At 71.8% G+C, this 96583-nt stretch carries 72 protein-coding genes, 1 tRNA gene and 1 other RNA gene (1 of these 74 cut by a window edge); 53 read left to right on the top strand and 21 right to left on the bottom strand.

Annotated features, from left to right (window positions below; genetic code table 11):
- Positions 1-210: 210 nt before the first annotated feature.
- On the bottom strand, positions 211-1428 hold the full coding sequence (locus AB0I49_RS13095; protein ID WP_363226987.1) for a glycerophosphoryl diester phosphodiesterase membrane domain-containing protein: 1218 nt from the start codon (positions 1426-1428) through the stop codon (positions 211-213).
- A gap of 142 nt (positions 1429-1570) precedes the next feature.
- On the opposite strand from AB0I49_RS13095, the gene mtnA reads away from it, so the two are divergent.
- From mtnA to AB0I49_RS13060, 7 genes are all read left to right on the top strand, one after another.
- A complete protein-coding gene (gene mtnA / locus AB0I49_RS13090; RefSeq protein ID WP_363226986.1) occupies positions 1571-2737 on the top strand; it encodes an S-methyl-5-thioribose-1-phosphate isomerase in 1167 nt (388 codons plus the stop codon).
- 184 nt (positions 2738-2921) lie between these two features.
- Complete coding sequence (gene mtrA, locus AB0I49_RS13085) at positions 2922-3599, top strand: two-component system response regulator MtrA (RefSeq protein WP_363226985.1); 678 nt, start codon at positions 2922-2924, stop codon at positions 3597-3599.
- A 1-nt stretch (position 3600) separates the two neighbouring features.
- Entirely contained in the window at positions 3601-5730 is a 2130-nt protein-coding gene (mtrB, locus tag AB0I49_RS13080; RefSeq protein WP_363226984.1) for an MtrAB system histidine kinase MtrB, read from the top strand.
- Positions 5720-7591 (top strand): LpqB family beta-propeller domain-containing protein, encoded by a 1872-nt coding sequence (locus AB0I49_RS13075; RefSeq protein ID WP_363226983.1) that lies wholly within the window; start codon positions 5720-5722, stop codon positions 7589-7591. Before mtrB ends, AB0I49_RS13075 begins: the two co-directional genes overlap by 11 nt.
- Before the next feature lie 307 nt (positions 7592-7898).
- Entirely contained in the window at positions 7899-8708 is an 810-nt protein-coding gene (locus AB0I49_RS13070) for a ComF family protein (RefSeq protein WP_363226982.1), read from the top strand.
- 270 nt (positions 8709-8978) lie between these two features.
- On the top strand, positions 8979-9731 hold the full coding sequence (gene raiA / locus AB0I49_RS13065) for a ribosome-associated translation inhibitor RaiA (RefSeq protein ID WP_363226981.1): 753 nt from the start codon (positions 8979-8981) through the stop codon (positions 9729-9731).
- A 233-nt stretch (positions 9732-9964) separates the two neighbouring features.
- On the top strand, positions 9965-10723 hold the full coding sequence (locus AB0I49_RS13060; RefSeq protein ID WP_363226980.1) for a response regulator transcription factor: 759 nt from the start codon (positions 9965-9967) through the stop codon (positions 10721-10723).
- A gap of 54 nt (positions 10724-10777) precedes the next feature.
- On the opposite strand, the gene AB0I49_RS13055 is transcribed toward AB0I49_RS13060, so the two are convergent.
- Both AB0I49_RS13055 and AB0I49_RS13050 read right to left on the bottom strand, forming a co-directional pair.
- Entirely contained in the window at positions 10778-11902 is a 1125-nt protein-coding gene (locus tag AB0I49_RS13055) for a crosslink repair DNA glycosylase YcaQ family protein (RefSeq protein WP_363227004.1), read from the bottom strand.
- Positions 11903-12057: 155 nt separating this feature from the next.
- Positions 12058-12651 carry a GNAT family protein gene (locus tag AB0I49_RS13050; RefSeq protein WP_363226979.1) on the bottom strand — a complete coding sequence of 198 codons (594 nt, stop codon included), beginning with the start codon at positions 12649-12651 and terminating at the stop codon, positions 12058-12060.
- Positions 12652-12995: 344 nt separating this feature from the next.
- On the opposite strand from AB0I49_RS13050, the gene secA reads away from it, so the two are divergent.
- A complete protein-coding gene (gene secA / locus AB0I49_RS13045; protein WP_363226977.1) occupies positions 12996-15857 on the top strand; it encodes a preprotein translocase subunit SecA in 2862 nt (953 codons plus the stop codon).
- 86 nt (positions 15858-15943) lie between these two features.
- Here secA and AB0I49_RS13040 read toward each other — a convergent pair whose 3' ends face one another.
- Positions 15944-16486 (bottom strand): Rv3235 family protein, encoded by a 543-nt coding sequence (locus tag AB0I49_RS13040; RefSeq protein WP_363226976.1) that lies wholly within the window; start codon positions 16484-16486, stop codon positions 15944-15946.
- A 293-nt stretch (positions 16487-16779) separates the two neighbouring features.
- Here AB0I49_RS13040 and AB0I49_RS13035 point away from each other — a divergent pair, with 293 nt between their 5' ends.
- A complete protein-coding gene (locus AB0I49_RS13035) occupies positions 16780-17286 on the top strand; it encodes a hypothetical protein (RefSeq protein WP_363226975.1) in 507 nt (168 codons plus the stop codon).
- A gap of 47 nt (positions 17287-17333) precedes the next feature.
- Positions 17334-18020, top strand: a complete 687-nt coding sequence (locus AB0I49_RS13030; protein ID WP_363226974.1) for an HAD family hydrolase — start codon at positions 17334-17336, stop codon at positions 18018-18020.
- 368 nt (positions 18021-18388) lie between these two features.
- Here the strand turns inward: AB0I49_RS13030 and AB0I49_RS13025 are convergent, their stop codons facing one another.
- Positions 18389-18958, bottom strand: coding sequence for a DJ-1/PfpI family protein (locus AB0I49_RS13025; RefSeq protein ID WP_363226973.1), 570 nt, complete (start codon positions 18956-18958; stop codon positions 18389-18391).
- Between the two features lie 383 nt (positions 18959-19341).
- Here AB0I49_RS13025 and AB0I49_RS13020 point away from each other — a divergent pair, with 383 nt between their 5' ends.
- Both AB0I49_RS13020 and AB0I49_RS13015 read left to right on the top strand, forming a co-directional pair.
- Positions 19342-24330 carry an NAD-glutamate dehydrogenase gene (locus tag AB0I49_RS13020; RefSeq protein ID WP_363226972.1) on the top strand — a complete coding sequence of 1663 codons (4989 nt, stop codon included), beginning with the start codon at positions 19342-19344 and terminating at the stop codon, positions 24328-24330.
- A 288-nt stretch (positions 24331-24618) separates the two neighbouring features.
- Complete coding sequence (locus tag AB0I49_RS13015) at positions 24619-26169, top strand: glycosyltransferase family 39 protein (protein ID WP_363227003.1); 1551 nt, start codon at positions 24619-24621, stop codon at positions 26167-26169.
- Between the two features lie 250 nt (positions 26170-26419).
- Here AB0I49_RS13015 and AB0I49_RS13010 read toward each other — a convergent pair whose 3' ends face one another.
- The 5 genes from AB0I49_RS13010 to AB0I49_RS12990 form a co-directional block, all read right to left on the bottom strand.
- Positions 26420-30133 (bottom strand): CDP-glycerol glycerophosphotransferase family protein, encoded by a 3714-nt coding sequence (locus tag AB0I49_RS13010; protein WP_363226971.1) that lies wholly within the window; start codon positions 30131-30133, stop codon positions 26420-26422.
- Between the two features lie 184 nt (positions 30134-30317).
- Positions 30318-31214, bottom strand: coding sequence for a carbohydrate ABC transporter permease (locus AB0I49_RS13005; protein WP_363226970.1), 897 nt, complete (start codon positions 31212-31214; stop codon positions 30318-30320).
- Positions 31211-32572: a sugar ABC transporter permease gene (locus tag AB0I49_RS13000; protein WP_363226969.1), complete on the bottom strand. Its 1362-nt coding sequence runs from the start codon at positions 32570-32572 to the stop codon at positions 31211-31213. Before AB0I49_RS13000 ends, AB0I49_RS13005 begins: the two co-directional genes overlap by 4 nt.
- A gap of 19 nt (positions 32573-32591) precedes the next feature.
- Positions 32592-33965: an extracellular solute-binding protein gene (locus AB0I49_RS12995; protein ID WP_363226968.1), complete on the bottom strand. Its 1374-nt coding sequence runs from the start codon at positions 33963-33965 to the stop codon at positions 32592-32594.
- 281 nt (positions 33966-34246) lie between these two features.
- Entirely contained in the window at positions 34247-38218 is a 3972-nt protein-coding gene (locus AB0I49_RS12990) for an FtsK/SpoIIIE domain-containing protein (protein ID WP_363227002.1), read from the bottom strand.
- A gap of 433 nt (positions 38219-38651) precedes the next feature.
- On the opposite strand from AB0I49_RS12990, the gene AB0I49_RS12985 reads away from it, so the two are divergent.
- The 4 genes from AB0I49_RS12985 (at position 38652) to AB0I49_RS12970 (ending at position 44196) form a co-directional block, all read left to right on the top strand.
- Positions 38652-40430, top strand: a complete 1779-nt coding sequence (locus AB0I49_RS12985) for a serine/threonine-protein kinase (protein WP_363226967.1) — start codon at positions 38652-38654, stop codon at positions 40428-40430.
- A gap of 171 nt (positions 40431-40601) precedes the next feature.
- A complete protein-coding gene (locus AB0I49_RS12980; protein ID WP_363226966.1) occupies positions 40602-41846 on the top strand; it encodes a serine/threonine-protein kinase in 1245 nt (414 codons plus the stop codon).
- A gap of 168 nt (positions 41847-42014) precedes the next feature.
- Complete coding sequence (gene prfB / locus AB0I49_RS12975; protein WP_363226965.1) at positions 42015-43121, top strand: peptide chain release factor 2; 1107 nt, start codon at positions 42015-42017, stop codon at positions 43119-43121.
- A 298-nt stretch (positions 43122-43419) separates the two neighbouring features.
- Positions 43420-44196, top strand: a complete 777-nt coding sequence (locus AB0I49_RS12970; RefSeq protein WP_363226964.1) for a PT domain-containing protein — start codon at positions 43420-43422, stop codon at positions 44194-44196.
- A gap of 534 nt (positions 44197-44730) precedes the next feature.
- Here the strand turns inward: AB0I49_RS12970 and AB0I49_RS12965 are convergent.
- The gene (locus tag AB0I49_RS12965; protein ID WP_363226963.1) at positions 44731-44925 is read right to left on the bottom strand and encodes a hypothetical protein; all 195 of its coding nucleotides are present in this window, start codon (positions 44923-44925) and stop codon (positions 44731-44733) included.
- Between the two features lie 310 nt (positions 44926-45235).
- On the opposite strand from AB0I49_RS12965, the gene ftsE reads away from it, so the two are divergent.
- The 6 genes from ftsE (at position 45236) to AB0I49_RS12935 (ending at position 50536) form a co-directional block, all read left to right on the top strand.
- A complete protein-coding gene (gene ftsE / locus AB0I49_RS12960) occupies positions 45236-45925 on the top strand; it encodes a cell division ATP-binding protein FtsE (RefSeq protein WP_363135510.1) in 690 nt (229 codons plus the stop codon).
- A gap of 9 nt (positions 45926-45934) precedes the next feature.
- The gene (gene ftsX, locus AB0I49_RS12955) at positions 45935-46846 is read left to right on the top strand and encodes a permease-like cell division protein FtsX (protein ID WP_363226962.1); all 912 of its coding nucleotides are present in this window, start codon (positions 45935-45937) and stop codon (positions 46844-46846) included.
- 66 nt (positions 46847-46912) lie between these two features.
- On the top strand, positions 46913-48166 hold the full coding sequence (locus tag AB0I49_RS12950) for a S41 family peptidase (protein ID WP_363226961.1): 1254 nt from the start codon (positions 46913-46915) through the stop codon (positions 48164-48166).
- A gap of 18 nt (positions 48167-48184) precedes the next feature.
- Positions 48185-48685 (top strand): SsrA-binding protein SmpB, encoded by a 501-nt coding sequence (smpB, locus tag AB0I49_RS12945; protein ID WP_363226959.1) that lies wholly within the window; start codon positions 48185-48187, stop codon positions 48683-48685.
- 131 nt (positions 48686-48816) lie between these two features.
- Positions 48817-49187, top strand: a transfer-messenger RNA (tmRNA) gene (gene ssrA / locus AB0I49_RS12940).
- 131 nt (positions 49188-49318) lie between these two features.
- Positions 49319-50536 carry a hypothetical protein gene (locus AB0I49_RS12935; protein ID WP_363226958.1) on the top strand — a complete coding sequence of 406 codons (1218 nt, stop codon included), beginning with the start codon at positions 49319-49321 and terminating at the stop codon, positions 50534-50536.
- A 7-nt stretch (positions 50537-50543) separates the two neighbouring features.
- On the opposite strand, the gene AB0I49_RS12930 is transcribed toward AB0I49_RS12935, so the two are convergent.
- A complete protein-coding gene (locus AB0I49_RS12930) occupies positions 50544-51428 on the bottom strand; it encodes a LysR family transcriptional regulator (RefSeq protein WP_363226957.1) in 885 nt (294 codons plus the stop codon).
- A 72-nt stretch (positions 51429-51500) separates the two neighbouring features.
- Between AB0I49_RS12930 and AB0I49_RS12925 the strand changes: the two genes are divergently transcribed.
- Positions 51501-52064: an N-acetyltransferase family protein gene (locus AB0I49_RS12925; RefSeq protein ID WP_363226956.1), complete on the top strand. Its 564-nt coding sequence runs from the start codon at positions 51501-51503 to the stop codon at positions 52062-52064.
- Between the two features lie 138 nt (positions 52065-52202).
- On the opposite strand, the gene AB0I49_RS12920 is transcribed toward AB0I49_RS12925, so the two are convergent.
- On the bottom strand, positions 52203-52892 hold the full coding sequence (locus AB0I49_RS12920; protein WP_363226955.1) for an antibiotic biosynthesis monooxygenase: 690 nt from the start codon (positions 52890-52892) through the stop codon (positions 52203-52205).
- Positions 52893-52958: 66 nt separating this feature from the next.
- The gene (locus AB0I49_RS12915) at positions 52959-53921 is read right to left on the bottom strand and encodes an aminoglycoside phosphotransferase family protein (protein WP_363226954.1); all 963 of its coding nucleotides are present in this window, start codon (positions 53919-53921) and stop codon (positions 52959-52961) included.
- A gap of 273 nt (positions 53922-54194) precedes the next feature.
- Between AB0I49_RS12915 and AB0I49_RS12910 the strand changes: the two genes are divergently transcribed.
- A complete protein-coding gene (locus tag AB0I49_RS12910) occupies positions 54195-54857 on the top strand; it encodes a hypothetical protein (RefSeq protein WP_363226952.1) in 663 nt (220 codons plus the stop codon).
- A 33-nt stretch (positions 54858-54890) separates the two neighbouring features.
- Here AB0I49_RS12910 and AB0I49_RS12905 read toward each other — a convergent pair whose 3' ends face one another.
- Together AB0I49_RS12905 and AB0I49_RS12900 are read right to left on the bottom strand one after the other, a co-directional pair.
- A complete protein-coding gene (locus AB0I49_RS12905) occupies positions 54891-55205 on the bottom strand; it encodes a DUF397 domain-containing protein (protein ID WP_363226951.1) in 315 nt (104 codons plus the stop codon).
- Positions 55202-55987 (bottom strand): helix-turn-helix transcriptional regulator, encoded by a 786-nt coding sequence (locus AB0I49_RS12900; RefSeq protein WP_363226950.1) that lies wholly within the window; start codon positions 55985-55987, stop codon positions 55202-55204. The genes AB0I49_RS12905 and AB0I49_RS12900 overlap by 4 nt, the downstream gene beginning before the upstream one ends.
- 151 nt (positions 55988-56138) lie before the next feature.
- Here AB0I49_RS12900 and AB0I49_RS12895 point away from each other — a divergent pair, with 151 nt between their 5' ends.
- The 3 genes from AB0I49_RS12895 to AB0I49_RS12885 all read left to right on the top strand — a co-directional run bounded on the left by AB0I49_RS12895 (position 56139) and on the right by AB0I49_RS12885 (position 58531).
- Positions 56139-56543, top strand: a complete 405-nt coding sequence (locus tag AB0I49_RS12895; protein WP_363226949.1) for an ATP-binding protein — start codon at positions 56139-56141, stop codon at positions 56541-56543.
- Positions 56544-56617: 74 nt separating this feature from the next.
- The gene (locus AB0I49_RS12890; RefSeq protein WP_363226948.1) at positions 56618-57772 is read left to right on the top strand and encodes a uroporphyrinogen-III synthase; all 1155 of its coding nucleotides are present in this window, start codon (positions 56618-56620) and stop codon (positions 57770-57772) included.
- Positions 57773-57919: 147 nt separating this feature from the next.
- Complete coding sequence (locus AB0I49_RS12885; RefSeq protein WP_363226947.1) at positions 57920-58531, top strand: CGNR zinc finger domain-containing protein; 612 nt, start codon at positions 57920-57922, stop codon at positions 58529-58531.
- A 119-nt stretch (positions 58532-58650) separates the two neighbouring features.
- Here the strand turns inward: AB0I49_RS12885 and AB0I49_RS12880 are convergent, their stop codons facing one another.
- Positions 58651-59745 (bottom strand): CHRD domain-containing protein, encoded by a 1095-nt coding sequence (locus tag AB0I49_RS12880; protein WP_363226946.1) that lies wholly within the window; start codon positions 59743-59745, stop codon positions 58651-58653.
- A 316-nt stretch (positions 59746-60061) separates the two neighbouring features.
- On the opposite strand from AB0I49_RS12880, the gene AB0I49_RS12875 reads away from it, so the two are divergent.
- From AB0I49_RS12875 to AB0I49_RS12855, 5 genes are all read left to right on the top strand, one after another.
- Positions 60062-60583, top strand: coding sequence for a sigma-70 family RNA polymerase sigma factor (locus tag AB0I49_RS12875; protein WP_363226945.1), 522 nt, complete (start codon positions 60062-60064; stop codon positions 60581-60583).
- Positions 60580-61305: a zf-HC2 domain-containing protein gene (locus AB0I49_RS12870; RefSeq protein WP_363226944.1), complete on the top strand. Its 726-nt coding sequence runs from the start codon at positions 60580-60582 to the stop codon at positions 61303-61305. Before AB0I49_RS12875 ends, AB0I49_RS12870 begins: the two co-directional genes overlap by 4 nt.
- Before the next feature lie 109 nt (positions 61306-61414).
- On the top strand, positions 61415-63817 hold the full coding sequence (locus AB0I49_RS12865; RefSeq protein ID WP_363226943.1) for a UvrD-helicase domain-containing protein: 2403 nt from the start codon (positions 61415-61417) through the stop codon (positions 63815-63817).
- A 534-nt stretch (positions 63818-64351) separates the two neighbouring features.
- The gene (locus AB0I49_RS12860) at positions 64352-65785 is read left to right on the top strand and encodes an NAD-dependent malic enzyme (RefSeq protein WP_363226942.1); all 1434 of its coding nucleotides are present in this window, start codon (positions 64352-64354) and stop codon (positions 65783-65785) included.
- A 325-nt stretch (positions 65786-66110) separates the two neighbouring features.
- Positions 66111-66392 carry an HU family DNA-binding protein gene (locus AB0I49_RS12855; RefSeq protein ID WP_069811080.1) on the top strand — a complete coding sequence of 94 codons (282 nt, stop codon included), beginning with the start codon at positions 66111-66113 and terminating at the stop codon, positions 66390-66392.
- Between the two features lie 183 nt (positions 66393-66575).
- Here the strand turns inward: AB0I49_RS12855 and murA are convergent, their stop codons facing one another.
- Positions 66576-67919 (bottom strand): UDP-N-acetylglucosamine 1-carboxyvinyltransferase, encoded by a 1344-nt coding sequence (gene murA, locus AB0I49_RS12850; protein ID WP_363226940.1) that lies wholly within the window; start codon positions 67917-67919, stop codon positions 66576-66578.
- Between the two features lie 340 nt (positions 67920-68259).
- Between murA and AB0I49_RS12845 the strand changes: the two genes are divergently transcribed.
- The 6 genes from AB0I49_RS12845 (at position 68260) to AB0I49_RS12820 (ending at position 74179) form a co-directional block, all read left to right on the top strand.
- Positions 68260-68853, top strand: a complete 594-nt coding sequence (locus AB0I49_RS12845) for a YqgE/AlgH family protein (protein ID WP_363226939.1) — start codon at positions 68260-68262, stop codon at positions 68851-68853.
- Positions 68854-68883: 30 nt separating this feature from the next.
- On the top strand, positions 68884-69186 hold the full coding sequence (locus AB0I49_RS12840; RefSeq protein ID WP_363130664.1) for a DUF3039 domain-containing protein: 303 nt from the start codon (positions 68884-68886) through the stop codon (positions 69184-69186).
- A 349-nt stretch (positions 69187-69535) separates the two neighbouring features.
- Positions 69536-70846, top strand: a complete 1311-nt coding sequence (locus AB0I49_RS12835) for an extracellular solute-binding protein (protein WP_363226938.1) — start codon at positions 69536-69538, stop codon at positions 70844-70846.
- On the top strand, positions 70843-71844 hold the full coding sequence (locus AB0I49_RS12830) for a sugar ABC transporter permease (RefSeq protein WP_363226937.1): 1002 nt from the start codon (positions 70843-70845) through the stop codon (positions 71842-71844). Before AB0I49_RS12835 ends, AB0I49_RS12830 begins: the two co-directional genes overlap by 4 nt.
- 37 nt (positions 71845-71881) lie before the next feature.
- Entirely contained in the window at positions 71882-72766 is an 885-nt protein-coding gene (locus tag AB0I49_RS12825; RefSeq protein WP_363226936.1) for a carbohydrate ABC transporter permease, read from the top strand.
- Positions 72767-73282: 516 nt separating this feature from the next.
- Complete coding sequence (locus AB0I49_RS12820) at positions 73283-74179, top strand: FAD binding domain-containing protein (RefSeq protein ID WP_363226935.1); 897 nt, start codon at positions 73283-73285, stop codon at positions 74177-74179.
- 752 nt (positions 74180-74931) lie between these two features.
- Here the strand turns inward: AB0I49_RS12820 and AB0I49_RS12815 are convergent.
- Entirely contained in the window at positions 74932-75216 is a 285-nt protein-coding gene (locus AB0I49_RS12815; protein ID WP_363226934.1) for a hypothetical protein, read from the bottom strand.
- A 12-nt stretch (positions 75217-75228) separates the two neighbouring features.
- Between AB0I49_RS12815 and AB0I49_RS12810 the strand changes: the two genes are divergently transcribed.
- The 12 genes from AB0I49_RS12810 to AB0I49_RS12755 all read left to right on the top strand — a co-directional run bounded on the left by AB0I49_RS12810 (position 75229) and on the right by AB0I49_RS12755 (position 93314).
- The gene (locus tag AB0I49_RS12810; RefSeq protein WP_363226933.1) at positions 75229-76881 is read left to right on the top strand and encodes a 2Fe-2S iron-sulfur cluster-binding protein; all 1653 of its coding nucleotides are present in this window, start codon (positions 75229-75231) and stop codon (positions 76879-76881) included.
- A gap of 184 nt (positions 76882-77065) precedes the next feature.
- Entirely contained in the window at positions 77066-79423 is a 2358-nt protein-coding gene (locus AB0I49_RS12805) for a molybdopterin cofactor-binding domain-containing protein (RefSeq protein WP_363226932.1), read from the top strand.
- 106 nt (positions 79424-79529) lie between these two features.
- Entirely contained in the window at positions 79530-80513 is a 984-nt protein-coding gene (locus AB0I49_RS12800; protein ID WP_363226930.1) for a serine/threonine protein kinase, read from the top strand.
- 6 nt (positions 80514-80519) lie between these two features.
- Positions 80520-82712, top strand: coding sequence for a serine/threonine-protein kinase (locus AB0I49_RS12795; protein WP_363226929.1), 2193 nt, complete (start codon positions 80520-80522; stop codon positions 82710-82712).
- Between the two features lie 126 nt (positions 82713-82838).
- Positions 82839-84908, top strand: a complete 2070-nt coding sequence (locus AB0I49_RS12790) for a serine/threonine-protein kinase (RefSeq protein WP_363226928.1) — start codon at positions 82839-82841, stop codon at positions 84906-84908.
- Positions 84909-85099: 191 nt separating this feature from the next.
- On the top strand, positions 85100-85627 hold the full coding sequence (locus AB0I49_RS12785) for a hypothetical protein (protein ID WP_363226927.1): 528 nt from the start codon (positions 85100-85102) through the stop codon (positions 85625-85627).
- Positions 85628-85759: 132 nt separating this feature from the next.
- On the top strand, positions 85760-87364 hold the full coding sequence (locus tag AB0I49_RS12780) for a hypothetical protein (protein ID WP_363226926.1): 1605 nt from the start codon (positions 85760-85762) through the stop codon (positions 87362-87364).
- A gap of 177 nt (positions 87365-87541) precedes the next feature.
- Positions 87542-88603 (top strand): type VII secretion-associated serine protease mycosin, encoded by a 1062-nt coding sequence (gene mycP, locus AB0I49_RS12775; protein WP_363226925.1) that lies wholly within the window; start codon positions 87542-87544, stop codon positions 88601-88603.
- 185 nt (positions 88604-88788) lie between these two features.
- Entirely contained in the window at positions 88789-89928 is a 1140-nt protein-coding gene (mycP, locus tag AB0I49_RS12770; RefSeq protein ID WP_363226924.1) for a type VII secretion-associated serine protease mycosin, read from the top strand.
- A gap of 141 nt (positions 89929-90069) precedes the next feature.
- Positions 90070-90519, top strand: a complete 450-nt coding sequence (locus AB0I49_RS12765) for a hypothetical protein (protein ID WP_363226923.1) — start codon at positions 90070-90072, stop codon at positions 90517-90519.
- Positions 90520-90528: 9 nt separating this feature from the next.
- Positions 90529-92346 carry an alpha/beta hydrolase gene (locus AB0I49_RS12760; RefSeq protein WP_363226922.1) on the top strand — a complete coding sequence of 606 codons (1818 nt, stop codon included), beginning with the start codon at positions 90529-90531 and terminating at the stop codon, positions 92344-92346.
- The gene (locus AB0I49_RS12755) at positions 92343-93314 is read left to right on the top strand and encodes a hypothetical protein (RefSeq protein ID WP_363226921.1); all 972 of its coding nucleotides are present in this window, start codon (positions 92343-92345) and stop codon (positions 93312-93314) included. The genes AB0I49_RS12760 and AB0I49_RS12755 overlap by 4 nt, the downstream gene beginning before the upstream one ends.
- A 57-nt stretch (positions 93315-93371) precedes the next feature.
- Here AB0I49_RS12755 and AB0I49_RS12750 read toward each other — a convergent pair.
- A tRNA-Cys gene (locus AB0I49_RS12750) sits at positions 93372-93446 on the bottom strand.
- Between the two features lie 180 nt (positions 93447-93626).
- Positions 93627-94493 (bottom strand): alpha/beta hydrolase, encoded by an 867-nt coding sequence (locus AB0I49_RS12745; protein WP_363226920.1) that lies wholly within the window; start codon positions 94491-94493, stop codon positions 93627-93629.
- Positions 94494-94664: 171 nt separating this feature from the next.
- Between AB0I49_RS12745 and AB0I49_RS12740 the strand changes: the two genes are divergently transcribed.
- The 3 genes from AB0I49_RS12740 to AB0I49_RS12730 form a co-directional block, all read left to right on the top strand.
- A complete protein-coding gene (locus AB0I49_RS12740) occupies positions 94665-95570 on the top strand; it encodes a LysR family transcriptional regulator (protein ID WP_363226919.1) in 906 nt (301 codons plus the stop codon).
- A gap of 107 nt (positions 95571-95677) precedes the next feature.
- On the top strand, positions 95678-96244 hold the full coding sequence (locus AB0I49_RS12735) for a cysteine dioxygenase family protein (protein WP_363226918.1): 567 nt from the start codon (positions 95678-95680) through the stop codon (positions 96242-96244).
- A gap of 107 nt (positions 96245-96351) precedes the next feature.
- Positions 96352-96583: the 5' end (the start) of a putative sulfate exporter family transporter gene (locus AB0I49_RS12730; RefSeq protein ID WP_363227001.1), read on the top strand. 749 nt of this gene lie beyond the right edge of the window; the window shows 232 of its 981 coding nt (coding positions 1-232); the start codon lies at positions 96352-96354; its stop codon lies beyond the right edge, outside the window.

The following is a 96583-nucleotide window of genomic DNA, read 5'->3' as shown; positions in this document are numbered from 1 at the left end:
CGGAAGCTAAGCCTTTCAGCGCCGATGGTACTGCAGGGGGGACCCTGTGGGAGAGTAGGACGCCGCCGAACAATTTTTAGCCGGTGTCCCGGACCATTTATTGGTCTGGGACACCGGCATTTTTGCGTTCTGAGGGAATTTGTGGGGGGAGTGGAAGTCCGCCCCTCCGGCTTGTTGCTCGTTCGGAGGGGCGGGCTTTTATTGGTGTTGTCAGTTCTTGGCTGCTCGGGTCAGCTCGACGTCCAGGGATTCGCGGCGGATGCGCTGGTCCATGTAGAGGAGCGCGGTGACGCCGGCGGTGACCGGGAACGTCAGGACGGAGCTGATGACCGCGCCGATGCCGGCGATGATCAGGTACGTCCAGCTGACCGAAGAGGAGCCGCCCTGCAGTGCGTTGGCGTTGTCGCCGTCGAAGAGCAGCTGCACGAGGCCCGTGGGGATCTGCACGATGGCTGTGACGACGAAGACGATGAGGATCGCCAGGAGCTGCACGCCGAACACCCGCCACCAGGCGCCCCGTACGAGCTTGGCGGAGCGGCGCATGGAGGCGGTCACGCCCTGCTTCTCCAGCATCAGGGCGGGGGCGGCGAGGCTGTAGCGGATCCACAGCCAGGCCGCGGCGACGCAGCCGGCGATGCCGCCGAGGAGGGCCAGGGCGGCGCCGCCGGCTTCCGCGCCCGCCAGGGAGACCAGGAGGCCCGGCAGGATTGCGACCGTCATGGCGGCCGCGATGAGCAGCGGGACCAGGATGACCAGGCCGAGCATGCGGAGCAGTTGGGGGCGGGCGCCGGTCCATGCCTCGCGGAGGGTCGCGGTGCGGCCCAGGACCGCGCGGCTGACCACCACGGTCAGCATGGCTGTGGCGATGATCGAGCCGAGGATGCCGACGAGCGAGGTGATGCCCATGCCCGCGAGGAGGCGGCCGGTGAGGCGCAGGGCCTCGCCGGCGGTCATGTCCGGGTTGTCGTTGAGGCTGTCCAGGCCCGGGTTGTGGCGGAACCATATGCCGTTGATGACGGTGGCGGCGGCCTGGGTGACGACGGCGAGGCCGATGGAGACGCCGAAGACGGTGCGCCACTGCGTACGCATGGTGGCGAAGGCGCCCTCGATGATCTCGCCGGCGCCGAGCGGCCGCAGGGGGACGACGCCGGGTTTGGGGGCCTGGGGCGGGGGTGTCCAGCCGCTGCCCCAGGCGAGCTGTCTGCCCGGGGATCTGCCGGAGTTGTTCGGTTGACTGCCCCAGCCGGGGCGGCCTGGAGGCGGCTGGGGGCCGCTGCCGGAGCCGGGCCAGGGGCCGGGGGGCGGCTGCTGTCGCGCCCACTTCGCTTCCGGCGCCTGGTCGGCGGGGGTGGCGGGCTGCTCCGGAGCGGAGTTGTCCGGCTCGTCGGAGGAGGATCCGGGCGAGGGCCGGCCCGGAGAGTCGTTCATCGGTGCTCCTTCTCGGGGCCCGTTCGCCGGTGCGGCGGCGGGCGATTGCCAGCCATCGTGTCACGGTGGGCCCGGCGCGGGACGGGCTCGTATCGGGGTCCAGACCTTCAATAGTGGGTGTCCTACGGGGCAGACTGGGCGGATGGCTGATCAGTACGCGGTATTCCCGAAGGACACTGCTGCCCTCGCCGCTCCGGCTCTGCGTTGGGAGGAGCCGCCGGAGGGGCCCGTGCTGGTGCTCCTCGACCAGACGCGGCTGCCGGCCGAGGAAGTCGAGCTGGTGTGCACCGATGTGCCCGCGCTGGTGGAGGCGATCCGTTCGCTCGCGGTGCGGGGGGCTCCGCTGCTGGGCATAGCGGGGGCGTACGGTGTCGCGCTCGCGGCCGTACGGGGCTTCGACGTGGACGAGGCCGCCGAGCTGCTGGCGCACGCCCGGCCGACGGCCGTGAACCTCGGGTACGGGGTGCGGCGCGCGGCGGACGCGTACCGCGTGGCGCTCGACGAGGGGGCCTCGGCGGTGCGGGCGGCCGCGGTGGCGCTGGCGGAGGCCCGTACGCTCCACCGCGAGGACGCGCAGGCCAGCGCGGAGATGGCCCGGCACGGGCTGGCGCTGCTGACGGAGCTGCTGCCGGGCGGCGGCTACCAGGTGCTGACCCACTGCAACACGGGCGCGCTCGTGTCCGGCGGCGAGGGGACGGCGCTGGCGGTGGTGGGGGCCGCGCACCGGGCCGGTGAGCTGCGGCGGCTGTGGGTGGATGAGACGCGGCCACTGTTGCAGGGGGCGCGCCTGACGGCGTACGAGGCGGCGCGCGCCGGGATCGCGTACACACTTCTGACGGATAACGCGGCGGGTTCGCTCTTCGCGGCCGGGGAGGTGGACGCGGTGCTGATCGGCGCGGACCGGATAGCGGCGGACGGTTCGGTGGCGAACAAGGTCGGCAGCTATCCGCTCGCGGTGCTGGCCCGGTACCACCATGTGCCGTTCATCGTGGTGGCGCCCACGACGACGGTGGATCTGGGCACTCCCGACGGGGCCGCGATAGAGGTCGAGCAGCGGCCGGGGCACGAGGTGACGGAGGTCGCGACGCCGAACGCGCCGGCCGCCGGCGCGGAGGCGGGCGGCGGGGTGCCGGTGGCGCCGCTGGGGACGCAGGCGTACAACCCCGCCTTCGATGTCACGCCGCCGGATCTGGTCACGGCGATCGTCACGGAGAACGGCGTGGTCTCGCCGGTGACGCGGGAGGGGCTGGCGGAGCTGTGCGCCCGTCCGGGGCCGCTGCCGGGGCCGAACGGAGCCGTCCGCTCGTAGCGCCGGGGCGTCGTCGCCGGAGGGGGGTGGTCCGGGGCGGGCTCGTGGGGCTGGCATGCTTTTGTGGCGTCAACGCGGGCCGGCCAACGGGGTCGGTGGCGGAATTCAGGGGGACGAAGTGGCGGATGAGTGAGCTGAATCACCCGACTTCATGGACCAGATGCGAAAATGGGATGATGTCGATATGAAGGGACGCGTCCTTGTCGTCGATGACGACACCGCACTGGCCGAGATGCTCGGCATTGTGCTGCGTGGTGAGGGTTTCGAGCCGTCGTTCGTCGCGGACGGCGACAAGGCACTTGCCGCTTTCCGTGAGGTGAAGCCGGATCTGGTGCTGCTCGATCTGATGCTGCCCGGCCGGGACGGCATCGAGGTGTGCAGGCTGATCCGGGCGGAGTCCGGGGTGCCGGTGGTAATGCTGACGGCGAAGAGCGACACGGTCGATGTGGTGGTCGGGCTGGAGTCCGGCGCGGACGACTACATCGTCAAGCCGTTCAAGCCGAAGGAGCTGGTGGCGCGGATCAGGGCGCGGTTGCGGCGGTCGGAGGAGCCGGCGCCGGAGCAGTTGTCGATCGGTGACCTGGTCATCGATGTGGCCGGGCACTCGGTGAAGCGGGCGGGGCAGTCGATCGCGCTGACGCCGCTGGAGTTCGATCTGCTGGTCGCACTGGCCCGTAAGCCGTGGCAGGTCTTCACCCGCGAGGTGCTGCTGGAGCAGGTGTGGGGCTATCGGCACGCCGCCGATACGCGGCTGGTGAATGTGCATGTGCAGCGGTTGCGCTCGAAGGTCGAGAAGGACCCGGAGCGGCCGGAGATCGTGGTGACCGTGCGCGGCGTCGGCTACAAGGCCGGGCCGAGCTGAGATGACGGGCAACGGTGCCGCCCCGGAGCGAGGCACGGGGCGGCCCGTCGACAAGCCGGGTGGAATATCCCTCTTTGGGAGAATTTTGCGGGGTGGGAAGTTCCTCCCCGACGGGGCCGCCAGCGGGCCCGTCCACCCGATGCTGCGGCTGTACGCGCGCTGGGTGCGGCGGCCGCTGCTGCCCGCGCTACGGCTGTGGCGGCGCAATATCCAGCTCCGCGTGGTGGCCAGCACGCTGCTGATGTCGCTCGGCGTCGTGCTGCTGCTCGGCGTCGTCGTCATAGGGCAGGTCCGCAACGGGCTGCTGGAGGCGAAGCAGCGTACGGCGCAGGGGCAGGCCAGGGGCGGCTTCACGGCCGCCCGCGACATGGCCGACTCCGGCGTCGACGCGCGCGGCGGCCAGGACGCCGGACAGAGCGGCACGCAGAGCGGACGCCGGAGCGTGGACTCCGGCAACTGGCTGACCGGGCTGGTCGAGCAGCTGGCCAGCAGCGGCCAGGGCGTCTATTCCGTGGTGGCGCTCAGCTCCAATACGGACGACACGTCCTCCGCCAGCAACCGCGGCGCCCGTTCCTCCGGGGACGTGGACCCCGAGCGCAGCGTGCCGCAGGACCTGCGGGAGAAGGTGGAGCACGGCACCGGGGCGTACGAGAAGCCGGCCAGCATCAAGCGCGGCCCCTCCGACGAGGGGGTGCCCGGACTCGTCGTCGGCAAGCGGCTCTACGACGTCAACGGCAAGCCCTACCAGCTCTATTACCTCTTCCCCTTCTCCCAGGAGGCGAAGTCGCTGAACCTGGTCACGACCACGCTGGCCACGGCCGGGGTGTTCGTGGTGGTGCTGCTCGGGGCCATCGCCTGGCTCGTCGTGCGGCAGGTCGTGACGCCCGTACGGATGGCGGCCGGGATCTCCGAGCGGCTGGCCGCGGGCATCCTCCAGGAGCGTATGAAGGTCACCGGCGAGGACGACATCGCTCGTCTGGGTGAGTCCTTCAACAAGATGGCGCAGAACTTGCAGGGCAAGATCCAGCAGTTGGAGGAGCTGTCGCGGATGCAGCGGCGGTTCGTCTCCGATGTGTCGCACGAGTTGCGTACGCCGCTGACGACCGTACGGATGGCCGCCGAGGTCATACATGACGCCCGCGACGAGTTCGACCCGGTGACGGCCCGGTCGGCGGAGCTGCTGCACGAACAGCTCGACCGGTTCGAGTCGCTGCTGGCGGATCTGCTGGAGATCAGCAGGTTCGACGCGGGGGCGGCGGCGCTGGAGGCCGAGCCGATCGATCTGCGGGACGTCGTGCACCGGGTGATCGGCGGGGCCGAGCCGCTCGCGGAGCGGAAGGGCAGCCGGATCCTCGTACGGGGCGCGGAGCAGCCGGTGATCGCGGAGGCGGACGCCCGCCGCGTGGAGCGGGTGCTGCGCAATCTGGTGGTCAACGCGGTGGAGCACGGCGAGGGCCGGGACGTGGTCGTGCGGTTCGCGGTCGCGGGCGGCGCGGTCGGGGTCGCCGTGCGCGACTACGGGGTCGGTCTCAAGCCCGGCGAGGCGACGCGGGTCTTCAACCGTTTCTGGCGGGCCGACCCGGCTCGTGCCCGTACGACCGGGGGGACCGGGCTGGGGCTGTCGATCGCGGTGGAGGACGCGCGGCTGCACGGCGGCTGGCTCCAGGCGTGGGGCGAGCCGGGGGGCGGCTCGCAGTTCCGGCTGACGCTGCCGCGTACGGCGGGCGACGCGCTGCGCGGCTCGCCCATACCGCTGGAGCCCGCGGACTCGCGGCGCAACCGGGGGGTGGGCGAGAACGGGGGCGTACGGGCTGTGGGCGCTTCGGTGGGTGCTGGGGCCAATGGAGGGGTGCGCGGGGGTGCTGCCGCGACGGTGAACGGCGCGCTTCCGTCGGCCGGGTCCGTGCCCGTACAGCCGACCGATACGCGGGCCGGCGCCCAGGTCGTACGGGCCGGCGCCGCGGACCCCACGGCGCTGCCGGGGAGCAATGGAGCGCGGGTCGTGGCGCGTAAGGATGCTGCCGGGGGTGGTGCCGCCGTGGCCGGTGAGGAGGGCGGGGCTGCCGGGGGCGTCGATGCGAGCCGTTACGTACGGGAGAGCGAGCGGGAGGACGGAACCAGTGGGCGCTGATCGTTACCGTCGTCTCCGCGGCCTTCACGGGCTTCGCGGCCTCCGCGGCCGGAGCCTGCGCGGCCGGCGTCGGCTGGGCGCGGCGGCGCTGGTTGTCAGCGGGCTGCTGCTGGCCGGCTGCGCGTCGATGCCGGACAGCGGCGATGTGGACGCCGTGGGCGGTTCGCCGCGGGCCGATGCCGACTCGCAGGTGCGGGTGTACGGCGTGGCGCCGCGCGCCGGTGAGCAGCCGAAGGAGATCGTGCTGGGTTTCCTGGAGGCGACGACGAGTGACGACCCGGCGTACGACACGGCCCGCAAGTACTTGGCGACGACTAGGCGGGGGAGCTGGAATCCCTCGGAGGTCACCACGATCCTGACCGAGCCGCCGCAGGTGCGGGTGGACCGCAGCGGCGACCGGGAGGAGGACGGCGTCACCATCTCGCTGACCGGCAAGCAGGTCGCGCGGCTGGACGCCAAGCACGCGTACAAGCCGGATGAGCGCCCGTACGACAGCAAGATCCATGTGGTGCGGCAGGGCGGGGAGTGGCGGATCGACGCGCTTCCGGCCGGGCTGGTGCTCGGGGTGCCGGACTTCCAGCGCATTTACCGCTCGGTCAATAAGTACTACTTCGCGAAGCTGGGGCCGGACCAGCGCAGGTCGGGGCGGTCCGAGGTGCTCGTGCCGGACCCCGTCTACCTGCGCAAGCGCATAGACCCGGTCACCTCGACCGCGCGGGCGCTGCTGGACGGCCCGACGAACTGGCTCGCACCGGTGACCACGACGGCCTTCCGGTCCGGCACGCGGGTGGAGGACGACCGGCTGTCCCTGGACGACTCGAACAACCTGAAGGTGCGCCTCAACGGCAAGGCGGACAGCGCGAATCTGGTGCAGTGCCACCGGATGGCGGCGCAACTGCTGTTCACGGTCCAGGACCAGGCATCGGCCACCGTGGGGGATGTGACGCTGGAGCGCCGGGACGGCTCCAAGCTGTGCGGGCTCACGCGGGAGCAGGCGCAGGAGTACTCGCCGGGCCGGACCGAGGGGCGGGCCGACCGGCAGTACTACATCGACGCGAAGCACAAGATGGTGAGCCTGGCCGACAGCGAGGACGAGGCGCGGCGGGTGCCGGGCGCCTTGGGGGACGGGCAGGCGCAGTTGGGGTCCGTGGCCGTGGACCGGTCGGAGCGGCGGGCGGCGGGCGTCACCGAGGGCGGCCGCAGTCTGTACGTGGCCGCCCTGGAGCACGGTTCCGAGCTGGGCGATGTCCGGCTGAGGGCGACCTCGGGAGCGAACGGCGGCCTGGCGCCGCCCAGTTGGGACGGGCTCGGCGATCTCTGGGTGGTCGACCGGAGTCCGCAGAAGCCGCGGTTGCTGCGGCTGCCGGGCGGTACGGGCACGCCGGAGGAGGTCCGGGTGGACGGGCTCGACGGCGGGCGGATCACCGGGCTGCGGGTGGCCGCGGACGGGGTGCGGATCGCGCTGCTCGTGGCCAAGGACGGCCATACGAAGCTGCTGCTGGGGCGCGTCGAGCGGGCGGGGAGCGTGCCGCATCCGAGCCTGTCGGTGCAGGGGCTGCGGTCCGTCGCACCGCAGTTGGAGCAGGTGGACGCGGTCTCCTGGGCGGGCGGCAGCCGGCTGCTGGCGGCCGGGAACGAGCCGGGCGGGCTGCAGCAGTTGCAGTACGTCGAGACGGACGGGTCCGTCTCGAACGGTGCGGCGCTGCCGGGGATCACCGGGGTCAAGGCGGTCGCGGCCTCGGAGGCTCCGAGCAAGGCGCTGGTGGCGGAGCGGCAGGACAGCATCGTGCGGCTGCTGCCGGACACCAACTGGAAGACGGTGACGCCGAAGAGCGGGACGGCTCCGGTCTATCCGGGGTGACGGCTCCGGTCTATCCGGGGTAGGGGTCTGTTCCGTTCCGATCCGGCCGATAGGGGGCGGCTGGGGTTGGGCTCGCGGGCGCGGGCTGGGTCGGTGGGTCGGGCTGAGCCGGTGGGTGTGGGTTGGGTCGGTGGGTATGGGCTGGGCTGGCGGGTGTGGGGGCCTCGGGCCCGGATCTGGGGCCGGGGGCTGGTTTCGGGGGGTGCTGGGGATCTGGGGCCGGGCTGGTTTCGGGGGTGCGGCGCGGTCGGCGCTGAAGTTATCCACAGGGGTGGCAGAGGCGGGCGGACAGCGGGACAGTTGATTCATGCGGGGGTGGTGGCAGGAGCTGGTCGGCCTGGTGCTGCCGGTGGACTGCGCGGGGTGCGGCGCTCCGCGGGCCGTGCTGTGCGACGACTGCCGGGAGGCGTTGTGCGGGCGGGCGGCCCGGCGGGTGTGGCCGGAGCCGGTGCCGCCGGGGCTGCCCGCTGTGTACGCGGCGGTGGCGTACGCGGACGAGGCGCGATCGGTGCTGCTCGCGCACAAGGAACGGGGGGTGCTGCGGTTGGCGGGGCCGCTGGGGGCGGCGCTGGCGTCGGGGGTGCGGGCGGCGGCGGGCGACGGCGAGCGGGAGACGCGGGTCGGGCAAGTCGTCCAGGGCAGACGGGACAGACGGGGGAGGGGTGTGCGTGAAGGCGGTGGAGTGGGTGTGGGCGTGGCTGGGGGGACTCGTGAAAGTCCTCGGCTGGTGCTCGTTCCGGTGCCGTCCGCCCGGTGTGCGGTCGCCGCGCGCGGGCATGATCCCAGTCGGCGCATCGCACAGGCGGCGGCCGGCGAACTGCGGCGCGCGGGGCGGCCCGCGGCGGTCCGCGCGGTGCTCCGGCAGCGGCGTCCGGTGGCGGACCAGACGGGCCTGGGAGCCCGCCAGCGGCTGGATAACCTGGCCGGGGCCCTGGAGGTCGCGGCGGGTGGCGAACGGCTGCTGACGGCCGGGCCAGTGCTGCTGGTGGACGACCTGATGACCACGGGGGCGTCGCTGGTGGAGGCGGTGCGGGCGGTGACGGCGGCCGGCGGCAGGGTCGCGGGCGCCGCGGTGGTGGCCGCTCCCGCACGCGCGTTCGGCGTAAGCGCGAAATAAACCGGAACTGACAGGGAAGTTGCGTCGTTGCTGGTGATAACGGTGAGAAATCACCTGAACGGAGGTATGGGGAAGTAGGGGGTGCCGACATCCGTCCGGGCGAGCTATGTTCGGTTGTGAGGAATGGCAGGCGCTATGACTCGTATCTCCGATTGGCGCGCTTCGCGTGCTTTCGAAGAAGCTTGAATTCGGCGGGGTGGAGACCTTGCCGACGGGGGAGGAGGAGGTGAAAGCCGCCGAGTCGGGGGCTCCAGTTTCCTCTGGGGTCTAATGCAAGAGGGATGCGCTCCGCACCTTCGGCGGAGCGATCCGGGAACGGAGTTCTGCGTGGACATCGTCGTCAAGGGCCGCAAGACCGAGGTGCCCGAGCGGTTCCGCAAGCACGTGGCCGAGAAGCTGAAGCTGGAGAAGATCCAGAAGCTCGACGGCAAGGTGATCAGCCTCGACGTCGAGGTGTCCAAAGAGCCCAACCCCAGGCAGGCCGACCGCTCCGACCGAGTGGAGATCACGGTGCGCTCGCGCGGACCGGTGATCCGGGCGGAGGCTGCCGCTCCGGATCCGTACGCCGCGCTCGACCTGGCCACCAGCAAGCTGGAGGCGCGGCTGCGCAAGCAGAACGAGAAGCGTCACGAGCGCCGCGGCAGCGGACGCACCCCCGCGAGCGACGTCGCGGTGTCCGTCCCCGATGTCGCGCAGCTCGATGACAACGGCGAGCTCGCCGCCGACCGGGAGCCGTCCGCCGGCGAGGTGCCCGTCACGCGGATGGGCTCGATCGAGATTCAGGGCGAAGGGCCCCTCGTGGTCCGCGAGAAGACCCACGCGGCGGCCCCGATGACGCTCAACCAGGCGCTCTACGAGATGGAGTTGGTCGGGCACGACTTCTACCTCTTCGTCGACTCCGACACCAAGCAGCCCAGCGTCGTCTATCGCCGGCACGCCTACGACTACGGCGTCATCCACCTCAACGCGGACCCGCTCTATGACGTGGAGCCCGGTGGCGCGGGGGGCGCGCTCGGCGGCTGACCGGCGCGGCCGGGTCGTACGGGACTGTGCGGCCGGACCCGTCGTGCCCTTGGTGGCACCCCTCGGGGCGTGTGTGCGCCCCCTGGGGCGCCCCCGTGCGACCACGGGAGCGCCGCGGCACCGCCCAGGCATGAAATCATGGCCGGGCGGCCAACCGGCGGACTGCCGAGACCGGTTGGCGCCGCGCAGCAGCGTGCAACCGCAAAGGGCCATGGCCTTCAGGGGGAGGAACGATGGCGGACAGCTTCGGGCCCGTGTCCGGTGAGGACGGCGTCGCAGGCGAGAACGGCGTCGTGACCGGCGTCGGCACGGACAGGGGCGGGACCCGTAAGGAACCCATCCGGGTCCTCGTGGTGGACGACCACGCGCTCTTCCGCCGGGGGTTGGAGATCGTCCTCGCCCAGGAGGAGGACATCCAGGTCATCGGCGAGGCCGGGGACGGGGCGGAGGCCGTGGACAAGGCCGCCGATCTGCTGCCCGACATCGTGCTGATGGATGTGCGGATGCCCAAGCGGGGCGGCATCGAGGCGTGTACCTCCATCAAGGAGGTGGCGCCGAGCGCGAAGATCATCATGCTGACGATCAGCGACGAGGAGGCCGACCTCTACGACGCGATCAAGGCCGGGGCGACCGGTTATCTGCTCAAGGAGATCTCCACCGACGAGGTGGCGACGGCGATCCGGGCCGTCGCGGACGGCCAGTCGCAGATCAGCCCGTCGATGGCGTCGAAGCTGCTGACCGAGTTCAAGTCGATGATCCAGCGCACGGACGAGCGGAGACTGGTGCCCGCGCCGCGGCTCACCGACCGGGAGCTGGAGGTGCTCAAGCTCGTCGCCACGGGGATGAACAATCGCGATATCGCGAAGGAGTTGTTCATCAGCGAGAACACCGTGAAGAACCACGTCCGCAACATCCTGGAGAAGCTCCAGCTCCACTCCCGCATGGAGGCCGTGGTCTACGCGATGCGGGAGAAGATTCTGGAGATCCGGTAGGCGGGGGCCGACCAGGCTCCCGCGGCCCTTGGGCGGCGCCCCGCGGGCCCGTCGTCAGTCGAGGGCGTTGATCAGGGCCTTGGCGAGGGCGGGGTCGTCGCAGCGTTCCACGCGGACCGTGTCGCAGCCCACCCACTCGGCGGCCTCCCGCAGGGCCTGTGCCATGGGGGCCACCGCCTTGCGGCCCGCCAAGGAGACCTGACGGGCCACCAGGGCCGTTCCCTCGCGGGCCGGGTCCACCCGGCCGAGCAGACGGCCGCCGGCCAGCAGCGGCATCGCGAAGTAGCCGTGCACCCGCTTGGGCCGGGGCACGTACGCCTCCAAGCGGTGGGTGAAGTCGAAGATCCGCTCCGTGCGCGGGCGGTCCCAGACGAGGGAGTCGAAGGGCGAGAGCAGCGTCGTGCGGTGCCGGCCACGCTTCGCCGCGGACTCGTCCGCCAGCGCCGCCGGGTCGGCCCAGGCGGGCTTGGCCCACCCCTCCACCTCGACCGGCACCAGGCCCGTGTCCGCCAGCGCCGCTTCCACCTGGTCGCCCTTGAGGCGGTGGTAGTCGGCGAGGTCGGCTCGGGTCGCCACCCCCATCGCGGCGCCGGCCTGCGCGACGAGCCGCCGTACGCACTCGGCGTCGTCCAGCTCGTCGTGGCGCAGCTCGTCCGGGATCGCGCGCTCGGCCAGGTCGTACACCCGCTTCCAGCCCCGCCGCTGGGTGCAGACGACCTCGCCGGTGTCGAGCAGCCACTCCACCGCGATCTTGGTCTCGGACCAGTCGTACCACTCGCCGCCGTTCTTGGCGCCGCCCAACTCCGTTGCCGTCAGGGGGCCTTCGGCTTTCAGCCGGTCCCGTACAGCCGTGCAGGAGCGCTCGGAGTCCTCCATCACATGCCAGCGGTGGCCGCGCGCGAGCCGGGCGCGGCGGCGGAAGGCGAAGTGCGGCCACTCCTCGACGGGCAGGATGCACGCCGCGTGCGACCAGTACTCGAAGCTGCGCCCGTTCGACCAGTAGGCGGACTCCACGGACGTACGGCCCACCGCGCCCAGGCGCGCGTACGGCACCAGTTCGTGGGAGCGGGCCAGCACCGAGATGGTGTCCAGCTGCACCGCGCCCAGCCGCCGCAGCACCCCGCGCACCCCCGCCCGCCGGTCCGGCGCGCCCAACAGGCCCTGCGCCCGCAGCGCCATGCGCCGCGCTTCGTCGGCGGAGAGCGTCACTTCGGGCGTACGGGCCGCGGGGGCGGAGGTGCGGTCTTTCGGGGCGGTGGTCGTCATGCCGATCACACTAGGGGCGGGCACCGACAATCGGCCTGGCGGTCGGCCGCGGTCCGGGAACGGGGAGGTCAGGCGCGGTCCGGGTACGGCAGGTACGGCGTCTTCGTCGGGCGGTCGAGGTCCGAGGGGAGCAGGGAGCCGATCCAGACGTCCCGCCGGGTTCCCGCGTAGACGCGCTTCGACCGGACGGTGCCCTCCAGCTGGAAGCCCGCTTTGAGGGCGACCGCGCGGGACCCCTCGTTGCCGGCCTCCGCGTGCCACTCCAGGCGCTCGACGCCGAGGTCCTCGAAAGCCCAGCGGATCATCTCGCGGGCCGCCTCCGCGGTGTAGCCGCGACCGCGCTGCTCCTTGGCGGTCCAGTAGCCGATCTCGGCCTGGTGCTCGGGCGCGGCCAGCCGCGCGAGCCGCACCAGGGCCATGGCCCCCACCAGGACGCCGTCGTCCGCCCTGAAGACGCCGAGGGTGTAGTCGGAGTCGTCCCGCCAGCCGGCCGGGGACGCGCGCCCGACGAAGTCCTCGGCGTCCTCGCGCGTGTAGGGGGAAGGGACGCTGGTCCAGCGCGAGATCTCCGGGTCCTGACAGGCGGCGTGCACGGCCGCGGCGTCGGCGGGCGTCAGGGGGCGCAGCACCAGGCGGTCGGTGGCGAGGGTCACGGGTTCCATGAGCGAAGTCTCCGCTGCCGCCGCCGTCCGGCGCGAGCGGATTCCCGAGGGGACGGCTGCGGCGCCGCGCCCGTACGCCCGTCGTGTCCGTACGCCCCGCCGCGTCCGTAGCCCACCGGGCCCGGCCGTCCCCGGCGAACCCCGCGACGGCCGTGCTCACGGCACCTTCGGGCAGCGCTGTTCGTTGCACGGGAGGGTGACACCGGGCCTTCGCGGCGACGGACCTCCCGGCGCGGCGGGGTCCTCGCTTACGATGGCCGTTGCGGTGGGGCCTGCCCCCTTGAAAAAATGCCGCGCCAGCGCACCTGACCGTGCCAGGCCCGACCGGCAAGGAGCCAGCCTACGTGTCCGTCTTCAACAAGCTCATGCGTGCAGGCGAAGGCAAGATCCTGCGCAAGCTGCACCGCATCGCGGACCAGGTCAATTCCATCGAAGAGGATTTCCTCAACCTCTCCGACGCCGAGCTGCGCGCCCTGACCGACGAGTACAAGCAGCGCTACGCCGACGGCGAGAGCCTCGACGATCTGATGCCCGAGGCGTTCGCCACCGTCCGCGAGGCCGCCAAGCGCGTGCTCGGACAGCGCCACTACGACGTACAGCTGATGGGCGGCGCGGCCCTGCACCTCGGGTACGTGGCCGAGATGCGCACCGGTGAGGGCAAGACCCTCGTCGGCACGCTGCCCGCCTACCTCAACGCGCTGTCCGGCAAGGGCGTCCACCTGATCACGGTCAATGACTACCTCGCCGAGCGCGACTCGGAGTGGATGGGCCGGGTGCACAAGTTCCTCGGCCTGGAGGTCGGCTGCATCCTCGCCAACATGACGCCGGCGCAGCGCCGCGACATGTACAACCGGGACATCACGTACGGCACCAACAACGAGTTCGGCTTCGACTACCTGCGCGACAACATGGCGTGGGCGAAGGACGAACTGGTGCAGCGCGGCCACAACTTCGCGATCGTCGACGAGGTCGACTCGATCCTCGTGGACGAGGCCCGTACGCCGCTGATCATCTCCGGCCCCGCCGACCAGGCCACCAAGTGGTACGGCGACTTCGCCAAGCTGGTCACCCGGCTCACCAAGGGCGAGGCCGCGAACCCCCAGAAGGGCATCGAGGAGACCGGGGACTACGAGGTCGACGAGAAGAAGCGCACCGTCGGCATCCACGAGTCCGGCGTCTCCAAGGTGGAGGACTGGCTGGGCATCGACAACCTCTACGAGTCGGTGAACACCCCGCTCGTCGGCTACCTCAACAACGCCATCAAGGCCAAGGAGCTCTTCAAGAAGGACAAGGACTACGTCGTCATGGACGGCGAAGTCATGATCGTCGACGAGCACACCGGCCGTATCCTCGCCGGCCGCCGCTACAACGAGGGCATGCACCAGGCGATCGAGGCGAAGGAAGGGGTGGACATCAAGGACGAGAACCAGACGCTCGCCACGATCACCCTCCAGAACTTCTTCCGCCTCTACGAGCGCCACGACCAGAACGGCAAGAAGATCCCCGGCCTCTCCGGCATGACCGGTACGGCCATGACCGAGGCCGCCGAGTTCCACCAGATCTACAAGCTCGGCGTGGTGCCCATCCCCACCAACCGGGACCTCGCGCGCGTCGACCAGTCCGACCTGATCTACCGCACCGAGGTGGCGAAGTTCGCGGCCGTCGTCGAGGACATCGCCGAGAAGCACGAGAAGGGCCAGCCGATCCTGGTCGGCACCACCTCCGTCGAGAAGTCCGAGTACCTCTCGCAGCAGCTCGCCAAGCGCGGCGTGCCACACGAGGTGCTCAACGCCAAGCAGCACGACCGGGAGGCGTCGATCGTCGCCCAGGCCGGCCGCAAGGGCGCCGTCACCGTCGCCACCAACATGGCCGGCCGCGGTACGGACATCAAGCTCGGCGGCAACCCCGACGACCTCGCCGAGGCGGAGCTGCGCCAGCAGGGTCTGGACCCCGTGGACGACGCCGAGGAGTGGGCCGCCGCGCTGCCCGCCGCCCTGGAGAAGGCCGAGGCCGCGGTCAAGGCGGAGTTCGAGGAGGTCAAGGACCTCGGCGGGCTGTACGTACTGGGCACCGAGCGGCACGAGTCGCGCCGTATCGACAACCAGCTGCGCGGCCGCTCCGGCCGGCAGGGCGACCCCGGGGAGTCCCGCTTCTACCTGTCGCTCGGCGACGACCTGATGCGCCTGTTCAAGGCCGCGATGGTCGAGCGCGTGATGGCCATGGCCAACGTCCCGGACGACGTGCCGATCGAGAACAAGATGGTCACCCGCGCCATCGCCTCGGCGCAGTCCCAGGTCGAGCAGCAGAACTTCGAGACCCGTAAGAACGTCCTGAAGTACGACGAGGTCCTCAACCGCCAGCGCGAGGTCATCTACGGCGAGCGCCGCCGCGTCCTGGAGGGCGAGGACCTGCACGAGCAGATCAAGCACTTCATGGACGACACCATCGAGGCGTACGTCCAGGCGGAGACCGTCGAGGGCTTCGCCGAGGAGTGGGACCTCGACCGGCTGTGGAGCGCGTTCAAGCAGCTCTACCCGGTGAAGGTCACGGTGGAGGAGCTGGAGGAGGCGGCCGGCGACCGCGCGGGCATCACCGCCGACTTCATCACCGAGTCCATCACCGACGACATCTACGCCCAGTACGAGGCGCGCGAGGAGGAGCTGGGCTCCGACATCATGCGCGAGCTGGAGCGCCGCGTCGTGCTGTCCGTACTGGACCGCAAGTGGCGCGAGCACCTCTACGAGATGGACTACCTCCAGGAGGGCATCGGCCTGCGCGCCATGGCCCAGAAGGACCCGCTGGTCGAGTACCAGCGCGAGGGCTTCGACATGTTCAACGCCATGATGGACGGCATCAAGGAGGAGTCCGTCGGCTACCTGTTCAACCTGGAGGTCCAGGTCGAGCAGCAGGTCGAGGAGGTCCCGGTCGAGAGCGCGCAGGAGCCGACGTCGCTGGAGAAGGACGTCCAGGACGCGGTGCCGGCGGGGCAGCGGCCCGAGATCCACGCCAAGGGGCTCGACGCGCCGCAGCGCCCGGACCGGCTGCACTTCTCCGCCCCGACCGTGGACGGCGAGGGCGGCGTCGTGGAGGGCGACTTCGCCAGTTCCGACGCCCCGCCCCGGTCCGAGTCGGACGGTCTGACGCGCGCCGAGCGCCGCAAGGCCCAGAAGGGCGGCAACGGCGGCGGGCGGCGTCGTAAGAAGTAGCCGATACGGCACGTCGGACGCGGGGCGGGACACGGGATTCTTCCGTGTCCCGCCCCGCGTCGTCGTCTGCCGGCGGGGACGGGCGTTCAGGTGCGGGCGGGTTCGCCCAGTTCCACCGCCGAGCAGCGCCAGCGTTCGTCCGCGCCGCGCTCCAGGCGGAAGGCCAGCGCCCGTACGCGGTCGCCGGAGGCGATACGGGCGAACGCCTCGATCACTCCGGACCGGGGGCTGAACTCGTCGCAGTACCGTACGACCGGGGTGCTGCCGCCCGGCGCGGCGGGCCGCAGCGGGGCCTGCGGGGCCAGCTCGACGATCCGGTCGTAGGCGGCGCCCAGGGTGTGGCCGAGCATCCAGTGGGCGGGCCGCTGGCCGCTGAGGGTGAGCAGGAGGCGGTTGGCGAACCAGTAGCGGGGCAGCAGCTCGCGCTCGCGCCGCCGGGCCGCGAGGGCGGCGGCGGGGCGTCGGGCGTCGCCGCGGCGGTCGCCGCGACGGGGCGGGGCGGTGGGGCCGCCGGGCCTGCTGCCGGCGGGCCTGCCGTTGCCGGTCCTGTCGGCCGGTGGCCTGGTCGTCGTCCTGGTCGGCGTCTTGCTTGTCGTCCTGCTCGTTGGCCTGCTCGTCGTCCTGTGCACGCTGTTCGCCCCCGTCGGGCCGGTCCGGTGGTGATACCGGGCAGTAGCTTGTGTCGGGAGTCTTCTATCCGCGCCCTTCCGGCGGCGGCAAGGGCGCGGAGGGCAGCCCCGGTTTCCCCGGCAATTCACCTATCAGGGGCGGCCGGGCGGCGGCCGTGACGTTTCGCCGGTGTGAGCGGGCAGCTCACAGGGGGCGTACGGGCGTCCGCACCGCGTACGTCCCGGCACCCCGAAGGGGGACGCACGCCCGTATGCTGGCCCAGTATTCGTAAGCCTTGAGGAAAGCGGCGGTCATGCGCGTCTACGTCCCTCTGACCCTCCCCGGCCTCGCCGCGGCACACAAGGCGGGCGAGGTCGGCCCGGCCCCGCTGCACGCCTACGCCGTCACCCCCGCCCTGCGCGAGTGGTACGTCTCCGACGACATCGAGGAGCTGGAGTACGCGGCCCTCAGCCGCGCCGCGCAGGCGTCCCTGCGCCGCCTCGCCGCCGATCCGGCGGCGGCCCGCAAGCGCGTCGTCGTCGCCGTCGACGTGCCGGACAAGGAGGCGGTGGCCGACCCGGACCGCGGGCTCGACCAGTCCTCGGTCGGCGAGGTGCGGCTCGCCTCGGCGGTGCCGCTGTCCAAGGCCGCCGCGGTGCACGTGGACGCCGACGAGGCCGAGGCGGACGTCACGGCGGCTGCCGCCGCGCTCGGCGCCGCGGATCACGGCGACGACGACGCGCAGTTCACGGTGGACGGGGCCGAGGACCATGAGCTGCTCTGGTTCGCGACGCAGGAGATCCCGACCATCGTCGGCTGACCCGCCGCCGTCGGCTGCCGCCGGCTGCCACTGGGTACCGTCTGGACATGAGGATGCGCACTGCACACATCGTCTGGGACTGGAACGGCACGCTCTTCCACGACATCGACGCGGTGATGTCGGCGACGAATGCCGCCTTCGCGGAGATCGGGCTTGAGCCGATCACGCTGGACCGCTACCGCGAGCTGTACCGCGTGCCGATTCCGCGTTTCTACGAGCGGCTGCTGGGGCGCCTCCCCACTCAGGCGGAGTGGGACCACATGGACGTCGTCTTCCACCGGCACTACCGGGGGCACATGGAGCGCTGCGCGCTGGCCGAGGGGGCCGAGGCGCTGCTGGAGAGCTGGCAGGGGGCGGGCGGCACGCAGTCGATCCTGTCCATGCACGGCCACGATGACTTGGTTCCGCTGGTGCGGGGGTTCGGGATCGAGCCGCGATTCGTGCGGGTGGAGGGGCGGCGGGGGCCGTCCGGGGGCAGCAAGACGGAGTACATGGGGCGGCATCTCGCCGAGCTGGAGCGGGAGCTGGAGGGGGTGCGGGCGGGGCGCACGGTGGTGATCGGGGACGCGCTCGACGACGCCGAGGCTGCGCGGGGGGCGGGGGCTTTGGCGGTGCTTTATTCCGGGGGGAGCCATAGTCGGGCCAGCTTGGCGGAGGCCGGGGTTCCTGTGGTGGACAGTCTGGCTGAGGCGGTGGCTGTGGCGGAGGGGTTGGTGGCTTCCGCCCACCAATGACGTGTCCTCGGCCGGACGGGCTTACGGGGCTCCGCCCCGGACCCCGGTCCTCAAGCGCCGGACGGGCTGGGGTGGGCGGGCGTTGTGGGCGTGTGCGGGTTGCGGGTGTCCTCAAGCGCCGGACGGGCTGGGATGGTGCGGCCACGTGGAGGCCCACGTCACTGTGTCCTCAAACGCCGGACGGGCTGGAATGGTGCGGCCACGTGGAGGCCCACGTCACTGTGTCCTCAAGCGCCGGACGGGCTGGATTGGGCGGGCGTGGGTGGGGGAGCGCGGGGCACCGATGTCCTCAAGCACCGGACGGGCTGGATTGGGCGGGTGTTGTGGGCGCGCTCGGGTCGTGGGTGTCCTCAAGCGCCGGACGGGCTCTACCGGGTTACCGGGGCCTTTGCTCGTAGCACTTTCAGGAATTCGCGCATCCAGGCCGAGTGGTCCGGCCAGGCTCGGGAAGAGACCATGGTGCCGTCGACGACCACCTCCGCGTCCTGGAATTCGGCGCCCGCGGCCTGCATGTCCAGTTCGAGGGCCGGGTAGGACGTGACGCGGCGGCCGCCGAGGCTGCCCACAGCGGCGGTGATCAGGGGGCCGTGGCAGATCTGGGCCACGGGCTTGTCGGCGTCGAAGAAGGCTTTGAGGATCTTGCGCAGCTCGGCGTCGTTGCGCAGGTACTCCGGCGCCCGTCCGCCCGGCACGACCAGCGCCGCGTACGCGCCGGGGTCCACCTCCGTGAAGGCGAGGTCGGCGGGCCAGGTGTAGCCGGGCTTCTCGGTGTAGGTGTCGAAGCCGTCCTCGAAGTCGTGCACCACGAACCGCAGCTTCTTGCGGGTGGGGGCGGCGATGTGGACCTCGTACCCCTCCTCGCGCAGCCGCTGGTACGGGTAGAGCACCTCCAGGGACTCGGCCGCGTCCCCCGTCACGATCAGGATCCTCGCCGTCATGGCGTCCACCTCCGTGCTGTCAGAGCCGGTCCTTGTCAAGAGTGTGGATGTGGCCTGCGTCGCTGTCCAGAACGTCGAAGTCGGGCCCTCGGTTTTGTACACAAACGGCCCGTGACGGGTCCCCGGTCAGGAGCGATAGCCTTACTGGGTGATCAGCGCGATATCTCGCGGGGGCGACGAGGCCCCTGCCCTGCGCCCGGAGCACCACCGTGCCCGGGCAGCCGCTGATTTCTCCGACCGGGCGCGTTCCCCGAAATTGGCCGAGAACGGTCCGGTCTTCCCTCATTCCGGCATAACGTCGATTACGACCGGACACCCCGTGCCGCGGCGTGATGCCACCGCCATCGATGTCACGCAACGGCGCGCGACAGGAGCCAGAGGACATGCAGACCAAGCTGGACGAAGCCAAGGCCGAGCTGCTCGCACGGGCCGCCCGGGTCGCCGAGACCACCCCCGCCGGGAGTCCACATCCGGTGCAGGGTCTCGACCCGGAGACCCTTACCGCGTACCTCCAGCGCTACTACCTGCACACTGCTCCAGAAGACCTCAGCGGCCGCGACCCGGTCGACGTCTTCGGTGCTGCACTTTCCCACTACCGGCTGGCTGAAACCAGGCCGCAGGGCACGGCGAACGTCCGGGTGCACACCCCGACGGTCGAGGAGAACGGCTGGACGTGCAGCCACTCCGTCGTCGAGGTCGTCACCGACGACATGCCGTTCCTTGTGGACTCCGTCACCAATGAGCTGTCCCGCCAGGGCCGCGGCATCCATATCGTGATCCACCCGCAGGTGATCGTCCGCCGCGATGTGACCGGCAAGCTCCTGGAGATCATCGGCAACGACTGCGACGGCCACGGCGTGCGCCGGGACGCCCTTCCGCATGACGCCCTGACCGAGTCCTGGATCCACGTCGAGATCGACCGCGAGACCGACCGCGGCGACCTCAAGCAGATCACCGCCGACCTGCTGCGCGTCCTGTCCGACGTCCGCGAGACCGTCGAGGACTGGCAGAAGATGCGGGAGGCCGCCGAGCGCCTCGCCGACGGGCTGCCCGCCGAGCCGACCGACGACGTCGACCAGCAGGACGTCACCGAGGCCCAGGAACTGCTGCGCTGGCTCGCCGCCGACCACTTCACCTTCCTCGGCTACCGCGAGTACGAGCTGGTGACGGCCGAGGCCGACGGCGACGAGGAGGACGCGCTCACCGCCGTCCCCGGCACCGGCCTCGGCATCCTGCGCGCCGACCCCTCGCACCAGAACGAGGGCCACCACGCCGGCCCCCACTCCCACCTCTCCCGCCCGGCGTCGCCGTCCTTCAGCCGGCTGCCCGCCGATGCCCGCGCCAAGGCCCGTGAGCACAAGCTGCTCGTCCTGACCAAGGCCAACAGCCGCGCCACCGTGCACCGCCCCTCCTACCTCGACTACGTCGGGGTGAAGAAGTTCGACGCCGAGGGCAATGTCATCGGCGAGCGCCGCTTCCTGGGGCTGTTCTCCTCGGCCGCGTACACCGAGTCCGTACGCCGCGTGCCGGTCGTGCGCCGCAAGGTCGCGCAGGTCCTCGCGGACGCGGGCTTCACGCCGGACAGCCACGACGGCCGCGACCTGCTCCAGATCCTGGAGACCTACCCGCGCGACGAGCTGTTCCAGACCCCGGCCGACGAGCTGCGCTCCATCGCGACCTCCGTCCTCTACCTCCAGGAGCGCCGCCGGCTGCGGCTGTTCCTGCGCCAGGACGAGTACGGGCGCTACTACTCCGCCCTCGTCTACCTGCCCCGCGACCGCTACACCACCGGCGTGCGGCTGCGGCTGATCGACATCCTCAAGGAGGAGCTCGGCGGCACCAGCGTCGACTACACGGCGTGGAACACCGAGTCGGTCCTCTCCCGGCTGCACTTCGTCGTCCGCGTCGAGCCGGGCGCCGCGCTCCAGGAGCTCACCGACGCCGACGTCGACCGCATCGAGACCCGGCTGGTGGAGGCCGCCCGGTCCTGGGCCGACGGCTTCGCCGAGGCGCTGACCGCGGAGGTCGGCGAGGAGCGCGCCGCGGAGCTGCTGCGCCGCTACGGCCAGGCGTTCCCCGAGGGCTACAAGGCCGACCACTCGCCGCGCGCCGCGGTCTCCGACCTCCAGCACCTGGAGAAGCTCACCACGGCGGGCGGCGACCACGACTTCGCGCTCAGCCTGTACGAGCCGGTGGGCGCGACCGCCGGTGAGCGCCGCTTCAAGATCTACCGCACGGGTGAGCCGGTCTCGCTCTCCGCGGTGCTGCCCGTGCTCCAGCGGCTCGGCGTCGAGGTCGTCGACGAGCGCCCGTACGAGCTGCGCTGCTCGGACCGGACCACCGCGTGGATCTACGACTTCGGGCTGCGGATGCCCGAGCACATCGCGGGCGACGACGCGCGCGAGCGGTTCCAGGACGCCTTCGCGGCGGTGTGGACCGGCCGGGCGGAGAACGACAACTTCAACAACCTGGTGCTGCGGGCCGGTCTCGACTGGCGGCAGGCGATGGTGCTGCGCGCGTACGCGAAGTACCTGCGGCAGGCCGGGTCGACGTTCAGCCAGGCGTACATGGAGGACACCCTCAGCACCAACGTGCACACCACGCGGCTGCTGATGAACCTCTTCGAGGCCCGGATGGCCCCCGAGCGGCAGCGCGCCGGGCACGAGCTGATCGACGGCCTGCTGGAGGAGCTGGACGGTGCGCTCGACCAGGTCGTGTCGCTGGACGAAGACCGCATCCTGCGCTCCTTCCTCACCGTCATCAAGGCCACCCTGCGCACCAACCACTTCCAGCTGGGCGAGGACGGCCGGCCGCACGGCTACCTCTCCATCAAGCTCGACCCGCAGGCCATCCCGGACCTGCCCGCGCCCCGGCCCGCGTACGAGATCTGGGTGTACTCGCCCCGCGTCGAGGGCGTGCACCTGCGGTTCGGCAAGGTCGCGCGCGGCGGGCTGCGCTGGTCCGACCGGCGCGAGGACTTCCGTACCGAGGTGCTCGGCCTGGTCAAGGCGCAGATGGTGAAGAACACCGTCATCGTGCCGGTCGGCGCGAAGGGCGGCTTCGTCGGCAAGCGGCTGCCCGACCCGGCCGTGGACCGCGACGCGTGGCTGGCCGAGGGCGTCGCCTGCTACAAGACGTTCATCTCCGGTCTGCTCGACATCACCGACAACCTGGTCGGCGGCGAGGTCGTGCACCCCAAGGGCGTCGTCCGGCACGACGAGGACGACACGTACCTCGTCGTCGCCGCCGACAAGGGCACCGCGACCTTCTCCGACATCGCCAACGAGGTCGCCGAGTCGTACGGCTTCTGGCTCGGCGACGCCTTCGCCTCCGGCGGCTCGGCGGGCTACGACCACAAGGGCATGGGCATCACCGCCCGCGGCGCCTGGGAGTCCGTCAAGCGGCACTTCCGGGAGCTGGGCCACGACACGCAGCGCGAGGACTTCACGGTCGTCGGCGTCGGCGACATGTCCGGCGACGTGTTCGGCAACGGCATGCTGCTCTCCGAGCACATCCGGCTGGTGGCCGCCTTCGACCACCGGCACATCTTCCTCGACCCGAACCCGGACGCGGCCACCTCGTACGCCGAGCGCCGCCGCCTCTTCGAGCTGCCGCGCTCGTCCTGGGCCGACTACAACACCGAGCTGCTCTCCAAGGGCGGCGGCGTCCACCCGCGCTCGGCCAAGTCCATCCCGGTCAACGCGCAGGTGCGGGAGGCCCTCGGCATCGCGGCGGGCGTCTCCAAGATGACCCCCGCCGAGCTGATGAAGGCGATCCTCAAGGCGCAGGTCGACCTGCTCTGGAACGGCGGCATCGGCACGTACGTCAAGGCGTCCACCGAGACGCACGCGGACGTCGGCGACAAGGCCAACGACGCGATCCGGGTGGACGGCGCGGACCTGCGGGTGCACGTCGTCGGCGAGGGCGGGAACCTGGGCCTGACCCAGCTCGGCCGCATCGAGTTCGCGCTGGTCGGCGGCCCGGAGTCCACCGGCGGCCGGATCAACACGGACGCGATCGACAACAGCGCGGGCGTGGACACCTCGGACCACGAGGTGAACATCAAGGTCCTGCTGAACACGGCCGTCGCGGACGGGGACCTCACGGTCAAGCACCGCAACAAGACCCTCGCGCAGATGACCGACGAGGTCGGCGCGCTGGTGCTGCGGAACAACTACGCGCAGAACGTGGCGCTGTCCAACGCGGTCGCCCAGGCGCCCAGCCTGCTCCACGCCCACCAGCGGATCATCCGCCGCCTGGTGCGCGACGGGCACCTGGACCGCGCGCTGGAGTTCCTGCCCACCGACCGGCAGATCCGCGAGCGGGTCAGCGCCGGCCGCGGTCTGACCCAGCCGGAGCTGGCGGTCCTGCTCGCCTACATCAAGATCACGGCGTCCAAGGAGCTGCTGGCCACCGGGCTGCCGGACGACGAGTACCTGCAGTGGCTGCTGCACGCCTACTTCCCGCAGGAGCTGCGGGACGCGTTCGGCGAGCGGATCGACAAGCACGCGCTGCGCCGCGAGATCATCACGACGGTGCTGGTCAACGACACCGTCAACAGCGGCGGCTCGACCTTCCTGCACCGGCTGCGGGAGGAGACCGGGGCCTCGCTGGAGGAGATCGTGCGGGCCCAGGCCGCGGCCCGCGAGATCTTCGGGCTCAATGCCGTCTGGGACGAGGTCGAGGCCCTCGACAACGAGGTGCCCGCCGACGTCCAGACCCGCATCCGGCTGCACTCGCGCCGCCTCGTCGAGCGCGGCACCCGGTGGCTGCTCAACAACCGGCCGCAGCCGGTACAGCTCGCCGAGACCATCGAGTTCTTCAAGGACGGGGTGCGGGGCGTCTGGGCCGAGCTGCCGAAGCTGCTGCGCGGCGCGGACCAGGTCTGGTGGCAGTCCATCCGCGACGAGCTCGTCGAGGCGGGGGTGCCGGCGGAGCTCTCGGAGCGGGTCGCCGGGTTCTCGTCGGTCTTCCCGGCGCTGGACATCGTCGCCATCGCGGACCGTACGGGCAAGGAGGCACTGGCCGTCGCGGAGGTCTACTACGACGTCGGCGACCGGCTGTCGATCACCAAGCTGATGGACCGGATCATCGAGCTGCCGCGCGCCGACCGGTGGCAGTCGATGGCCCGCGCCTCCATCCGCGAGGACCTGTACGCGGCGCACGCGGCGCTCACCGCCGATGTGCTGGCGGCGGGCAACGGCTCCTCGACGACCGAGCAGCGGTTCAAGGCGTGGGAGGAGAAGAACGCGGCGATCCTGGGCCGGGCGCGGACGACGCTGGACGAGATCCAGGGGTCGGACGCCTTCGACCTGGCGAACCTGTCGGTCGCCATGCGGACGATGCGGACGATGCTGCGCACGCACAGCTGATGTCGCCCGTACGCGGCTGATGTCGCGTACGCGCGGCTAACGCGGAATGTCCTCGCGGTAGCCGCCGCATGAGAACTACGGGCCGCCCGGTTTTCGCCGGGCGGCCCGTGCCTGTCATATGAGCGGATAGTGGGATTAGGTCCGCAGAATCGTTCCATGTACGGATTCACCGCACCGGCGGCGACGGCCGCCGGGCGCGTACGGCCCCTCCCCGCCGACCACGACCCCCGCGCCGCCGCGCCCTCCCGGCGGGCCGCTGCCGCCGCCGTCCTGCTGCCCGCCGCCGTCATGCTCGGCCTCGGACTGTGGGGCCTGGACCGGGGCACGATGTGGCGGGACGAGGGCGCGACCTTCCAGCTGGCCCGGCGCTCGCTGCCCGAGCTGTGGCACGCCCTCGGCCACGTCGACGCCGTGCACGGCCTCTACTACCTGCTGATGCACGGCGTCCTCGCCGTCCGCGGCAGCCTCGCCGACGAGGTCGCACTGCGGCTCCCGTCCGTCCTGGGCGCCGCGTGCGCCGCCGGGCTCGTCGCCGCCATCGGCTGCCGCCTGGCCCGGCCGCGGGTCGGCCTATGGGCCGGACTGCTGTACGCCACCACGCCGCTGACCAGCCATTACGCGCAGGAAGGCCGCTCGTACGCGCTGGTCGCGGCCGGCGCGGCGCTCGCCACCTGGCTGCTGGTCCGCGCGGCCGGGTCGCCTCCCGGCTCGGGGGTGGTCCGGGGCGTCGGGCCGTACCCCGCCTCGGGGGTCCGGACCGTCGGGCCGTCTGCCGGTGCGGGGGTCCGGGGCGTCGGTTCGGGAAGCGGCCCGGGCGCCCGGACTGTCGGGTCGCCTTCCGCCTCGGGGGCCGCCGGCGGTGGCTGGGCCGCCTACGGCGCGGTGTGCGCCGTGACGTTCTGCCTGCACGAGTTCGCGGTGCTGCTCCTCGCCGCGCACGCCGCGACCCTGCTGCTCTGCCGCGCGCCCGCGCGGACCTGGCGCGGCTGGGGCCTGGCGGCCGGCACCGCGGTGGCGGCGCTCGTGCCACTGGCTCTGCTCTCGCTGCGGCAGAGCGGTCAGATCTCCTGGATGAGGACGCCGCACCTCGCCGATGCCGGGGCGCTGCTGCGCGAGTTCGCCGGCCCGAGCTCCCTCGTGCTGGCCGTGAACCTGCTGCTCGTGGCCGTCGCCGTCGTACGGGCCCGACCCGGCCGACTGGACCTGACCGCCGTGGCCCTGCCCCTCGCCCTCGTACCGCCCGCCCTGCTCTTCGCCGCCGCCCAGTGGCGTCCGGTCTTCCTCGACCGCTATCTCCTCCACGCCCTCGCCGGGCTGCCGCTGCTCGCCGCGGCCGGGGCGGAGCGGCTGGCGGGGCCCCTCGCGGGGCGGCTGCCGTGGCGCCGGACGGTGACGGCGGCCGGCGCGGCAGCCATCGCCGCCTCCCTGTACTGGCAGCTGCCGATCCAGCAGCGCGAGCGCCTGCCCACGAGCCGGGCGGACGACCTGGGGGCTGTCGCCTCCGCCTTCGCGCGGGTCGCGAAGCCCGGCGACACGGCGCTCTTCTTCCCGTCGTACGAACGCAGGGTCGCCCTCGCCTATCCGCGCGCCTTCACCGGCGTACGCGACGCGACGCTGCTGCGTACCGGAGCGGCCACCGGCACCCTCTACGGCGCCGATGCCGACGCGGCCGAACTGCGCACCCGGCTGACCGGGCTGGACCGGGTATGGGTGGTCTCGGCCCCCGGCGCCGGCGACGGCGGCGACGGGACCCGCGCCGCCGTGCTCGACAGCCTCTTCGTCCGGAAGTCGGTGGTGTACGTGCGGGGCGGGGCGGTGGCGCTGTACGTGCGGCGCTGACGACCCGTCGGGCGGCACCGGGTCGCGCTGCTCGCGTCGCGCCGTACGTAGGTCGCTGACTGCCCGTCAGGGAAATGCGGCCCGGCCAGGGGCCCGGCGCGCGCCGGACGTACTTCACCGGCGATGTCCCGCCGAGGCGCAGCCACCCGGCCGAGCGCTAGACGCGCGTCCTCTCCGGGGGCAGCCCGCCCGCACGCGCAGCGCGGCGTACGGACGTCCCCGATGCGCCGTCAAAGGGAGCCGCGCGCCCTCACGGCACCGCCGACAGCAGCCCGTCCACCGCCCGCGTCGTCGCCCCGCCGTCGTCCCGCGGGCAGTACGCGGCGCGGAAGCGCCCGTACGCCGTCGCGTAGTGGTCGGCCACCGCCTCCACGTCGCGCAGCGCGTCGACGAGTTCGTCCGTGTTCGTCAGCTGCGGGCCGGGGGCCTCGGACTCGAAGTCGACGGTGAAGCCGCGGACGGTGTCGCGGTAGCGGGCCAGGTCGGGGGTGAGGTAGAGCAGCGGGCGGCCGGTGTTGGCGAAGTCGACGGCCAGCGAGGAGTAGTCGGTGACCAGGACGTCCGCGGCGAGCAGCACGGCGGCGGCGTCGGGGTGGGCCGAGACGTCGCGCAGGAACGGGCCGCGGCGGGCCGGCACCTGGTCGGCCACCAGGGGGTGGCTGCGGACGAGCAAGATGTGGTCGGCGCCGAGCGCGGCCTCGGCGCGGGCCACGTCCAGGGGGAGGTGCAGGCGGTAGTGGCCGGCGTCGTAGGCGCGTTCGTCGCGCTGCGTGGGCGCGTACAGGACGACGCGCTTGCCGCGCGGGATGCCCAGCCGGCGGCGCAGCGCGGCGGCGCGCTCGGCGCGGTCGGCGGCGAAGAACGCGTCGGTGCGCGGGAGCCCGGTCTCGGCGATCTCGCCCCGGTAGCCGAGGGCGCGCCGGAAGACGCGGGTGCTGTGCGGGTTGGCCGACAGCAGGGCGGACCACTGCGCCTCCGGGTCCGGGGCCGGGCCGGGCGGCGCGAGTTCGGCGCAGAGCGTCCCGGCGAGGTCTGTGCCGATACGTTTGAGCGGGGTGCCATGCCAGGTCTGGAGGACGTACTGGCCCTCCCGGCGGCGGAACCACGGCGGCAGGTGGGTGTTGGTGACGATCCGCCGGCTGCGGGCGAGCGCCTCGTACCACTCGGCGCTGCCGAGGACCAGCGCGCGGGCCGTGGGCGGCACCTCGAACTGCAGGTCGCGCACCACCCATAGGTGCTCGACGTCCGTGCCGCGCCGCACCAGCTCCTCGTGGACCGCGCGCGGGGAGTCGGAGTACCGGCGGCCCCCGAAGCTGCAGTAGAGCACCGTGTCGCGCAGCGGGAGGGCGGTCCGCGCCGGGTAGGTCCGCTCCCGCAGCAGCCGCTGCCGGTACGGGCCCCGGTCCGCGAGCGGTACGGCGGACCCTGCCTCCAGGAAGACCCGGTCGTGGAAGCGGCGGTCGACGGTGACGGTCTTGCCGCCGACGGTACGGGCCTCCGGGAGCCCCGCGAACAGCTCCGGCGCGAGCCGTACGGGCATCCCCTCGCCCGCGTCCCGTACGCCCCCCGTACCCCCCGCGCGCCCCCGCAGGTACAGATACCAGCGGCCCTCCCGCAGCGGCGCCGTCCCGCTCGGCGCGGGCGCCGCCCCCGGCCGCAGCGCGGCGGCGAAGCGGTGGCCCGCCCACGCGGCCGCCCTGCCCTCGGGGGCGCGGCCCCCGCACTCGCAGCAGCCGCCGCAGACCGCCGCGGGCCCGGCGCGCCCCGGTGCTGGAGGCCGCTCGGCGGGTCCCGTCGCCTCGTCCGAGGCCGTGCCCTTGCCGTCCCGGGCCCCGCCGTCCGCGTCGCGCCGCTCGCAAGGGAACGTCACTTCAGCCGCGTGGGTGCTGTGCCGCAGGACCAGTTCCAGCTCGGCGGGGGCCGCGGCGGGCAGCTCGCCCTCGACGGTCAGGGAGCCGTCGTCCTGCCAGGCGACGCGGTCCGCGATGGGCTGCGGGGTGCGGTCGTGCAGGACGAGGTACTCGTCGGCGGTGGCGGCGACGACCAGCTCCCGGCCGTCGGCCAGCGGGTAGCGGCCGGGGCGCGGGGCGGCGGCGGTGGCGATGCGGGCGGTGCGGGAGTCGGCGAGCACGAGCACCGGGTCCCAGGACGAGGTGTCGCGCAGCCGCACCTCCTTGGGGTGCTCGCCGGGCGCGGGCCGGGCCGCGGTGAGGTCGGCGAGGCGGATCCGGGCGGTGGCCCGTACGCCCTCGTAGTCGTCGAGGCGGCAGGTCACCGGGGATTCGAGGACCGTTCCGGAGCCGCGGTGGGTGAGCCGGAGCGCGACCGGCTCGCGGGCCGACTCGTCCGTGATGTCCAGCTCGATCTCCCCGCCGCCCACCGCCCGGTGGCTCGTCAGCCGCCGCTCGGCCCACTCCACCGACAACAGCAGGCGGCCGTTCTTGAACCAGGGCACCAGCCGGGTGCCGTCGCCGAGTTCGCCGGGCGGCGGCCACGCGCCGGAGCCGGTGCCCAGCGAGCGCAGCGGGGCCCGGCGGACCACGCCGGACGCGGCGACGACCACGTCGACGTGCCAGCGGCCGGGCCGCCACCGCTCGTCGCCCGCGAGCCGCTCGGGATCGACGGTGATCTCGAAGCCGGACCAGTCGTAGCAGTGCTGCTCCTGCCGGGAGTTGTGGGTCGCCTCCGGCATGTGGACGGTCCGCAGCGGTACCAGCAGCCGGTGCCGGCCGGACCTCACCAGCGCCGTCTTGAGGGCCCGCAGCCGGGAGGGGGCGCCGATGTTGCGGATGTACGCGTAGCCGCGGATCACCAACTTCTCGTCGCGCCACAGGATTTCGCGGACCCCGGCCCGTACCGGGAAGTCCTCGGACGTGAGCCGGGTGACGGACGCCGGCAGCGGTACGGGCGTGCCGTCCGCGCCGGGCAGCACGGCGCGCTTGCGCAGCGGCAGGCCCTGGACGAGGAAGCCGGAGGCGTTGCGCCGCTCGTATTCGAGGACGGCGATCAGCTCCGCGAGCCGCCGCTCCCTGATCAGCTGCCACTTGACGCGCAGGTCGACGGGGAGTTCCTTGAAGAGCTCCGGGTCGACGCGGCCCGCCCAGTCCCGTGCCCGGTCCATGAAGGCGTCGCGGTAGTCGGCGCCCGCCGTCGGCAGCCGGTCGACGAAGTGCGTCAGGTCCTCGGTGAGCACCGAGCGGTCGTAGTCCCGTTTATGCGCCGACCAGCGGGTGTTGGCGGGGTCGGCGAGGAAGCGCGAGACGTGGTCGACGGAGGCGATGCGGTCGATCACCACCTGGGGGTCGGTGCGCCGCCGGGGTCCGGCGCCCTCGCGGACGCGCCAGTAGTAGACGTGTTCGTGCAGGACGTCCACGGCCTCGGCGAGGAAGTGCGCCGGGATGGTCAGCGGGGTGTCCTCGTACAGCACGCCCTCGGGGAAGGCGAGGTGGTGGCGGTCCCAGAAGGTGCGGCGGAACACCTTGTTCCAGGCGGTGTGGTCGGACAGCAGGCCGAGGTCCTCGGTGATGTGGGTGGCGGTCCGGGTGCGCCTCAGATGCCGGTGCTGCCACGCCTGGCTGCGGCCCGCCGCCGTGAGCCGGTAGACGTTGCCGGTCGCGAAGTCGGAGCCGGACCCGTCGAGGAGGCCGACCAGCCGCTCGTACGCGCGTCTCGGCAGCACGTCGGCGCTGTCCGCGAACGCCAGGTACTCCGTGCCCGGCGCGGCGTGCCGGGTCCCGGTGTTGCGCGCGTGGCCCGTACCGTAGTTGTGCTGGCGCACGAGGCGGAAGCGTTCGTCGCGCTCCGCGAAGGCCCGCGCGATATCCGGGCCCGCGTCCGTGGACCCGTCGTCGACCACCACCACGTCCAGCTCGCGCAGGGTCTGCGCGGCCACCGAGGCCAGGCACTCCCACAGGTGCTCGGCGCCGTTATGGACGGGGACGACGACGGTGAGCCGGGGCGACATGGCGGGAATTCATCCCTTTCCGGGCGGACGATGGGGTACGGGGCGAACGGTTCAACTCCCCATCGGCGTTACGGTCACCCTCGACTGGGCCGATCGGGTGAGCCGCCGGAGCACCGCCCGGTGATCGGCCGGTGGCCCACGGGTGAACGCCCGGTTGCCGCCCCGTCCCGCGCCTCTGCCGCCCTCACTTCACCGCGCCCGCCATCACCCCGCTCACGAACTGCCGCTGGAAGGCGAAGAAGACGGCCAGCGGAACGATCATCGACAGGAACGCGCCGGGCGCGAGGACGTCGATGTTGCTGCCGAACTGCCGGACCTGCTGCTGGAGGGCGACCGTGATCGGCGGGTCGCCGCTGTCCGCGAAGATCAGCGCGATCAGCATGTCGTTCCACACCCACAGGAACTGGAAGATGCCGAGCGAGGCGATGGCCGGGCCGCCGAGCGGCAGCACCACCCGCGTGAACAGCCGCACCTCGCCCGCCCCGTCGAGCCGGGCCGCCTCCAGCAGCTCGCGGGGGATCTCCGCGAAGAAGTTCCGCAGCAGGAAGATCGCGAAGGGCAGCCCGAAGGCCGTGTGGAAGAGCACCACGCCCGGCGTCGTCTCGAAGATCCCCACCGCGTTGAAGAGCTTCGCGACCGGTACGAGCGCGACCTGCACGGGCACCACGAGCAGCCCCACCACGACCATGAACCACCAGTCGCGGCCCGGGAATTCGAGCCAGGCGAAGGCGTACCCGGCGAGCGCGCCGATGATCACGACCAGCAGCGTCGCGGGGACCGTGATCAGCGCCGTGGTCAGCAGCGAGTGCGTGACCTTGTCGTTGTTCAGGAGGGTGCTGTAGCTGTCGAAGGTCAGCTGCGCCGGGTGGCTGAAGACCTTCCACCACCCCGTGGCCGCGATGTCGGAACGGTCGCGCAGCGAGGAGATCAGCAGGCCCACCGTCGGCATCAGCCAGAAGAGGCCGACGAGGATCAGCACGACCCGCATCACGCCGCCGCTCACCCGCGCCGCGATCCGCGACGGCAGCGACCGCTTCGCCCGTACCGTGGTGTTCACCACGGCCGTGTTCACGCCGGTCATCGCCTGCGCTCCCTTCGCATCCGCCGGATGTTGATCAGCATCACCGGCAGCACGAGCAGCAGCAGGAAGACGGCGATGGCGCTGCCGATGCCCTGGTTGACGTCGGTGCCGAAGGACGACTGGTAGAGCTGGAGCGCGAGCACATTGGCGTTGTCGAGGCTGTTGCCCGGCGCGATGATGTAGACGAGGTCGAAGATCTTCAGCACGTTGATCATGAGCGTGACCATGACGACCGCCAGCACCGGAGCCAGCAGCGGCACCGTGACCCGGCGGAAGACCTGCCACTCGTTCGCCCCGTCCACCCGCGCCGCCTCCATCAGCTCCCGCGGCACGCTCGCCAGCCCCGCCGCGATCAGGACCATCGCGAACCCCGCCCACATCCACACATAGCTGCCGATGATGGCCGGGGTGACCAGGGAGGGACCGAGCCAGTCGATGCCGTTGTACGGGGCGGCGAAGTTGCTGCCCGGCAGGCGGAGCAGCGCCCCGTCGGCGGACGCCGGCAGCGTAAACGTACCGTCGGCGGAGGTCTTCGCCTCGGCGACCGTACGCCCGTCCTTCACGGCCTCGACCGTGACGCCCTTGAGCGCGTTCTCACTCGGATCGACCTTTCCGTCCGTGCCGCCGCCGCCCCGCACGACGTCCCGCCAGACCGTGCCGGTGACCTTCCCGGCCACCGCGCGGGCCGGCGCCGCCTGCGCCGCGCCGCTCACGTCCGACGGCTTCACCGCCACCAGCGGCAGCGCGACCGGGCTGCCGGCGGAGACCGTCGCCTCGGTCGTGAACGAGCCCTCCGACGTCGACGCCAGCCCGGCGTCCGGGCGGGGATGCGCGCCCGGGAACGCCGACGTGCCGGCGAAGGTGTCGTGCACCGACACCCACACCGCGTTGGCGACGCCGCGGTCCGGGTCCTGCTCGTACACCAGCCGGAAGATGATGCCCGCGGCCAGCATCGAGATGGCCATCGGCATGAAGACCACCAGCTTGAACGCCGTTCCCCAGCGCACCCGTTCGGTGAGCACCGCGAAGATCAGCCCCAGGGCGGTGGCCACCGAGGGCGCCACCACCACCCAGATGACGTTGTTCTTCAGCGCCGTGCGGATGCGTTCGTCGGTGAAGACCTCCTGGTAGTTGTCGACGCCCACGAAGCCGTTGCCGGAGGCGTCGAAGAGGCTGCGGTAGACCGAATAGCCGATGGGGTAGACGACGAGGGCGCCGAGCAGCGCCAGCGCGGGCAGCAGGAAGCAGGCCGCCACCCACGGCCGGGTGCCCAGCACGCTCCTGTGCTTCTTCTCGGGCGGTGCGGCGGGCGGTACGGGGCCAGGGGCCGCCGCGCCGCCCGCTGTCGCGGTCGACATCGTGACGAGCCTCCGTCCGTCAGTTCCGGTACGCCTTGGCCGCGTCGGCCTCCAGCTTCTTCTGGGCGCCGGCGACGTCCTTCGGGTTGATCAGAAAGTCCTGGAGGTCCTTCCACTCGCCCTGCCCCGGCTTGCCGCCGAAGGACGCCGGGGCCTGGTCGGACATGTCGAAGCGGAAATCGTCGCCCGCCGCGATGAGCGCCGAGGCGATCTTGCGCAGCACCGCGTTGGGGTACGAGCCGAGATCGAGGTTCTTGTTCGCGGAGACGTAACCGCCCTGCTGCGCCCAGATCCTGGAGGCGTCCGTCGAGGCGAGGAAGGTCAGCAGCGCCTGCGCCGCCCGGCTGTTCTTCAGCGCGACCCCCACGTCGCCGCCGGTCACCACCGGGGACTTGGCGCCCACCGCGGGGAACGGGAAGACCTTGGCGTCCGTGCCCAGTTCGGCCCTGGCGTCGGCGACGTTGGCCGCCGCGAAGTCGCCCTCGAAGACCATCGCCGCCTGCGCCTTGGCGCCGCCCGCGAAAGCCTGGGTCACCGAGTCCGGGAACGCCGTGTGCAGCGCCCCGGCGCCGCCCCCGGCGAGGAGGTCCTGCTTGCCGAAGAGCCTGCCCAGCGTGGTCAGCGCCGCCTTCACGGACGGATCCGTCCACTTGATCTTGTGCTGGGCGAGCTGGTCGTACTTCTCCGGGCCCGCCTGGGAGAGATACACGTTCTCGAACCAGTCCGTCAGCGTCCAGCCGTCCGCGCCGCCCACCGAGACCGGCGTGACGCCCCAGTCCGCGATCAGCTGCGCCTGGTCGAGGAACTCGTCCCACGTCTTGGGCTCCTTCGCGCCCGCGTCGTCGAACAGCTTGGTGTTGTACCAGATCAGCGACTTGTTGCTGACCTTGTAGTACACGCCGTACCGCTTGCCCCCGTACGAGCCGAGCTCCTGCCAGCCCTTGGAGTAGTTCTTCGTCAACTGCCCCTCGGCCTCGGCGGACAGCGGCTTGACCCACCCCTTCTTCGCGAACTCGTGGAGCACCCCGACCTGCGGGAGCATCGCCACGTCCGGCGGGTCGCCGCCCGCGATCTTCGACCCTATGAAGGCGGCCATGTCGTCGCCGCTCGGCACGAATTCGGTCCGGACGCCGGTCCGCCGGGTGAACTCCTCAAGAACCTTCGTGAAGTTCTTCTGCTCCGTGCCCGTCCACACGGCCGTCACCTTGAGCTGCTGCCCGCTCAGTCGCGGCAGCCGGACGGAGTCCGCGGCGTTCGACGAGCCGCCGGCCGGAGAGCCCTTGTCCTTCCCGCCGCCGTCGCTGCACCCCGAGGCGGCCAGGGCGAGGGCCCCCGCCGCGAACACCGCCAGAGCACCGCGCGACATGCGTGCCGAACGCAGCGATGAACGCATTGCCGTCCCTCCCCGTGCGGTCCCCGACCCCGCGGGCAGCCGCACCGCACGTGGCTCCGGCGCGCGCCCATATCCCGTGCGACAGTCCTACGCCGGGTCACGGTCCGCCGCAATACCGCCCGCGACGTCAAGTAGCCGATCGTGACCGGGCTGTGATGAGGGGGCGGGGGTGACGTCGTCCTCGGGGGTGCGGTCGTCCTCGGGTGTGCGGTCGCTCCGGGACGCGCGGCAGCCGCGGGGGCGCGTTTTCGGCTACGGGCGCGCTGCCGTACCGCGGCGCGTCACAGCAGCGGCGGCGCGGTCTCCGCGCCCGCCGACTGGGCGGCGCGCTGAAGGGCGCTCGCGAGCAGCGCCAAGTCGGTCGGGCCGTTGCCGAGCTCGCGCAGCGGCCGGCGGGTCGGCGGGTCGCCCATCCGCTGCCAGTCCAGCGGCACGACGGTCGGGCGCAGCGTCGCCGTGCGCGGGATGCGGCCGGTGACCCGGCCCGCCTGGAACGGCGTCACCGCGCCGTCGGCCGGGTGGTGCAGCCTGCCCCGGCCCGGAGCCGGTTCGCCCGAGGAGCCGTCCGCCGACGCGGGGCCCTGGGCCACCGGCGGCAGTATCTCCAGGGCTATTCGCAGCCCGGCCCGCTCCACCGCAGCCGTGTCCGCCGTACGGTCCGGGCGGCCGGACGCCGCCACCAGATGCACCCCGAGCCGCTCGCCGTCGCGCGCCACCGCCTCCAGGGCCCGTACGACGGAACCCGCCGACGGGCGGCCCGTACTGCCCAGCGCCGGGGCCACCAGCGCGTCGAAGTCGTCGACGAGGACCACCAGCCGGGGCAGCGCCGTCAGGGCCGTACGCTCCGAACCGCCGCGCTGCGTACGGAGCTTGAGGGTGCCGCTCATCGACGGGTCGATGTCCCCGGCGCCGGACGCGCCCGGCGCCGGCGGGTCGCTGGGGCGGCGCGGGGAGATGACGCGCGGAGCGGCGGCGTGCTGCGCGTGCCAGGCGGCGAAGTCGAGGCGGCCCAGCAGCTCGGCCCGGCGCTTGAGCTCCGAGCTGAGCGCCTGCGCGAACTCGCGCATCCGCACCGGATCGGCCGCCGCCAGATACGTCGAGACCTGCGGCAGGTCCATGCAGACCCGCAGCCCCTCGCCGCGCTCCGCGCCCGCGCCGTCGACCAGGACGAGGGAGAGCCGGTCGGGGCGCTCGGCCGCGGCGAGTGAGGCGGCGAGGGTGCGCAGCATCTCCGTCTTGCCGGTGCCGGGGCCCCCCTCGACGAGCAGATGCGGGCCGTCGGCCGCCAGGTCCACCGTGAGCGGGCCGCGCGGGCCCGCGCCGAGGACGCCCAGCACCCGGCCGCCGGCCGGCGCGCCCGGTCCCGCCGCCTCGGCGGAGGCCGCCCAGCGGGCGGTGAGCGAGGCCGGGGTCGCGCGGGCCAGGCCCAGTTCGTCCAGGAGCCGGGCGGTACGGGGCAGGGCCGCGGCCACCCGCGCGGGGCCGGGGCCGACTGCGGCGTCCGAGGGGCGCAGCGGGGCCAGGGCGCGGGCGAAGTGCTCGGCCCAGGCGGGGGAGACGGCGTCGAGGGTGGCCACGACGGCTGTGCCGGTGCCGGGGCCGGTGCCGGGGCCTCCGGCGGCGCCGCCCGTACGGGTCGTGCCGCGCGAGTCGATGCCGGCCAGCGCGCCGACGTGGGTGGCTGGGCTGCGCACGGCCGGAGCGGCGGAGGAGCCGCCGCGCGCCGTCGGACCGGGCCCGCCGGACGCCGCGCCCCGGCCGCCCGCGCCCCGGTGGATGACCTGGACCGCCGTGGCCACGTCGCCGCTCAGCAGCGCCACCGTGCCGCACTCGGCGAACACCGGGGAGGCCGCGCGCGCCGCGTCGCAGGTCGCCGACACGGGGGAGGAGGGGGAGGCGGACGGGGCCTCGGCGAGGCAGATGAGGTGGATGCCGACGGCCGGGCCGCCGAGCGCGAGGCGGGCCACGGATTCGCGGAGCGCGGCGGTGCCGGGGTCGCCGTCGACGACGAGGACGGTGTACGGGCCGCGGTACTCGCCGGCCGCGGCGGCGACTGCGGCCGGCGGAGCGCTCGCCCAGCCGGGCCCCAGCGGGCCGTCGTCGCACCGCCGCACCAGCTCGGCGGTGCGGGCCTCGGCCTGCTCGCGGTCGTAGGCGACCAGCAGCCGGCAGTCCTGCCCGTGCGCCGGGCGCGCCTGCGGCAGCCAGCCGAACCAGGACCACTCGGCGAGCCGGTCCTCGGCGGCGCGCGAACGGTCCGCGCTGATCAGTACGGTCTCCAGCACGCCGGGCGCGTGCAGCGCGGCCAGCTGGGCGAGGGCGGACCGGGCGAGCCCGGACAGCCGGGGCCGCGGCCCCGCCAGCCCCAGGGCGCCGGCGTCCCGCAGCCCGACCGTCACGGGCACGGACGGCATCGGGCCGCTGCCGTCGGGCGCGAACCGGTCGGCCGTGCCCAGCCGTACGGTCAGCAGGTCCGGGTGGTCCGGCCCGCGCTCCCACAACCGGGGTCCGGGCCCGAGCGCCGTCATCAGCACCTCGGCCGCGTCCGGCCACCGCTCCCGCAACGCCACCGTCGCCGCCTGCGCCCGCCCCGAATCCCCGCCGTCCTCCACGGGCCAGTCGTCCCCGCCCCCGACGCGCTCGGCGGCCGCGCGCCCACCGGCGAGCCGCCGAGCCCAGGCGCCGATGCCGCGCCCGCGCCGCTTGCCATCGGCTCCGCCGGCGGCTCCGCCGGTGTGCTGGCCGTGGGAGGGTGCGGGCTCGCCGGAGTACTGGACGTAACCGGCTGCTCCGCTTGCTCCGCCTGCGGCGGGTGCTTGCCCGTAGGCGGGGGCCCCGTGGGGGTTCTGGTCGTACGCGGCCGCGCCGCCTGCGCCTGCACTGTGCCCGTGCGGACCGACAGCTGCGCCCGGCCCTTGGTTTTGACCAGGCCCTTGTCCGTAACCGGCCGCTCCGCCTGTGCCGGGGCCTTGCCCGTACGCGCCTGCGGCCCGCCCTCCAAGCGTGTCGGCGGCTCCGCCGAGCGCCTGCCCGTAGGCCGCGCCGCCTGTACCGGCGGCACCCTGTCCGTGCGGGCCGACAGCCGTGCCCGGCCCCTGGACGTAACCGGCCGTGCCGCCCGTGCCGCCCGCGCCGACGTCATGTCCGTACCCGCCCGCAGCCTGAGTGCCGGGCCCACGCCCGTGCGCGCCCGCCGTCCGGCCCTCGTGCCCGCCGGTTTCACCGGGCCCGTGGCCGTAACCGGCCGTTCCGTCCGTACCGGGCCCTTGCTCGTACGCGTGCCCGTACGCGCCCGCGGCCTGTGTTCCAGGGGCGCCGCCGGTTCCGGCGGTTCCGCCGGGCACCTGCCCCCGCGCCCCATTCGTGCCGGGCGCGTCGGAGCCGTTGCCCTGCGCGTACCCGGCGGGTGTCGGTAGCGGGCCGCCGGGGCCGAAGCCCGTGCCGTGCACCGTCGGTGCGGTGGCGGTCATGCCCGGAGGGACCGGGGTGCCGCGGGCGGGGGTGCCGTGGTCGGTGGCCGGGGGAGGGGCGCTATCCGGCCAATGATCGCCGTGGGTGAAGGAGCCCGGGGTCACCCGGAGGTGGCCTTCGCCGTCCGGCGTGGCCGGGAGGATCGCGGTGGAGAGGCCGGTGGCGGCGGTGGGGACGCGGAGGTTGAGGGTGGATTCGCCTACGCGCAGGAGGGACCCGGCAGGGAAGGGGACGGGGTGGTCGAGGACGTCGGCGCCGTCGAGCGTGGTGCCGTTCGTGGAGCCCAGGTCGGCGACGGTGACGCGGCCCTCGTCGGTGACGGTGACCGCGCAGTGCAGCCGGGAGACGTCCGGGTCGTCCAGCGGGACGTCCGCGTTGGCGGAGCGGCCGACGTCGATGCGGCCGCCGTGCAGCAGGTGCACGCCGCCGGCGTCCGGCCCGGCGACCACATGGAGCCGGGCACTGGCGTCGGGCGACCCGGCGGGGAGCACGCCGACGTCCCGGTCCGGGTCGGCAGGGCCCTGTAGGGAGAGCACCGCGCCGTCGACCAGCGGGGGTTCGCCCAGCGCGCAGCGCTGGGCGTCGAGCCGCTCCGCGCCCGCGTAGACGACCACGGCCCCGCTGCCCACATCGGACCCGGCGGCGGCGACCGCGGTCGCGAGTCCGCTGGTCACGGCGGCGAGCGCGGTCCCGGCGGGGGCAGTCACCAGGACGTCGCAGGCGTGCGTGGCGTGTGCGGTGTGGCCGCTGCGCGGCCCGAGGACGGTCAGCCGGATCTGCATCGCCGTCAACGGTCCTTTCCTGCCCCTGGAATGCCCGACGGGGGCTCCCTCCCCCCGCCGTGCACGGGCGCGTCGGCACGTACAGGTCACCACGTTCGCGCGGAGCCCCCGCTCCCCAACCGCACCCGTGCTTGTGAGCATCCTCGCACCTGCCACCGACAACACGCCCGGCGACCGCCGCTTAGTGATCTTGATTGGTCGGCTACGGGTGAAAAAGTGCCTGCTTGGGACCGCCGTTGATGTCCTTCTTGTAGTCGCGGACCGGCCAAAGGACAGGGTGTGGCAACCATCTGTCCGGAACGTGCGTCTTCCCCTTGAGCCCCACCGGATTTCACCGGCCGTCGGCCTCCGAGTCGGCACTAGAGTAGGGCCGAAGGCCGGGTATCCACAGGCCACGACCAGCTCGGATCAGGATCGACCAGGGAGCGCAGACGTGCGGCCGGTAGGCAGCAAGTACCTGCTTGAGGAGCCGCTCGGACGCGGCGCCACAGGCACCGTCTGGCGGGCCAGCCAGCGCGAGACGGCGGGCGCCGAGGCAGCTGTGGCCGGGCAGCCCGGCGAGACCGTCGCCATCAAGGTGCTCAAGGAGGAGCTCGCCAACGACGCGGACGTCGTCATGCGCTTCCTGCGCGAGCGCTCCGTGCTGCTGCGGCTCACGCACCCCAACATCGTCCGCACCCGCGACCTCGTCGTCGAGGGCGATCTGCTCGCCCTCGTCATGGACCTGGTCGACGGCCCGGACCTGCACCGCTACCTGCGCGACAACGGCCCCTTCACCCCCGTCGGCGCGGCCCTGCTCACCGCCCAGATCGCCGACGCCCTCGCCGCCAGTCACGCCGACGGCGTCGTGCACCGCGACCTGAAGCCCGCCAACGTCCTGCTCGCGGGCGCCGGCGGCCAGGCCGACGGCCAGATGCACCCGATGCTCACCGACTTCGGCATCGCGCGGCTCGCCGACTCCCCGGGTCTCACCCGCACCCACGAGTTCGTCGGCACCCCCGCCTACGTCGCCCCGGAGTCCGCCGAGGGGCAGCCGCAGACCTCCGCCGTGGACATCTACGGCGCGGGAATCCTGCTGTACGAACTGGTCACCGGCCGCCCGCCGTTCGCCGGCGCCACCGCTTTGGAGGTGCTGCACCGCCACCTCAGCGAGGAGCCGCGCCGCCCCACCACCGTCCCCGAGCCGCTGTGGACGGTCATTGAGCGCTGTCTGCGCAAGCGCCCGGAGGAACGGCCCAGCGCCGAGAACCTGGCCCGCGCGCTGCGCGTCGTGGCCTCGGGCGTCGGCGTGCACGCCACCGCGGCGCAGGCCGAGGCCGCGCTGGGCGTCGCCGCGCTGCTCGGCCCCGACCGGGACCCGGCCACCGTGCCCGGCACCGGCGCCGCGGACCCCACCCAGGTCCTGCCGTCCAACGCCGGCTCGTACGACCCCAACGCCGCCACCAGCGTCATGCCGAACACCGGTCAGAACCCCGCCGGGCCGAACGCCGACCCCACCCAGGTGATGAACTCCGGCGGCCCCGCCGGCCCCGACCCGACGCGCGCCATGCCGCCCGTACCGGACGAGCCCGACGGGCCGCACCCCTGGGAGAGCCAGCTCCGCGCGGCCCGCGACCGCAACGACCAGACCCAGGTCCGCTACCTCGACCCCAGCGAGGACCCGCTGCGCCGCCGCCCCCACCGCCCGCAGCAGCAGGGCTACGGGCAGCAGGACCCGTACGGGCAGCAGCAGGGCTATGGGCAGCAGGGCTACGGACCTGGGCCGGGCCGGCAGGGCTACGGGCAGCAGGGCCCGTACGGACAGCAGCAGGGGTACGGGCAGCAGGGGCCGCCCCAGGGTCCGCCGCAGCGGCCCCAGCAGCGCCGTGCCCCGGCCCCGGCGCCGTACCAGCAGCCGCAGCACCAGCCCCAGCAGCAGCCGCGCTACCAGGAGCCCGCGCAGCCCCAGCGGTACGCGCCGCCGCCCGAGCCGGAGCCGCGCCGCGAGCCGCGCCAGCCCCGGCAGCGCAGCGCGAACCCGATGAAGATCCCCGGCCTCGGCTGCCTCAAGGGCTGCCTGTTCGTGATCGTCATCCTCGTCATCGGCTCCTGGCTGGTCTGGGAGCTGACCCCGCTCAAGGACTGGGTGGCCGACGGCAAGAACTTCTGGGACGCCGCCTGGGACTGGTTCAACGACGCCAAGCACTGGATCTCGGACCTCGGCAAAAACTGAACCGGAGCCGCCCCCCCTCCAAGGGCCGACTCTGGCGACAAGTCGACATCCAGCGGGTGCTTTCCGCCGCAGAAGTGGCGGTCGGCGTGGACCGGCAGCCTTACCATCCCCTCAGCCGCGTAGCTTTGTCGCCAACGCGCCCTGTCGGATGTCGGAGAAGTCGGAGTGGTCTTGGCACGGAAGATCGGCAGCCGGTACACCGCGAACCAGGTCCTCGGGCGCGGCAGCGCCGGCACGGTGTGGCTCGGCGAGGGGCCCGAGGGCCCCGTCGCCATCAAGCTCCTGCGCGAGGAGCTCGCCTCCGACCAGGAGCTCGTCGGCCGGTTCGTACAGGAGCGCGCCGCGCTGCTCAGCCTCGACCACCCGCACGTGGTCGGCGTGCGCGACCTCGTCGTCGACGGCAACGACCTGGCCCTGGTCATGGACCTCATCCGCGGCACGGACCTGCGCACCCGGCTCGACCGCGAGCGCCGCCTCGCGCCGGAGGCCGCCGTCGCCATCGTCGCCGACGTCGCCGACGGCCTCTCCGCGGCGCACGCCGCCGGGATCGTGCACCGCGATGTCAAGCCGGAGAACGTCCTGCTCGACATGCAGGGCGAGCTGGGCCCCGGCGGCGCGCACCCCGCGCTGCTCACCGACTTCGGCGTGGCCCGCCTCGTGGACGCGCCCCGGCACGCGCGCGCGACGCGCGTGATCGGCACCCCCGACTACCTCGCCCCCGAGATCATCGAGGGGCTGCCGCCGCGCGCCAGCGTCGACGTGTACGCGCTGGCCACGGTCCTGTACGAGCTGCTGGCGGGCTTCACGCCGTTCGGCGGCGGGCATCCGGGGGCCATCCTGCGGCGGCACGTCACCGAGACCGTCGCACCGCTGCCCGGCATCCCGGACGACCTGTGGCAGCTCATCGTGCAGTGCCTCGCCAAGGGGCCCGCCTCCCGGCTGCGCGCCCCGGAGCTCGCCGCCCGGCTGCGCGAACTCCTCCCCTCCCTGGCGGGCCACCCGCCGCTGGACATCGACGAGCCCGAGGCCGTCTCCGAGCGCCCCGCCGACGGACCGGACCGGCCGGAGCCGGCGGAGCCGCGGGAGCCGGCGCGGCGGCGCGGCGCGGTCCCGCTGGTGCCCGGTACGGTCGCCGACTCCAACCGCGAGACCCACACGAGCATGCGGGTGCCCGGCCCCGACGAGCTCGCGGGCGGCGCGCACGGCACGGCCCGCTCCCCGCGCGCGGCGGGCGAGCGCCGCGCGGGCTCGGCCCGCCACCGCTCCGCCGCCGACCTGCGGGCCCGCCGCATCAAGCTGGGCGCGGCGGCGCTGGCGGTCGCGGTCGCGGCGGGGGTGGGCGGCTGGTTCGCGGTGGGCGGGGACGACGGCGGCGACGCGAAGCCGGGCGTGCACGGCACGACCCCCACTCCGTAGCCGCCGCCCGCGGCCAGCCGCCCGCCGCCCGCCGTCGGGTGTTCGTGGGCGGTCACGGGCGGGGCTATCCACAGGCCGCGGGGCCGGAATCCCGGTGTTCCCAAGGGCTGTCCGAAGGTTGCACGGGCGTGCGGCAACACGGGCCCGTATAGCCGTTAGGCTGGTGGCGTGGCAGTCGTCGATGTATCCGAAGAGCTGAAGTCCCTCTCCTCGACCATGGGGTCGATCGAGGCCGTCCTGGACCTCGACACGATGAGGGCCGACATCGCCGTGCTCGAAGAGCAGGCGGCGGCGCCGTCCCTGTGGGACGACCCGGAGGCGGCGCAGAAGATCACCAGCAAGCTGTCCCACCTCCAGGCGGAGCTCCGCAAGGCGGAGGCGCTGCGAAGCCGTATCGACGACCTCGGGGTGCTGTTCGAGCTCGCCGAGGCCGAGGACGACGCGGACACGCTGGCCGAGGCCGAGACGGAGCTGGGCGCCGTGCGCAAGGCGCTCGACGAGATGGAGGTCCGTACGCTCCTCTCGGGCGAGTACGACTCCCGTGAGGCGGTCGTCAACATCCGCGCGGAGGCGGGCGGCGTCGACGCCGCCGACTTCGCCGAGCAGCTCCAGCGGATGTACCTGCGCTGGGCCGAGCGGCACGGCTACAAGACCGAGGTCTACGAGACGTCGTACGCGGAAGAGGCCGGCATCAAGTCGACCACCTTCGCGGTCCAGATCCCGTACGCGTACGGGACGCTCTCCGTGGAGCAGGGCACCCACCGGCTGGTGCGGATCTCGCCGTTCGACAACCAGGGCCGCCGACAGACGTCCTTCGCGGGCGTCGAGGTGCTGCCGGTGGTCGAGCAGACCGACCACATCGAGATCGACGAGTCCGAGCTGCGCGTGGACGTCTACCGCTCCTCCGGCCCCGGCGGCCAGGGCGTCAACACCACCGACTCGGCGGTCCGCCTGACGCATATTCCGACCGGCATCGTCGTCTCCTGCCAGAACGAGCGCTCGCAGATCCAGAACAAGGCGACCGCGATGAACGTCCTCCAGGCCAAGCTCCTTGAGCGCCGCCGCCAGGAGGAGCAGGAGAAGATGAACGCGCTCAAGGGCGACGGCGGCAACTCCTGGGGCAACCAGATGCGTTCGTACGTCCTGCACCCGTACCAGATGGTCAAGGACCTGCGTACGGAGTTCGAGGTCGGCAACCCCTCCTCCGTGCTCGACGGCGACATCGACGGCTTCCTGGAGGCCGGTATCCGCTGGCGCAAGCAGCAGGAGAAGTAGGCCCGTTGAGGAGCGGCGGGCGGGTGCGCCCGCCGCTCCGGATGTGACGGGGTCACAGCTCTGTGTCCATGTGCCGGTCAAGTTGCGATATTTCGGACATCTTGCCCGTAACTCCCTTGACGTTGCCCTTAAAACTGGACAAGCTGGCGCGCGGCATGCGTATCACTGGGGCGCGTGTGAAACGGGGGGAAGCGGGCAGACCGGCGAGACCGGTTCCGCGGAACGTGACCCCGATACCGCCGCGGCCCCGTGCATAGCTGCTCCACATACGAGATCAGCTACTGGGGGTAGCAGGCAGATGACCAAGAAGACGCGGCTGCGCGTTGCACGGATAGCCGCCGGCGCGGTGATTGCCGCCGGAGCCTCCCTGACCGCCGCGGGCGCCGCCTCGGCCGCCGGCATCGACGTCAACATCGGCGGTGTCGGCGTACAGGCCGGCGCGGACGACCAGGGCGTCCACACCGGGCTCGGCGTCGGTGACGAGGACCCGACCGGCGAGCCGACGAAGGGGCCGACGGACGGCCCGACCACGATCCCCACGGGCGACCCGACGGGCCAGCCCACGGGTGAGCCCACCCACGAACCGACCGGCCAGCCCACGGGCAAGCCGACCGGCGACCCCACCGGCGACCCCACGGGGCAGCCGACCGGTCAGCCCACCGGCCAGCCGACGGGCGAGCCCACGCACGAACCGACCGGCGACCCCACGGGCCAGCCGACCGGTCAGCCCACGCACCAGCCCACCGGGCAGCCGACGACCGGCCCCTCCGGCCAGCCCACCACCCCCGGCGGCGGTGACCACAGCGGTCAGGGCGGGGACCACGGCAGCCAGGCCGGCGGCGGCAACGCCACGACCTGCCCGGTCGACATCGACAGCGCGAACTGCGTCGACAACACCAACCCGGACAGCGCCGGCTCCAGGCCGGTCGCGCAGTCGAAGGCCAAGGAAGAGCTGGCCGAGACCGGTGCCGGTGAGACCACCTTCCTGCTGGTCGGCGCCGCCACGATGATCGCCGGCGGCATCGGCTTCCGCGTCATGCCGCGCCTGGTCGGCAACCGCAACACCGCTGCCTGACGGCAGCACGGCCGCCTGAAGCGCCACGGCGGCACGGGCCGGGCCCGTCGGACCTGAGAAGGCCCGACGGGCCCGGCCCGCTGTCCGGAGGAGGCAGCGGCGCGGCAGGTGAGAGCACGCGGCACCAGCGGACCCGCTGCCTGGCCGGGCCCGGCGCCCACCCGCCCATGCCCGGCAGGCGCGAGCACGCGGCGCCGATCCAGCCCGCCGCCCCGCCGCCTGGCCGGTGTCCGGCGCCCGCCCGCCCGTACGGGGGCTGGGGGAGCCGGACCCCCGGCGGGCGAGCCCGCCGGGCCGGATCGCGAAGCGGAAGGTACGGGTGGTGCAGCGGTCAGCCGCGCACACGGGCCCGTACGGGGCCGGAGAGCGGGTCGGCCGGCCTCGGCGGCGCGTGGTGTCGGCTCGGGTTCGAGCGCGCGGCCGGCTCCGGCCGCCAGGCGTCATGTAATCGCCGAGGGGCCCGGAGTGCTCATCGAGCGCTCCGGGCCCCTCGTGCGTCTGTGTGCCCCGGCGGCCGGGGCAGGTCACCGCGCCTTACGCGGCGAAGCCGTGTGCCAGCAGAGCCACGGCTATCAAGGCCACCAGCAGCGCGATGAGCGTGGCCGGGGTCAGGTTGGCGAAGACGCCGTCCTGCTGCTGGAGGCGTTCCCGGCTCGCCCGGCAGACGGGGCAGCGGCCCTCGCTGACGGGGGCCGCGCAGTTGGCGCACACCAGTCGGTCGCATGTCATGCGATTTCCTCCTCCGGTACGTCCAACGAGCGGGGTCGCCCAGTCGTTCCCCCTACCACTACTGTGCCAGCTTCCGTCGCGTTCGGCGCGACCGAGGGGTGCTGGGGCGAATCTGTGGGATGTTGATGGGATTTTGTCAGGAGGTGTCCCCGATGGCACCGCGGCCAAACGCCCGACGGCGGCTCAAGACAGCCCCAAGAACGGACGCCGACTGCGCGCGTGCGCGTGGTTCGCGTATGGTCACGCACACCGACGGGAGCCGCAACCGCAGCGTCCCGAACCCCTATCCAGGTCGACGCGTGGTGCATTCGTGATCCGATTCGACAACGTCTCCAAGTCCTACCCGAAGCAGAACAGTCCCGCCTTGCGGGACGTCTCGCTTGAGATCGAGAAAGGCGAGTTCGTCTTCCTCGTCGGCTCTTCGGGTTCCGGCAAGTCCACTTTCCTGCGGCTGCTGCTGCGCGAGGAGCGTGCCAGCCATGGCCAGGTGCACGTGCTGGGCAAGGACCTCGCCCGGCTCTCCAACTGGAAGATCCCGCAGATGCGCCGCCAGTTGGGCACCATCTTCCAGGACTTCCGCCTGCTCCCCAACAAGACGGTCGGGCAGAACGTCGCCTTCGCACTGGAGGTCATCGGCAAGCCCCGCGGCGAGATCCGCAAGGGCGTGCCCCAGGTCCTCGACCTGGTCGGCCTCGGAGGCAAGGAGGAGCGGATGCCCGGCGAGCTGTCCGGCGGTGAGCAGCAGCGCGTCGCGATCGCCCGCGCGTTCGTCAACCGCCCGATGCTGCTGATCGCGGACGAGCCGACCGGCAACCTCGACCCGCAGACCTCGGTGGGCATCATGAAGCTGCTGGACCGGATCAACCGGACCGGGACCACAGTGATCATGGCCACTCACGATCAGCAGATCGTCGACCAGATGCGCAAGCGCGTCATCGAACTAGAGAAGGGCCGTCTCGTACGCGACCAGTCGCGCGGCGTGTACGGCTACCAGCACTGAAAGGACGCCATGCGCGCCCAGTTCGTCCTGTCGGAGATCGGCGTTGGTCTCCGCCGAAATCTGACGATGACTTTCGCGGTGATCGTCTCGGTCGCTCTCTCGCTCGCCCTCTTCGGCGGGTCGCTGCTCATGCGTCAGCAGGTCAGCACGATGAAGGGCTACTGGTACGACAAGGTCAACGTCTCGATCTTCCTCTGCGGGAAGAACGACGTGAGCTCCGACCCCGCCTGTGCCAAAGGCGCGGCCACCGAAGACCAGAAGAAGCAGATCAAGTCCGACCTGAGCAAGATGGACCTCGTCGAGAAGGTTCAGTTCGAGACGGCGGACGAGGCGTACAAGCACTACAAGGAGCAGTTCGGCGGCACCCCGGTCGCCGGGTCCGTGACCGCGGACCAGATGCAGGAGTCCTTCCGCATCAAGCTCAAGGACCCCACCAAGTACAAGGTCATCTCCAGCGCCTTCGCCGACCGCGCCGGTGTGCAGTCGGTCCAGGACCAGCGGTCCACCCTGGAGGGGCTCTTCAACCTCCTCAACGGCATGAACTACGCGGCGCTCGGCGTGATGCTGCTGATGCTCATCGTGGCGCTGATGCTGATCGTGAACACGGTCCGCGTCTCCGCGTTCAGCCGCAGACGCGAGACCGGCATCATGCGGCTGGTCGGCGCGTCCAGTTTCTACATCCAGATGCCGTTCATCATGGAGGCCGCGTTCGCGGGGCTGCTCGGCGCGGGCTTCGCGTGCGTGCTGCTCGTCTGCGGCCAGTACTTCCTGGTCAACAACTGGCTCGTGCACCACGTCACGGTGATTCAGTTCATCGGCTGGGACGCGGTGCTGGCCAAGCTGCCGCTGGTGCTCGCCATCGGTCTGCTGATGCCCGCGGTGGCGGCCTTCGCGGCCCTGCGGAAGTATCTCAAGGTGTGACGTAGGACAGGGCGCCGTACGGACAAGTCTCCGTACGGCGCCTTTTCGTGTCCTAGACTCACGCGCATGTCCGGCCCGTCGATGCCCGCCCGGCCCGTCCGGCTCCACCGCCACCGCCGAGCGGCCGCGCTGACATTGGTCTTCGCGGGCGTGCTGGCGACGGGTGCCGCCGCCGGTTCGTGGGCCGATCGCAGCCAGAACGTCCGGAATACCGCCTATGCGCCGGCGTCCGCCCGTCAGGCGGCCGGTTCCGTCGACCGTGAACAGCTCGCCGACGCCGCCGCGAGGGCGGCCGAGGACGGGAAGTCCGGTGCGGACGCGGCCGGGGCGATGGCGAGCCGCAGCGGCGACCGGTGGGCCGCCGTCTACAGCGCCCGCGAGTACGAGGGCCTCCAGCAGACGCTCGACGGACGGTACGTCGGCGTCGGGCTCTGGGTCCGCACCGGTGCGGGCGGCCGGATCGAGGCCGACCGGGTGCAGCCCGGCAGCCCCGCCGCGCGCGCCGGGCTGCGGGCCGGGGACCGGCTCACCGCCATCGACGGCGCGCGCGTTGAGGGCCGCCCCGTCACCGAGGTCGTCGCCCGGCTGCGCGGCGCGGGCGGCGACGGCGGTACGGACCGTACGGGCGAGGGTCGTACGGACACGGACCCGGCGGGGGCCGCCGCCGGTACGCCCGTACGGCTGGGCATCCTGCGCGGCGGGCACGGCTGGGACCTGACCCTGCGCCGGGCGCGGCTCGCCACCGAGAACGTCACCGTGGACCGGCTCCACGACGGCCCCACCGCCACCACCCGCATCAAGGTCGTCTCCTTCACCAAGGGCACCGGCGAGCAGATCCGCCGGGCCGTGCGGGAAGCGCCCCGCGGCGACGGCATCCTGCTCGACCTGCGGGCCAACTCCGGCGGCCTGGTGGCCGAGGCCGTCACCGCCTCCGCCGCCTTCCTCGACGGCGGGCTCGTCGCCACGTACGACGTGCACGGCGCGCAGCGCGCCCTGTCCGCCGCTCCTGGCGGCGACACCGCGCGCCCGCTCGCCGTGCTCGTCGACGGCGGCACCATGAGCGCCGCCGAGCTGCTGACCGGCGCGCTCCAGGACCGCGGCCGGGCGGTCGTCGTCGGCTCGCGCACCTTCGGCAAGGGCTCGGTGCAGCTGCCCAGCGAGCTGCCGGACGGCTCGGTCGCCGAGCTGACCGTGGGCCACTACAGCACCCCCGCCGGCCGGGCCGTGGACGGCGCGGGCATCACCCCGGACCTGGCAGCGGGCGGCGACGCCGAGGAGCGGGCCCGCACAGTATTGAGTGGCCTCGGGGGTGGGGCCTGATGCGAGAATGGCGGCGTTATGGCTAAAGACAAGGCTAAAGACAAAGACAAGAGCGGCCGGAAACTCATCGCGCAGAACAAGAAGGCGCGGCACGACTACCTGATCCTGGATACGTACGAGTGCGGCCTGGTGCTGACCGGCACCGAGGTGAAGTCGCTCCGGCAGGGGCGCGCGTCGCTGGTCGACGGCTTCGGGCAGCTCGACGGCGGCGAGGCGTGGCTGCACAACGTGCACATCCCGGAGTACGCGCAGGGGACGTGGACGAACCACAGCGCGCGCCGCAAGCGCAAGCTGCTGCTGCACCGGGTCGAGATCGCGAAGCTGGAGCAGAAGACCCAGGAGACCGGGCACACGCTCGTACCGCTGGCCCTTTACTTCAAGGACGGCCGGGCCAAGGTCGAGATCGCGCTCGCCAAGGGCAAGAAGGAGTACGACAAGCGGCAGACGCTCCGCGAGAAGCAGGACCGACGCGAGGCGGACCGCGCCATCTCGGCGGCCCGCAGGCGGCAGCGGGCCTGACGGGCGGCGTCCGTCACGGCACCGCCCCGGCGGCCAGGAATACGCTGGCCCCCTCGTGCGTTGGTCACGTATGATGGCCGTGCATCCCAGGGGATACCCGAGGGATGTGCGGAAAATTGATAAATCAACATGGGGATGATCGGTTTCGACAGCGGTTGTCGAGGCAGGGGAAGCGAGCCGAGGAAGCGGCAATGATCTCGTTAACCATATGTCGCAAAAAATAATCGCCAACACCAAGCGCGATTCCTTCGCCCTCGCTGCCTAAGTAGCGACTTGCGAAGTGTCAGCCCGGGGATTGTTCCCGACCCGGATCCTGGCATCAGCTAGGGAACTAAACCACTAGGACCGGCCACGGGGCCTGGTGGGAAATCAAACAGTGGCTGAGCCCGTCGGAGACTTGTCCGTGTGATCTCCGGGGCCGAGAAAATCGCAGCGGACTGCGCTCGGAGAAGCCCTGTTTCCGCACCGTTGGACGCGGGTTCGATTCCCGCCATCTCCACTCATCCCATGTGAGGCCGAGGCCCCACTGCCCCAGCGGCGGTGGGGCCTTTGTCGTTGTTCGTCGGGAACCGGGGGGAGGTTCTCACCCTCTTCCTATAGGAGTGGGGTGACGCTGTGAGTCGGATGGATCGCATGGGTCAGACGAAGCGGGCGCGGGCGGCGGTGGCTGTGGTGTGCGCGGGGGTTCTGGGGTGGGGTGCTGCCGGCGGGGTCGCTGAGGCGCACGCGCCCTCCGGGCATGCCGAGTCGTCGCACCACTCCGTACACGTCGAGGTCAACGGGGCCTTCGAGGCGCGGCCGGGGGAGATCGTCGACATCGTCGTGACGGGGGTGGCCGGGCTTCCGGCGGGCGGGGGCGGTGCGGGGGTGCGTGCTGTCGTCGTCACCTCGCCGGTCTTTTCGCGTCCTGTGCGGCTCGCGCTCGCCGTCGAGGGCGGGCAGGCGCGGTACACCGCGCACGAGGCCGTGTCCCTGGCGGCGAAGGCCGGTCGGCACCCCGTGCGCGTCGAGGTGGACGGGCGGGTCGTGGGGCATGGGCGCGTACGGACGGTGGCGGCCAAGCGGCCCGAGTTCAGGGTCGTGGCGGACCGGACCGGCGCCCGGCCCGGCGAGCGGGTCGGGCTCTCCTTCGACGACCTGTATCCGGGCGAGCAGGGCACCTCCTTCACCGTGCGGTCGCGGGCGTTCCGCGCGCCGGTGCCGCTGCGGCACGACACGGGCGGGCTGGACTGGAACAACCCGCGCATGTTCACCGCCGCCCCGCAACTGCCGCCGGACGTGAAGGACGGGACGTACGAGGCCGAGCTGGTCGGGCCCGACGGGCGGCGTATCGCCGGGCGGCGGTTCGCGGTGCGCGCGGCCCGCCCCGGCGACAGCGACTACGTCGGCAAGGGGCACGGCCCCGCCTTCTTCGACCGGACCAGCCGGCCGGAGGCCGCCACCACCGGGCGGTTCCGGGTGGAGGCGGGCGGCATCGTCAAGGTCCTGTGGAGCGACGTGGACCCGGACGCGGGGGAGGAGGAGCGGCTGACCGCGACGTCGGCGGCGTTCGACGCGCCCGTACCGCTGCGGCGCGACGACAGCAAGGCCGCCGACGGCGACGACCCCCGCTTCTTCGGCCCCGCCCGCATCCGCGCCGACGTCTCGCCCGGCAGCTACCCCGTCACCGTCGTCAGCCACCACGGCCGCGTGAAGAAGACCGGGCACCTGCTCGTCACCGAGGCGGACGGCGTGGGCGACGGTCCGGGGAACGGGCTGCTGCTGACCGGCGCGGGCGCGGGGGCGGCGGCGCTGGCGGCCGTCGGGGGCGCGGTCGGTTTCCGGCGGCGGCAGCGGGCCCGTACGAACTGAGCCGGCCTCAGGGGTGGTTCGGGCTCCCCGCGGTCAACGCCGCGATCACTGCCGCGATGGCGGGTTCCGCGGCGCGGGCGCGGTGGTGGGCGAGCATGAGCTCGACGCGCCACTCGGGCATGTCGCGCACGTCGAGTTCGACCAGGGTGCGGGCGGCGAGGTCGCGTTCGACCGTGGCGCGGGTGAGGACGGCGACGGCCTGGCCGGAGCGCGCGAGGTCGGCCGCGGTCTCGGCGGAGCTGATGTCGTAGAGCTGATGCGCGCGGGTGGGGGCGTCCAGGAGCTGTTCGTGGAAGAGGTCCGCGCCGGTGCCCCACCGGTTCACGGCGAGGGGGTGGCCGCTCAGCCCGGCGATGTCGCAGGGGCCCGCCGCGAGCGGGTGGTCCGGGCGGCAGACCGCGACGACCGGTTCGCCGCGGAACGCGTGCAGCCGCACCTCGCGCGCGTGCGGCATCGGCAGCGTGACGGCGAGGTCCGTCGTGCCCGCGGCCACCCGTTGGAGCGCGCTCGGGCTGTGCTGGTCGTCGACCACCACGGCGTACCGCAGGGGACGCAGGGCGGCCACGACGAACGGCACGGCCAACTGCGCGTAACTGGCGTGAGCGGTCACGTGCAGAGTGCCCTGGGTGTCGTCCTCGCGGGCGATGTCCAGCGCCCGGTCCGCCAGTTCCAGGCACCGTTCGGCGTGCGGCAGCAGCCGCGCTCCCGCGGGCGTCAGCGAGACGCCCCGGCTCGACCGGTCGAGCAGCGGTTTCCCGACGAGCCGTTCCAGTCGGCGCAGGCGTTCGCTGACCGACGGCTGTGCGGCGCGCAGCTCGCGAGCCGCGGCGGACAGCGAGCCGGCGGAGGCGGCGGTGACGAAGACGCGCAGGTCCGCGAGTTCCAGGGCCATAGGCGCACCCTATGGCCAGCCGCTGCGAATCATGGGGTTCTGGATGATCGGCGGCGCTCATAGCGTGCCCGTATGCCAGACACCGACTGTCACGTCGACCGTGACATCAACCGTGACATCAACCGTGACATCGACATTCTCCCCGCTGCCGCGCGCGATCTTCCCGGCATCGTCGCCATCCAGAACCATACGGCCGCGACCTCGCACGCCCGCTTCGCCACCGGACCGCAGCCCATGGACGAACGCCGCGCCTGGTTCACGCAGTTCGCGGACACCGGCCCGTACCGGATGCTCGTCGCCCGCCGCGGCGAGGACGTCCTCGGCTACGCGTGCAGCCAGCGCTTCCGCGATCACGACGCCTTCCGGGAGACGGTCGAGGTGAGCGTCGGCCTCGGCGAGGGAAGGCAGGGGCAGGGGCTGGGAACGGCCCTGTACCGGGCGCTGTTCGGGCTGCTGGACGACGAGCCGGTGCACGTCGTCCTCGCCGGGATCGCCCTCCCGAACGACGCGTCGGCGGCCCTGCACCGCAAGTTCGGCTTCGAGGAGGTCGGGACCTTCCGCGAGTACGCCGTGAAGGACGGCCGGTACATCAGCTCGATGTGGATGCAGCGACTGCGCCCCGCCGCCGGGTCGTGAGGGCCTGAGGCCGTGAGGCCGTGAGGCCGCAGCTCGGGCCGGGGAGCCGACCCCCGTACGGCTCCCGTACGTCGCGCCCGTACCCCGCGCTCGTACGCAGGGACCGGCCCGAGCTGCGGCCCGGCGGCGGGCCGGGCGTCAGTGCACCGTGAGGACGCGGTGCGGGTAGTAGCGCTTGAAACCGCCGAAGTGGATGCCGGGCTCCTGGGTCAGGGTGTTCCGCCAGCGCTCCCCGGTCGCCGACGATTCGAGCCAGTCGATGTGCGACCGCACGTCCGTCCACTCGGCGAGATTGAGAATGCCGCGACCGTCCTCGGCCAGGTGGAAGTGGCCGGCCACCAGGCCGGGCGGCTCGTGCTCGGTGGTGTCGGCGATGGAGTCGATCCACTTCCGCCGCAGCCGCTCGCTGTCCGCCTCAAGGCGCACGGCGATCAGCACGCCGGCGGGGTGCGTACGGTCGACGACGAAGCTGCGGTAGTAGCGGTAGCGGGTGAGGCCGGGGCGCTCGATGCCCGGGAGCTGCGCGTCGATGCGTTCGATCATGACGGGCCGGTGCACCTTCACGTACGCGCGGTGGGCGTCGTTGCTGGTCCACTGGGCGTAGTGCAGGATGCTCGCCCCGTCCTCGGCGATGAAGTTGGAGAGGGACAGCAGTGCCTCGGGCAGCTCGTTGGCCTGCCACTGGTCGAGGACCGCGTCGGCGGCGGCGCGCGAGCGCTCGGGGGTACCGGTCAGCCACTCGCTGACCAGGGAGGTACCGGCGTCGGTCCGGGTGAAGTCGGGGAACGGACGCGGGGAGCCGGGCTCCGGGGTCTGTGAAGCAGTCATGCGCTCAGCATCGAACTTGAACCGAGGTTTAAGTCAAGCCCCCGCTCTCGCCCGCTGCCTCTACCTCTATGCCCTTTCCGGCACGGCCAGTTCGGTACGCGCACGCCACTGGGCGGCGAACGGCTCCAGCGTCGGCCCCATCTCCGGCAGCTCCGGTACGACCGCCAGCGCGCCCACGATCTGGAGCAGCCGCGCCCCCTCCATGACGTCCAGCAGGCCAAGGTCCACGCGTACGCCGCTCACCCGCTCGTACTCCGCGACCCCGCGGGGCCCGGCCGTCGTCAGGTCCCACTCCAAAGGCCCCCGCGTGACGTCCTCGAAGTCGCTGAACAGATGGCCCTCGGCGGTGCGCAGCACGTTGTAGAACGGCGCGTCGCCGTGCAGCGTCCGCATGCGGGCGGCGGGGAAATACGCGGGCAGGTCGCGTACGAGCGTCTCCAGCGCCGCGTACTCCCGCTCCGCCCGGTCCAGGTCGGGCACCGTGAGGAAGTCCGGCCGTTCCTCCCGCAGCCGGTCCAGCGCCGGAGCCAGCGAGGGCACCAGCGGGGACAGTACGGGCAGGTCGCCGGGGTAATCCGCCAGCAGGCCGTGCAACTCGGCCGTCCACCCCGTCTGTTCGGCGAAGCGGTCCTCAAGCCGCTGAGGATCGACGGCGGCCAGGTCGCCGAGTACGTCCACCTCGCTGACGAACTCCCAGAACGTCAGCGACATCCCCTCGATCTCCACCGGCTCGCGCGGAACCAGAGGGCTGGGCCGCACCACCGGAGCCCCGCGATCCGCGAGCCACCCCGCCACCGCCAGTTCGTCGCGCTGCTTCGCCGCCTGCTCCTCCACGGACGCCAGCGCCAGCGTCGGCACCCGCACCACCACCGGGTCCGGCGCGAGGTGGACGAGCACATTGAACACGTCGTGCAGCACGCGCGGCTCGTCCGCCCGCAGCCCGAGCCGCCGCCCGGCCGTGGTCGCGAGGCGCACGGCGAACCGCGCGCGCGTGCTGAGGGGCTTACCGGTCGGCTCCGCATCGGTCATGGACCCGATCCTGTCCGGCCGGGCTGCGCGCTGTCCAAGGAATCCGCCACGTTTCCACCCACCGTCGCGACGGGCCTACGCGCGGCGACGCCTTTTCGCGGAGCCCTCCTCGTATGCCTACGATCCAGAAGGCGTTGTCATGGTTCGTGCAACCGTTCGGCTTCCCGGTCGCGTCGTAGCCAGCCGACGGTCAATGACGGCCAATGACGGTCAATGACGGCCAACGCACCGAGCAGGTCCCCCCACAGCAGTAGCAGTAAGGAGCGGAATCACATGGCACGAGCAGAGTCCGGCAAGAGGACCATCGGCTGGGCCGCCGCAGCCACGTTGCTTGCGGCCACGCCGCTCCTGGCGGCGTGCTCGGGCGACTCGGACTCGTCCTCCGACGACGCGAAGCCCACCGCCAGCGGTAGTCAGTCGCCCTCGGCTCCTTCGTCGCCGCCCTCGGCCGGTGATTCGAACGGCTCCGGCACGCAGACGGGCGGCCGGCCCACCATGGCCGAAGCCGTCAGCACCTGGGTCGGCGCGGTCATCGAAAAGGACACGAAGAAGGCGTGCCTCGTCTCCGCCATTCCGGGCAAGGGCTCGGCCCCGGCCCAGGGTGCCACCCCCGAAAAGTGCGACGCCGCGACGCTGAAGAAACTGGCCGTCGGCCTCAACTCCATGAGCAAGGCATTCACCCCGCCGAATGCCTCCGGCAAGCCGACGGTGAAGGTCAACGCGCCCCAGCCCAAGAAGGACAAGGTGCTCGTGCCTTCAGCCCAGATCGTCGTCGACGGTAAGCCGCTTCGACAGATCATCCTGGACGCCTCGAAGGGCGTGAACCCAAAGAGCTTCTCGGCCAAGGTCGAGGCCGAGAAGCTCAACGGGAAGTGGTACGTAGGCGACTTCGACCTCAACGCCGGAACGGGTAACCACCACGCTCAGGGGCACTGACTGCCGAGAGTTCCGCCAGGTTGGTCAGTACGCTCAGGCCGGGCAGGCTGACCGCCTGGCGAACTCGGTGAACGCCGCCCAGGCATCGGGGGAGAGGACGAGTTGCGGGCCGTCGGGCACTTTGGAGTCACGGACGTGGACGGCGGCGCGGCACGGGGCGACTTCTACACACGCTCCGCCCTGGTCGGTGCTATAGCTGGACTTGTTCCAGTCGTAGCCGACTTCTACACACGCACCGCCTTCATCGGTGCTGTAGCTGGACTTGCGCCAGGTGTAGGCCACTTCGAGGCAGGCACCGCCTTCGCTGCCGCTGTAGCTGGACTTGAACCATGCGAGATCGTTGGTCATGTTTCTCCTAGCAAGCGGCCCAACAGGCCCTTGGTCTCCTCAGTGTTGTATGCCTGTGTGCGCAGCATTCCATACTTCTGAGCGAGGATGCTGACCTCGTCAGGGTCGGTAATCAGCTGGCTGCCACGGTGTGTCTCGGTGTAGCCGAGGTGCTGATGCTCCGGCGTTTCCAGCAGGATGAAGGTGCCGTCGAGTGAAGCGTGACTTTCCCGCCCGAATGGCATCACCTGAATCGAAACGCCTGGGAGATCTGCACACGACTGCAGGTGCTCAAGTTGTTTCCGCATGACATCTCGACCACCCAGGCGGTCCATCAGGACAGCCTGGGAGATCACGAAGCTTGCGGTCACGGGCTGCTTGCGATGCAGGACTGTCTGACGCGCCAGGCGTGCGGCAACGCGCAGTTCGAGCTCTTCCTCGTCGAGTTGCGGCACGCTGCTTTGGAAGGTGGCACAGGCGTAGTCCTCGGTCTGGAGCAGTCCAGGGAGTACCTGGTTCTCGTACCACGACAGAGCGATCGCTTCCCGCTCGTGCTCAACGAACTCCTGTACCCAAACAGGGAACTTGTCCCTCTCCGGCATGTTCTCCACCGCCACCCACAGCGCCCCGCCCGTGTTGAGCAGCTCGTCCAGCCTCTGTGCGATGTCCGGCAGCAGGGGGCGGCGCCCCTGTTCGATCGATGCGATGGTTTCCTCGGATACGCGCAGCAGGTCGGCCAGCGCGGCCTGCGTGTACCCCGCGTTGCAGCGGAACAGCGCGACTTGTGCTCCGACAAGTCGCATGACGGTGCAATGCTTCTTCGGCTTCCTGCGTGGCGGCATGACGACCAACTCCCCGTCCGGGGTAGTAGTTGAGCGGAAGTGGGCCCGTACCTCGCATCCGTACGGGATGACGCACTGTCCTACTCTAATTACTCACTGCCACTTTTTTCGCATGAACGAAAACATCCAACCTTCTGTCCAGCGGGAGCGGTTCTACCGCCGTGAGCGGCGGTCGGTGCCGCTGGCGAGGGGGTTCGTGCGGCAGACGCTCACGGACTGGGGGGTGCGGGGGCGGGACGAGGAATTGTTGCTGTGCGTGAGCGAGATGGCCACGAATGCGCTGCTGCACGGAGTGCCGCCGGGGCGCGGGTTCCGGGTGGTGCTGCGGTTGTCGTCCGGCGGGGTGCTGCGGTTGGAGGTCCATGACAGCGGCGGGGGCTTCCCCCGCGTCCGTATGGACTCGTGGTCGGCCTCGGAGGGCGGGCGCGGACTGTTTCTGGTCGAGGCGCTTTCCGACAAGTGGGGCGTCGGGGAGCGTATTCCGGGCAAGGTGGTGTGGTGCGAGTTCGCGCTGTGAGCGGCGCGATTCTTCCCCCGGCCGTCGTTGACGGTAGAGATAGGGGGAGGAACCCGGACTAGGGGAGCAGGGCTATGGAAGAAGCCGAGCGTCAGCGACCCGGGGGGCGGGAGGGGGAGCCGCTCGACGGGTTTACGGTCGCGGTGACCGCCGCGCGGCGGGCCGAGGAGCTGATCACGCTGTTGCGGCGGCGCGGGGCGGAGGTCGTGCACGCGCCCGCGATGCGTACCGTGCCGCTCGCGGACGACATCGAACTGCGTCATGCCACGAGGAAGTTGGTGGATGAGGGCTTCGATGTCGCGGTGGCCACGACGGCCATCGGGTTCCGGGGCTGGCTGGAGGCGGCCGAGGAGTGGGGGCTGGGCGAAGGGCTGCTGGAGCGGCTGGCCGGGTCCGAGCTGCTGGCGCGCGGGCCCAAGGTGTGCGGGGCGGTCCGGGGGGCCGGGCTGCGGGAGGACTTCTCTCCCGAGTCGGAGTCGATGGACGGCGTGCGCGAGCGGCTGCTGAAGGACGGGGTGGCGGGGCGGCGGGTGGCCGTGCAGTTGCACGGTGCGCCGTTGCCCGACTTCACCGAGGCGCTGCGGGCGGCGGGCGCGGAGGTGGTCGTGGTGCCGGTGTACCGCTGGCTGCCGCCGGAGGACACCGGGCCGGTGGACCGGCTGCTGGACGCGGTGCTCGCCCGCACCGTGGACGCCGTTACCTTCACCAGCGCGCCCGCCGTGGCCGGGCTGTTCGACCGGGCCGAGTGGCGGGGCGACGGGGAGGAGTTGCTGGCCGCGCTCCGTTCCGAGGTGCTGGTGGCGTGTGTGGGGCCGGTCACCGCGCAGCCGCTGGCCGAGCGCGGGGTCCCGGCGGTGCATCCCGAGCGGTTCCGGCTGGCTCCGCTCGTACAGCTCGTATGCGATGAACTTCCGCGCAGGGCGGAGGAGTTGGGCGTCGCCGGGCACCGGCTCGCCGTGCTCGGGCGGGCCGCGCTCGTGGACGGGGAGGCGCGCCCGCTGCCGCCGGCGGGGATGACGCTGCTGCGGGCGCTGGCGAAACGGCCCGGCTGGGTGGTGCCGCGCGAGGATCTGCTCTCCGCGATGCCGGGCGGGGGGCACCACGTCATCGACGGGCACGCCATCGAGGCGGCGGTCGCCCGGCTGCGCGCCTCCCTGGGCGCGCCGGACCTGATCGAGACCGTCGTCCAGCGCGGGTACCGGCTGGCGGTGGAGGAGGAGCGCGTGTAGCCCACGGGCGCCCGGTGTGGTCGCCCGGCGCACCGTCCCGCCGGGCGACGGCCGAGGTCCGCCGCGTGGGCGGGGGTACCGGCCGCACGCGTGGCGGGGCACTCTGGGGTGGTGCATCCCCCCCCACTCCGAAAGGGTGACAGGAACATGGCGGCGGCTACGGCCTCCTACGACCTGCGCTTCGACTCCGGGCGACTGTGCCTGGACCTCGTGGCCACGGTCGGCGGGCGGCTCAGTGAGGAGCCGGTCGAACGGCTCGACACCCCCGAACGATTGCGCGCGTGGCTCGCCGGGTCCGGTCTGGTGCCCGGCGGTACGGGACTGGAGACGGTGGACACCGGCTGGCTGGGGCGGTTCCACGCGGCCAGAGCGCTTCTGCACCGCGTCGTGCACGCCGAGGTCGTCGCCGACGCCGGCGCCGCCGCCGACCCGGATCTGGAACGGCTCAACGGGCTCGCCTCCACCGCGCCCCCGGTCGTACGGGTCGTGCGGGCCCCGGACGGCACCCTGGTCCGTACGGGCGTCGGGACGCCCGACTGCGGCGCGCTGCTCGCCCGGATAGCGCGGGACGCGGTGGACCTGCTCACCGACCCGGTGGCGCGCGGGCAACTGCGGCAGTGCGAAGGGGAGACCTGCTCGCTCGTCTACCTCGACACTTCGCGCGGGCGTCGGCGGCGCTGGTGCTCCAGCGAGGTCTGCGGCAACCGCGAGCGCGTGGCCCGGCACCGGCGGCGGGCGGTGGCCTCGCAGGCGTCCTGACGGGAGGGGCGCGGGAGCCCCGGCGCGGGGGTGCGCGGACGTGGCGCAGCCCCCGGTCGGGGGGCCGGGGGCTGCGCGGGAGAGGGTCCCGGAAGGGACCGGCTTTTCGGGGCGGCGGGCTACTTGCCCACGAACAGGTAGTCCGCCTCGTACGGCACCGCGATCGTCGGCTGTCGCGCCGGGTCGCACGCGCCGGTCGGGGCCGCGCCGCCGACGGTGTTCAGGCGCAGGATCTCGGCGGTGTCCGCCAGCAGGCCGTCCGTCCGCGAGGCGCTCGCCCGTGTGTCGGCGGGCCGGGTGGCACTCGCCCGTGAGTCGTCGGGCCGGGTGGTGGCGGACCTCGTGGCGCGCAGGTCGAGTTCGGGGATGTTCCCGGTGCCGTTCGGGGTCTTCGAGACGACTTCGCCGGTCACGGCGGAGCCATCGGGGGCGACCCACCGCGGGGGCCCGGCCGGGCGGGTGAAGGAGTGGGCGATGCCGCCGCCGAGCCGTGCGCGCACGTCGTTCTGGGTGAAGGCGTAGCCGCCGCCGGGCCGCCTGGTGCACGCGTAGATCTGGCTGCCGCGCGTGACGGACGCCTGGAAGCTGTTCCTGGCGGTGGCGGCAGCGTCCATGGTCAGCGACCGGCTCAGCTTGTGGACCTGGCCGCGTACCGCGCCGCCGGGAAATTCACCGGTATGGACGTTGAAATAGAAACCATTCGGATGGGATGCGAGATCCTTCAGAAGCTGCCGGTCCTTCACGGTGACTGTGCCGCTGACCGTGCCGCTGACCGACGTCCGCCCATCGGCGGGCTTCTTCTCCCTCAGCAGCGGGATTTTCACGTCCCCGTCAGCCCCCTTTCCGCCCTGGTGGACATGGGCGGCGGTGGGCGCCGCGATGCCGCGGTACTTGAGGGCGAACGACACCTTGTCGCCCTGGACTCGCAGGAACGCGATGGCCTTGCCGTCCTTGTCGCCGACTGCCGGGCCGCCGGACGCGGGGACCTCGTTCCGCCCGTTCAAGCTGCCCGCGTAGTACGCCGATCCGCTGCTGCCCGTACCACTGCCCGTACCGTCGGTGTTGCCGTCCGTACCGGCTGTGGCCTGGGACGACGCCCTGTCCCGCGCGCCGCCCGCACCATCGGTGCCGCCGGACCGCGCCGCGAACGTCACGCCCGCCGCCGTCACGGCGACGACCGCCGCGGTGCCCGCTACGACGGTGAACCGGTTCATGGCGACCTCCCCCCTGGCCGGGCCGCCGCCCCCTGCGGCGGCTGCTCGGGCTGTCGTACGGGTTCGGACCGCCGGCCCGTTCAACCGCGAATTGAGGGCTGAATCACAGCGGTTCGGCTGAACGCGGCCGCATTCCCGCGCGTATGCGGAATGCCTTTCATGATTTTTCACCGGGCGCTGAGTCGGCGGCCCGCCGCGCCCGTATTCACGGACGACGGCGGCGCCGGACACGGCCAACGGCCAGGCGCGCGACCGGAGTCCAGGAATTTCGACTCGCGCTATCGACCCGGGGGAAGGCGTGCGCAAAGATGCCGTCGTGGCCGACAGGACGTCTCCCGACGAGGAGCTCATGCGGGCGCTCTACGAAGAGCACTCCGGGCCGCTCCTCGCCTTCGTCATCCGCCTGGTGGCGGGCGACCGCCAGCGCGCGGAGGACGTCGTCCAGGAGACGCTGCTGCGGGCCTGGCGCAACGCCGACCAACTGCGGCGCGCCACGGGCTCCGCGCGGCCCTGGCTGGTGACCGTCGCGCGGCGCATCGTCATCGACGGGCACCGCAGCCGCCAGGCCCGCCCGCAGGAAGTGGACCCCGCACCGCTGGAACTGGTCCCGGCCGCCGACGAGATCGACCGGGCCCTACGACTGATGACCATCTCCGACGCGCTGGGCGACCTCACGGACGCCCACCGAGAGGCCCTCATAGAGACCTATTTCAAAGGACGTACGGTGAACGAGGCCGCTGAAGAGCTGGGCGTACCGGCCGGGACGATCAGATCCCGCGTCTTCTACGCGCTGCGCTCGATGAAGCTCTCGCTCGAAGAACGAGGGGTGACGGCATGACCCAGCCGGCGCAGCACACCGATGTGGCCGCCTACGCGCTGGGCGTCCTCGACGAGGCGGACGCGACCCGCTTCGAGGAGCATCTGGCCGACTGCCCGCGGTGCGCGGCCGGGCTCGAGGACCTCATGGGGCTCTCGCCGCTCCTCGCCGACCTCAAGGAGTCCACGCCCGACCCCGAGGTGCTCACCGCCCGGCCGGGGCCGCAGGTCCTCGACACCCTGCTCGGCGAGGTCACCGCCGCCCGGCGCGCCGGGCGCACCCGGCGGCTGTGGCTCGTCGCCGCGGCCGTCGCCCTGATCGTCTCCGGGCCGCTGGTCGGCCTCGCCCTCGACCAGCAGGACGCCGGGGGCCACTCCTCGGTCAGCGCGGCCCGGCAGATGTACGACGACGGCGAGAAGGTCTCCGCCGTCGACCCGGTGACCAAGGTCGACGCCAGCGTCTCGCTCCAGTCCAAGCCCTGGGGCACCCATGTGGCGCTCAAACTGGGCAACGTCAAGGGGCCGCAGAAATGCGACCTGATCGCCGTCGGCAAGGACGGCGAGGAGGAGACCGTCACCACGTGGTCCGTCCCGGAGGGGGGCTACGGCGTGCCGGGCGGCACGGGCACATGGAACAAGGAGCCGCTCTACACCCACGGCGGGGCCGCCATGAGCCGCGACGAGATCGCCCGCTTCGACGTCCGCACGCTCGACGGAAAACGCCTCGCTTCCGTCAAGGTCTGAACACCGCTCGCTTCATCCGCAGAAAGCACCCATGTCCTGACAGGTGCGCTCACCACCCCTGTTCGCGTACGCTCGACGGCTGCCCTAGGCACAGCAGAAGGGGGCTTGGGTGGCCGCGCAGAACGCCGCGCACGCGCAGACAGCGACGGAGCGGGACGGAGTCCGGGACCGCGAGATCGGTGTCGAGCAACAGCATCTGGACCGGGTGTACCGACGCCTTGAGGAGAAGATCCACGAGGCCGAGTTCCTGATGGACGACGCCGCCAAGCGCGGCCAGGTCGGCACGCCCGGCGCGCTCGCCGAACGGGACGCGCAGGTGTTCCGCGCCGGGGTCCACCTCAATCGGCTCAACAGCGAGTTCGAGGATTTCCTCTTCGGCCGCATCGACCTGCTCCTCGGCGAGGACGGCAAGAAGGGCCCCGACGGGGCGTACACCTCCGTGGAGCCCGCCGCCGACGCCGTGCGCGACAACACGGCGGAGATCGCCGAGACGCTGCACATCGGCCGGATCGGCGTGCTCGACGCGGACTACGCCCCGCTCGTCATCGACTGGCGCGCGCCCGCCGCCGCGCCCTTCTACCGCTCGACGCCGGTCGCGCCCGGCCGGGTCGTACGGCGTCGCGTCATCCGCTCCAAGGGGCGCCGGGTCCTCGGCGTCGAGGACGACCTGCTGCGCCCCGAGCTGACCGCGACGCTGAACGGGACCGACCTCCCAGTGGTCGGCGACGGCGCGCTGATGGCCGCGCTCGGACAGGCCCGCAGCCACACCATGCGCGACATCGTCGCGTCCATCCAGGCCGAGCAGGACATGGTGATCCGGGCGCCCGCGGCCTCCGTCACCGAGGTCGAGGGCGGGCCGGGCACCGGCAAGACCGCCGTGGCCCTGCACCGCGCCGCGTACCTCCTCTACCAGGACCGGCGGCGGTACGCGGGCGGCATCCTCGTCGTCTCGCCGACGCCGCTCCTGGTCGCCTACACCGAGGGCGTGCTGCCGTCGCTCGGGGAGGAGGGGCAGGTCGCGATCCGGGCGGTGGGTTCGCTCGTGGAGGGGGCGGAGGCCGGTACGTACGACACGCCGGCGGTCGCCCGTATCAAGGGCTCCTCCCGGATGCTCAAGGTGCTGCGCAAGGCGGCGCGGGGGGCGCTGGACCTGCCGCGGGCGGGGGCCGCCGCCCCCGCCGCCTCCCCGAACGGGCAACTGTCGCTCATGGACCTGGGGGGCGAGGCGGACGGGGCCGCTCCTGCCGGGCCGCCCGAGCGGCTGCGGGTGGTCGCGTTCGGCGCGCGCGTCGAACTGGACGCGGACGAGCTGCGCCGCATCCGCGCGAGCGTCCTCGGCGGCACCGCGCCGCTGAACCTGATGCGCCCGCGCGCCCGCCGGCTGCTGCTCGACGCGCTGTGGACCAAGACCGGCGGCCCGCGGCGCTACTCGGACCCGGAACTGGCGGCGGAGGCGCGCGAGGCGTTCGACGAGGACATCGGCTCCGAGGACGACTTCACCGGCTTCCTCGCCGCCTGGTGGCCGGAGCTGACACCACGTCAGGTGCTGGCGGCCATGGCCGACGAGCGGCAGCTCGGCCGCTTCGCGCGGCGGGTGCTCAACCCGCGCGAGGTCCGCGCCCTGGCCCGCTCGCTGCGGCGGCTGGACGCGGCCGGGCAGGGCCCGCTGTCCGTGCACGACGTGGCGCTCCTCGACGAGCTGCACACCCTGCTCGGCGCCCCGGCCCGGCCCAGACGCCCGCGCGAACTGGACCCGCTGGACCAGCTCACCGGCCTGGAGGAGCTGATGCCCGAGCGGGCCGAAACGCGCCGCGAACGGGCGGAGCGGCTGGCCGAGGAGCGTACGGACTACGCGCACGTCATCGTCGACGAGGCGCAGGACCTCACGCCCATGCAGTGGCGGATGGTCGGCCGCCGCGGCCGGCACGCCACCTGGACGATCGTCGGCGACGCGGCGCAGTCCTCCTGGTCCGACCCGGACGAGGCCGCCGCCGCACGGGACGAGGCGCTCGGCAGCCGGCCGCGCCGCCGCTTCCGGCTGACCGTCAACTACCGCAACCCGGCGGAGATCGCGGAGCTGGCGGCGCGCGTCCTGGCGCTGGCGATGCCCGGCATGGAGTCCCCCTCCGCGGTCCGCTCCACGGGCGTCGAGCCGCGGTTCGCGGTGGCGGAGGGCGACCTGGGCGAGGCCGTGCGCGAGGAGGCGCGGCGGCTGCTGGCGGACGTGGACGGCACGGTGGGCGTGGTCGTGGCGATGGACCGCCGCGACCAGGCGCGGCGCTGGCTCAAGGGGCTCGGCGACCGGGTGGTGCCGCTGGGCAGCCTGGAGGCGAAGGGGCTGGAGTACGACGCGACGGTCGTGGTCTCGCCCGCCGAGATCGCGGACGAGTCGCCGGCCGGGCTGCGGGTGCTGTACGTGGCGCTGACCCGCGCCACGCAGCGGCTCACGGTGCTGTCGGGGGAGCGGGACGAGCCGGACGGGGCGGGGGTGCCGGACCTGCTGCGGGACTGACGGGGCATCGGCACGGGGGAGCGTGGGGGGCCGGTCCGGGGCGGTGTGCGGAGCCGGTCCGGGGCTGTGCGAGGTGCCGGTCCGGGGCGGTTCCGGGTCGGTTCGGGGCCGGTTCCACATCAACTTCCGCTACAGGAATCACTTCCCGGCACTGTTTGTTAGCCTGGGTGTGGCACCGGCCCGATCCAAGCCCCCGGGCCCAACCATCGTCGCTACGAGCGACCACTTGCCGCGAGGCGAGCATGGCGGGTCGGTGTCACTTGAACGTCGAGAACGGGCGTCCTTTCCAGCACTGGGAGGGGCGCCCGTTCTGCGTTCGCGGGGTGGGAGGAGGATCGGTGCATGATGAAGCGATACGGCGGCCCGGCCGGCCCCCAGGGGTTCCGGGTGATCCCGTATCGTGAAATCCCGATTCCGAAATCCGAGGCTGGTTACCGTATACCAGTCGGTAGGTGGGACGATCGGACAGCGCGCCCCGGCTCTGAGCCCCGGTGACGTACCAAGTGACATAAGGGAAAGCAGAGGAAGTCGGCCATGGCAACGGCGCCTAGCGTCTCGTATTCGATGACGGTCCGGCTGGAGGTCCCCGCGAGCGGGACGGCCGTCAGTCAGCTCACCACCGCCGTGGAGTCCTCCGGTGGTTCCGTGATCGGCCTCGACGTGACCGCCTCCGGCCACGAAAAGCTCCGTATCGACGTCACCATCGCCGCGACCTCCACCGCGCACGCGGACGAGATCGTCGAGAAGCTGCGCGGCATCGAGGGCGTATCGCTCGGCAAGGTCTCCGACCGTACGTTCCTGATGCACCTCGGCGGCAAGATCGAGATGTCGTCGAAGCACCCCATCCGCAACCGCGACGACCTCTCCATGGTCTACACGCCCGGCGTCGCCCGCGTCTGCCAGGCCATCGCGGACAACCCCGAGGACGCCCGCCGCCTGACCATCAAGCGCAACAGCATCGCCGTGGTCACCGACGGCTCCGCCGTCCTCGGCCTCGGCAACATCGGCCCCAAGGCCGCGCTGCCGGTCATGGAGGGCAAGGCGGCCCTCTTCAAGACCTTCGCGGGCATCGATGCCTGGCCGCTGTGCCTGGACACCCAGGACACCGACGCAATCGTCGAGATCGTCAAGGCCATCGCCCCCGGCTTCGCGGGCATCAACCTGGAGGACATCTCCGCGCCGCGCTGCTTCGAGATCGAGGCCCGGCTGCGCGAGGCCCTCGACATCCCCGTCTTCCACGACGACCAGCACGGCACCGCCATCGTCGTGGTCGCCGCCCTCACCAACGCGCTGCGGGTGGTCGGCAAGGCCATCGGCGACGTGCGCGTCGTGATGTCGGGCGCGGGCGCGGCCGGCACCGCCATCCTCAAGCTGCTGCTCGCCGCGGGCGTCAAGCAGGCCGTCGTCGCCGACATCCACGGCGTCGTGCACGCGGGCCGCACGGACCTCGTGGACGCCGACCCGGATTCCGCGCTGCGCTGGATCGCCGACAACACCAACCCCGAGGGCATCACGGGCACCCTCAAGGAGGCCGTGGTCGGCTCCGACGTGTTCATCGGCGTCTCGGCCCCCAACGTCCTCGACGGGGACGACGTGGCCGCCATGGCGGACGACGCGATCGTCTTCGCGCTGGCCAACCCGGACCCCGAGGTCGACCCGGCCGTCGCCCGCCGCACCGCCGCGGTGGTCGCCACCGGCCGCTCCGACTTCCCGAACCAGATCAACAACGTGCTGGTCTTCCCGGGCGTCTTCCGCGGCCTGCTGGACGCGCAGTCGCACACCGTGAACACCGAGATGATGCTGGCGGCCGCCGGAGCGCTCGCCGATGTCGTCGGGGAACAGGAACTCAACCCGAACTACATCATCCCCTCGGTATTCAACGACCGGGTCGCCGGAGATGTCGCCGGAGCGGTCCGCAATGCCGCCAAAGCGGCCGGTGTCGCTGTGACGGGCACCACGACGGCCTGACCTCGGCGCGTCGAATGGCGCGCCGCCCGCAACACCCCCATAGGGTGGCGGGCAGAAATTGGCCGCAGAAATACGGCCAAAGCCCTGACGCGAGCCCTGCGGTGCGCTGCCGGGAGCAGACGGAGCGTCACGACTTTGAAACAGTGGCGCTTTCCGTGTGACTCTCCTGGGTGCCGGATTGGCTTTCCCGCCACAGGTGGGGGCAGGATGCGTATTCGGGCGCGAGGGTCTGGCAGCAGACCCGGGTCCGGGGACTGTCCGAGGGCCCTGGCAGCATCGGCTTCGATCTCACGCCTCATTGGCAAGAAGAACACGGGAGTACAAAATGAACCGCAGTGAGCTGGTGGCCGCTCTGTCCGAGCGCGCCGAGGTGACCCGCAAGGACGCCGACGCCGTTCTGGCCGCACTCGCCGAGACCGTCGGTGAGGTCGTCGCCAAGGGCGACGAGAAGGTCACCATCCCCGGCTTCCTGACCTTCGAGCGCACCCACCGTGCCGCTCGCACCGCTCGTAACCCGCAGACCGGCGACCCCATCCAGATCCCGGCCGGTTACAGCGTGAAGGTCTCCGCGGGCTCGAAGCTCAAGGAAGCCGCCAAGGGTAAGTAAGACCCCAAGCGAGAAAGGGCGGCCACCCTCGGGAGGGTGGCCGCCCTTTCGGCGTCTGTGCGGGGCCTGTGCGGCGTCCGGCGTCTGTACGGGGCTGTGCGTCTTTACGGGGCAGTGCGGGCGCCCGGCGGCGGCTCGCGGGTCGTACGGGCGCTTCAGGGCCCTTCCGGGCCCCGGCCGCTACTACTCCGGGAGCGCCCCGTTGGGCAGCTCGACGTGGGCGCCGAGATCGTTCAGCTTGCGCATGAAGTTCTCGTAGCCGCGGTTGATCAGGTCGATGCCGTGCACGCGGGACGTGCCCTGGGCCGCCAGCGCCGCGATCAGGTACGAGAAGCCGCCGCGCAGGTCCGGGATGACCAGGTCCGCGCCCTGCAGCTTGGTCGGGCCGGAGACGACCGCAGAGTGCAGGAAATTGCGCTGCCCGAACCGGCAGGCCGAGCCGCCCAGGCACTCGCGGTAGAGCTGGATGTGCGCGCCCATCTGGTTGAGCGCCGAGGTGAAGCCGAGCCGGGACTCGTACACCGTCTCGTGCACGATGGACAGGCCGGACGCCTGCGTCAGCGCCACCACCAGGGGCTGCTGCCAGTCGGTCTGGAAGCCGGGGTGGACGTCCGTCTCCAGCGCGATGGCGTCGAGCGAGCCGCCCGGGTGCCAGAACCGGATGCCCTCGTCGTCGATCTCGAACGCGCCGCCGACCTTGCGGTACGTGTTGAGGAACGTCATCATCTCGCGCTGGCTCGCGCCGCGGACGTAGATGTTGCCCTCGGTGGCCAGCGCCGCGCTCGCCCAGGAGGCGGCCTCCAGGCGGTCCGGCAGGGCGCGGTGGTTGTAGCCGCCGAGCCGGTCCACGCCGGTGATGCGGATGGTGCGGTCGGTGTCCATGGAGATGATCGCGCCCATCTTCTGCAGCACACAGATGAGGTCCTCGATCTCCGGCTCCACGGCCGCGTTCGACAGCTCGGTGACGCCCTCCGCCAGCACGGCCGTCAGCAGCACCTGCTCGGTCGAGCCGACCGACGGGTACGGCAGCCGGATCTTGCAGCCGCGCAGCCGCTGCGGGGCCTCCAGGTACTGGCCGTCCGCCCGCTTCTCGATCGTCGCGCCGAACTGGCGCAGCACCTCGAAGTGGAAGTCGATCGGCCGCCCGCCGATGTCGCAGCCGCCCAGACCCGGGATGAAGGCGTGGCCCAGCCGGTGCAGCAGGGGGCCGCAGAACAGGATCGGGATGCGCGAGGAGCCCGCGTGGGCATCGATGTCGGCGACGTTCGCGCTCTCCACGTGCGAGGGGTCGAGCACCAGCTCGCCGGGCTCGTCACCGGGGCGTACGGTCACGCCGTGCAATTGCAGCAGCCCGCGCACGACGCGTACGTCCCGGATGTCGGGCACATTGCGCAGCCGGCTCGGTCCGCTGCCGAGCAGCGCGGCGACCATGGCCTTCGGCACGAGGTTCTTCGCGCCGCGGACCCGGATCTCACCCTCCAGCGGGGTGCCGCCGTGGACGAGCAGTACATCGTCAGTGCCGGTCATGGATCTCGCGTTCCTGGAGTTGGGCGGGGGCCAAGAGGAAAGCGTAATGGGACCCGAGAGGGCGGCAGTGTGCACAAGGGGGCTTCCAGGACGTAATGGCTTTGTCACAACACGCTGTGTTGGCGTTCAGAAACAAACAGTTATGGACAGGGGTGGCTGCTGTGCCGGGCCGCTCGCGGACCTCGCGGCGCTCCGCCGCGCCTGCCCGCCGGAGCCGGCCGGCCGCCCCCTGACCACGGCGTCGTAGGTCGCCGTACGCCTCCGCGTGTCGCCGCGGCCGGGCCGTACCGGACTCGCCGTCCGCGCCCCGCCGCGCCCGGAAATGAGGGATCATGTGGTCATGACCGAGGTGTCCTCCCTCACAGGACGGCTGCTTGTCGCCACTCCGGCGCTCGCCGATCCGAACTTCGACCGCGCCGTGGTGCTGCTCCTCGACCACGACGAGGAGGGCTCGCTGGGGGTCGTGCTGAACCGCCCCACGCCCGTCGGCGTCGGCGACATCCTCGAATCCTGGGCCGAGCTCGCGGGCGAGCCGGGCGTCGTCTTCCAGGGCGGGCCGGTCTCGCTGGACTCGGCGCTGGGCGTGGCCGTGGTGCCGGGAGAGGGGCAGGAGCAGGGGGCCGCGGCCGTCCTCGGCGACGGGCCGGTCGGCTGGCGGCGGGTGCACGGCGCGATCGGCCTGGTGGACCTGGAGGCCCCGCCGGAGCTGCTGGCCGCGGCGCTCGGCTCGCTGCGGATCTTCGCGGGCTACGCCGGGTGGGGACCCGGCCAGCTGGAGGACGAGCTGGCCGAGGGCGCCTGGTACGTGGTGGAGTCCGAACCGGGCGACGTCTCCTCGCCGGACCCCGAGCGGCTGTGGCGTTCGGTCCTGCGCCGCCAGCGCAACGAGCTGGCGATGGTCGCCACCTATCCGGACGACCCGAGCCTCAACTGACCGCGCCCGCCTTGAGTACCCTTGGAAACCATGAGCACTCTTGAGCCCGAGCGCGGGGCAGGGACCGGCACCCTCGTAGAGCCGACGCCGCAGGTGTCGAACGGCGACGGCGACCACGAGCGCTACGCCCATTACGTCCAGAAGGACAAGATCATGGAGAGCGCGCTCTCCGGGTCACCGGTCGTCGCACTCTGCGGGAAGGTCTGGGTCCCCGGGCGCGACCCGAAGAAGTACCCCGTCTGCCCGATGTGCAAGGAGATCTTCGAGGGCATGAACACCGGCGGGGACAAGGGTAAGGACGGCAAGGGCGGCAAGGGCGGCGACAAGAAGTAGCCGCGCCGGCCGCCGTGGGCCGTAGTCGGCTGTAGTAGGTCGTAGCAGGTCGTAGCAGGTCGTAGCAGGTCATAGCCGCAGGCCGCGGCGGACAGCGGGCCCGGTGCCCGACCCAGGCGATTTTCGCCGTGGGTCGTGGCACCGGGCCCGTCGTGTTTCTGGGTGCCGGGCCCGTCGTGTTTCCGGGTGCCGGGTCTGTCGTGTTTCCGGGGGTGCGCGGCGCGGGCCGGGCGTCGAGTGATCGAAACCTCTTGCCGGGGTGGGCAACGGCCCTTACTCTCCTCCCAATTGTGCAAAGCGAAACGGGCGTTGCGTATGGTGCAACGCCCAAGTGGGAGGGGACCCCCCTGTGAAGCTTTCTGCCCGAATTGCCGTACCAGTGGCCGCACTCGCGGTGGCCGGCCTCGCCGTCACGGGGTGTGCGCCGTCCACCTCCGACAACAGCGCGAAGACCGACGAGAAGAGCGGCACCCTGCGCGTCTGGCTCTTCCAGGAGGTCAACAACAAGCCGAAGGAGGAGGTCGTCAGTGCCGCGCTCGCCGCCTTCAAGAAGGACCACCCGGACGCCAAGGCCGACATCACCTACATCCCCGTCGACACCAGGGCACAGAAGATCAAGGCTGCCTTCAACGACCCGAAGAGCGCCCCCGACGTCATCGAGTACGGCAACACGGACACCGCCGGCTATGTGAAGGACGGCGGACTCGCCGACCTGACCAAGGAGTTCGACGCCTGGTCGGACGCCAAGGACACCGACCCCGCCGCCAAGCAGTCGGTCACCGTCAACGGCAAGATCTACGGCGCGCCGCTCTTCGTCGGCGTGCGCGCGCTCTACTACCGCACCGACGTCTTCAAGGACCTCGGCCTCAAGCCGCCGGCCACCCTGGACGAGCTGACCGAGACCGCCAAGAAGGTCCACAAGGAGCGGCCCGAGCTGTACGGGCTCGCCGTCGGAGGCGCGTACACCTACGGCGCGATGCCCTTCATCTGGGCCAACGGCGGCGACATCGCGACCGGCGGGGGCGACAAGGGCGCGTTCACCGCGGCCATCGACAGCGACGCGTCGAAGCGCGGCATCACCGCCTACACCGCGCTCTTCGGCAACGACAACTGCCCGGCCGCCAAGTGCGCCCAGATGGGCGGCAACGACACCGTGCAGGCCTTCGCGTCCGGCAAGGCCGCCATGGCCATCGGCGGCGACTTCAACCGGCAGGCGGTGGAGGACGGCGCGGCCAAGGGGAAGTACGGGATCGTGCCGCTGCCCGGCGTCAAGGCCGGCCAGATCGCCCCGGCCTTCGCGGGCGGCAACAACATCGGCATCCTCAAGAGCAGCAAACACCGCACGCTCGCCGTGGACTTGATGAAGTCGCTGGCCGGCAAGGCATCCCAGAACAAGCTCTTCGACGCGATGGGCTTCCTGCCCACCTACACCGACGTGCGGCAGGAAGCGGCCAAGCGCCGCCCGTACGTGGCCCCCTTCGTGAAGACGCTCGCCGCGGGCGCCAAGTTCGTCCCCGCCACGCCCGCCTGGCAGACGATCGACTCCTCGCTGGTCCTGCCGACGATGTTCCAGGAGATCGCGAGCGGCCGTAAGGATGTGGACGCCGCCTCGGCCGCCGCCGCGAAGAAGATGAACTCCGCCTTCAGCAGCGCGGGATGACGCCGGTGTCCTCCAACGCAACCGCCCCACCGGCCCCGGCGCGCGGGCAGCGCGGGCCCGCGCCCGCGCCGGACCGCGCGCGCCGGGGCCCGCGCCTCAGCGCGTCCCGCGGCGGACGCACGCCGTGGCTGTACCTCGCCCCCGCGCTCATCGTCCTCGCCGGGCTGCTGATCTACCCGATCTACCAACTCGGGCTCATCTCCACGCTCCAGTACACCCAGGCCCAGGTCAGCGGCGGCGAGCCGACCTCCTTCCGGGGGCTCGGCAACTACGCCGACCTGTTCTCCGACGGTCAGTTCTGGCGAGTTCTCATCGCCACCCTCGCCTTCGCCGCCGCCTGCGTCGTCTCCACCCTCGCCGTCGGCTGCGCGCTCGCCGTCCTCCTGACGCGCATCCGGGCGCTGCCCCGGCTCGCGCTGATGCTCGCCGCGCTCGGCGCGTGGGCCACGCCCGCCATCACCGGCTCGACGGTCTGGGTCTTCCTCTTCGACCCCGACTTCGGCCCGGTCGACAAGGTCCTGGTCTGGCTGGGGCTCGACGGATTCGCCGACTACTCCTGGACGTACGACCGGTTCAGCGCCTTCGGCCTCGTCCTCTTCGAGGTGGTGTGGTGCTCGTTCCCGTTCGTGATGGTCACCGTTTACGCGGGCATCAAGTCGATTCCCAGCGAGGTGCTGGAGGCGGCCTCGCTCGACGGCGCGTCCAACTGGCGGATCTGGCGCAGCGTCATGGCGCCGATGCTGCGGCCGATCCTCGTCGTCGTCACCATTCAGTCGATCATCTGGGACTTCAAGGTATTCACCCAGATCTATGTGATGACGGACGGCGGCGGCATCGCGGGACAGAACCTCGTCCTGAACGTCTACGCCTATCAGAAGGCGTTCGCCTCCTCGCAGTACGGACTCGGGTCGGCGATCGGGGTGGTGATGCTGCTCATCCTGCTGGCGGTCACCCTCGGCTATTTGCGGCTGCTGCGGCGGCAGGGGGAGGAACTGTGAGCACCACCAGCACACCGCGACCGCGCGGGGAGGAACTGTGAGCACCACTACCCCGCTCCGGGCGCGCGGGCTGCTCCGCGTGCGGCGCCCCTGGCGGCTCGCCGCCGAGGCGACGGCCCTCGTCGTCGCGGTCGTCGTCGCCTTCCCGCTGTACTGGATGGTGGTCTCGGCCTTCAAGCCGGCGGGCGAGGTGCAGTCCGGCCACCCGCGGCCCTGGACCCTGCACCCCTCGCTCGACTCCTTCCGGCGCGTCTTCGACCAGCAGGACTTCGGGCGGTACTTCCTCAACAGCCTGCTGGTCGCGGGCGTCGTGGTGGTCGTCTCCGGACTGATCGCCTTCCTGGCGGCCACCGCGGTGACCCGCTTCAAGTTCCGCTTCCGCACCACCCTGCTGATCATGTTCCTGGTCGCGCAGATGGTGCCGGTCGAGGCGCTGACGATCCCGATGTTCTTCCTCATGCGGGACCTCGGCGACACCGTGCCCGGCATCGGCCTCAACACCCTCGGCTCGCTGATGCTGCCGCACATCGCCTTCTCGCTGCCCTTCGCGATCTGGATGCTGCGCGGATTCGTGAAAGCCGTGCCGCCGGCGCTGGAGGAGGCCGCGTACATCGACGGCGCGAGCCGCGGGCGATTCCTGTGGCAGATCCTCTTCCCGCTGGTCTTTCCGGGGCTCGTGGCGACGAGCGTCTTCTCCTTCATTTCGACATGGAACGACTTCCTCTTCGCCAAGTCCTTCATCATCAGCGCCACCGAGAATTCCACGCTGCCGATGGCGCTGCTGGTGTTCTTCAAGGACGAGGGCAATGACTGGGGCGGCATCATGGCGGCGTCGACCATCATGACCATTCCGGTGCTGGTCTTTTTCGTGCTGGTGCAGCGGCGATTGGTGTCGGGGCTCGGAGGGGCGGTCAAGGACTGACGCTTTTGGGGAGGGGATTGAGAGAGAATTGAGAGGAGGGGCGGGGTGGGGGAGTTCCGGTGTGGCGCGTGTGTTCCGTGTATTGCGTGTATCCCGTGCGTCCCGCGTATCCCGTGCCTTGCGTGTATCCCGTGTATTCGAACAGTGGGCGCGTGCCGGCGGTGCGCACGGTGACGTCGACCGCGCGTGCTCGGACGTCCGATCGAGGGGTCGCCCCCGATCGTGTGAGCCGGGCGTAAAGGTCCGCGCCCCTGCCGCCCGCCCCTGGGACGGTAGAGCTCGACACAATGGCGTAAGTCGTACAAGGGGCCCCGAAGGATGGCATTTCGCACGTACCGGGGGACACGTCGCAGACCGCGCCATAAACCGGTCCGCTCCCGTGCCGCGGGGGCGGACCGGCCGTTCGTGGACCCTCGCGACGGCTGGGCCACAAGGTGTGCCAGAGTTGCCACGTCCAGGCCGGGAGCACGTACCGTACGGCGAAACGGCCGGGACACCGGGGAAGGGGCAGCTGGGTTGACCACGCACGCACCGCAGTCGGCACACACGGTGACGTTGCCGGGCTCGCTCGACGAGGCCGTGGCGGCACTCGCCGCCATGCCCGCCGCCGTGCCCGTCGCGGGCGGTACCGATCTGATGGCCGCCGTCAACTCCGGACTGCTGCGCCCCGCGGCCCTCGTCGGCCTCGGCCGGATCAGTGAGATCCGCGGCTGGCAGTACCAGGACGGCCACGCCCTGCTGGGCGCCGGCCTCACCCACGCCCGTATAGGGCGCCCCGACTTCGCGGCCCTCATCCCCGGCCTCGCCGCCGCCGCCCGCGCGGCCGGCCCCCCGCAGATCCGCAACGCGGGCACCCTCGGCGGCAACATCGTCACCTCCGCTCCCACCGGCGACACGCTGCCCGTGCTCGCCGCCCTGGAGGCGACCCTGGTCATCGCGGGTCCCGGTGGCGTACGTCGGGAGATCCCGGTCAGCCACCTGCTCGCCGGGGTCGAGATGCTGCGGCCCGGCGAACTGATCGGCTACGTGCGCGTACCGCTGCTGCACGCCCCGCAGACCTTCCTGAAGGCCACCGGCCGTACGGGGCCGGGGCGGGCCACCGCGTCCGTCGCCATCGTCCTCAACCCCGCCCGGCGCGAGGTCCGGTGCGCGGTCGGCGCGGTCGCCCCGATGCCGCTGCGCCCGCTCGAAGCCGAGCGCTGGGTAGCCTCGCTGATCGACTGGGACGGCGAGCGCGGCCTCGCGCCGGAGGCGTGCGCGGCCTTCGGCGAGTACGCGGCGGCGGCCTGCATCCCCGACCCGCCGCAGCCGGAGGACGGCAGCGAACCGGTCACCCTGCCGCCCGCGGCCCTGCACCTGCGTCGTACCGTGGCAGCTCTGGCCCGCCGAGCACTGGGGAGGGCACTCGCGTGAGTGACGAACAGCAGCGCCCCGTATCCGGGGCGACCGACGCGGCGGCTGAGGCCGCGAGGGCGGCAGCCAGGGCGAGCGGCTGGCAGCCGATCCCGCAGGGACCCGAGTACGACGCGGAGGGCACCGCGTTCGTACAGTTGCCGCCCGAGCTTCTGGCGCACCCGCGGGCGGGCGCGGGGGGTGCGGCGGGCACGCCGGGGTCCCCGGGCTCGCCGGGATCGCCGGGCGGCTGGGATCCGCTGGCAGCGCCCGGGACCGGGGCCGGGTACGCGCCGCCGCAGTTCGATCAGATGGGTCAGGCCGGAGAGGTCGGACAGGCGGGTCAGGCCGGGCATGGTGGTCAGGCCGGGCATGGTGGGCAGGGCCAGTACTACCAGTCTTCGCAGCCCGCGCACGGCGAGCAGTGGCAGCACGCGGCCTCCGCCGACCCGGGGTCCATGGGTCAGTGGACGATGCCTTACGGGCAGGGCGGCGGGCCTTACGTACCGCAGGGCGGTGTTGATCCTGCCGGTGCGTCGGGTGTGCCTGGTGCTTCTGGTTCCGCTGATGGTTCCGCGGGCGTCGAGGGTGGTCCTGACGATCCGCATGCCACGGCGCAGTGGCCGATTCCGGGTGTGCACGGGGACGACGGCGCGTCCGTCGGCGCGGGGCAGTGGTCGGTACCGGCGGCGGGGGACGACCCCGTCGACGAGTCCGGCGAGTACTCCTTGGGGATGCGCGTCCCGGGGACGCCGCCTTATGGGGGGCAGGGGCTAGGGCAGGGGCAGGGCCCTGGTCATGGCCCTGGAGTGCCCTCGGTCCCGGCTCCGGCCGCCCCACAGGATGACCCGCACGCCACGGCGGAGTGGCCGGTGCCGGGTGCGGTCGAGGGGGCCGCCGAGTACGGCGGGCCGTATGCGCATCAGCCTGTGTATGGACATGGACATGGACATGGACATGGACATGGGCAGGGGCACGGACACGGGCATGAGCAGGAGGTCGGTCAGGGGGTTCCCGTTGAGCACGGTGCTCCTGGTGCGCACGGGGAAATCGGGCACGGCGGGCACCAGGTGCCGACGTACGGCGGTTATGACGGCGGCCAGCAGTTCGGCGGCCCGCGCGCGCTGAGCGCGGACGCCTTCACCGACCCCTACGGTCCGTACGGCAGCCGTGCCGCCGAGGGCGGTCCGTGGGCGAGCCCCAATCAACTGCCGCAGGAAGCTGAGCAGTTGCGGTCGGAGTCGGCGGAGATGCCGGAGGGGCACGTCGACATCCCCGCGCAGACGCAGGGGGAGTACGGGCGTCCGGAACCCACCGCACCCGTGGCGACACCGGAGCGTGGGGAGCAGGAGCAGGAGCAGGAGCAGGGGCAGGAGCAGCACGAGGCTCCGGCGCCGGATGCCGAGGCGGTGGCGCGGGACGCGGCCGATGAACCGCACGCGGCGGGTCAGACCGAGCGTGAGCCCGAGCAGGCCGCCGGTGCGGAGGCTGCCGTCGCGGACGGTCATGCTCCGGTCCAGGACGGTGCGGGCATCGCGGGCACGGACGTTGACGTGGAGGCCGCGCCGCAGGCCGACGGCGGGAGCGCACCGACCGAGGCGACGCCGATGCCGGTGCCGGTGCCGGTCGGTCACGGTGATGTGGTGGCGGCCGGTACCGAGGCGGCGCGCCACGACCACGCGGCTCCGGCGCACGCCGACGCGGAGCCCGCGCCCGGCGTCCCTGCCACCGGTCAGACCCCGGCGGTCGAGCACGTCGAGCACGTCGAGCACACCGAACAGGCGGAGGCAGCGGAGAGTTCCGAGCCGGAGTCGGGGGCGGAGGCGGAGTCGGGTACGGCTGAGGAGCCCGTACCGGCTGCTGAGCCCGTGCCCGTATCCGTACACGAGCCCGAGTCCGTAGCGCCGTCCGAGGCCGCCCCCTCGGAGGCCCCAGAGTCGGCAGCTTCAGCTGACGACGTGGCGCAGGGCCACGCCGCCGAGCCCTCGGCCGAGCCCGGCACCGAACACCACGAGCCCCCTCAGCCCCTCAACGAACACCCCCGCGCCTCCTACGTCCTGCGCGTCAACGGGATCGACCGTCCCGTCATCGACGCCTGGATCGGGGAGTCCCTCCTTTATGTGCTGCGCGAGCGGCTCGGCCTCGCCGGGGCCAAGGACGGCTGCTCACAGGGGGAGTGCGGCGCGTGCTCCGTCAAGGTGGACGGGCGGCTCGTCGTCTCCTGCCTGGTGCCCGCCGCGACGGCGGCCGGGAGCGACGTCCGTACGGTCGAGGGCCTGGCGACGGACGGCCGGCCCTCGGACGTACAGCGGGCGCTCGCCGACTGCGGGGCCGTGCAGTGCGGGTTCTGCGTGCCGGGGCTGGCCATGACCGTGCACGATCTGCTCGAAGGCAACCACGCGCCGTCTGAGCTGGAGACGCGGCAGGCGATCTGCGGCAACCTGTGCCGGTGTTCCGGTTACCGGGGCGTGCTCGACGCGGTCGGCCAAGTCGTGGAGGAGCGCGCGGAGTCGGCGGCGGCCCAGGAGGCGGCGCACGAGGCGGCGGCCCAGGAGGCGGCGCACGAGGACGGTTCGGGGCAGTCGCCGGTGGAGGCGGACCAGCAGGCCCGTATCCCGCATCAGGGGGGACCGCCGCACCAGGGGGGACCGCACGACGGTGGTCCCGGCGGCCCCGGTGATCACTTCCCTGGTGAGCGGGGCGGGCAGGCGGACACGGCATGAGCACGGGCGCGCGTACGGGCACGGGCACCGGAACCGGCACGGATCCCAGCACCAGCATGGGTCTCGGCATCAGCGCGGATCCCAGCACCAGCATGGGCCCCAGCACCAGCGCGGGTCCCAGCACCAGCGCGGGTCCCAGCACCACCAGTAACACCGGCACCGAGAGCGGAAAGGCAGCAGCGGCATGACAGCAGGAATGGCGGACGCCGTCGGCGCCGGAGCCGTGCCCCCTGCCGCCGACGGCGGCGGTGCGGGCGCCCCCGGCCCGGCCTCGGCCGACCCGCCGCCGCACGGCATCGGCGTCTCGCTCCCGCCGGCCGACGCCCCCGCGAAGGCGCTCGGCATCTTCCCGTACGCCGCCGACCTGTGGGCGGAGGGGCTGCTGTGGGCGGCGGTGCTGCGTTCCCCGCACCCGCACGCCCGTATCGTCTCGATCGACACCTCGGCCGCGGCGGCGATGCAGGGCGTACGGGCCGTGGTGACCCACGCCGACGTGCCGGGCGACGCCGCGCACGGCAGGCGGGTGGCGGACCGCCCGGTGTTCGCGTCGGACCTGGTGCGCCACCACGGGGAGCCGATCGCGGCGGTGGCCGCGGACCACCCCGACACGGCGCGGCTGGCGGCGGCGGCGATCGCCGTCGAGTACGAGGTGCTGGAACCGGTCACCGACCCCGAAAAAGCCTTCGCCGCCGAGCCGTTGCACCCGGACGGCAATCTGATCCGGCACATCCCGCTGCGCTTCGGCGACCCGGAGGCGGCGGGCGAGGTGATCGTCGAGGGGCTGTACCGGATCGGCCGCCAGGACCCGGCGCCGATCGGCGCGGAGGCGGGGCTCGCGGTGCCGCGCCCCGATGGCGGCGTGGAGATCTACACCGCGTCGACCGACCCGCACGCGGACCGCGACCTGGCCGCCGCCTGCTTCGGCCTCGAACCGGAGCGGGTGAAGGTCGTCGTCACCGGGGTGCCCGGGGCCATGGGTGAGCGCGAAGACCCCGGCATGCAGCTGCCGTTGGGGCTGCTGGCGCTGCGTACGGGCCACCCGGTCAAGCTGGCGGCGACGCGCGAGGAGTCGTTCCTGGGCCACGCGCACCGGCATCCGACACTGCTGAGGTACCGTCACCACGCCGACGCCGAGGGCAAGTTGGTGAAGGTCGAGGCGCAGATCCTGCTGGACTCCGGCGCGTACGCGGACTCGTCCGCCGACTCCCTGGCCGCCGCCGTGGCGTTCGCCTGCGGCCCGTACGTGGTGCCGCACGCCTTCGTCGAGGGGTGGGCCGTACGGACCAACAACCCGCCCTCCGGCCATGTGCGCGGCGAGGGCGCGATGCAGGTGTGCGCGGCGTACGAGGGCCAGATGGACAAGCTGGCCGCCAAGCTCGGCCTCGACCCGGCCGAACTGCGGCTGCGCAACGCCTTGGCCACGGGCGACCTGCTGCCAACCGGCCAGACGGTGACATGCCCGGCGCCGGTGGCCGAACTGCTGCGCGCGGTACGGGACTTCCCGCTGCCCGCGCTGCCCAAGGACGACCCGGAGGGCGACTGGCTGCTGCCCGGCGGCCCCGAGGGCGCGGGCGAACCGGGGGCGGTGCGGCGCGGCGTCGGCTACGGGGTGGGCATGGTGCACATGCTCGGCGCGGAGGGCGCGGACGAGGTCTCCACGGCCACCGTGAAGATCCACAACAACGTGGCGACGGTCATCTGCGCGGCGGTCGAGACGGGCCAGGGCTTCTCGACCCTCGCCCGGCAGATCGTCCAGGAGGTCCTGGGCGTGGCGGAGGTGCACGTCGCGCCCGTGGACACGGACCAGCCCCCGGCCGGTCCGGCGGCGCGCGGCCGGCACACGTGGGTGTCGGGCGGCGCGGTCGAACGGGCGGCGCGCATGGTCCGTACGCAACTGCTCCAGCCCCTGGCGCACAAGTTCGGCATGTCGACGGAGCTGCTGACGATCGCCGACGGCAAGATCACCTCGTACGACGGGGTGCTGAGCACCACGGTCGCCGAGGCGCTTGACGGCAAGGAGCTCTGGGCCACGGCCCAGTGTCGCCCGCACCCGACGGAGCCGCTGGACGACACGGGCCAGGGCGACGCCTTCGTCGGCCTCGCCTTCTGCGCCATCCGCGCGGTCGTGGACGTCGACATAGAGCTCGGCTCCGTACGCGTGGTGGAGGTGGCCGTGGCCCAGGACGTCGGCCGCGTCCTCAACCCCCGCCAGGCGAACACCCGCATCGAGGCCGGCATCACCCAGGGCATCGGCGCCGCCCTCACCGAAAACCTCCGCACCAGCCAAGGCATCGTCCGCCGCCCCGACTTCACCGGCTACACCCTCCCCACCTCCCTGGACGCCCCGACCGTCCGCATCGTCAAACTCGTGGAGGAACGCGACGTCGTCGCCCCCTTCGGAGCCAAGGCCATCAGCGCCATCCCGGTCGTCACCACCCCGGCCGCGGTGGCCGCCGCCGTACGCGCAGCCACGGGCCGCCCGGTAAACCGCCTCCCGATCCGGCCGCAGGCGGCGGTGGGGGCGGTGGGGGCTCCGGCATAGAGGAGGACTCGGCGTCTCTCGCGGGGCCTGCCCTCTCCGGCGGGTGGACGGCGAAGTAGGCTCCGGACGCTGTGTCGTCGGAAGGGAACGCGGGGGAGCGTCGCGTATGACAGCGCCACGTAGGGGCGTTCCGCGCTGCGTCGGCCCGTACGCGGTACTGGCCCGCCTGGACGGCGAGGGGAGTCGGCTGCCCGTACCGGAGCGGCGTTTCATCGCGCGCAGCGCCGACGGCGAGCGCACGGTCCTGGCCGGCGTTCCGCACGAGGACGCCGACCCCAGGCGGTTCGCGACCGAGGCGCAGGCGTCCCGGTACCTCCTCGGCCCCTATTGCGCTCCGGCCGTCGAGTTCTCGTCCCCCGGCGAACCCCCGTGGCACGCCCGCCCGTATCTGCCCGCGCTCCCGCTGCCCACCGCCGTGGCCGTGAACGGGGCGCCGCTCCCCGAACACACCGTGCGCGCCCTCGGCGCGGCCCTCGCGGAATCCCTCGCCGTCACCCATGGACAGGGCCTGACGCACGCGGGCGTCTCCCCGGCCGCCGTGCTGCTCGCGGCCGACGGTCCCCGCCTGACCTGCTTCGGAGCGGTACGAGCCGCGGCCGAGGAAGGCGCCCCGCGGGCCGGCGCCCCCGGCCTCGAACCGGGAAGTCTCCCGCCGGAGCAGGCGGTCGGCGGGACGCCGGACCCGCTGGGCGACAGCTACGCGCTCGGTGCGACTCTCGCGTACGCCGCCACCGGGCACACGGCCCCCGAACGGGACGAACTCCCGCCCGGCCTCCGCCGGGTGATCCGGGCCTGCCTCTCCCGGGACCCGGCGTCCCGTCCACGAGCCGCCGATCTGCTCGACGAGTTCATCCGGGACGCCGATGCAGCCTCGGTCCCCTCGGGGGCCGGGGGCGGCCGGTCCGATGCGGTCCCGGCTCACCCGCGGACCGTGATCGACCGGTCCGATGCCGCCCGCGCGGCCGTGACGCTCGGGCCGGGCTGGCTGCCGGGACGCGTGGTCGCGGCCATCGCCCGCCAGTCCGCCGTGATCCTCGCGGCCGACCTCCCCGCCGCCGCGCCCCCGGCGCCCGCCCATCGCCAGGACTGACCGCCGATGCCGCTGCCCCTCGCCCACGACGATCCGGACCGGTTCGGCGCCTACCGCCTCATCGCCCGCCTGGGCAGCGGCGGCATGGGCGTCGTCTACCTGGCCAGGTCGGGGGGCGGCCGTATCGTCGCCCTGAAGACGATGCACGCCCGTATCGCCTCGGACGACGTGTGCCGCACCCGGTTCCGGCTGGAGACCGACGCCGCACGGGTCATGGGCGGCCTGCACGGCGCCGAGGTCGTGGACGCCGACCCGCTGGCCGACACCCCGTGGCTCGCCACCGAGTACGTACTCGGGCCGCCGCTCGACGACGCGGTCGCCCTGTCCGGCCCGCTGCCCGAGCCCTCCGTGCGGGCGCTCGGCGCCGCCCTGTGCGGAGCCCTCGGCCGGCTGCACCTCTCGGACGTGGTGCACCGCGACCTCAAACCCTCCAACATCATGATCGCGGCATACGGCCCGAAGGTCATCGACTTCGGCATCGCCCGCGCCATCGGCGACGAGCACCTCACGCGCACCGGCGCCGCGGCCGGCACACCGGCTTTCATGTCACCGGAACAGGCCGCCGGAGGCGAACACACGCCGGCGGGCGATGTCTTCGCGCTCGCCGGAGTCCTGACCTTCGCGGCCACCGGACGGGGTCCCTTCGGCAACGGAGCCCCCGCCGACCTCCTCTACCGCGTCCGCTACGCCGACCCCGACCTGACGGGCGTCCCCGCGGACCTGGCCGCCATGCTGTCCCGCTGCCTGCACAAGGACCCGTCCCGGCGCCCGGCCACGAGGGAGCTGGCGGCTCTGCTGCACGACGGCTCCGGTGAATTCGCGGATCACCTGCCCGTCGCCGTGCTGGCGGAGATCGCCAGGCGCGCCGCGGAGGTATGGCAGTTCTGGCCCCACCGCCTCCCGGTCCCGGCGACCGTCCCGACGGAGCCGGAGCCCGCCCCGTCCCCGGCGCGTTCGGCGCCCGCCCGCCTCTCCAGGCGCAGGCTGCTCGCGATGGGCGGCGGCGCCGCGCTCGGACTGGCGGCGGCGGGCGCGGGGACGTGGGCCTGGCTGGGGCGGGGGGCCGCGTCGGCGGACTCCGAGCCGGGCAGCCCCTGGCAGGGCCGTCTCCGGGTCCCGCTGTGGGAGACGGGCGTCAACGGCACTTCCCTCGAACTGGCTCCCTTGGCGCCGTTCTTCGCCGCGGGCATGGTCGCGGTGGACCAGGCCGGCGGACTGAGGGCGATCGACGCCGGTACCGGCGCGGTGCGGTGGAACTCCGAGGACAGGCAAAGCACGTGGGAGACCGGTACGGACGGCAAGAGGTTCTACCGGTTCACGAGGAAGCATCTGGGAAAAGACGCGCTTGCCCTCGCGCCTTTCAGCCTTGAGCACGGTCGTACGGAAGCCCCGGTGGCGACGTTCCCCGGTTTCAACGGATTCATGCTCGCGCAGCAGTTGCTCTGCATCACGGACGGTATCGCCTACCTGGCCGCCGGGCGGGGGACGAGCAGACTGGGCATGTCCTCCGGGGCGCAGAAGTGGTTTCTGCTCGCCGTCGACACCGCCACCGGCAAGCAGAAATGGTCTCAGCCGCTGCCGGCCATGCTGGAACGGCCACTGCGGCTGCGTTTCCTCGACGCGCGGGCCGTCGGCGGCCGGCTGCTGCTCTTCCAGCAGACGGCCGACGACAAGGTTCGCGTCGTCGCGCGCGACGCCCGTACCGGAAGCCTCTTGTGGGACAAGCCCCTGGACGGCGGGGAGCCGGACCTCGTACGGGGGCGGCTGGTGGCGGACAGTAGCCATGTCTACGTGGGTACGGGGCGGTTGCGCGCGCTGCGGCTGAGCGACGGGGGCGAGGCGTGGAACTTCGCCTCGGGAAGTCCGGGACAGTATTACGGCCCGCCTTCCCTCAAGAACGGAATCGTGTACGCGACGGAAAAGGACCGAGGCGTCGTCGCGATCGACGCCGGAAGCGGAAGACTGCGATGGGGGGAGGAGACGGGCGAGAGCGTAAAGGCGAAACTCGTCGGACCGCCTGTCGTCGGCGCGAAATACGTGTACAGCAGAAGCGATTCGGGGCTCAGGGCGATCGATCTGTCCTCGCGGAGGACGGCGTGGACCTACAAGACGTCCGGAAGCCGATTCGCCGCCCATGAGCGCGGCAAGACGATCATCGGGTGGGGCGACAGCTTCCTCGTCGCCTTCCCGCTCGTCTGACCCCCGCCATCCGATGCCGGCGCGTGCGACTCCCATCAGTCCGATTCCGGCCCGACCACCTCCCACTCGTCAGATTCCCGCTCGTCCGATCCTCGCTCGTCCGATTCCGGCAGAAGGCCCTCCCTCATGAACCCCCTCGGCACCGGCGACCCGCTCCGCCTCGGCCCGTACCGAATGCTCGGCGTGCTCGGTGAAGGCGGCATGGGCAAGGTGTACGCGGGACAGGACAGCGCGGGCCGGGTGGCCGCCGTCAAGGTGCTCCGCCCCGAGCTCGCCCACGACCAGAACCTCGCGCAGCGCTTCGTACGCGAGGCTCGGACGGCGCAATCGGTGACGGGCAAGGGCGTGGCGCGCGTCCTCGGGGCGCAGACCGAGGGCGGACGGCCGTGGATCGCCGCCGAATTCCTGACCGGCCCCACCCTCGACGAGGCCGTTACCGCCCGAGGGCCCTTCGACGAACCCGCCGTACGCGCCCTGGCCGCTTCCCTCGCGCGTACTCTCGCCGGCATCCACGCCGCGGGCCTGGTCCACCGCGATCTCAAGCCCGCCAACATCGTCCTGACGTCGGACGGCCCGCGCGTTATTGACTTCGGGATCGCCCGCCCCGAGCACGGCCTGACGCTGACGACGACCGGCCAAGTGCCGGTGACACCCGGTTACGGGGCTCCCGAACAGGTACTGGGACAGCGCGTCGCACCGGCTGCCGACGTGTTCTCCCTGGGGGCGGTGCTGGTGTACGCGGCAAGCGGGCACCGGGCGTTCGACGGACCGCATGCGGCCGCCGTGCAGTACGAGGTCGTACACGGCGCACCTCGCCTGGACCGGATACCGGAACCGCTCCGGCCGTTCGTCGCCCCGTGTCTCGCCAAGGACCCCGCCCTGCGGCCCTCGCCCGACGAGGTCGCGGCGGCCTCCGCGCCGCCGCGGGGCGCCGGCCGCGTCTGGCGTCGCGGATGGCTGGCGGAGGACATCGAGGAACGCGAGCGCGCCGTTCGACAACTGATCATTCCATCCCCGGAAAGACCGCCTGCCGGACGCGTCTCACGACGCCGTGTCCTGACCGGACTCGCGGCAGGAGGGGCCCTCGCGGCGGCAGGCGGTTCGGCCGGCTGGCTGCTGCACCGGCGGGACACCTCCTTCGATATTCCGCCCGCCGTGGCGCTCCCCGAGGCCCGTCCACAGCGATCCATCAGCGACGCCGACACCAAGAAGGGCCCGACTCCGCTGTGGGGGCCGTTGCCCATGGCCGCCACCAGCTCGCCCGCGCCGCTGCCGGTGCGCGACGTCGTCGTCTTCGCCGCGGAGGGCGGCGGCATCGCAGCCCACGACGTCATCGACGGCCGGCGCCGGTGGACCGCGCGCGGCGTGCGCACCGCGGGGGGCTACGTCTCGCTGTCGGACCAACTGGTAGCGGCCCTTGACGCCAAGGGAACGCTCGTGACGTTCGTCGCGTCGACCGGGAAGCCGAATTGGACCGCCGACGCGCACGCGGCGGCGATCCTCGCCGCGGACGACGATGCCGTATACGTCGTGACGAAGGACGGCCGCCTGCGCGGTATCAGCAGGTCGGACGCGGAGACGCGCTGGACGGTTCGGGTTTCCGTGAACATCCGGGCCGACGACGACAGCGCGCCGTGGGCCGCGACAGGCCGCGGCCGGCTGATCGTGGGCAGCGGTGATGGGCACGTCGTCGCCGTCGACACACGCGACGGGCGCGAGGCATGGTCCCTCCGGAACCAGGGCGCCGAGCTGATCCGGCCGGCCGTCTCCGGCACCACCGTGTACCTGAACGGCGGTTCCCTGGCCGCCCGCAGGATCAGCGACGGCGAGGAGGAGTGGACGGCGACGTCCACCGGCGAGACGGGCAAGAACGAGTCCTGGGGGCCGCCGACCGTGACGGGGGATGCCGTGTACGCGGCTCATGGCGACCAGATGAGACGGCTGAGCCGCAAGGACGGAAGCAGGGTCTGGGAAGGGGAGATGAGCGGCCGGGCAGACATCCCGATCGTTGTTCAGGGCGCGGGTGTGTGGTGGGGGAACGAGCCCCATGGCGAGGTGAGCGCTCTGAAGAAGGACAGCGGTGCGCTCGGCTGGGCGTACGAGATGGATGCGGAGGATCACTGCTCGATCGCGGCGGACGGCAATCGCGTCTTCGTCGTGAACGGCCCGTCGCTGATCGCCCTGCCCGTGTTCTGAGGCTGCGGGGATGACGGGCCCCCGGCGGGCTGGGCGCTTCCCTACCATGCGAAGAGGCTGCCGTCCATGAGTGCGCGTACTCAGGAGGATGAGGTGGGGGTCTGTGCCGCCGTCGAAAGGGAAGTGCGAGAGTTACGTGGCGTCAGTACAGTGATGGGCGCATTTCTGCCGCGAGTTGAATACTGAGAGTGATGGGGGAGACGGACGTGAGCGACGGCGCGCCGGACGGCGGGAGAGGCGGAGAGCACCGCGTCTGGCTCCAGTCGGCGTCTCCGGGCGCTTCGCACGGCGGTTCGGGTGGCGGTTCGGACGGCGAGAAGCTCAAAGCCGAGTTGAACAAACTGAAGGCGTTCCAGAGCCGGGTCAACGACATCCTCAAGGGCCTTTCCGCGTCTGACGCATCGCCGACGAACATCGGGCGCGACAAGGTGACGGGGAGCCATCTGGGCGCTTCGGCATTCGACGAGGCACAAGACCTGTACACGGCGTACCACCAGGTGCACAGCCAGTTGGAGACGCTCTCCCAGCTCCTCTCCGACCAGATCGAGGCGATGGGAACAGCGGTGCAGAGCGCCCGCGTCAGCTACGCCAACGTCGACCTCGAGCAACAGGCGCGCATGTGGGCCGCCCAGACCGAGTTCGAACGCCACTACCACCCCGAGGGGGAGAACGCCCCCTCGGACACGAAGGCGCCGGGCAGCGATCAGGTCCAGGGCTGATGCTCACCGTGATCCGCGCCCGCCCTCCGGGGCGCCCGCGTACTACTGACAGCGCAACCGACAGCGCCACTGACAGCGCGCCTGACAGCGCGCCTGACACCGAAATGGGAAAGGGAGAGGCGAGGAGCGACCGTGTCTGACCTTCCGTACGGCTACGTCATGCCGCCCGCGAGCACACCCGCGCCCGCACAGATCCCGGTGCCCAAGAGGCCGTTCTTCTTCACCCCGTCGGTCGCCACGGACTTCGACGCGATCCCCCACGAGAAGCTGCGGGAGATCATCGACAGCACCGACGCCGGCAAGGTGAGCGAAGTCGGCAAAAGACTCCGTGCCGCTGCCGACAAGATCAAGGATGTCGGTGACGACCTCAAGCGGTACATGGACGAGGACCATGTGCCGTGGAGGGGCGACGGCGGCAAGGCGTTCCGCGCCTGGGGCGAGAAGATGGTCACGGCGACGTTGAACCTCGCCCACTACAGCGAGACCGCCGGCACATGGATGTCGAATGCGGCTACCGACATGGCGGATGTCAAGACGGGGATGCCGCACGTCCAGGGGGCCGCGAAGAAGGTCCTCGCCGCGTATGCGAAGGCCAACCCGCCGGGCCAGCTGACCCTCGACGACAAGAACGGCCCGACGCTGAAAGAGGTGGGCGCCGCGCGGGCCCAGCTCGACAGCGACCATGCCGACGCCGCCCGTTTGATGCGGAAGCTGGCGGGGTCGTACATCGCCTCGACGATGAACATCCAGGCGGCTACGGAGCCTGTGTTTCCGCCGTTGCCTTCGGCGGTGATGCCGCCGCGTCGGGATACGCAATGGGACGATCTGCGGCACATCTCGATCGCAGGTGGGACCGGAGGCGGAGGCAACGCTCCCCGTAATGGGTCGATCGCCTCGACGGCCTCCGACAGCAGGCCGGCGCAAGACCACTCCTCGCCTGCCCCCAGGGGAGCGCATCGTCCGATCGAGCACGTCGGCACGGAGATCGCCGGCCTTCCGACGGCGACTCACGATGCGGTGGTGCCGCGCGGAGGAGAGACAGTTTCCCCGTCAGGGGGTGTACGAGTGGGGCCAGGGCCGGTCGCACCGCAGCCGGGGCCCTTCGTGCCGCCGGTGAGTCCGGTGTCACCGAGGGTTCCCGGTACCTCCGGTGGCAACCGCCCGCCGAACGCCGACCGTACGTCCCAGGCATCGAGAAGCCGTGGGTTCAGCGAACCGCCCAGCACACGGAGTCCGCGCAACCCCGCTGACGGTGTTGTCGGCGGACGGCCGTCACCCGCTCCGAAGGACAGTCCCGTGAGCCGAATTCCCAGGGGAACGGTCATCGGGAATGAGCCGGTACAAGGGGGCGGGACAGCGCAGGGCCGACCCGCGATGGGTCGGCCTTTCGGGCCGGGCGGAGCGAGCGGGAGCGTGGGCGGCCCCTCGGGCAGCGCTGCTGGGAGGCGCCTGGCGCCCGGTGCGGAGGGCATCGTCGGAGGCAGCTCCCAACGACGCCCTGGCGGCACCACGGGCGGGACTTTCACGCCTGGTGGCAGTGGCTTGGTGCGCGGCAACCCTGCCGGAGTCGAGGGCGCGGCGCCCGGCCGCGGGTCGGCCGTCGCTCCCCCGGGCTCTCAGGCCGGGAAGAAGAACGCGCGGAGGGGTCGCGGCGGCGAACGTCCCGACTACCTTGTCGAGGACGAGGAGACCTGGACTTCGGGCCACGGCCGCGTTGCTCCTCCGGTCATCGAATGATCTGATCCGAATCGCCGACAACGCCTGAGAGAGACGCGAATGCGAAGCAGTAGGAGTATGTGGTCCACCTGGTCGAGGAGGACGGCGGCCGGTGGGCTGGGGTTTGTGCTCCTCGGGCTCGCAGCCTCTCCCGCTGATGCGCAATCAGTGCGTTCTCAAGAGTGGCATCTGGATGCCATGCATGCCGAAGAGATGTGGCAGAGCAGTACGGGCAAGGGCGTCACGGTGGCAGTGATCGACAGTGGTGTGAATCCGTCGCTGCCGGATCTGCGAGGTCAGGTGCTCAAGGGGAAGGACTTCTCCGACAAGCCGGGTGATGAGCGAACCGACTACGCCTCTCACGGCACGGGCATGGCCGCCATCATCGCTGGAACGGGAAAAGGGGGAGGGTTCGGCCTGGCTCCAGGAGCCAAAATCCTGCCTCTCAGGGCCTCGGACAGCAAGCCCACGAGTAGAACGGACGACGGGTACGCGAAATTCTCCAAGTCCGTGGGGGCGGCTATCCGCTATGCAGCCGACTCGGAGGCCAAGGTCATCAATATCTCGCTCGGCGTTGTATCGTCGACGCCCGATCTGACGAATGCTGTGAAGTACGCCAGGTCCAAGGGGAAGTTGATCTTTGCTTCTGTGGGGAACAGCGGTAAAAAGGACAACTCCGTGATGTATCCGGCGGCAACACCAGGGGTTGTCGGAGTCGGGGCAGTTGACAAGAATCTCAAATCGGCTGCCATTTCCGAGCGTGGGCCTCAGGTCGACTTCGTAGCGCCAGGCACCGATATCGTGCATATGTGTGAAGGCGGAAGCCAAGTCTGCATGGGTGACGGTACGAGCGCGTCCTCGGCCCTGGCCTCGGCCTCCGCCGCCCTCGTCTGGTCCAAGCACCCCGACTGGACCGCCAATCAAGTGACCCGGGTTCTCCTCAACACCGCCGGCGGCCCCGTGAACGGCCAGAAGCGGAGCGACACCGTCGGATACGGGATGATCCGCCCTCGTATCGCCCTGAAGGACCCCGGCGACCCCGGGCCCGCGGATGTCGATCCGCTCCCCGGGACGGGGGCGAAATCTCCGGAACCGGGAGCGACCAAGTCCGCTGGTGCCGACGCTCCCGAGCAGGCCGCGGTGGATTCCTCGTCCGAAAGCGATGGCGACAGCACTCTGTGGATCGCCCTCGGCGTCGGGGCGGCAGTAGTGGTCGGGGCGGTGGCAGGTGTGACCGTCGTCCGCCGGCGCAGGGCCTGAGCAACCACATATCGACTGAGCGAGGGCGCGCGCCGGAAGCGCGCCCCGCTCTCCGTTTTCCACCTTCTATGTCTATGCGAGCGTCACCGTCGGCGGTCGATTGAAATCCGCGTGAAAGGCACGGCAGATCCTCCATGCGTCACGTCCTCCACAGCGGCGTCGGACGACCGGCACGAGTTCTGTCGATGGTCGCGAGTCTCCTCATCGTTGTCGGCGCGGCTGCTCCGGCTCAGTCGGAGACCATCCGTGCTCAGCAGTGGCATCTCGACGTCATGCACGCGGACGGTATGTGGAAGACGAGTACGGGCGCCGGGGTGACGGTCGCCGTGATCGACTCGGGGGTGGATGACAGCCTCCCCGACCTGCGTGGTCGGGTGCTGCCGGGGAAGGATTTCACGGATTTCTCCGGAGATGCTCATTCCGATTATGACGGCCGCGGTACCAGAATGGCGGCGCTCATCACCGGGACCGGCAAGGGCGACGGCGCGAACGGGTCGTTCGGTCTCGCGCCGGGGGCGAAGGTCCTGCCGTTGCGGGTGAACGATGGAAGCCAATCCATTCTGCGTACGGATCCGGTCGAATCGATGCGGAGAGCGATTCGCTACGCGGCGGAATCCGATGCCAAGGTCATCAATTTCTCCCTGACCCGTGCCGGTGGAAGCCGGGATGAGGCTGAGGCCGTGAATTACGCGTTGTCCAAGGGGAAGCTGGTCGTCGCGGCGGTCGGGGACATGGGCGGGGACGGCAATCCGGTTCTGTACCCGGCCGCGTTCCCCGGCGTGGTCGGGGTCGGGGCAGTCGACCGGGACCTCCGTGCCACCAAGGAGACCGAACGAGGCCCTCAGGTCGACCTTGTGGCCCCGGGTAAGGGCATCGTGTCGGCGTGCAAGGGCGGAAGCGGGTTCTGCCGCGGCGGAGGCTCTGGCGAAGCCGCCGCGCTCACCTCCGCCTCCGCTGCCCTCGTCTGGTCCAAGCACCCCGACTGGACCGCCAATCAAGTGACCCGGGTCCTGCTCAATACCGCGGGTGCTTCCGTGGACGGCCGCAAACGCACTGACACCATCGGCTACGGCATGGTCCGCCCGCGTATCGCCCTGAAAACCCCCGGTGACCCTGGCCCGCCGGACACCAGCCCCCTCGCCGACGCCAATTCCCGGGCGCCGAAGCCTTCTTTGATCAAGGGGTCGTCCGTGGAGCAGCCGGCGGAGGATTCGTCGACTGGCTGGGGGAGTGTCTTGTGGATCGCTCTGGGCGTCGGCGGCGTGGTCGTCGCGGCTGCCTCGGCGGTGTTCATCAGACGCCGCCGAAGCACGTACCCGAGGTAGGGACGCCGCTGTGTGCGCTCGCCGATCAGCCTGCTGACCTGGGGAGATGAGTATCGGTACTCATGTCCGTGGCTGCCCTTCTCTGTACGCTCGCGGGCGGTGCCGACGTGGAGAGCAAGAAGGAAGCGGGGGATGGGGAGCGTGGCTGCCTTTGAGGCGGAGTGGGCGCAGCTGAAGAAGGAGACTTCTGCTGGTTCCGGGATGAGACTCGCGAGCGCCGGTGGGGGCTCCGGTGGCTCGGGCGAGGTGAAGTCCAAAAAGGATGTGTGGAATTCGGCTGCCTCTGGTGTTGAGAGGCTGGCGGGGAATGCCAAGAAGGCGCTGACCTCGCTGGAGCAGGGGCAGAAGGGGATGGGCAAGGGCGGTGGCGCCGGGGGCGTCGCGTCCTCGGCGGCCCAGCGCGAGCTCTACGGGAGCTGGAAGCACTACCTGGACGAGGTCCGCGGCCGGTGCGAGGCGCTCAAGGGCCCGCTGGAAAAGGCGGGCAAGGTACAGCACGAGAACGACAAGGAAACCAAGAGCCTGTTCGACAAGCTGGGCGACCAATACAAGGACACGCCCGCCGTCGGTGGTCAGAGCCGGGGACGGTGATCCGAGCCGATGGATTTCGCAGCGCTCAAGGCCCTTAAGCCCTCCGATTTCGAGGAGGCGGCCGACAGCTATCGCGCGGTCAGTGAAATGGCCAGTGAGGCCAAGCGTGAGCTGGAGGACAAGATCCAGGCCACGATGCGCCAGTCCCTGAAGGGGGTTGTCGCGGACGCCGCCCTCGGCCAGTTGCACGAACTGGCCGAGGACTTCCACTACATGCAGGTGGAGTGCGGGCTGGTCAGCACGGCTCTGAACGCGTTCGCGGCGGATGTACGGCCGGCGAAGAAGAAACTGGACGCGGCCGTCGCGGACGCCGAGGCCAAGAATTTCTCGATCGGCCCGGACGGCTCGGTCAGCTATCCGGCGGCGGGCGACGAAGTGGACGGCAAGACCCCCAAGGGGGGTTCGGCCAATGGCGCCACCGACGAGACCGCCCGCGCCGTCGCCCGGCAGGCGGCCAATTTCGCGCCGAACCCGAACTTCCGCCCCGCCCAGGAGTGCGCCAACCGTATTGCCGAGGCGCTCAAGGCGGCGACGGAGGTCGATGACAAGTGGGCGCCGCAGCTACGGAAACTCATGGCCGATGACGATCTTTCCGTCTCCGACGACGACTGGGCCGATGTCCGGAAGGACATGCTTGGCGTTCGCAAGGACGCGAAGCAGTACCTGAACAGCATCAAGGGACCGCCCAAGAACGGCAGTCCGAAGGACAACGCGGCCTGGTGGAAGAGCCTCTCCGAACGCGAGAAGGCCGACTACGTGTCCTTGTACCCCGCCGGCGTGGGTGCCTTGGACGGGATCCCGTCAGCCGCCCGTGACGAGGCCAACCGCACCGTACTCGCCGAGTCCCACGGTGTCGCCCAGCAGCGGTTGGAAGACTGGCTCAAGAAAGAGCCCAAGCACTATCAGACCTATCTCAACCCCATGACGGGGACCGAGGTGAAGGGCGCGATGGTCGAGACCGTCGCATGGAAGAGGTGGAACGAGCAGAAGAAGGAGCTCGAAGGCCGAGTCCACGGCATGGACAAGATCGCGTCGCGCTTCGACACGCCGGACCCGCAAAGTCGCGCCTATCTGCTGGGCTTCGACAACAAGCGTCTCGGCCACGCCATCGTGTCCATCGGGAATCCGGACACCGCGGATAATGTGGTGACGTTCGTGCCCGGGACAGGATCTAAACTGGGTTCGGTTGACGGTGATATCCGCAAGGCGGAGCTGCTGCATAAGCAGGCGACGGTCGCCGATCCGACTCACGGGACGGCTTCGATTCTCTGGCTTGGCTATGACGCTCCACAGGACATCATGGGAGATGCTACGGATGCGAAATACGCTGACAATGCACGAGATCCCCTGAGCAAGTTCCTTTCCGGAGTTCAAACAGCCCATGGCGGGCATGTGAACTCGACGGTCCTGGGTCACAGTTACGGAACCCTCGTCGCTGGAGAGACGATGCGGGACCACCCCGACCTGCCCGTGGACAACGCCGTTTTCGTGGGCAGCCCCGGCGTGAGTGTGAACCATGCGAAGGACCTGCATATCCCGGCCGACCACGTATGGTCGGCAACGGCCAAGTACGACCTCATCAATCTGGCCCCACCGGACCCCACGAAAGGGTCACACAACCCATTGGCGTACGTGCGACGGCTAGTCGATGATCACTCGATCCTCTACGGAAACGACCCCACGTCAGATGAGTTCGGCGGGCGGACGTTCAAGGTCGCCGACGGTAAGCTCCCCGCAACGGACGGCCCCATGCCCGCTCACTCGCAGTATTGGGAGAACGCATCCCTCAAGCATCTGGCGAACATCGTGACCGGAGGACATTCGTGAATCTGCGCGGAGCGGTCTCGGCCGCGGCATTGTTGGCCATCACGGCTACGGTGGCAGGGTGCGGTACACAACAGGACGACAAGACGGACGGCGGGGCGACCCCGAAGCAGGTCAAAATGGATGAGAAGCAGGCTACCGAGCGCGCGGAGAAAATTATCCACGAAGCGGTGGACAGCATGTCGCCCAAGCCGACCTTGAAGGCTGTAGGGGGATCTCCCATCGGCCCCTGCGTGGCTCGGGACGACCACGGCCCCGACGACCGCGTACAACTCAGTCTCACCTATCAGCTGACCGGCGTACCGGGAACGGATGCCAAGAAACTGGTACGGCAGGCCAGGGACTCCTGGGTGAAGCTGGGATATAAATTCCAGTCCTCGGATGCAGACGGAGACTGGTCCGACCCATTTCCCTCCGTTGATATGCGTACGGAGCCTGACGACTTCTGGATCGACGCCGTTACGGGTGTGGTGGACCGTAAGAAGGGGGAAGGTCTTGCCGCTATCACGGTGACTTCGCCCTGCTTCACTTCGGGTGAGTCCGCGTCGGCCCACGCGAGTCCCGCCGCACTGCATCCCTCACAGACCGATGAGGACGCCGAGAAGCGGGTTCTCGGCCACTCCAGCCGGATCTACGACGCTCTCCACGCTTCGCACGGCCCGGCGCAGGAGGGCGAGGGGCTGCGTACGGTCCAGGACGCCGAGGGTGCGTCCCTCCTCCACACCTGGTCGACGGTGCCGCTCACCGAGGACGAGGCGGCTCGGGTCATGGGACGTGCGCAGGCGTATTTTGAGCGCACGGGCTGGAGTGTGCGCGCCCTGGGGACGGGAGAGGGATCGGACGCCTCCGCCGTGGTCGCGCTCCATGGGCAGGACGGCAGCATCGCGCAGGTTGCCCAGTCATCCACCAGGAAGATCCAGGTCGCCGTGAGCACGCCCGCCGATGCCGTATTGCGTGACACCGAGGTGTGACGGTGCACGCAGGCGCGATGGTCGAGGCGCCGCGTTTGGCTTGCCTGGTCAGGCAATTGGAGGCCGTGACCGGAATCGAACCGGCGTAACTCGCTTTGCAGGCGAGTCCCTCAACCACTCGGGCACACGGCCGTGTTGGTGTGCTGTATCGACCATAGGGCCGGGGGGTGTGGGGCTCAATGGGGCGTGCCTTCGCGCCACGTGACTGACATGCGGCGTTCATGGATGACGTTCATGGGTGGTGTTCATGGACGGCGTTCATGGGTGACCGTCAGGGGCTGGCGTCGTGGCGCGGGTCTCATGGCGTGGTGGTCAGGGGGATGACAGGAACTCTTCCACCAAGGGGCGGAACATGTCCGGTTCGTCGACCCAGGGGTAGTGGCCCACGCCGTGGAGGGGTTGTGAGCGGCCGTTCGGGAAGGACTCGGCGACGAGTTCGCCGGCGCGCATGCCCGTTACCGCGTCCAGGTCGCCCGTGACGACCAGGACCGGGCATGTGACGTGGCGCAGGCGTTCCAGGAGGGCGCGGCGGGCGGGTTCGTCCACGCCCTGCCAGAAGCCGGCTCGGGGGACCGGGCCGAGCTGGGCGCCCTCGGTCGCCGCGTGGGCGCGCTGCGGGGCGTCCCAGCGGCCGTACGCCAGCGGCGCCGCGCGGCGGAGCAGGTCGCGGACCTCGTTCATGTCCGACGCCTGGGCCAGGCCGTGCGCCGCCACGTACGCGTCCGGCCACCAGTCCTCCGTGGCGCGCGACTCGAAGATCTTCTCGGCGTCGTCGGGCAGTTCGCCCTGCAGCCTCGAACCGGGGCAGACGATGACCAGGTGGGTGAGGTGCTCGCCGTAGCCCGCCGCGTACGCCTGCGCCGTCGCCGCGCCCGCCGAGTGCGCCAGCAGCGCGAAGCGCTCCAGGCCCAGGTGGCGGCGGAGCGCCTCCAGGTCCTCGGCCAGGGAGGGGAACGCGTAGGCGGCCGGGTCGGCGGGGGTCGGGGAGCCGCCCGTACCCCGGCTGTCCGGGATGACCAGCGGGCGGTGTTCGTCCATCCCGCCGAGGTCGCCCAGGTACGCCGCGTCGCGGCCCGGTCCCCCCGCCAGGCAGATCAGCGGCGGCGTCGCCGCGCCGTCGCGCGGGCCCAGGACCCGATAGTGCAGTTCAGCGGCGTCGTACGAGGTGTAGTGCGGCATACGCTCCACCTTGCCCGTTCTCGGGCAAACCACTCCGTGAAGTGGGCGAAGTGGGTGAAGCGGGGGATGTGAGTGATGTGGGTTACGGGGGGCGGGGCGGGCGTACGTTTATGAACAGCGGCCTCTCCTCGGGTTTCTCCCCGCACTCCAACTTCTGCTTATGATTCAGGCGTGTTCGACTCGCGGCACATCAAGACGTTCCACGAGGTGGTCAAGGCCGGCTCCTACTCGGCGGCCGCCCGGTCCCTCGGCTACACCCAGCCCGCGATCACCCAGCAGATGAAGGCCCTGGAACGGTCCGTCGGCACCCCCCTCTTCACCCGCGTCGGCCGCCGCATGCGGCTCACCGAGGCCGGCGAGGCGCTCGCCCGGCACGCCGACGCCATCCTCGACACCCTCTCCGCCGCCCAGCAGCAGATGAGCGCCATAACCCGGCTGCGCGCCGGGCGCGTCCGCGTCTGCGCCTTCCCCAGCGCCAACGCCACCCTCATCCCCGAGACCATGGCCCGGCTCTCCGCCGAGCACCCCGGCGTACGGGCCGAGCTCCTCGAAGGCGAGCCGCCCGAGTCCCTGCAGCGGCTGGTGCGCGGCGAGTGCGACATCACCCTCGCCTTCACCTATCCCGGCCTGCACGAATCCGTTCCCGAGGAGCTGGCCGAGATCCCGCTCCTGGAGGACCAGCTCACCGTGCTGCTGCCCGCCGGGCATCCGCTCGCCCGCCGCCGCGCCGTCAAACTCGCCGACCTCGCCGAGGAGCGCTGGATCGCCGGGTGCCTGCGCTGCCGCGCCAACTTCCTCCACGAGTGCGCCGAGCAGGGCTTCGCCCCCGACATCGTCTTCACCACCGACGACAACCTGGTCGTCCAGTCCCTGGTCGCCGAGGGCCTCGGCGTCGCCATGGTGCCCGCGCTGGTCCTCTCCTTCCTCCGCCACGACAAGGTCACCGGGCGCGCCCTCGACCCCGCCTCGCGCCGCCAGGTCTCCGCGTACGTGCTCCGGGACCACCTCCGTATCCCCGCCACCGCGCTCGTACTCGACGAGTTGAAGGCCGTGGCGGAGCGCCGGGTGGGGTGCTGAGACCCATCGCCGGGCGTGCTCACAGCCGTAACACATAAGCCTGAGTTTGGTTCCGGCCAATGAACTGTCGTTGGACGTGATGGATCGCCTGGCTCGACGCTGCCTGTATGACCACTCCGACCGCAGCCCGGCCCACTGCGACGACCCCGCGCCTCGACCACCTCGTCGACGACGTGCGGCAGGCCGTGGGGCGCGGACTGCCGCCCGACCTGACGGCGCACCTGGTCGGTGAGGCGCTCGGCCCCCACCTCGGCACCGCCGACCTGCTCACCGACGAGCAGCGCGCCGGCGACCCCGACCACTACCGCCAGCACATCCTGCACGCCGAACACGACGGCAGCTTCTCCATCGTCGCCCTCGTCTGGCTGCCCGGCCAGCGCACCTCCATCCACGACCACGTCTCCTGGTGCGTCACCGGCGTCCACGAGGGCCGCGAGAGCGAGCGCCGCTACCGGCTCGTGCCCTCCGCCGTCGGCGCCCCGCCGCGGCTCGTCGCCACCGAGGACGTCGTCAACGAACAGGGCGACGTCTGCGGCTTCGCGCCCCCCGGCGACATCCACCGGGTCTGGAACGCCTGCGGCGACAAGGCGATCTCCCTGCACATCTACGGCGCCGACATCTCGCGCCTGGGCAGCAGCGTCCGCCGCGTGTACGAGCTCCCGGCCGACCGGTAATGGCTCTGGGGACGCAACGCGCCGCCACCGCAACCGCCGCCGCCCCGCCGAAGGGGACCAGACCTCCCCGCTGGAAGCCCGTCAAGAGCAAGGTCGCCGGGCTCGCCATGGCCGTGCTCGGCGTCGGCCTCGCCTGGGACGTGCACTGGCTCGTACCCGGCGTGCCCATGCTCACCGCCGCCGTCGTCCTCGGCATCGTCTCCGCGCACCTGCCCGGCCTACGGGGCGTGGTGCGCGGCGTCGCGCGGCCCGGACTGAGCTTCGCGGGCAAGCGGCTGATGCGCGTCGGCATCGTGCTGCTCGGCCTCAAACTCAGCCTCCACGACGTGCTCGGCATCG

Origin of the sequence: Streptomyces sp. NPDC050617, assembly GCF_040654795.1 — a bacterium.
Taxonomy (GTDB): domain Bacteria; phylum Actinomycetota; class Actinomycetes; order Streptomycetales; family Streptomycetaceae; genus Streptomyces.
The sequence above is the reverse complement of the archived record's forward strand: the minus strand, read 5'-3'. Positions and strand labels throughout refer to the sequence as shown.

Excerpts from the sequence above, each read along its gene's own strand:
- AB0I49_RS13020 (WP_363226972.1), top strand. The coding sequence starts at position 19,342 with ATGCAGACCAAGCTGGACGAAGCCAAGGCCGAGCTGCTCGCACGGGCC.
- AB0I49_RS13025 (WP_363226973.1), bottom strand. The coding sequence starts at position 18,958 with ATGACGGCGAGGATCCTGATCGTGACGGGGGACGCGGCCGAGTCCCTG.
- AB0I49_RS12760 (WP_363226922.1), top strand. The coding sequence starts at position 90,529 with ATGGATTTCGCAGCGCTCAAGGCCCTTAAGCCCTCCGATTTCGAGGAG.
- AB0I49_RS13015 (WP_363227003.1), top strand. The coding sequence starts at position 24,619 with ATGCTCGGCCTCGGACTGTGGGGCCTGGACCGGGGCACGATGTGGCGG.
- murA (WP_363226940.1), bottom strand. The coding sequence starts at position 67,919 with ATGACCGGCACTGACGATGTACTGCTCGTCCACGGCGGCACCCCGCTG.
- AB0I49_RS12900 (WP_363226950.1), bottom strand. The coding sequence starts at position 55,987 with ATGCGACTTGTCGGAGCACAAGTCGCGCTGTTCCGCTGCAACGCGGGG.
- AB0I49_RS13000 (WP_363226969.1), bottom strand. The coding sequence starts at position 32,572 with ATGTCGACCGCGACAGCGGGCGGCGCGGCGGCCCCTGGCCCCGTACCG.
- AB0I49_RS13030 (WP_363226974.1), top strand. The coding sequence starts at position 17,334 with ATGAGGATGCGCACTGCACACATCGTCTGGGACTGGAACGGCACGCTC.
- mycP (WP_363226925.1), top strand. The coding sequence starts at position 87,542 with ATGCATGCCGAAGAGATGTGGCAGAGCAGTACGGGCAAGGGCGTCACG.
- AB0I49_RS12800 (WP_363226930.1), top strand. The coding sequence starts at position 79,530 with ATGACAGCGCCACGTAGGGGCGTTCCGCGCTGCGTCGGCCCGTACGCG.
- ftsX (WP_363226962.1), top strand. The coding sequence starts at position 45,935 with ATGCGCGCCCAGTTCGTCCTGTCGGAGATCGGCGTTGGTCTCCGCCGA.
- AB0I49_RS12990 (WP_363227002.1), bottom strand. The coding sequence starts at position 38,218 with ATGCAGATCCGGCTGACCGTCCTCGGGCCGCGCAGCGGCCACACCGCA.
- AB0I49_RS12930 (WP_363226957.1), bottom strand. The coding sequence starts at position 51,428 with ATGGCCCTGGAACTCGCGGACCTGCGCGTCTTCGTCACCGCCGCCTCC.
- raiA (WP_363226981.1), top strand. The coding sequence starts at position 8,979 with ATGCAAGAGGGATGCGCTCCGCACCTTCGGCGGAGCGATCCGGGAACG.
- AB0I49_RS13010 (WP_363226971.1), bottom strand. The coding sequence starts at position 30,133 with ATGTCGCCCCGGCTCACCGTCGTCGTCCCCGTCCATAACGGCGCCGAG.
- mycP (WP_363226924.1), top strand. The coding sequence starts at position 88,789 with ATGGTCGCGAGTCTCCTCATCGTTGTCGGCGCGGCTGCTCCGGCTCAG.
- AB0I49_RS12860 (WP_363226942.1), top strand. The coding sequence starts at position 64,352 with ATGGCAACGGCGCCTAGCGTCTCGTATTCGATGACGGTCCGGCTGGAG.
- AB0I49_RS13070 (WP_363226982.1), top strand. The coding sequence starts at position 7,899 with ATGCGGGGGTGGTGGCAGGAGCTGGTCGGCCTGGTGCTGCCGGTGGAC.
- AB0I49_RS12830 (WP_363226937.1), top strand. The coding sequence starts at position 70,843 with ATGACGCCGGTGTCCTCCAACGCAACCGCCCCACCGGCCCCGGCGCGC.
- AB0I49_RS12735 (WP_363226918.1), top strand. The coding sequence starts at position 95,678 with ATGACCACTCCGACCGCAGCCCGGCCCACTGCGACGACCCCGCGCCTC.
- AB0I49_RS13050 (WP_363226979.1), bottom strand. The coding sequence starts at position 12,651 with ATGGAACCCGTGACCCTCGCCACCGACCGCCTGGTGCTGCGCCCCCTG.
- AB0I49_RS13095 (WP_363226987.1), bottom strand. The coding sequence starts at position 1,428 with ATGAACGACTCTCCGGGCCGGCCCTCGCCCGGATCCTCCTCCGACGAG.
- AB0I49_RS12910 (WP_363226952.1), top strand. The coding sequence starts at position 54,195 with ATGGCACGAGCAGAGTCCGGCAAGAGGACCATCGGCTGGGCCGCCGCA.
- AB0I49_RS12845 (WP_363226939.1), top strand. The coding sequence starts at position 68,260 with ATGACCGAGGTGTCCTCCCTCACAGGACGGCTGCTTGTCGCCACTCCG.
- AB0I49_RS12885 (WP_363226947.1), top strand. The coding sequence starts at position 57,920 with ATGGCGGCGGCTACGGCCTCCTACGACCTGCGCTTCGACTCCGGGCGA.
- AB0I49_RS12905 (WP_363226951.1), bottom strand. The coding sequence starts at position 55,205 with ATGACCAACGATCTCGCATGGTTCAAGTCCAGCTACAGCGGCAGCGAA.
- AB0I49_RS12805 (WP_363226932.1), top strand. The coding sequence starts at position 77,066 with ATGACAGCAGGAATGGCGGACGCCGTCGGCGCCGGAGCCGTGCCCCCT.
- mtnA (WP_363226986.1), top strand. The coding sequence starts at position 1,571 with ATGGCTGATCAGTACGCGGTATTCCCGAAGGACACTGCTGCCCTCGCC.
- AB0I49_RS12970 (WP_363226964.1), top strand. The coding sequence starts at position 43,420 with ATGACCAAGAAGACGCGGCTGCGCGTTGCACGGATAGCCGCCGGCGCG.
- AB0I49_RS12880 (WP_363226946.1), bottom strand. The coding sequence starts at position 59,745 with ATGAACCGGTTCACCGTCGTAGCGGGCACCGCGGCGGTCGTCGCCGTG.
- AB0I49_RS12890 (WP_363226948.1), top strand. The coding sequence starts at position 56,618 with ATGGAAGAAGCCGAGCGTCAGCGACCCGGGGGGCGGGAGGGGGAGCCG.
- mtrB (WP_363226984.1), top strand. The coding sequence starts at position 3,601 with ATGACGGGCAACGGTGCCGCCCCGGAGCGAGGCACGGGGCGGCCCGTC.
- AB0I49_RS12855 (WP_069811080.1), top strand. The coding sequence starts at position 66,111 with ATGAACCGCAGTGAGCTGGTGGCCGCTCTGTCCGAGCGCGCCGAGGTG.
- AB0I49_RS12840 (WP_363130664.1), top strand. The coding sequence starts at position 68,884 with ATGAGCACTCTTGAGCCCGAGCGCGGGGCAGGGACCGGCACCCTCGTA.
- AB0I49_RS12915 (WP_363226954.1), bottom strand. The coding sequence starts at position 53,921 with ATGACCGATGCGGAGCCGACCGGTAAGCCCCTCAGCACGCGCGCGCGG.
- AB0I49_RS12950 (WP_363226961.1), top strand. The coding sequence starts at position 46,913 with ATGTCCGGCCCGTCGATGCCCGCCCGGCCCGTCCGGCTCCACCGCCAC.
- AB0I49_RS12795 (WP_363226929.1), top strand. The coding sequence starts at position 80,520 with ATGCCGCTGCCCCTCGCCCACGACGATCCGGACCGGTTCGGCGCCTAC.
- AB0I49_RS13055 (WP_363227004.1), bottom strand. The coding sequence starts at position 11,902 with ATGGCGCTGCGGGCGCAGGGCCTGTTGGGCGCGCCGGACCGGCGGGCG.
- AB0I49_RS12995 (WP_363226968.1), bottom strand. The coding sequence starts at position 33,965 with ATGCGTTCATCGCTGCGTTCGGCACGCATGTCGCGCGGTGCTCTGGCG.
- AB0I49_RS12935 (WP_363226958.1), top strand. The coding sequence starts at position 49,319 with ATGGGTCAGACGAAGCGGGCGCGGGCGGCGGTGGCTGTGGTGTGCGCG.
- smpB (WP_363226959.1), top strand. The coding sequence starts at position 48,185 with ATGGCTAAAGACAAGGCTAAAGACAAAGACAAGAGCGGCCGGAAACTC.
- AB0I49_RS12965 (WP_363226963.1), bottom strand. The coding sequence starts at position 44,925 with ATGACATGCGACCGACTGGTGTGCGCCAACTGCGCGGCCCCCGTCAGC.
- mtrA (WP_363226985.1), top strand. The coding sequence starts at position 2,922 with ATGAAGGGACGCGTCCTTGTCGTCGATGACGACACCGCACTGGCCGAG.
- AB0I49_RS12785 (WP_363226927.1), top strand. The coding sequence starts at position 85,100 with ATGGGGGAGACGGACGTGAGCGACGGCGCGCCGGACGGCGGGAGAGGC.
- AB0I49_RS12925 (WP_363226956.1), top strand. The coding sequence starts at position 51,501 with ATGCCAGACACCGACTGTCACGTCGACCGTGACATCAACCGTGACATC.
- AB0I49_RS12920 (WP_363226955.1), bottom strand. The coding sequence starts at position 52,892 with ATGACTGCTTCACAGACCCCGGAGCCCGGCTCCCCGCGTCCGTTCCCC.
- AB0I49_RS12790 (WP_363226928.1), top strand. The coding sequence starts at position 82,839 with ATGAACCCCCTCGGCACCGGCGACCCGCTCCGCCTCGGCCCGTACCGA.
- AB0I49_RS12745 (WP_363226920.1), bottom strand. The coding sequence starts at position 94,493 with ATGCCGCACTACACCTCGTACGACGCCGCTGAACTGCACTATCGGGTC.
- AB0I49_RS13005 (WP_363226970.1), bottom strand. The coding sequence starts at position 31,214 with ATGACCGGCGTGAACACGGCCGTGGTGAACACCACGGTACGGGCGAAG.
- AB0I49_RS12870 (WP_363226944.1), top strand. The coding sequence starts at position 60,580 with ATGACCCAGCCGGCGCAGCACACCGATGTGGCCGCCTACGCGCTGGGC.
- AB0I49_RS13060 (WP_363226980.1), top strand. The coding sequence starts at position 9,965 with ATGGCGGACAGCTTCGGGCCCGTGTCCGGTGAGGACGGCGTCGCAGGC.
- AB0I49_RS13035 (WP_363226975.1), top strand. The coding sequence starts at position 16,780 with ATGCGCGTCTACGTCCCTCTGACCCTCCCCGGCCTCGCCGCGGCACAC.
- AB0I49_RS12895 (WP_363226949.1), top strand. The coding sequence starts at position 56,139 with ATGAACGAAAACATCCAACCTTCTGTCCAGCGGGAGCGGTTCTACCGC.